The 112,865-nt window shown below is 72.3% G+C and carries 108 protein-coding genes and 1 riboswitch; of the genes, 59 read left to right on the forward strand and 49 right to left on the reverse strand.

Annotation, left to right across the window (positions count from 1 at the left end; all coding sequences use genetic code 11):
- Window positions 1-135 precede the first annotated feature (135 nt).
- Both serC and ACFY1S_RS00010 read right to left on the reverse strand, forming a co-directional pair.
- Window positions 136-1,263: a phosphoserine transaminase gene (gene serC, locus ACFY1S_RS00005; protein WP_387110907.1), complete on the reverse strand. Its 1,128-nt coding sequence runs from the start codon at window positions 1,261-1,263 to the stop codon at window positions 136-138.
- 193 nt (window positions 1,264-1,456) lie between these two features.
- Window positions 1,457-2,563, reverse strand: coding sequence for a citrate synthase 2 (locus tag ACFY1S_RS00010; protein ID WP_387114144.1), 1,107 nt, complete (start codon window positions 2,561-2,563; stop codon window positions 1,457-1,459).
- A 282-nt stretch (window positions 2,564-2,845) separates the two neighbouring features.
- Here ACFY1S_RS00010 and pdxH point away from each other — a divergent pair, with 282 nt between their 5' ends.
- From pdxH to ACFY1S_RS00045, 7 genes are all read left to right on the forward strand, one after another.
- Window positions 2,846-3,472, forward strand: a complete 627-nt coding sequence (gene pdxH, locus ACFY1S_RS00015; protein WP_387114146.1) for a pyridoxamine 5'-phosphate oxidase — start codon at window positions 2,846-2,848, stop codon at window positions 3,470-3,472.
- Window positions 3,469-4,767 (forward strand): MFS transporter, encoded by a 1,299-nt coding sequence (locus ACFY1S_RS00020; protein ID WP_387114149.1) that lies wholly within the window; start codon window positions 3,469-3,471, stop codon window positions 4,765-4,767. The genes pdxH and ACFY1S_RS00020 overlap by 4 nt, the downstream gene beginning before the upstream one ends.
- An 18-nt stretch (window positions 4,768-4,785) precedes the next feature.
- Window positions 4,786-5,715 (forward strand): aldose 1-epimerase family protein, encoded by a 930-nt coding sequence (locus tag ACFY1S_RS00025; RefSeq protein ID WP_387110910.1) that lies wholly within the window; start codon window positions 4,786-4,788, stop codon window positions 5,713-5,715.
- Complete coding sequence (locus ACFY1S_RS00030; protein ID WP_387110913.1) at window positions 5,715-6,317, forward strand: nitroreductase family protein; 603 nt, start codon at window positions 5,715-5,717, stop codon at window positions 6,315-6,317. Before ACFY1S_RS00025 ends, ACFY1S_RS00030 begins: the two co-directional genes overlap by 1 nt.
- Window positions 6,318-6,504: 187 nt before the next feature.
- A complete protein-coding gene (locus ACFY1S_RS00035) occupies window positions 6,505-6,810 on the forward strand; it encodes a type II toxin-antitoxin system VapB family antitoxin (RefSeq protein ID WP_007454850.1) in 306 nt (101 codons plus the stop codon).
- Window positions 6,811-6,854: 44 nt separating this feature from the next.
- Window positions 6,855-8,018 carry an acyl-CoA dehydrogenase family protein gene (locus ACFY1S_RS00040; RefSeq protein WP_387110916.1) on the forward strand — a complete coding sequence of 388 codons (1,164 nt, stop codon included), beginning with the start codon at window positions 6,855-6,857 and terminating at the stop codon, window positions 8,016-8,018.
- Window positions 8,019-8,117: 99 nt separating this feature from the next.
- A complete protein-coding gene (locus ACFY1S_RS00045) occupies window positions 8,118-8,888 on the forward strand; it encodes a DUF4230 domain-containing protein (protein WP_364368894.1) in 771 nt (256 codons plus the stop codon).
- 192 nt (window positions 8,889-9,080) lie between these two features.
- Here the strand turns inward: ACFY1S_RS00045 and ACFY1S_RS00050 are convergent, their stop codons facing one another.
- Entirely contained in the window at window positions 9,081-9,290 is a 210-nt protein-coding gene (locus tag ACFY1S_RS00050; RefSeq protein WP_387110918.1) for a PspC domain-containing protein, read from the reverse strand.
- 548 nt (window positions 9,291-9,838) lie between these two features.
- On the opposite strand from ACFY1S_RS00050, the gene ACFY1S_RS00055 reads away from it, so the two are divergent.
- From ACFY1S_RS00055 to ACFY1S_RS00100, 10 genes are all read left to right on the forward strand, one after another.
- Window positions 9,839-11,209 carry an L-serine ammonia-lyase gene (locus ACFY1S_RS00055; protein WP_387110921.1) on the forward strand — a complete coding sequence of 457 codons (1,371 nt, stop codon included), beginning with the start codon at window positions 9,839-9,841 and terminating at the stop codon, window positions 11,207-11,209.
- Window positions 11,210-11,281: 72 nt separating this feature from the next.
- A complete protein-coding gene (locus tag ACFY1S_RS00060) occupies window positions 11,282-12,109 on the forward strand; it encodes an ABC transporter permease (RefSeq protein WP_387110924.1) in 828 nt (275 codons plus the stop codon).
- A complete protein-coding gene (locus tag ACFY1S_RS00065) occupies window positions 12,109-12,855 on the forward strand; it encodes an ABC transporter ATP-binding protein (RefSeq protein WP_364368884.1) in 747 nt (248 codons plus the stop codon). Before ACFY1S_RS00060 ends, ACFY1S_RS00065 begins: the two co-directional genes overlap by 1 nt.
- The gene (locus ACFY1S_RS00070; protein WP_387110927.1) at window positions 12,852-14,816 is read left to right on the forward strand and encodes a DUF5941 domain-containing protein; all 1,965 of its coding nucleotides are present in this window, start codon (window positions 12,852-12,854) and stop codon (window positions 14,814-14,816) included. Before ACFY1S_RS00065 ends, ACFY1S_RS00070 begins: the two co-directional genes overlap by 4 nt.
- A gap of 15 nt (window positions 14,817-14,831) precedes the next feature.
- A complete protein-coding gene (locus ACFY1S_RS00075; protein WP_387110929.1) occupies window positions 14,832-17,042 on the forward strand; it encodes a CDP-glycerol glycerophosphotransferase family protein in 2,211 nt (736 codons plus the stop codon).
- Between the two features lie 81 nt (window positions 17,043-17,123).
- A complete protein-coding gene (locus tag ACFY1S_RS00080) occupies window positions 17,124-18,476 on the forward strand; it encodes an ABC transporter ATP-binding protein (RefSeq protein WP_377599993.1) in 1,353 nt (450 codons plus the stop codon).
- A gap of 92 nt (window positions 18,477-18,568) precedes the next feature.
- Window positions 18,569-19,573 (forward strand): hypothetical protein, encoded by a 1,005-nt coding sequence (locus ACFY1S_RS00085; RefSeq protein ID WP_387110933.1) that lies wholly within the window; start codon window positions 18,569-18,571, stop codon window positions 19,571-19,573.
- A 61-nt stretch (window positions 19,574-19,634) separates the two neighbouring features.
- Window positions 19,635-20,099 (forward strand): DUF4442 domain-containing protein, encoded by a 465-nt coding sequence (locus ACFY1S_RS00090; RefSeq protein ID WP_387110936.1) that lies wholly within the window; start codon window positions 19,635-19,637, stop codon window positions 20,097-20,099.
- Window positions 20,100-20,158: 59 nt separating this feature from the next.
- Window positions 20,159-20,971: an HAD family hydrolase gene (locus ACFY1S_RS00095; RefSeq protein ID WP_387110939.1), complete on the forward strand. Its 813-nt coding sequence runs from the start codon at window positions 20,159-20,161 to the stop codon at window positions 20,969-20,971.
- Window positions 20,968-23,340, forward strand: a complete 2,373-nt coding sequence (locus ACFY1S_RS00100) for a glycoside hydrolase family 65 protein (RefSeq protein ID WP_387110942.1) — start codon at window positions 20,968-20,970, stop codon at window positions 23,338-23,340. The genes ACFY1S_RS00095 and ACFY1S_RS00100 overlap by 4 nt, the downstream gene beginning before the upstream one ends.
- Before the next feature lie 47 nt (window positions 23,341-23,387).
- Here ACFY1S_RS00100 and ACFY1S_RS00105 read toward each other — a convergent pair whose 3' ends face one another.
- A complete protein-coding gene (locus ACFY1S_RS00105) occupies window positions 23,388-23,567 on the reverse strand; it encodes a hypothetical protein (protein WP_364368865.1) in 180 nt (59 codons plus the stop codon).
- A 160-nt stretch (window positions 23,568-23,727) separates the two neighbouring features.
- Between ACFY1S_RS00105 and ACFY1S_RS00110 the strand changes: the two genes are divergently transcribed.
- A complete protein-coding gene (locus tag ACFY1S_RS00110) occupies window positions 23,728-24,381 on the forward strand; it encodes a dienelactone hydrolase family protein (RefSeq protein WP_387110945.1) in 654 nt (217 codons plus the stop codon).
- On the opposite strand, the gene ACFY1S_RS00115 is transcribed toward ACFY1S_RS00110, so the two are convergent.
- A complete protein-coding gene (locus tag ACFY1S_RS00115; protein ID WP_364368859.1) occupies window positions 24,371-25,528 on the reverse strand; it encodes an AI-2E family transporter in 1,158 nt (385 codons plus the stop codon). The genes ACFY1S_RS00110 and ACFY1S_RS00115 overlap by 11 nt on opposite strands.
- Window positions 25,529-25,738: 210 nt before the next feature.
- Here ACFY1S_RS00115 and ACFY1S_RS00120 point away from each other — a divergent pair, with 210 nt between their 5' ends.
- Window positions 25,739-25,909 (forward strand): antitoxin, encoded by a 171-nt coding sequence (locus ACFY1S_RS00120; RefSeq protein WP_387114152.1) that lies wholly within the window; start codon window positions 25,739-25,741, stop codon window positions 25,907-25,909.
- Window positions 25,910-25,979: 70 nt separating this feature from the next.
- Here ACFY1S_RS00120 and ACFY1S_RS00125 read toward each other — a convergent pair whose 3' ends face one another.
- Window positions 25,980-26,585, reverse strand: a complete 606-nt coding sequence (locus ACFY1S_RS00125) for a hemerythrin domain-containing protein (protein WP_387110947.1) — start codon at window positions 26,583-26,585, stop codon at window positions 25,980-25,982.
- Between the two features lie 177 nt (window positions 26,586-26,762).
- Here ACFY1S_RS00125 and ACFY1S_RS00130 point away from each other — a divergent pair, with 177 nt between their 5' ends.
- Window positions 26,763-28,091: an aromatic acid exporter family protein gene (locus tag ACFY1S_RS00130; RefSeq protein WP_387110950.1), complete on the forward strand. Its 1,329-nt coding sequence runs from the start codon at window positions 26,763-26,765 to the stop codon at window positions 28,089-28,091.
- Between the two features lie 10 nt (window positions 28,092-28,101).
- Here ACFY1S_RS00130 and ACFY1S_RS00135 read toward each other — a convergent pair whose 3' ends face one another.
- From ACFY1S_RS00135 to eccB, 8 genes are all read right to left on the reverse strand, one after another.
- Entirely contained in the window at window positions 28,102-28,758 is a 657-nt protein-coding gene (locus ACFY1S_RS00135) for a C39 family peptidase (RefSeq protein ID WP_364368847.1), read from the reverse strand.
- A gap of 217 nt (window positions 28,759-28,975) precedes the next feature.
- Complete coding sequence (locus ACFY1S_RS00140) at window positions 28,976-29,383, reverse strand: pyridoxamine 5'-phosphate oxidase family protein (protein ID WP_387110954.1); 408 nt, start codon at window positions 29,381-29,383, stop codon at window positions 28,976-28,978.
- A 32-nt stretch (window positions 29,384-29,415) separates the two neighbouring features.
- A complete protein-coding gene (locus ACFY1S_RS00145; RefSeq protein ID WP_364368841.1) occupies window positions 29,416-29,757 on the reverse strand; it encodes a YkvA family protein in 342 nt (113 codons plus the stop codon).
- Between the two features lie 59 nt (window positions 29,758-29,816).
- On the reverse strand, window positions 29,817-30,611 hold the full coding sequence (locus tag ACFY1S_RS00150) for a hypothetical protein (protein ID WP_387110958.1): 795 nt from the start codon (window positions 30,609-30,611) through the stop codon (window positions 29,817-29,819).
- A 258-nt stretch (window positions 30,612-30,869) separates the two neighbouring features.
- The gene (locus tag ACFY1S_RS00155) at window positions 30,870-31,229 is read right to left on the reverse strand and encodes a hypothetical protein (protein ID WP_387110961.1); all 360 of its coding nucleotides are present in this window, start codon (window positions 31,227-31,229) and stop codon (window positions 30,870-30,872) included.
- 108 nt (window positions 31,230-31,337) lie between these two features.
- A complete protein-coding gene (locus ACFY1S_RS00160; protein WP_387110964.1) occupies window positions 31,338-32,585 on the reverse strand; it encodes a hypothetical protein in 1,248 nt (415 codons plus the stop codon).
- Window positions 32,578-32,946: a hypothetical protein gene (locus ACFY1S_RS00165; protein WP_364368830.1), complete on the reverse strand. Its 369-nt coding sequence runs from the start codon at window positions 32,944-32,946 to the stop codon at window positions 32,578-32,580. The genes ACFY1S_RS00160 and ACFY1S_RS00165 overlap by 8 nt, the downstream gene beginning before the upstream one ends.
- An 87-nt stretch (window positions 32,947-33,033) precedes the next feature.
- Window positions 33,034-34,548: a type VII secretion protein EccB gene (gene eccB / locus ACFY1S_RS00170; RefSeq protein WP_387110968.1), complete on the reverse strand. Its 1,515-nt coding sequence runs from the start codon at window positions 34,546-34,548 to the stop codon at window positions 33,034-33,036.
- Between the two features lie 161 nt (window positions 34,549-34,709).
- Here eccB and ACFY1S_RS00175 point away from each other — a divergent pair, with 161 nt between their 5' ends.
- The gene (locus ACFY1S_RS00175; protein ID WP_387110971.1) at window positions 34,710-35,897 is read left to right on the forward strand and encodes a type VII secretion protein EccE; all 1,188 of its coding nucleotides are present in this window, start codon (window positions 34,710-34,712) and stop codon (window positions 35,895-35,897) included.
- A 28-nt stretch (window positions 35,898-35,925) separates the two neighbouring features.
- Here the strand turns inward: ACFY1S_RS00175 and eccD are convergent, their stop codons facing one another.
- Window positions 35,926-37,323 (reverse strand): type VII secretion integral membrane protein EccD, encoded by a 1,398-nt coding sequence (gene eccD / locus ACFY1S_RS00180; protein WP_387110974.1) that lies wholly within the window; start codon window positions 37,321-37,323, stop codon window positions 35,926-35,928.
- 166 nt (window positions 37,324-37,489) lie between these two features.
- On the opposite strand from eccD, the gene eccCa reads away from it, so the two are divergent.
- The 3 genes from eccCa (at window position 37,490) to ACFY1S_RS00195 (ending at window position 42,282) form a co-directional block, all read left to right on the forward strand.
- On the forward strand, window positions 37,490-41,455 hold the full coding sequence (gene eccCa / locus ACFY1S_RS00185) for a type VII secretion protein EccCa (protein ID WP_387110977.1): 3,966 nt from the start codon (window positions 37,490-37,492) through the stop codon (window positions 41,453-41,455).
- 214 nt (window positions 41,456-41,669) lie between these two features.
- Window positions 41,670-41,978 carry a WXG100 family type VII secretion target gene (locus tag ACFY1S_RS00190; RefSeq protein ID WP_139583998.1) on the forward strand — a complete coding sequence of 103 codons (309 nt, stop codon included), beginning with the start codon at window positions 41,670-41,672 and terminating at the stop codon, window positions 41,976-41,978.
- Between the two features lie 25 nt (window positions 41,979-42,003).
- A complete protein-coding gene (locus ACFY1S_RS00195) occupies window positions 42,004-42,282 on the forward strand; it encodes a WXG100 family type VII secretion target (RefSeq protein ID WP_139583997.1) in 279 nt (92 codons plus the stop codon).
- An 84-nt stretch (window positions 42,283-42,366) separates the two neighbouring features.
- Here ACFY1S_RS00195 and mycP read toward each other — a convergent pair whose 3' ends face one another.
- The gene (gene mycP, locus ACFY1S_RS00200; protein WP_387110982.1) at window positions 42,367-43,608 is read right to left on the reverse strand and encodes a type VII secretion-associated serine protease mycosin; all 1,242 of its coding nucleotides are present in this window, start codon (window positions 43,606-43,608) and stop codon (window positions 42,367-42,369) included.
- A 50-nt stretch (window positions 43,609-43,658) separates the two neighbouring features.
- Entirely contained in the window at window positions 43,659-43,994 is a 336-nt protein-coding gene (locus ACFY1S_RS00205) for a helix-turn-helix transcriptional regulator (protein WP_387110986.1), read from the reverse strand.
- A gap of 236 nt (window positions 43,995-44,230) precedes the next feature.
- On the opposite strand from ACFY1S_RS00205, the gene ACFY1S_RS00210 reads away from it, so the two are divergent.
- Window positions 44,231-44,950: a carbonic anhydrase gene (locus ACFY1S_RS00210; RefSeq protein ID WP_387110989.1), complete on the forward strand. Its 720-nt coding sequence runs from the start codon at window positions 44,231-44,233 to the stop codon at window positions 44,948-44,950.
- Between the two features lie 56 nt (window positions 44,951-45,006).
- On the opposite strand, the gene ACFY1S_RS00215 is transcribed toward ACFY1S_RS00210, so the two are convergent.
- Window positions 45,007-46,026 carry a coiled-coil domain-containing protein gene (locus tag ACFY1S_RS00215; protein ID WP_387110992.1) on the reverse strand — a complete coding sequence of 340 codons (1,020 nt, stop codon included), beginning with the start codon at window positions 46,024-46,026 and terminating at the stop codon, window positions 45,007-45,009.
- 4 nt (window positions 46,027-46,030) lie between these two features.
- A riboswitch (cyclic di-AMP (ydaO/yuaA leader) is annotated at window positions 46,031-46,161 on the reverse strand.
- Window positions 46,162-46,327: 166 nt separating this feature from the next.
- Window positions 46,328-47,698, reverse strand: coding sequence for a YibE/F family protein (locus tag ACFY1S_RS00220; RefSeq protein WP_387110995.1), 1,371 nt, complete (start codon window positions 47,696-47,698; stop codon window positions 46,328-46,330).
- Window positions 47,699-48,010: 312 nt separating this feature from the next.
- On the opposite strand from ACFY1S_RS00220, the gene ACFY1S_RS00225 reads away from it, so the two are divergent.
- Window positions 48,011-50,050: a heavy metal translocating P-type ATPase gene (locus tag ACFY1S_RS00225; protein WP_387110998.1), complete on the forward strand. Its 2,040-nt coding sequence runs from the start codon at window positions 48,011-48,013 to the stop codon at window positions 50,048-50,050.
- A 6-nt stretch (window positions 50,051-50,056) separates the two neighbouring features.
- Here the strand turns inward: ACFY1S_RS00225 and ACFY1S_RS00230 are convergent, their stop codons facing one another.
- Complete coding sequence (locus ACFY1S_RS00230; protein WP_030329541.1) at window positions 50,057-50,353, reverse strand: metal-sensitive transcriptional regulator; 297 nt, start codon at window positions 50,351-50,353, stop codon at window positions 50,057-50,059.
- Window positions 50,354-50,449: 96 nt separating this feature from the next.
- Between ACFY1S_RS00230 and ACFY1S_RS00235 the strand changes: the two genes are divergently transcribed.
- From ACFY1S_RS00235 to ACFY1S_RS00265, 7 genes are all read left to right on the forward strand, one after another.
- Window positions 50,450-50,677 carry a heavy-metal-associated domain-containing protein gene (locus tag ACFY1S_RS00235; RefSeq protein ID WP_387111003.1) on the forward strand — a complete coding sequence of 76 codons (228 nt, stop codon included), beginning with the start codon at window positions 50,450-50,452 and terminating at the stop codon, window positions 50,675-50,677.
- On the forward strand, window positions 50,674-51,624 hold the full coding sequence (locus ACFY1S_RS00240) for a hypothetical protein (protein WP_387111006.1): 951 nt from the start codon (window positions 50,674-50,676) through the stop codon (window positions 51,622-51,624). Before ACFY1S_RS00235 ends, ACFY1S_RS00240 begins: the two co-directional genes overlap by 4 nt.
- A 12-nt stretch (window positions 51,625-51,636) precedes the next feature.
- On the forward strand, window positions 51,637-53,886 hold the full coding sequence (locus tag ACFY1S_RS00245) for a heavy metal translocating P-type ATPase (protein ID WP_387111009.1): 2,250 nt from the start codon (window positions 51,637-51,639) through the stop codon (window positions 53,884-53,886).
- Between the two features lie 75 nt (window positions 53,887-53,961).
- Entirely contained in the window at window positions 53,962-54,135 is a 174-nt protein-coding gene (locus ACFY1S_RS00250; RefSeq protein WP_139583988.1) for a CsbD family protein, read from the forward strand.
- Window positions 54,136-54,301: 166 nt separating this feature from the next.
- Window positions 54,302-54,649: a helix-turn-helix domain-containing protein gene (locus ACFY1S_RS00255; protein WP_364368791.1), complete on the forward strand. Its 348-nt coding sequence runs from the start codon at window positions 54,302-54,304 to the stop codon at window positions 54,647-54,649.
- Window positions 54,650-54,654: 5 nt separating this feature from the next.
- Complete coding sequence (locus ACFY1S_RS00260) at window positions 54,655-54,924, forward strand: hypothetical protein (protein ID WP_387111014.1); 270 nt, start codon at window positions 54,655-54,657, stop codon at window positions 54,922-54,924.
- A gap of 124 nt (window positions 54,925-55,048) precedes the next feature.
- Window positions 55,049-56,497 carry an alpha/beta hydrolase gene (locus tag ACFY1S_RS00265; protein WP_387111017.1) on the forward strand — a complete coding sequence of 483 codons (1,449 nt, stop codon included), beginning with the start codon at window positions 55,049-55,051 and terminating at the stop codon, window positions 56,495-56,497.
- Window positions 56,498-56,520: 23 nt separating this feature from the next.
- Here the strand turns inward: ACFY1S_RS00265 and ACFY1S_RS00270 are convergent, their stop codons facing one another.
- From ACFY1S_RS00270 to ACFY1S_RS00290, 5 genes are all read right to left on the reverse strand, one after another.
- Window positions 56,521-57,066, reverse strand: coding sequence for a class I SAM-dependent methyltransferase (locus tag ACFY1S_RS00270; RefSeq protein ID WP_387111020.1), 546 nt, complete (start codon window positions 57,064-57,066; stop codon window positions 56,521-56,523).
- Window positions 57,067-57,082: 16 nt separating this feature from the next.
- Complete coding sequence (locus tag ACFY1S_RS00275; RefSeq protein WP_387111023.1) at window positions 57,083-57,709, reverse strand: dihydrofolate reductase family protein; 627 nt, start codon at window positions 57,707-57,709, stop codon at window positions 57,083-57,085.
- A gap of 25 nt (window positions 57,710-57,734) precedes the next feature.
- Window positions 57,735-58,988, reverse strand: coding sequence for an RNA polymerase sigma factor (locus ACFY1S_RS00280; protein WP_387111026.1), 1,254 nt, complete (start codon window positions 58,986-58,988; stop codon window positions 57,735-57,737).
- Window positions 58,985-59,341 (reverse strand): YciI family protein, encoded by a 357-nt coding sequence (locus ACFY1S_RS00285; protein ID WP_387114155.1) that lies wholly within the window; start codon window positions 59,339-59,341, stop codon window positions 58,985-58,987. Before ACFY1S_RS00285 ends, ACFY1S_RS00280 begins: the two co-directional genes overlap by 4 nt.
- Before the next feature lie 146 nt (window positions 59,342-59,487).
- A complete protein-coding gene (locus ACFY1S_RS00290; protein ID WP_387111029.1) occupies window positions 59,488-60,720 on the reverse strand; it encodes a DUF2786 domain-containing protein in 1,233 nt (410 codons plus the stop codon).
- A gap of 141 nt (window positions 60,721-60,861) precedes the next feature.
- Between ACFY1S_RS00290 and ACFY1S_RS00295 the strand changes: the two genes are divergently transcribed.
- Entirely contained in the window at window positions 60,862-61,344 is a 483-nt protein-coding gene (locus tag ACFY1S_RS00295; protein WP_387111031.1) for a DUF2243 domain-containing protein, read from the forward strand.
- Entirely contained in the window at window positions 61,341-62,189 is an 849-nt protein-coding gene (locus tag ACFY1S_RS00300) for a cytochrome c oxidase assembly protein (RefSeq protein ID WP_387111034.1), read from the forward strand. Before ACFY1S_RS00295 ends, ACFY1S_RS00300 begins: the two co-directional genes overlap by 4 nt.
- Here ACFY1S_RS00300 and ACFY1S_RS00305 read toward each other — a convergent pair.
- The 6 genes from ACFY1S_RS00305 to ACFY1S_RS00330 all read right to left on the reverse strand — a co-directional run bounded on the left by ACFY1S_RS00305 (window position 62,173) and on the right by ACFY1S_RS00330 (window position 69,151).
- Entirely contained in the window at window positions 62,173-63,294 is a 1,122-nt protein-coding gene (locus tag ACFY1S_RS00305; protein ID WP_387111036.1) for a CaiB/BaiF CoA transferase family protein, read from the reverse strand. The two genes, ACFY1S_RS00300 and ACFY1S_RS00305, sit on opposite strands and share 17 nt — an antisense overlap.
- Window positions 63,291-65,444 (reverse strand): 3-hydroxyacyl-CoA dehydrogenase NAD-binding domain-containing protein, encoded by a 2,154-nt coding sequence (locus ACFY1S_RS00310; protein ID WP_387111039.1) that lies wholly within the window; start codon window positions 65,442-65,444, stop codon window positions 63,291-63,293. The genes ACFY1S_RS00305 and ACFY1S_RS00310 overlap by 4 nt, the downstream gene beginning before the upstream one ends.
- Window positions 65,445-65,458: 14 nt before the next feature.
- A complete protein-coding gene (locus ACFY1S_RS00315; RefSeq protein ID WP_387111042.1) occupies window positions 65,459-66,673 on the reverse strand; it encodes an acetyl-CoA C-acetyltransferase in 1,215 nt (404 codons plus the stop codon).
- Window positions 66,663-67,829: an acyl-CoA dehydrogenase family protein gene (locus tag ACFY1S_RS00320; RefSeq protein ID WP_387111045.1), complete on the reverse strand. Its 1,167-nt coding sequence runs from the start codon at window positions 67,827-67,829 to the stop codon at window positions 66,663-66,665. Before ACFY1S_RS00320 ends, ACFY1S_RS00315 begins: the two co-directional genes overlap by 11 nt.
- Window positions 67,830-67,855: 26 nt before the next feature.
- Window positions 67,856-68,650: an alpha/beta fold hydrolase gene (locus tag ACFY1S_RS00325; RefSeq protein ID WP_387111048.1), complete on the reverse strand. Its 795-nt coding sequence runs from the start codon at window positions 68,648-68,650 to the stop codon at window positions 67,856-67,858.
- A 309-nt stretch (window positions 68,651-68,959) separates the two neighbouring features.
- The gene (locus ACFY1S_RS00330; protein ID WP_387111051.1) at window positions 68,960-69,151 is read right to left on the reverse strand and encodes a hypothetical protein; all 192 of its coding nucleotides are present in this window, start codon (window positions 69,149-69,151) and stop codon (window positions 68,960-68,962) included.
- A 343-nt stretch (window positions 69,152-69,494) separates the two neighbouring features.
- Here ACFY1S_RS00330 and ACFY1S_RS00335 point away from each other — a divergent pair, with 343 nt between their 5' ends.
- From ACFY1S_RS00335 to ACFY1S_RS00350, 4 genes are all read left to right on the forward strand, one after another.
- Window positions 69,495-70,148: a TetR/AcrR family transcriptional regulator gene (locus tag ACFY1S_RS00335; RefSeq protein ID WP_387111054.1), complete on the forward strand. Its 654-nt coding sequence runs from the start codon at window positions 69,495-69,497 to the stop codon at window positions 70,146-70,148.
- Between the two features lie 58 nt (window positions 70,149-70,206).
- Window positions 70,207-71,703 (forward strand): flavin-containing monooxygenase, encoded by a 1,497-nt coding sequence (locus ACFY1S_RS00340; RefSeq protein WP_387111057.1) that lies wholly within the window; start codon window positions 70,207-70,209, stop codon window positions 71,701-71,703.
- A gap of 165 nt (window positions 71,704-71,868) precedes the next feature.
- Window positions 71,869-72,717 carry an MBL fold metallo-hydrolase gene (locus ACFY1S_RS00345; RefSeq protein WP_387111060.1) on the forward strand — a complete coding sequence of 283 codons (849 nt, stop codon included), beginning with the start codon at window positions 71,869-71,871 and terminating at the stop codon, window positions 72,715-72,717.
- Between the two features lie 7 nt (window positions 72,718-72,724).
- Window positions 72,725-73,366, forward strand: a complete 642-nt coding sequence (locus ACFY1S_RS00350) for a CGNR zinc finger domain-containing protein (protein WP_387111063.1) — start codon at window positions 72,725-72,727, stop codon at window positions 73,364-73,366.
- A gap of 14 nt (window positions 73,367-73,380) precedes the next feature.
- On the opposite strand, the gene ACFY1S_RS00355 is transcribed toward ACFY1S_RS00350, so the two are convergent.
- Window positions 73,381-74,256: a zf-HC2 domain-containing protein gene (locus ACFY1S_RS00355; RefSeq protein WP_387114158.1), complete on the reverse strand. Its 876-nt coding sequence runs from the start codon at window positions 74,254-74,256 to the stop codon at window positions 73,381-73,383.
- A 72-nt stretch (window positions 74,257-74,328) separates the two neighbouring features.
- On the opposite strand from ACFY1S_RS00355, the gene ACFY1S_RS00360 reads away from it, so the two are divergent.
- From ACFY1S_RS00360 to ACFY1S_RS00390, 7 genes are all read left to right on the forward strand, one after another.
- Window positions 74,329-75,369 carry a TRM11 family SAM-dependent methyltransferase gene (locus ACFY1S_RS00360; RefSeq protein ID WP_387111066.1) on the forward strand — a complete coding sequence of 347 codons (1,041 nt, stop codon included), beginning with the start codon at window positions 74,329-74,331 and terminating at the stop codon, window positions 75,367-75,369.
- Between the two features lie 507 nt (window positions 75,370-75,876).
- Window positions 75,877-75,966: a K(+)-transporting ATPase subunit F gene (kdpF, locus tag ACFY1S_RS00365; RefSeq protein ID WP_036390805.1), complete on the forward strand. Its 90-nt coding sequence runs from the start codon at window positions 75,877-75,879 to the stop codon at window positions 75,964-75,966.
- Complete coding sequence (gene kdpA / locus ACFY1S_RS00370) at window positions 75,966-77,621, forward strand: potassium-transporting ATPase subunit KdpA (protein WP_387111069.1); 1,656 nt, start codon at window positions 75,966-75,968, stop codon at window positions 77,619-77,621. Before kdpF ends, kdpA begins: the two co-directional genes overlap by 1 nt.
- Window positions 77,622-77,641: 20 nt before the next feature.
- On the forward strand, window positions 77,642-79,837 hold the full coding sequence (gene kdpB, locus ACFY1S_RS00375; RefSeq protein WP_387111072.1) for a potassium-transporting ATPase subunit KdpB: 2,196 nt from the start codon (window positions 77,642-77,644) through the stop codon (window positions 79,835-79,837).
- On the forward strand, window positions 79,837-80,718 hold the full coding sequence (locus ACFY1S_RS00380) for a potassium-transporting ATPase subunit C (RefSeq protein ID WP_387111075.1): 882 nt from the start codon (window positions 79,837-79,839) through the stop codon (window positions 80,716-80,718). Before kdpB ends, ACFY1S_RS00380 begins: the two co-directional genes overlap by 1 nt.
- A 74-nt stretch (window positions 80,719-80,792) precedes the next feature.
- On the forward strand, window positions 80,793-83,345 hold the full coding sequence (locus ACFY1S_RS00385) for a DUF4118 domain-containing protein (RefSeq protein ID WP_387111078.1): 2,553 nt from the start codon (window positions 80,793-80,795) through the stop codon (window positions 83,343-83,345).
- Window positions 83,342-84,022: a response regulator gene (locus ACFY1S_RS00390; RefSeq protein WP_354816600.1), complete on the forward strand. Its 681-nt coding sequence runs from the start codon at window positions 83,342-83,344 to the stop codon at window positions 84,020-84,022. Before ACFY1S_RS00385 ends, ACFY1S_RS00390 begins: the two co-directional genes overlap by 4 nt.
- Before the next feature lie 28 nt (window positions 84,023-84,050).
- On the opposite strand, the gene ACFY1S_RS00395 is transcribed toward ACFY1S_RS00390, so the two are convergent.
- Entirely contained in the window at window positions 84,051-84,494 is a 444-nt protein-coding gene (locus tag ACFY1S_RS00395) for an SAV_915 family protein (protein ID WP_387111082.1), read from the reverse strand.
- Complete coding sequence (locus ACFY1S_RS00400; protein ID WP_387111085.1) at window positions 84,491-84,886, reverse strand: hypothetical protein; 396 nt, start codon at window positions 84,884-84,886, stop codon at window positions 84,491-84,493. The genes ACFY1S_RS00395 and ACFY1S_RS00400 overlap by 4 nt, the downstream gene beginning before the upstream one ends.
- A gap of 163 nt (window positions 84,887-85,049) precedes the next feature.
- On the opposite strand from ACFY1S_RS00400, the gene ACFY1S_RS00405 reads away from it, so the two are divergent.
- On the forward strand, window positions 85,050-85,805 hold the full coding sequence (locus ACFY1S_RS00405) for a dienelactone hydrolase family protein (RefSeq protein ID WP_387111088.1): 756 nt from the start codon (window positions 85,050-85,052) through the stop codon (window positions 85,803-85,805).
- 19 nt (window positions 85,806-85,824) lie between these two features.
- On the opposite strand, the gene ACFY1S_RS00410 is transcribed toward ACFY1S_RS00405, so the two are convergent.
- The 9 genes from ACFY1S_RS00410 to ACFY1S_RS00450 form a co-directional block, all read right to left on the reverse strand.
- On the reverse strand, window positions 85,825-86,364 hold the full coding sequence (locus ACFY1S_RS00410; protein ID WP_387111091.1) for a DUF421 domain-containing protein: 540 nt from the start codon (window positions 86,362-86,364) through the stop codon (window positions 85,825-85,827).
- 2 nt (window positions 86,365-86,366) lie between these two features.
- The gene (locus ACFY1S_RS00415; RefSeq protein ID WP_387111094.1) at window positions 86,367-87,473 is read right to left on the reverse strand and encodes an L-dopachrome tautomerase-related protein; all 1,107 of its coding nucleotides are present in this window, start codon (window positions 87,471-87,473) and stop codon (window positions 86,367-86,369) included.
- Window positions 87,474-87,569: 96 nt separating this feature from the next.
- The gene (locus ACFY1S_RS00420) at window positions 87,570-88,454 is read right to left on the reverse strand and encodes an SMP-30/gluconolactonase/LRE family protein (RefSeq protein WP_387111096.1); all 885 of its coding nucleotides are present in this window, start codon (window positions 88,452-88,454) and stop codon (window positions 87,570-87,572) included.
- 22 nt (window positions 88,455-88,476) lie between these two features.
- Entirely contained in the window at window positions 88,477-89,418 is a 942-nt protein-coding gene (locus ACFY1S_RS00425) for a sugar kinase (protein ID WP_387111098.1), read from the reverse strand.
- A complete protein-coding gene (locus tag ACFY1S_RS00430) occupies window positions 89,415-90,035 on the reverse strand; it encodes a bifunctional 4-hydroxy-2-oxoglutarate aldolase/2-dehydro-3-deoxy-phosphogluconate aldolase (RefSeq protein WP_387111101.1) in 621 nt (206 codons plus the stop codon). Before ACFY1S_RS00430 ends, ACFY1S_RS00425 begins: the two co-directional genes overlap by 4 nt.
- A 10-nt stretch (window positions 90,036-90,045) precedes the next feature.
- Complete coding sequence (locus ACFY1S_RS00435; protein WP_387111104.1) at window positions 90,046-90,885, reverse strand: hypothetical protein; 840 nt, start codon at window positions 90,883-90,885, stop codon at window positions 90,046-90,048.
- Window positions 90,879-92,024, reverse strand: a complete 1,146-nt coding sequence (gene dgoD / locus ACFY1S_RS00440) for a galactonate dehydratase (protein WP_387111107.1) — start codon at window positions 92,022-92,024, stop codon at window positions 90,879-90,881. The genes ACFY1S_RS00435 and dgoD overlap by 7 nt, the downstream gene beginning before the upstream one ends.
- Window positions 92,021-92,731, reverse strand: coding sequence for an FCD domain-containing protein (locus ACFY1S_RS00445; RefSeq protein ID WP_364368696.1), 711 nt, complete (start codon window positions 92,729-92,731; stop codon window positions 92,021-92,023). Before ACFY1S_RS00445 ends, dgoD begins: the two co-directional genes overlap by 4 nt.
- Before the next feature lie 37 nt (window positions 92,732-92,768).
- Window positions 92,769-93,515 carry an SDR family NAD(P)-dependent oxidoreductase gene (locus tag ACFY1S_RS00450; protein WP_387111111.1) on the reverse strand — a complete coding sequence of 249 codons (747 nt, stop codon included), beginning with the start codon at window positions 93,513-93,515 and terminating at the stop codon, window positions 92,769-92,771.
- 159 nt (window positions 93,516-93,674) lie between these two features.
- Here ACFY1S_RS00450 and ACFY1S_RS00455 point away from each other — a divergent pair, with 159 nt between their 5' ends.
- From ACFY1S_RS00455 to ACFY1S_RS00475, 5 genes are read left to right on the forward strand one after another with little or no spacing between them, the layout of a single operon-like run.
- The gene (locus ACFY1S_RS00455; RefSeq protein ID WP_387111114.1) at window positions 93,675-94,970 is read left to right on the forward strand and encodes an ABC transporter substrate-binding protein; all 1,296 of its coding nucleotides are present in this window, start codon (window positions 93,675-93,677) and stop codon (window positions 94,968-94,970) included.
- 1 nt (window position 94,971) lies between these two features.
- Window positions 94,972-95,889, forward strand: a complete 918-nt coding sequence (locus tag ACFY1S_RS00460) for a carbohydrate ABC transporter permease (RefSeq protein ID WP_387111117.1) — start codon at window positions 94,972-94,974, stop codon at window positions 95,887-95,889.
- Complete coding sequence (locus ACFY1S_RS00465; RefSeq protein ID WP_387111120.1) at window positions 95,889-96,710, forward strand: carbohydrate ABC transporter permease; 822 nt, start codon at window positions 95,889-95,891, stop codon at window positions 96,708-96,710. The genes ACFY1S_RS00460 and ACFY1S_RS00465 overlap by 1 nt, the downstream gene beginning before the upstream one ends.
- Window positions 96,707-98,785: an alpha-galactosidase gene (locus tag ACFY1S_RS00470; protein WP_387111123.1), complete on the forward strand. Its 2,079-nt coding sequence runs from the start codon at window positions 96,707-96,709 to the stop codon at window positions 98,783-98,785. The genes ACFY1S_RS00465 and ACFY1S_RS00470 overlap by 4 nt, the downstream gene beginning before the upstream one ends.
- A 46-nt stretch (window positions 98,786-98,831) precedes the next feature.
- On the forward strand, window positions 98,832-101,075 hold the full coding sequence (locus tag ACFY1S_RS00475; protein ID WP_387111126.1) for a glycoside hydrolase family 27 protein: 2,244 nt from the start codon (window positions 98,832-98,834) through the stop codon (window positions 101,073-101,075).
- A gap of 165 nt (window positions 101,076-101,240) precedes the next feature.
- Here the strand turns inward: ACFY1S_RS00475 and ACFY1S_RS00480 are convergent, their stop codons facing one another.
- The gene (locus ACFY1S_RS00480) at window positions 101,241-101,720 is read right to left on the reverse strand and encodes a winged helix-turn-helix transcriptional regulator (RefSeq protein WP_387111129.1); all 480 of its coding nucleotides are present in this window, start codon (window positions 101,718-101,720) and stop codon (window positions 101,241-101,243) included.
- A 98-nt stretch (window positions 101,721-101,818) separates the two neighbouring features.
- On the opposite strand from ACFY1S_RS00480, the gene ACFY1S_RS00485 reads away from it, so the two are divergent.
- A complete protein-coding gene (locus ACFY1S_RS00485) occupies window positions 101,819-102,475 on the forward strand; it encodes an MFS transporter (protein ID WP_387111132.1) in 657 nt (218 codons plus the stop codon).
- Here the strand turns inward: ACFY1S_RS00485 and ACFY1S_RS00490 are convergent.
- Window positions 102,472-103,344 carry an oxidoreductase gene (locus ACFY1S_RS00490; protein ID WP_387111135.1) on the reverse strand — a complete coding sequence of 291 codons (873 nt, stop codon included), beginning with the start codon at window positions 103,342-103,344 and terminating at the stop codon, window positions 102,472-102,474. The genes ACFY1S_RS00485 and ACFY1S_RS00490 overlap by 4 nt on opposite strands.
- Window positions 103,345-103,483: 139 nt before the next feature.
- Between ACFY1S_RS00490 and ACFY1S_RS00495 the strand changes: the two genes are divergently transcribed.
- The 4 genes from ACFY1S_RS00495 (at window position 103,484) to ACFY1S_RS00510 (ending at window position 107,334) form a co-directional block, all read left to right on the forward strand.
- The gene (locus ACFY1S_RS00495; RefSeq protein WP_387111138.1) at window positions 103,484-104,365 is read left to right on the forward strand and encodes a helix-turn-helix domain-containing protein; all 882 of its coding nucleotides are present in this window, start codon (window positions 103,484-103,486) and stop codon (window positions 104,363-104,365) included.
- 306 nt (window positions 104,366-104,671) lie between these two features.
- Window positions 104,672-104,845 carry a hypothetical protein gene (locus tag ACFY1S_RS00500; protein ID WP_364368663.1) on the forward strand — a complete coding sequence of 58 codons (174 nt, stop codon included), beginning with the start codon at window positions 104,672-104,674 and terminating at the stop codon, window positions 104,843-104,845.
- Between the two features lie 80 nt (window positions 104,846-104,925).
- Window positions 104,926-106,203, forward strand: coding sequence for a PP2C family protein-serine/threonine phosphatase (locus ACFY1S_RS00505; protein ID WP_387111142.1), 1,278 nt, complete (start codon window positions 104,926-104,928; stop codon window positions 106,201-106,203).
- Between the two features lie 63 nt (window positions 106,204-106,266).
- A complete protein-coding gene (locus ACFY1S_RS00510) occupies window positions 106,267-107,334 on the forward strand; it encodes a DUF2855 family protein (RefSeq protein ID WP_387111145.1) in 1,068 nt (355 codons plus the stop codon).
- Window positions 107,335-107,344: 10 nt separating this feature from the next.
- On the opposite strand, the gene ACFY1S_RS00515 is transcribed toward ACFY1S_RS00510, so the two are convergent.
- The 3 genes from ACFY1S_RS00515 to ACFY1S_RS00525 form a co-directional block, all read right to left on the reverse strand.
- Complete coding sequence (locus ACFY1S_RS00515) at window positions 107,345-108,145, reverse strand: SDR family NAD(P)-dependent oxidoreductase (RefSeq protein WP_387111148.1); 801 nt, start codon at window positions 108,143-108,145, stop codon at window positions 107,345-107,347.
- 14 nt (window positions 108,146-108,159) lie between these two features.
- Entirely contained in the window at window positions 108,160-108,966 is an 807-nt protein-coding gene (locus ACFY1S_RS00520) for an RNA polymerase sigma factor SigF (protein WP_387111151.1), read from the reverse strand.
- A 242-nt stretch (window positions 108,967-109,208) separates the two neighbouring features.
- Window positions 109,209-109,394 (reverse strand): hypothetical protein, encoded by a 186-nt coding sequence (locus tag ACFY1S_RS00525; RefSeq protein WP_387111154.1) that lies wholly within the window; start codon window positions 109,392-109,394, stop codon window positions 109,209-109,211.
- Window positions 109,395-109,720: 326 nt separating this feature from the next.
- Here ACFY1S_RS00525 and ACFY1S_RS00530 point away from each other — a divergent pair, with 326 nt between their 5' ends.
- Together ACFY1S_RS00530 and ACFY1S_RS00535 are read left to right on the forward strand one after the other, a co-directional pair.
- Window positions 109,721-111,604, forward strand: a complete 1,884-nt coding sequence (locus tag ACFY1S_RS00530; RefSeq protein WP_387111157.1) for a sigma-70 family RNA polymerase sigma factor — start codon at window positions 109,721-109,723, stop codon at window positions 111,602-111,604.
- Between the two features lie 38 nt (window positions 111,605-111,642).
- Window positions 111,643-111,870, forward strand: a complete 228-nt coding sequence (locus ACFY1S_RS00535) for a hypothetical protein (protein WP_387111164.1) — start codon at window positions 111,643-111,645, stop codon at window positions 111,868-111,870.
- 143 nt (window positions 111,871-112,013) lie between these two features.
- Here ACFY1S_RS00535 and ACFY1S_RS00540 read toward each other — a convergent pair whose 3' ends face one another.
- A complete protein-coding gene (locus ACFY1S_RS00540; RefSeq protein WP_387111167.1) occupies window positions 112,014-112,757 on the reverse strand; it encodes a GAF and ANTAR domain-containing protein in 744 nt (247 codons plus the stop codon).
- Window positions 112,758-112,865 lie beyond the last annotated feature (108 nt).

The following is a 112,865-nucleotide window of genomic DNA, read 5'->3' on the forward strand; positions in this document are numbered from 1 at the left end:
AGGGCGTGCGCCCCACCCTCGCCTGCGTTGTGGGGGGGGGGGGGCCCCCCCCCCCCCCCTTGGCGTTTTTTTAAAAAAAAGATAAGGGGGGGGGGGGGGGGGGCCCCCCCCCCCCCCCCCCGACCGTGACGAAGCTCAGAGGCGCTCGACCACGTAGTCGATGGACGCGGTCAACGCCTCGACGTCGGCCGGCTCGACGGCCGGGAAGAGCGCCACCCGCAGCTGGTTGCGGCCCAGCTTGCGGTACGGCTCGGTGTCCACGATGCCGTTGGCGCGCAGCGCCTTCGCGATCGCGGTGGCGTCCACCCCGTCGGCGAAGTCGATGGTCGCGACCACGTTGGACCGCAGCGCCGGGTCGGTGACGAACGGGGTGGCCACCCTGGACCGCTCCGCCCAGCCGTACACCGTCGCGGCGCTCTCCGCGGTGCGCTTGGCCGCCCAGGCCAGGCCGCCCTGCGCGTTCATCCAGTCGGTCTGCTCGGCGGCCAGGAAGATGGTCGCCAGCGCCGGGGTGTTGTACGTCTGCTCCAACCGCGAGTTGTCGATCGCGGTGACCAGGTCGAGGAACGCCGGAATGTACCGCCCGGACGCCTTGATCTCGGCGGCCCGGTCCAGTGCGGCAGGCGACATCAGGGCCAGCCAGAGACCGCCGTCGGAACCGAAGCACTTCTGCGGCGCGAAGTAGTAGACGTCGGTCTCGCCGACATTCACCTCCAGGCCGCCGGCGCCCGAGGTGGCGTCGACGAGCAGCAGCGCGCCCTCGTCCGCGCCGGCCACCCGGCTGATCGGCACCGCGACACCTGTCGAGGTCTCGTTCTGCGGCGTCGCGTACGCGTCGACACCGGCCTCGGCGACCAGGGCCGGGGCGCTGCCCGCGTCCGCCTTGCGGACGGTCGGCTGACCCAGGAACGGCGCGTCGGAGACCGACTTGGCGAACTTGGCGCCGAACTCGCCGAAGCTGGCGAACTGCGCCCGGTCGCGGATCAGGCCGAAGGTGGCGACCTCCCAGAATGCGGTGGTGCCGCCGTTGCCGATCACGACCTCGTAACCCTCGGGCAGCGAGAAGAACTCGGCGATGCCGGAGCGCAGCCGCGCCACCTGGTCGCGGACCGTCTTCTGCCGGTGTGAGGTGCCGAGGTAGCTCGTGGCGACCTCGGCGAGTGCGGACACGGCCGCCGGACGGACCTTGGACGGGCCGCAGCCGAAACGGCCGTCGGCGGGCTTGATCTCATCGGGAATCCGGATGGTCGGTGCGTCAGCCACGGTCTTGAAGATCCTTCCGCAAGGGCGAGGGCGGGCCCGGCGACACTGCCGGCCCTCATCCTCGCACCCGGACCCATCGCTTCAAGCCGGGCCCCCGAGGGCGGGCGTGAGTCGTTCGCCACATCCGGCGCTGGACGCGACCGGGGCCCCTCCCACACGCCAGGCGTGCCGGAAGGGGCCCCGGTCGGACGGATCAGACGCCGTGCGGAATGGCGGCCCAGCCCTCGACGTCGGACGGCTTGCGGGTTTCCGGACCGACGTACCTGGCGGACGGGCGGACCAGCCGCTGAAGGCGCTTCTGCTCCAGGATGTGCGCGCTCCAGCCGCCCATCCGGGCGCAGGTGAACATCGAGGTGAACATGTGCGCCGGTACCTCGGCGAAGTCGAGCACGACCGCCGACCAGAACTCGACGTTGGTGGCCAGCACCCGGTCCGGGCGGCGGGCCTGCAACTCGGCCAGAGCCGCCTTCTCCAGCGCCTCGGCGATCTCGAAGCGCGGCGCGCCCAGCTCCTTGGCGGTGCGCCGCAGCACGCGGGCGCGCGGGTCCTCGGCGCGGTAGACCCGGTGGCCGAAGCCCATCAGGCGCTCGCCGCGGTCCAGGACGCCCTTGACGTAGCCCTCGGCGTCGCCGCTGCGCTCCACCGCCTCCAGCATGCTGAGCACCCGCGACGGGGCGCCGCCGTGCAGCGGGCCGGAGAGGGCGCCGATGCCCGACGAGATGCAGGCCGCCGCGTCCGCCCCGGTGGAGGCGACGATGCGGGCGGTGAAGGTGGAGGCGTTCAGGCCGTGCTCGGCGGCCGAGATGAAGTACGCGTCGACGGCCTTGACGTGCCGCGGGTCCGGCTCGCCGCGCCAGCGCTTCATGAACCGCTCGACGACGGTCTGCGCCTTGTCGATCTCCTTCTGTGGCACCGCCGGCAGCCCGAGGCCCCGGGCGGACTGCGCGACGAAGGAGAGCGCGGTCACCGAGACGCGGGCGAGGTCCTCGCGGGCCTGCTCGTCGGAGATGTCGAGCAGTTGGCGGAGCCCCCAGTACGGCGCCAGCATCGCAACCGCCGACTGCACGTCGACCCGGATGTCGCCGGAGTGCACGGGCACCGGGAACGGCTCCGCGGGCGGCAGGCCCGGCCCGAACCGGCCGTCGACCAGCAGCGCCCACACGTTCCCGAACGAGACCTGGCCGATCAGATCCTCGATGTCGACCCCGCGATAGCGCAGCGCGCCACCCTCGCGGTCGGGTTCGGCGATCTCGGTCTCGAAGGCGACGACGCCCTCCAGTCCGGGTTTGAAGTCGGCCATGTCGCTCTCCTGGATCTGGTCGGTGCGCCCGGTTCGGCTCATCCGGCCCGATCGGCCGAGCGCCTCAGGCGACCCTCAGGGATGTGTTCGGAACATCTTGCCCGCTCCGTAACCGGAAACGCGACCCACAGTCGATGTGCTGCACACGACATCTCAGGACGCGCATTCTCCGCGCGGCTCGGTGAGACTGGGGCGGTGCGGGCTGGTCAGCGCGGGAGGGCGTCGGCGAGGCCGTCGAGAAGGAGTGGGGACGTGACGGGCGAGACACCCGCCCCGGCCGCCATGCGTAACGAGTACGCGGCGGACCTGGGCCTGACCGAAGCTGACCTGGCCGCCGACTGGCACACGCAGTTCGGCAGCTGGTTCGCCGACGCGGTGGCCTTCGGGCTGCCCGAGCCCAACGCGATGGTGGTGGGCACCGCCGACGCGGACGGCCGGCCGAGTGGACGGACGGTGCTGCTCAAGGGGTACGACCCGAGCGGTTTCGTCTTCTTCACCAACCACCTCTCCCGCAAGGGTGTCGAGGCGAGCGCCAACCCGTACGCCAGCCTGGTCTTCCCCTGGTTCGCGATGCAGCGGCAGGTGGTCGTCACCGGACGGATCGCCCCGGTCGACCGGGCCGAGACCGAGGCGTACTTCGCGAGCCGTCCGCGCGGCTCACAACTGGGCGCCTGGGCCAGCCCCCAGTCGCAGGTGGTGCCGGACCGGGCGGCACTGGAGGAGCGCTACCGGGAGTTCGCCGAGCGGTACGCCGACGACGACATTCCGACCCCTCCGCACTGGGGTGGGCTGCGGGTCCGCCCCGACTCGGTGGAGTTCTGGCAGGGCCGGGCAGGTCGGCTGCACGACCGGCTGCGCTTCCGCCACCTCGACGAGGGTGCGTGGACCGTCGAGCGGCTGGCCCCGTGACAGGTGTGCGGGAGGCCCGGCCGCGCGGAGCGCGCCGCTGGGCGATCGACGTCCGTCCGCTGCGCGTCCCGGCGTACCGGCGGTTGTGGCTCGGCAACACCGTGGCGATGTTCGGCTTCCAGTTCACCGCAGTCGCGGTCCCGGTGGAGATGTACGCCCTGACCCGGGACTCGTTCTGGGTGGGTCTGCTGGGCGTGGCGGCGTTCGTACCCCTGCTGATCTTCGGGTTGTGGGGCGGCGCGGTCGCCGACGCCCGCGACCGCCGTGCGGTGCTGCTCGGTGGCTCATTGTTGCTCTGGGCATCCACTCTCGGGCTGCTGCTCCAGGCGGTGTTGGACGTGGGCAGTCCGGTGCTGCTGCTGGCGCTCATGGCGTTGCAGTCGGTGGCGTTCGCGATCACCTCGCCGGCGCGCAGCGCCATGCTGCCCCGGCTGGTCCCGGAGGACCTGGTGGCGTCGGCAACCACCCTGAACTACACGACCTTCACCGCGGCCTCGGTCGCCGGCCCGCTGGCCGCCGGCTTGATCCTCTCGGCCTCGCCGGACACCTCTGTGGTGCTGCCGATCGCGTACGGGGTGGACGCCGTGCTGTTCACCGCGATGCTCTGGGCCGCGCTGCGCCTGCCCGCGCTGCCGCCCGAGCCGACCGACGACGGCCAGGCCCGCCGCGCCGGCCTGGCCAGCGTGATCGACGGATTCCGGTACCTGGCGACCACCCCGGTGCTGCTGCTCTCCTTCGCGGTGGACCTCATCGCGATGATCCTGGCCATGCCGAGGGCGCTCTTTCCGGAGATCGCCAACGAGCGGTTCGGCGGTGGCGGCTCGGTGGGCCTGCTCTACAGCGCCATCGCGATCGGCTCGATGCTCGGCGGGTTGACCTCCGGCTGGATCGGGCGGCTACGCCGCCAGGGGCTCGGCCTGGTACTCGCAGTGGTCGGTTGGGGTCTGGCCGTCGCCGCGGCCGGGCTGGCCCACCAGCTCTGGCTGATGGTCGCCCTGCTCGCCGTGGCCGGCGCCGCCGACCTGATCAGCGCGGTGCTTCGGCAGTCCATGCTGCTGGTGTACGCGCCGGACCGGATGCGCGGTCGACTCCAGGGCGTCAACACGGTGGTGGTGGCGGGTGGCCCGCGCCTGGGTGACCTGCGGGCCGGCACCATGGCCGCCGGTTTCGGTGGCGGCGTCGCCTGGGTCGCCGGCGGTCTCGCCTCGGCGGTCCTCGTGGTGGTGCTGGCTGTCGCGTTCCCGGCGCTGCTGCGGTACCGGGCCGCTACCGCGTCGAGCGGTGACCGCACCTGACCGGTTAGGGTCGCCGGCATGGAAAGCCCCGACCAGCGCCCGTTCTCCGGCGCACAGTGGACCATCTCCGCCGCCGGCCACGAGGCCGTCATCGTGGAGGTGGGCGGCGGGCTGCGGACGTACCGGCACGACGGCGTCGACCTGGTCGACGGGTACCGCACCGACGAGGTCTGCCCCGGCTGTGCCGGGCAGGTGCTGGCACCGTGGCCGAACCGGATCCGCGACGGCCGCTACGAGTTCGGTGGACAGACGCACCAGCTGGCGTTGACCGAGCCGGAACGGCACGTCGCCATCCACGGCCTGGTCAACTGGGTGCCGTGGCAGCTGCTGGAGCAGTCGGAGGACGCCGTAACCATCGGCTACGACCTTCCGCCGCAGCCCGGCTACGAGTGGCCGCTGCGGCTGCGCAGCCGGTGGAGCGTCGATGCGGACGGGCTGCGCGCCGAGCACGAGGTGACGAACACAGGTGCCGAGTTGGCGCCGTTCGGGTTCTCCGTGCACCCGTACCTGCAACTGCCCGGCGTCGCCGTGGACGACCTGGTCATGCGCCTGCCCGCCCGTACCCGGGTGCTGGTGGACGGTCGGCTGCTGCCGGTGGGGGCGAGCCCGGTGGCCGGCACCCAGTACGACTGGACGAGCCCGCGCCGGATCGGCGGCGCGGAGCTGGACCTCTGCTTCGGCGGGGTGATCCGCGACGCGGACGGCGGCTCCTCGGTGAGCCTCGCCGCTCCGGACGGCTCAGCGGGCGTGCGCATCTGGGCGGACGCCGAGTTCGGCTGGTGGCAGGTGTTCACCGGGGACGCCCTCACCGGTGAGCGGCACCGCCGCTCGGTGGCGGTCGAGCCGATGACCTGCCCGCCGGACGCGTTCCGCTCGGGCAAGGACGTGCTCACGCTCAAGCCGGGCAGGACCTGGCGGGGTGCCTGGGGCATCCGCCCGGGAGCCTGATGGAGTTCGCCGAGGTCGTCCGCCGACGGCGGATGGTGCGTAACTACGACCCGGACCGCCAGGTCCCGCCCGACGTGGTCGACCGGCTGCTCGACCACGCGACCCGCGCCCCGTCGGCCGGGTTCGCGCAGGGCTGGGGTTTCCTCGTGCTGGAGGAGGCCGCCGACCGGGACCGGTTCTGGGCCGCGACCACGCCGGACGGCGGTGGCCGGGAGCGGTGGCTGGCCGGGATGCGCCGGGCGCCACTGATCGTGGTGCCGCACGCCAACGCGTCGGCCTACCTGCGGCGGTACGCCGAGCCGGACAAGGGCTGGACGGACCTGTCGACCGACCGATGGCCGGTGCCGTACTGGCATGTCGACACCGGCTTCGCCGCGCTGCTGATGTTGCTCACGGCGGTGGACGAGGGGTTGGGGGCGTGCTTCTTCGGCATCCCGCCGCAACGGCTGGCCGCCTACCGGGACGCGTTCGGCGTGCCGGAGGAGTACCAACCCGTCGGTGCCATCACAATCGGTTACCGCGCCCCTGACCATCGGTCACCGTCGTTGCGTCGTGGGCGTCGCGGAGTGGACGAGGTGGTGCGGCGGGGCCGGTGGAGCTGAACCATATGTCCCGTTAGTCCGGTTGAGGATCGGACGACCGATAGCGAAACTGACATCAGGGAGCAGAACGCAACGTGCACCGGGCGGCTAGGCTGGCACGGTCATCGGTGCCGCGCCGCGCGGTGCCCGCCGCGGCCCGGCTCGGCGCCGTCGGTCGGCCCGGCCACGGGGAGGGGAGCGTGCCGTCGTGATCTTCAGAGCGGTCCGGGACGGGCGTCCCTATCCGGAGCACAATCTGACGCTCAAGCAGTGGGCGGAGATTCCGCCGCGTCCGCTGCGCCTGGACCAGTTGATCACCACCAAGCGCGAGTTGGCGCTCGACAAGCTCCTCGCCGAGGATTCCACCTTCTACGGCGACCTCTTCCCGCACGTGGTGCAGTGGAACGGCGGCCTCTACCTGGAGGACGGGCTGCACCGGGCCCTGCGCGCCGCCCTCCAGCAGCGCAACCAGATCCACGCCCGGGTGCTTGTGCTCTCCGAGCCGATCGAGTGACGAGCCCTTCTTTCCCGCGCTGAGCCTTCGTTAAGGTGGCGTCCATGACCGCTGCGCTGGACCTGCTCGACCTGGACCCGTCGCTCACCGACGAGGAGCGGCAGATCCGCGACGTCGTCCGCCACCTCGTCGACGACCTGGTCCGCCCGCACGTCGCCGACTGGTACGAGGAAGGCCGCGTGCCGGCCCGGGAGCTGGCCCGCGAATTCGGCAAACTCGGGCTGCTCGGCATGCACCTCACCGGCTACGGCTGCGCCGGCGCGTCCGCCGTCGCGTACGGACTGGCCTGCCAGGAGCTGGAGGCCGGCGACTCCGGCCTCCGCTCGCTGGTCTCCGTGCAGGGCTCACTCGCCATGTACGCCATCTGGCGCTACGGCAGTGAGGAGCAGAAGCAACGCTGGCTGCCGTCGATGGCGACAGGTGAGGCGATCGGCTGCTTCGGCCTGACCGAGCCGGACCACGGCTCCGACCCCGCCTCCATGGCCACCCGCGCCCGCCGCGACGGCGACGACTGGCTGCTCAACGGCGGCAAGATGTGGATCACCAACGCGCCGATCGCCGACGTCGCGGTGATCTGGGCGCGTACCGACTCCGGCGTGCGGGGATTCGCCGTACCCATGGACACGCCCGGCGTCACGGCCCGCGAGATCCACCGCAAGATGTCGCTGCGCGCGTCGGTGACCGGCGAGATCGTGCTCGACGACGTCCGGCTCCCGGCCGACGCCCAACTCCCCGAGGCCGCCGGGCTCAAGGCCCCGCTGAGCTGCCTCACCGAAGCCCGGTACGGCATCGTCTGGGGCTCCCTCGGCGCCGCCCGGGACTGCCTGGAGACCACCCTGGCGTACGCCACCACCCGCACCCAGTTCGGTCGCCCGATCGCCGGGTTCCAGCTCACCCAGGCCAAGCTCGCCGACATGGCAGTCGAACTGGTCAAGGGACAACTGCTCGCGCTGCACCTGGGCCGCCTCGCCGACGCCGGCCGGCTCCGCCCCGACCAGGTAAGCGTGGGCAAACTGAACAACGTACGCGAGGCCCTGGCCGTCGCCCGGCAGTGCCGGACCATCCTCGGCGCCAACGGCGTCTCCGGGGAGTACCCGGTGATGCGCCACGCCAACAACCTGGAGAGCGTGCTGACCTACGAGGGCACCTCGGAGATCCACCAGCTCGTCGTGGGGCAGCGACTCACCGGGCTCTCCGCCTTCGCCTGACCTGCCCGTTTGTGCTTTCCGGCCGCTCGCCGCGCGGCTGTCGTACGGGGGCCGTACCGTCATTGACAGACGACGTGTCTGACGAGGACGGTGAGCGTGATGGCCCGCGACGGTGGCATCAACGAGCCTACGAAGGAGTTCCCCGGTTACCCGACCGCGGACGATCTCAAGGAGCGGTCGAGCGCGACACCCGAACCAACCACCGACACACCTGGCGGCTCCGGGGGCGGTGGGGCGGCCCGGGGCCTGCTGCTTCTGCTCGGCGCCGCCGCGCTTGCCGTGGTCGTGCTGCTCGGCGTCCAGGTGACCGGCTTCCTGCCCGACTTCCGTAACCCGTTCGCCAAGGAGCAGACCGACCGCAGTCAACCCCCGCTGCTGAAGTCGATCCAGGACCTCAGCCGCTACGTGGCCGCCGAGGGCAACTTCCAGGTCGTGGTCGACACGCAGAACGACCGCCGCAACGTTCCGGACTTCCTGCTCAACGAGCGCACCCTGTTCGTCGGAGCCGGCAGCGTCGAGGCGTACGTGGACTTCACCAAGATCGGTGAGGGTGCTGTCGTCCAGTCCGCGGACGGCAAGTCGGTCGAGATCAAGCTGCCCGCGCCGCAGCTCGGCGAGACCAACCTCGACCTGGAGAAGAGCTACGTCTTCGCCGAGCAGCGCGGTCTGCTCAACCGGCTCGGCGACCTGGTCGGCAACGACCCCAACCGGCAGCAGCAGGTCTACCAGCTCGCCGAGGAACGGATCACCGCCGCCGCCCGGGACAGCGGGCTCTCCGCCCGCGCCGAGGAGAACACCCGCAAGATGCTGGAGGGGCTGCTGCGCTCCCTCGGCTACCAGCAGATCACGGTCACCTACACGGCCCCCTGATCCACAGCCGTACGCCGAAGCGCCCGCCCCGACCGACGGTCGGAGCGGGCGCTTCCGCATGTACCCACCGCCGCGCCCTGCGCCCCAGTGCAAGATCCGCGCAACCTCAGGGATGTTGGTGTCTCAGGCGGCCGGTAGGCAGCAACATCCCTGAAGTTGCTGCCTGCCCGGGCGCCGGGAGGGGGTGGGCGGTCAGTGTCCGGTGGAGGCGAGGTAGCGGTCCTCGTTCGGCATGAGGAACCAGAGGATCAGGTAGACGATCACCTGGGTGCCGGGCAGCAGCAGCGACAGCAGGAACAGCAGCCGGACCATCCCGGCGGACATGCCGAACCGCTGACCGAGGCCGGCGCAGACACCGGCGAGCATGCGCCCCTGGCGGGGCCGGACCAGTTTGCGACTCATCGTCGTACTCCCACTCTGCGGCTGTGTGCCGCGTCTGCAATCCACGGTAGAAAGGGGTGGCCACCTCGACCTCGGTCCCGAGGAGGATCAGCAACCAGTGGACCCGTAGGTACTTACCCGTGCGGCCCGGCTCCGACGCCTCGCGCCCCGCGCCTCGCGCCTCGCGCCCCACGCCCCAGGCCCCAGGCCCCACGGCGAAGATCGTGCTCGATCCTGGATGTAGTGGCCTCCGGGCGTGACGACGCCACTACATCCGGGATTCAGCGTGATCTTGAGCGGGCAGCCGCGCAGCCCCGGCAGCCGGGAAATCGGGCAGCCGCGCAGCCCGGGCAGGTGGCGGTGTCGCGGCGGGTGGGCGGCGGTCAGGTGGCCGCCTCGCGGTGGCCGGTTGGGCGGCCGGCTCGGCGGGTAGGCTCGCTGGCTGGGCACCCGTCACCCCGGGTGGCCGGGCGGCCGCCCGACCGGGCGGCCCATGAGCGGGGCCGCCTGACCGGTGGCCACGAACCGGGCCGGACCCGTACCACGGGCGACGGCGAGGAAGCGCAGCCATGATCAGTGTTTTCGACCTCTTCAGCGTCGGCATCGGGCCGTCCAGCTCGCACACGGTGGGGCCGATGCGGGCCGCCCGTACGTTCGTGGCGGGGCTCAAGGCCGACGGGCTGCTCAGCGGCACCGCGCGGGTACAGGCTGAGCTGTTCGGTTCGTTGGGCGCCACCGGGCACGGGCACGGCAGCGGGCCGGCGGTGCTGCTGGGGTTGTCCGGGGAGTCGCCGGAGACGGTAGACACCGACACGGTGGGCTCCCGGGTCGAGCGGATTCGCGCGGAGCAGCGGATCAGCCTGCTGGACGCGCACGAGATCGACTTCGACCCGGACCGGGATCTGACGCTGCACCGCCGCCGGTCTCTGCCGTACCACCCGAACGGGATGACCTTCGCGGCGTACGACGTCGAGGGCGCCGAGCTGCGGAGTCGCACCTACTACTCCGTGGGCGGCGGTTTCGTGGTGGACGAGGAGGCGGCGGGCGCGGACCGGATCAAGCCGGACAGCACCCGGGTGCGGTACCCCTTCCTGACCGGTGCACAGCTCCTCGACGTCACCACCACCACCGGGCTGTCGATCAGCGAGGTGATGCTTGCCAACGAGCGGTCCTGGCGCAGCGAGGCGGAGATCCGGGCGGGACTGCTGGAGATCTGGCGGGTGATGCGGGAGTGCGTACAGCGCGGCTGCGAGCGGGACGGCGTACTCCCTGGGGGGTTGAAGGTCCGGCGGCGCGCGGCGGAGCTGCGGCGCGGCCTGGAGGCGGACGCCGGGACCAGCGACCCGCTGCACGCCATGGACTGGGTGACGCTGTTCGCCCTCGCGGTGAACGAGGAGAACGCGGCGGGCGGCCGGGTGGTGACCGCGCCGACGAACGGCGCGGCGGGGATCATTCCGGCGGTGCTGCACTACTACAGCCGCTTCATCGAAGATGCCGATGACGACGGCGTGGTGCGGTTCCTGCTTGCCGCCGGCGCGATCGGCGTGCTGTTCAAGGAGAACGCGTCGATCTCCGGCGCGGAGGTCGGCTGCCAGGGTGAGGTCGGCTCGGCGTGTTCGATGGCGGCGGCGGGGCTGGCCGAGGCGCTCGGTGGCACTCCGGAGCAGGTGGAGAACGCGGCCGAGATCGGGATGGAGCACAACCTCGGGTTGACGTGTGACCCGGTGGGTGGCCTGGTGCAGATCCCCTGCATCGAGCGGAACGCCGTGGCTAGCATCAAGGCGATCACGGCCGCCCGGCTTGCGCTGCGCGGCGACGGTGTGCACGCGGTGTCACTGGACAAGGTCATCAAGACCATGCGGGAGACGGGCGCCGACATGAAGGTCAAGTACAAGGAGACGGCGCGCGGCGGTCTGGCCGTCAACGTGATCGAGTGCTGAGTACGGCCGATTCGGGGCATTCGTTCACCGACTGCTAACCTGTCGTCCGTTTCGCAAGGCGGGAGGCTCGCGGTGACCTCTGGCGTCGCGGCGTTGTGGTCGCACCGCAACTCGCTGCGCATCCTGGTCAGGCGCGACCTGGCGGTCAAGTACCAGCAGTCGGTGCTGGGGTACTTCTGGTCGCTGATCGAGCCGCTCGGCATGGGCGCCATCTACTGGTTCGTGTTCGGGGTGCTCTACTCCCGGGACACCGGCCGGCACCTCGGTGAGGCTGCCGGGTCGTATCCGCTGTTCCTGATCACCGGGATCTTCGCCTGGATGTGGACCAGTTCGGCGCTGAGTGAGGCCACAAACGCGCTGACCGGCCAGTCTCGGCTGATCACCACGATGAACGTGCCGCGTCAGGTCTTCCCGATCGGCCGGGTCACCGGCCGGTTCGCCGAGTACGCGGCCGGCCTGCCGATCCTGGTCGCCATCGCGGTGATCTACGCGGTGCACGGCCGGATCCGCCCCGGCTGGTCGTTGCTGGCGCTGCCGTTGGCGGTGGCCGTGCAGGGTGTGCTGCTGGTCGGGCTGGCTCTGCTGCTGTCCGCGTGGAACGTGCTGATGCGCGACGTGGAGCGGTTCATGCGGCTGATCATCCGGGTGCTCTTCTACGCCACGCCGATCATCTATCCGCTCAGCCTGGTCCGCGAGTCCGGTCTGCCGGGTTGGCTGAAGGTCGTGTACGAGCTGAACCCGCTGGTCGGGATCTTCCAACTGCACCACGCGATCTGGTATCCGGACGAGTTCCCGGACGCCCGGCTGCTCACCACCACTGTCGTCGGCAGCCTGCTGGTGCTGGCCGCCGGCTGGTGGTCGTTCCGCCGGTTGGAGCCAGCCGTGCTCAAGGAACTCTGATGGCCGCGCCGATCATCGAGGCCGACGGGCTGGGCATCCGGTTCGTCCGCAACCGTCGCCGGCAGCTGCGGCTGCGGGAGTTGTTCATCCACCGCGGTGGGCGCGGCGCCCTGCCGGGCCAGTTCTGGCCGCTGCGCGACGTGTCGTTCACCGTCGAGCCGGGCGAGACCGTCGGTGTGATCGGCCGCAACGGGACCGGCAAGAGCACCCTGCTGCGGCTGATCGCCGGGGTGCTCATCCCGGACGAGGGCAGCATCCGGGTGCACGGCGCGGTGGCGCCGCTGCTGGAGCTGTCCGCCGGCTTCTCCAACGACCTGACCGGCCGGGAGAACCTGCACCTGGTCGGTGGGCTGCACGGCCTGTCGGCGGGCTATCTGAAGCGGCACTTCGACGAGATCGTCGAGTTCGCCGGTGAGCAGGTGGAACGGGCCATCGACACGTCGGTGCGGCACTACTCGTCGGGGATGAAGGTACGGCTCGGCTTCGCGATCATCTCGCACCTGCCGCACCCGATCCTGCTCATGGACGAGGTGACGGCGGTAGGGGACGCGGAGTTCCGCAAGAAGTGTTACGCGACGATTGATCGTCTGCTCGGGGAGGGGCGCACGCTCGTGCTGGTGTCACACAACGAAAAGGACCTGACCCGGTTCTGCCGTCGGGGTTTGTACCTCGACGCGGGCCGGTTGACGCTCGACGGCACCATCGCCGAGGCGCTCGACGCGTACCACGCCGCGGTTCCGCGGTGACGCTCGCGATAGTGCTCGCCGCCGGGACGCCCGCGGCGGGCCTGACCACCGCGACAGGTGAGCCGCTCGCCGACCGGCTCGCCGACCAGTTGCGCCGGGCCGGCGCGGACGAGGTGCGCTTGGCGGCGACCCTCGACGAGGTGGCGGCGCTCGCCGACACCGCCGGCGGTCCGCTGCTGGTCACCGGCACCGACCTGGTGGCGCACACAGCAGTCCTGCGGCACCTCGCCACCAGCCCGGTGGGGCCGACAGTGGCGTTGGTGCTCACCGACCCGCCGGTGCCCGGACGGACCGCCGTGCGCGAGGAGCGCGGCCAGGTCGTCGACGCCGGCCCGCTGGACGCCCTCGACGGCGACGCCACAGGTGTGTTCGGCGGCGCGCTGCGGGTCGGTGTCGACGACCTGCCGACCCTCGCCGCCGCCGCCCGGGCCGCCGCCGTGGGCGGCCCCGGGTCCGCCGTGGACCGGCTCGTCGCGGGGCTCGCGGCGCTCGGCACCCTGATCTTCGCCCAGCGGGTACGTCTGCTCGTCGCGCACCGGGTCGACGACGAGGCCGGTCTGGTCGCCGCCGAGGCCGCGGTGACAGCTGTCGACGAGGACCGGGCCGAGTTGCGGCTGTCGGTGAAGGAGAAGGACGACTTCTTCTCCACGTACTTCGTCAGCACCTGGTCGCCGTACGTGGTGCGGGTGGCGGCCCGGCTGCGGCTCACCCCGACCGGCGTGACGGTGATCTCGGTGCTGTTCGCGCTGGCCGCCGCCGTGCTGTTCGGTGTCGGCGGGCGGCTGGCGCTGGTGAGCGGTGCGGTGCTGCTCTACCTCGGCTTCGTGCTGGACTGCGTGGACGGCCAGTTGGCCCGCTACACCCGGAACTTCAGCGCCTGGGGCGGCTGGCTGGACACCATGGCCGACCGGGCGAAGGAGTACCTGGTCTACGCCGGGCTCGGCTTCGGGGTGAGCCACGCCGGGCTGGCCAACGGTTGGGCCCTCGCCATCGCCGCGATGACGTTGCAGACCGTCAGGCACATGACCGACACCTGGTACGGGGCGCTGCACGACGAGGCCGCGCGCCGGCCCCGGGCGACGGCGGGTGCCAGCGGCGGGATCGGTGACCGGTTGAACGCCGCGTCGACCCGGGTGCAGGCCGACACCGGCTCGCTGTCGTACTGGCTGAAGCGGACGGTGGTCTTCCCGATCGGTGAGCGGTGGGCGTTGATCGCGCTGACCGTGGCGCTGTTCAACCCGCTGGTCAGCCTCATCGCGGTGCTGGTCTGGGGGGTGTTGGCGTTCGCGTACACGGGTGCGCTGCGTACGCTGCGGGCCCGCTGGATGCGGGTGCCGGTGCTGGACACGGTCGACGCCACGCTGCACCGCGACGACGGTCCGCTGGTTCGCCGGCTACCTGTGGTCCGCCCGATGGGGCCGCTCACCCTGGCGGTGATCGCCGCGCTCGGCCCGGCGGCGCTGCTTGTCGCGGCGCTGTGGAGCGACACACCCGACGGGCTGCGCTGGGCGGTGCCGGTGGCGTTGCTGGTGCTCCTGGCCGGTGGCCTCGGTGCCGGGGCCGCGCACAACGGTCCGCTGGACTGGCTGGTGCCGGCGGCGCTGCGGGCCGCCGAGTACCTGTTCGCGATCGCGGTCGGGGTGGTCGGCGACGCGCCGGGTTGGCTGATCTTCGGGTACGTCTTCGTGCTCACCGTCCACCACTACGACCTGACCGCCCGGCTGGAGAAGCGGCAGGCGGCACCACCGCTGCACGCGGCCACCCTGGGCTGGGACGGTCGTTCGGTGCTGCTGACCCTCGCGGCGATTGCCGGCATCGTGAGTATCGGCATGGCTACACTCGGTGCGTACCTTCTCGTGGTTTTCGTGGCGAGTGTCGTCCTGGCCTGGTTCGTCCGGCCGGCCCGTGGCGCGCGGGCGTCGGCGGCGCCGGTGGGCGCGGGAGGTGCCGTGCCGCGCTGACGGAGGGACGGCCGGATGACCCTGATCAGTTTCGTCGTACCGGCCTTCCGGGTGCAGGGATACCTGCGTGAGTGCCTCGACTCGATCCTCGACCAGCCGGAGACGGACGTCGAGGTGATCGCCGTCGACGACTGCTCGCCGGACGCCAGCGGCGAGATCATCGACGAGTACGCGGCCCGTGACCAGCGGGTCCGCTCGGTCCGGCTGCCGGAGAACATCGGTCTCGGTCCGGCCCGCAACGTCGGGCTGGACCGGGCCGTCGGCGAGTACGTGTGGTTCCTCGACGGCGACGACTGGCTGGCGCCGGAGTGCCTGCCGGCGGTCGCCGAGCGGCTGCGCGCCACCAGCCCGGACGTGCTGTTGGTCGACCACGTGCGCGCCCACTGGAACGACACGGTCACCCGCAGCGCGATGGCCGAGGTGTTCCCGGAGTCGCCAGGCCCCGACACCTTCCGGCTGCGGGACCGGCCGGAGGCGATGCGCCTGCTGCACACCGCGTGGAACCGGCTGGTCCGTCGGCAGTTCCTTGTCGATCTGGGTCTGCGCTTCGCGCCGGGCTGGTACGAGGACGTGTCCTTCAGCTATCCGGTGCTGATGGCGGCACGGCGGATCGGCGTACTCGACCAGGTGTGTGTCAACTACCGGCAGCGCCGCGCCGGCGCGATCACCAGGACCCGTGGCGACCGGCACTTCGAGGTGTTTCCGCAGTGGCACCGGGTGTTCCACCTGATGGATGGGTGGGGGTCGGCGACGGACGCCCTGCGGCCGGCGGTCTTCGAGCGGATGATCTGGCACTACCTGACGGTGCTCGGCAACGGCCAGCGCATCGCGCCGGAGCTGCGGCCGGCGTTCTTCGCGCAGATCACCGCCGACTACGCGCGCTGGCTGCCGGACGGCGGCTACCCGGTTCCGGACGGGGTGGAGGGGATCAAGCACCGGCTTGTCGCCGCCGGCCGGTGGCGGACGTTCAGCGCGCTGCGCGCCGCCAGCCGGGCCCGGGACACCGCCCGCAAGCGGACCCGTACGGTGCGGCGGCGGGTCGGCCCGGCGGCCCGGCGCGGCGCCCGACTGACCCGCGACGGCCTGCTGCGCGAGTACTACCGGGCGGAGCTGCGCCGGCCGGTCGACCCGACGCTCGCGGTGTATGCCGCCTACTGGTTCCGGGGGTACGCGTGCAACCCGGCGGCGATCTACGAGGTGGCCCGGCGGCTGGCCCCCGAGGTGCGGGGTGTGTGGATCGTGCGCCGCGACCGGGTGGACGCCGTCCCGCCGGGGGTGGAGTACGTGGTCGCGGGCACCCCGGCCTACTACCGGGTGCTGGCCCGGGCCCGGTGGCTGATCAACAACGTGAACTACCCGGACTTCGTCCGTAAGCGGCCGGAGCAGGTGCACGTGCAGACCCACCACGGCACGCCCGTGAAGGTGATGGGGCTCGACCAGCAGCGCTACCCGATCGGCGCGGGCCGGATGGACTTCGCCGGACTGCTGCGCCGGGTGGACAGGTGGGACTACAGCGTCAGCTCGAACAGCTTCTCCACGCAGATGTGGGACCGGGCGTACCCGGCCACCTACACGACACTCGAGGTGGGCTACCCGCGCAACGACCGGCTGGTCACCGCCGACCCGGACGAGGTGCGCCGGCTGCGCGACGAGTTCGGTCTCGCCCCCGACGAGCAGGTGGTGCTGTACGCCCCGACGCACCGCGAGCACCTGCCCGGCTACCGGCCGCCGTTCGACCCGGACCGGTTCGTCGACGCGCTGGATGGGTCGGGCCGGCTGCTGATGCGCAGCCACTACTTTCACGACCGGGACCGCCGTCCCGCCCGGTCGGTGGATCGCGACCGGGTCCGCGACGTCAGCGGTCACCAGCGGGTGGAGGATCTCTACCTGGTGGCCGACGTGCTGGTCACCGACTACTCCTCGGCGATGTTCGACTATGCGGTGCTGGATCGGCCGATCGTGCTGTACACACCGGACTGGGAGGCGTACCGGCTGGCCCGGGGCGTCTACTTCGACGTGACGGCGGAACCTCCGGGCGCGGTGGCCACCACGTTCACCGCCCTGCTGGACCTGTTCCGTACCGACGCGGTGCGCTCGGACGCGGCGACAAAGGCCCGAGCGCAGTTCCGGGGCCGATTCTGCGCGCTGGACGACGGGCACGCGGCGGAGCGGGTGGTGCGCCGCGTGTTCCTGGGCGAGCCGGCCGGTCTTTCGTCGCCCTGCTGATCATGCGGTAGCGGTACGTACTGTCGTGTAATGGCAGCGTCATAGGTCGAACATGAGACGTTTACCCGATGTGCTGATCGAATGATCCTGGTCACAGTCTTGTGGGGTTCGGCCGACGAGCTGGGGGAGGAGACGGTGAGCACCGTCGCGCTCAAGGATGTCACCAAGATCTTCAAGGACGGCACGGTGGCCGTCGACAGCATCAACCTGGACGTCAACGACGGCGAGTTCATGGTGCTGCTCGGCCCGTCGGGATGTGGGAAGTCCACGGTGCTGCGGATGATCGCCGGCCTGGAGGATCCGACTCAGGGCGCCGTCCTGCTCGACGGGGAACTCGCCAACGACCTGCCACCACGGGATCGGAAGATCGCCATGGTCTTCCAGGACTTCGCGCTCTACCCGCACATGACAGTCGGCGACAACATCGCGTTCCCGCTGCGGCTGTCCGGCGTCGAGCCGGAGCCCCGTGGGGAGCGGGTCAGCGACGTGGCCAGCGCGCTCGGCATCGGCGACGTGCTGGCCCGCAAGCCTGGTCAGCTCTCCGGCGGGCAGCGGCAGCGGGTCGCCATGGGTCGGGCGATCGTCCGCCGGCCCGGGCTGTTCCTGATGGACGAGCCCCTGTCCAACCTGGACAGCGGCCTGCGCGCCGAGTTGCGCGCCGAGATCTCCGGCCTCACCCGGGAGCTGGGCGTCACCACCGTCTACGTCACCCACGACCAGGCCGAGGCGCTCACCATGGCCGACCGGGTGGCCATCATGCGCCGCGGCGTGCTCCAGGACGTGGGCACACCGACCCAGGTGTACGGGCGCCCCGCGACGCTCTACGTGGCCGCGTTCCTGGGCAGCCCACGGATGAACCTGCTGGAGGCGTCGGTCTACGTCCACCTCGACAGGTACGTCACGCTCAACCTCGGCGAACAGTCGCTCTACCTGCCCTGGAACGACATCCGCAGCCGGGCGGTGGCGCACTACCACGGCGAGCGGATCGTCGTCGGCATGCGGGCCGAGGCGCTCACCCCGGTCAGCCCGGACAGCCCCGGTGACGTGCTGCACGGCCGCATCCGCTACCTGGAGCACCACGGCCACGAGTCGCTCGCGTTCCTCGACATTGGCGCGACCGCGATCATGGTCGACGAGATGGGCGCGCCACTGGACCCGCCACCCGTGGGCCAGCGGGGCCTGCGCCGGTTCGGCTCGGTGATGCAGCGGCTCACCGGGAAGCCTGTGGAACCGGTCGAGGCGCCGACGGGTGGCAACCGGACGAGCGTCCTGCCCGACCCCGGCCGCCACCACAGGCGTCCGGCGGAGCTGGCGGTGCGGTTGGCGCCGTACCCGGCGGTCACCGCCGGTCACCAGCTCGCCGTCTCGGTCCGGATGGACGCGCTGCACTTCTTCGACGAGCGCGGAGCACGGATCGACGTCGGTTGGCGCTGACGACCCGCCGTGTCGGGGTGGCGGCGGCACCCGGCGGTGTCCTACCGTCTGCGAACCCAGTCCACAGTGAGACCACCGAGAGGGGTGCACCCGTGTCGGGTGACCGTCCCAGTCCGCTCGTCATCGAGCGCATCCTGCGCGACCGTCAGGGCATCTGGCAGCAGATCGTCGCCGAGGGCGACCTGAACGCGTTGACCGGCCGAATGCTTGCCAGCTCCGCCATCGCGCTCGCCTGTTACGGGGCGGTGCTCGGCGCGTTCCACAGTCCGCTCATGGCGCTTACCTCCGCCCTCAAGCTGCCCCTGCTGTTCCTGGTCACGCTGGCCATCTGCCTGCCCACGCTCTACCTGTTCAACCTGGTCTTCGGCGCTCGACTCTCGGTCCGCCAGTCACTGGCCCTGGTGATGGTGGCCATCACGGTGACCTCGATGCTCGCGGTGGCGTTCGCGCCGATCAGTCTCTTCTTCCTGATCACCGCGCCTGACTACGGGTTCTTCAAGCTGCTCAACGTGGCGATCCTGACCCTGTCGGCGCTGGTCGGGCTGCGCTTCCTCACCGGTGGGATGCAGGTGCTCAACGACCACGGCCTGCTCGCGCCGGAGCCCGCCACCGCGACGGCGCCGGCGCCGGCTGCGACGCAGGCACCGGCCCAGGTCGCGCCGGCCGCGGCCCCGGTGCCGGCCGACGCGCCGGCCGCCAGGCAGGGTGCCGAGCCGGTCGCCGAACCCGTCGCCGTGCCGGCCGGCGCGGCGGTGGCCGCCGCGAACGGCACCACCACCGTCGCACCGGCGCCGGTTCCGGCGCAGTGGATCGGGCAGCCGGCGACCGCGGCGTCCCCGCCCGGCATGATGCCGCCCGGCTACGGGCTCGCCCAGCGTCCGTGGGTCAGCCCGCAGGTGCGGCGCGCCGAGCCGACGCAGCGGCCGGCAAGCATGACGCTGCTCTACATCTGGATCCTGCTCTTCGGCTTCGTCGGCACCCAGCTGGCGTGGACGCTGCGCCCGTTCTTCGGCGACCCGGGTCAGGATTTCGCATTCTTCCGCAGCATCGACGGCAACTTCTACGCCGAGATCCTGCGGACGATCGCGAACCTCTGAGTTGGGCGGGAGCGGAAAAGTGCTGGTTGCCGGCTTGGTTACTGGCGAGTAACGTCGGGTCATGACCATCGACTCCCGCCAGGTGGCGGCCGGCATGCTCGAGGCGGTGCCCTTCGCCCGGACCCTCGGCGTCGAATTCGTCGAGGTGGCGCCGGACGCGGGAGGCGGGGTGCGGGCGGTCGTCCGCCTCCCCGACTCGCCGGCCACCCACAACCACATCGGCGGCCCGCACGCCGGTGCCATGTTCACCCTCGGTGAGACGGCCTCCGGCACGGTCGTGCTGGCCGCCTTCGGGCACCTGCTCGACCGTGTCGTTCCGCTCGCCGTCCACGCCGACATCGACTACCGCAAACTCGCCATGGGTCCGGTGCTGGCCACCGCGCGCCTCGCCCGCCCGGCGCTCGAGGTGATCGACGAACTGGAGGCCGGTCGCCGCCCCGAGTTCGGTGTCGAGGTGGAGATCGCCACCGAGGACGGCCGGACCACGGCGACGATGACCGTGATCTGGACACTGCGGCCCAACTGAGCCGCGACGGGGCAGCGGAAACGGGTTTGCGGGCCGGCCCGGCTGGTTAGATTCGTACCGTGCTGGGCCTACCTGCTCATGTGACCGCCTGTCTCTTCGATCTGGACGGTGTGCTGACGCAGACCGCCCTGGTGCACAACGCCGCCTGGACGCAGACGTTCGACGAGTTCCTCAGGCAGCGTGCCACCGCGACCGGCGAACCCTTCCAACCGTTCGACCCCGGCCCGGACTACAACCGTTACGTCGACGGCCGGCCGCGCGCGGACGGCGTGCGGGCGTTCCTCGCCTCCCGCGGGATCGTGCTGCCCGAGGGCAGCCCCGACGACCCGCCGAGCGCCGACACGGTCAACGGCGTGGGCAACCGCAAGAACGTCCTGCTGCTGGAACGACTGCGCAGCTCCGGAGTCGAGGTGTACCCGGGTTCGGTGCGCTACCTGGAGGCGGCGGCCGACGCCGGCCTGCGGCGAGCAGTGGTGACCGCCAGCGCCAACGGGCGGGAGGTGGTCGCCGCCGCCGGGCTGGAGCCACTGCTGGAGGCGCGGGTCGACGGGCTGGTGGCCCGGGCCCAGGGGCTGCGCGGCAAACCGCAGCCGGACAGCTTCCTCGCCGGTGCACGACTGCTCGGCGTCGACCCGACGCGGGCCGCCGTCTTCGAGGACGCGCTGTCCGGGGTCGCGGCCGGTCGGGCCGGAGGCTTCGGCTACGTGGTGGGTGTCGACCGGGTCGGCCAGGCCGACGAACTGCTCGCCCACGGCGCCGACATCGTGGTCAAGGACCTCGCCGACCTGCTCGACGCGGCCGACCCGACGGCGCCGCGGCGGGTCACCGACGCGGCAGCTCAACACGTGACCGGAGAGCGGGGCAGCGCGTGATCCGGGAACGGGCCTATCCCGTCGAACCGTGGCACGTCCGGGAGACCCGACTCGACATGGACGTGCTCGCCCAGTCCGAGTCGGTCTTCGCGCTCTCCAACGGCCACGTGGGACTGCGCGGCAACCTCGACGAGGGCGAGCCGCACGGCCTGCCCGGCACGTACCTGAACTCGTTCTACGAGCTTCGCCCCCTGCCGTACGCGGAGGCCGGCTACGGCTTCCCCGAGTCCGGTCAGACAATCGTCAACGTCACGAACGGCAAGCTGATCCGGCTGCTCGTCGACGACGAACCACTCGACGTGCGCTACGGCGAGCTGATCTCCCACGAACGGGTCCTGGACATGCGGGCCGGCACCCTGCACCGGGAGCTGCACTGGCGTTCGCCCGCCGGCCGGGAGGTAAAGGTCCGCAGCACCCGACTGGTGTCGTTCACCCAACGGTCGGTCGCCGCCATCAACTACGAGGTGGAGGCCGTCGACGGCCCGCTGCGGCTCATCGTGCAGTCCGAGCTGGTCGCCAACGAGTCGCTGCCGGCGCAGAGCAAGGACCCCCGGGTCGCGGCGGTCCTGGAGTCGCCGTTGCAGGCCGAGGAGGAGCTGACCACCCCCGACGGAGGACAGCTGATCCACCGCACCAAGGTCTCCGGGCTGCGGGTCGCCGCCGCGATGGAACACGAGGTGCACGGCCCCGAGCACACAAGCATCGAATCCGAGGGGTACGAGGACTGGGTCCGTACCACTGTCGGCTGCGTGCTCAAGCCCGGTGAGAAGCTGCGGGTGGTCAAGTACCTGACGTACGGCTGGTCGAGTCGACGGTCGCTCCCCGCGCTGCGCGACCAGGTCGGCGCGGCGCTGGCCGCGGCCAAGCTGGACGGCTGGGAGGGGCTCTGCCGGGAGCAGCGCGGCTACCTCGACGACTTCTGGGACGCGGCTGACGTGCGGGTCGACGGGGATCCGGAGGTGCAGCAGGCCGTCCGGTTCGGCCTCTTCCACGTCCTTCAGGCCGGCGCCCGGGCCGAACGGCGGCCCATCTCGGCGAAGGGGCTGACCGGCCCCGGGTACGACGGGCACGCCTTCTGGGACACCGAGATGTTCGTCCTGCCGGTGCTCACGTACACCCAGCCGAGCGCGGTCCGTAACGCCCTGCACTGGCGGCACAGCACGCTCGAGAGCGCGCGGGAACGGGCCGCGACACTCAACCTCAAGGGCGCCGCGTTCCCGTGGCGGACCATCGGGGGCCCGGAGTCCTCCGGGTACTGGCCGGCGGGAACGGCCGCCTTCCACATCGCCGCCGACATCGCCGACGCGTTGCGCCGCTACGTGCTTGTCACCGGGGACACCGCGTTGGAGCGGGAGATCGGCCTGGAGCTGCTGGTGGAGACCGCCCGGTTGTGGCGTTCGCTCGGCCACCACGACCGGCACGGGCAGTTCCACATCGACGGGGTGACCGGCCCGGACGAGTACACCGCCGTCAAGAACGACAACGTCTACACCAACCTGATGGCGCAGCGGAACCTGCTCGCCGCCGCCGATGCGGTGATGCGCTACCGCGACGACGCCGACCACCTCGGGGTCACCGACGAGGAGGCGGCGAGCTGGCGGGACGCCGCCTCCGCCATGCACGTCCCGTACGACGACGAGATCGGCGTCCACCAGCAGGTCGAGGGGTTCACCAGGCTGGAGGAGTGGGACTTCGCGCACACGCCCGCGGAGAAGTACCCGCTGCTGCTGCACTACCCGTACTTCGACCTGTACCGCAAGCAGGTGGTCAAGCAGGCAGACCTGGTGCTGGCCATGCACTGGCGGGGGGACGCGTTCACCTCCGAGGAGAAGGTGCGCAACTTCCTCTACTACGAGCGGCGGACCGTGCGGGACTCGTCGCTGTCGGCCTGCACCCAGGCGGTGCTCGCCGCCGAGGTCGGTCATCCCGAGCTGGCGCACATCTACCTGCGCGAGGCCGCGCTGATGGACCTGCACGACCTCAACGAGAACACCCGCGACGGCGTACACATGGCCTCGTTGGCGGGCGCGTGGCTCGCCCTGGTCGGCGGTCTCGGCGGTCTGCGGGACCACGACGGTCAGCTGTCGTTCGCGCCCCGGCTCTCCAGCCGCCTGAGCCGGCTGGAGTTCTCCCTCCAGTGGCGTGGACTGGCGCTGCGGGTGGACGTCCGGCCGCACCAGACGACGTACTCGCTGCGTCACGGCGGTCCGGACGACGTGGTCGAGCTGCGGCACCACGACCAGATGCTGCGGGTGACCTGCGACGAGCCGGTGACAGTCCCGGTGCCGCCTGCCGAACCGTCCGGGCCGCCACCGGAGCACCCGCCGGGCCGGTCGCCGCTGCTCCGGCTGCCCGAGCACAAGGACTGAACGGCCGGGACGGGACCAGGTCCCGCCCCGGCCGTCATGCGCCTGGGTCAGATGGGCTCGCCCGTGGACGGGCGCCCGATCGCGTCCCGGGGCGCCATCGCCTTGGGGTCGTCGGGAAGGCGGGCCGAAGCGGCCTGGTCCCCGAAGTCCTGGTTGCGTTCGGCGTCCTGTTCCCGACGCTTCCGCTCGTCCATCTGCTGCTGTCGGGCCGGCTGCTGCTGGGCCATGGCGATCCTCGCGATCCGTCGGGGCGCGGTTGCGCCGACACGGTCTGCGGTCGCTCGTCGCGTACCCGACGCCCCACCCGGCAAACGCGGCCACCGCCGACGTGCGTGCGCCGCGCCGGGCGGGGTACCCGGGCCGCAGGCGAGCACGCGGAGGTGGGGTATGGACGAGCGGCGCAGCACGGTGATGGTTCCGGTGGGGGACGCCGCGCTCCCCGCCGACCTGACGGTGCCCGCGCGGCCGGTCGGCGTGGTGCTGTTCGCCCACGGCAGCGGCAGTTCCCGGCACAGCCCGCGCAACGTGGCGGTGGCCCGGACGCTCAACGACAGTGGGCTCGGCACCGTGCTGGCGGACCTGCTCACCCCGACCGAGGACGAGGTGGACGCGCGCACGGCCGAACTGCGGTTCGACATCGGGTTGTTGGCGGGCCGCCTCGCCGGGATCGTCGACTGGTTGGCGGTGGAGCGACCCGCCGGTGACGTACCGATCGGCCTCTTCGGCGCCAGCACGGGCGCCGCCGCCGCCCTGGTCGCGGCGTCGACGCGCGCCGACCGGGTGGGCGCCGTCGTGAGCCGCGGTGGCCGGCCCGACCTGGCCGGCGCCGCGCTGCCCCAGGTGCGTACGCCCACGCTGCTGCTGGTCGGCGGCCTGGACGAGGAGGTGATCGCGCTCAACGAGCAGGCGTTGGCCGAGCTGGGGAATGTCGGCGAGCTGCGGGTGGTCCCGGGCGCCACCCACCTCTTCGAGGAACCCGGGACCCTCGACCAGGTCGCCGATCAGGCAGGCGCCTGGTTCACCACCCACCTCAGCCGGTGAGCAGACCGTTCGCGGCGGACCTGCGCCGTTGGACGGTGTCGATGACGCGCCAGAGCACCGCGGTGATCGGGACGCTCACAAAGGCACCGGCGATACCCGCGATCAACGTGCCGGCGGTCACCGCCACCAGGATCACCGCCGGATGCAGCCGGACCTGCCGCTTCATCACCAGCGGCTCCAACAGGTTGCCCTCGATCTGCTGCACGGCGATCACGGCGGCGAGGGTGAGCAGCGCGGTGGTCGGCCCGTTCGCCGCCAACGCCACAAGCACCGCCACCGCACCCGCGACTGTCGCGCCGATGATGGGTACGAAACCGCCGAGGAAGGTGATCAACGCCAGTGGCAGGGCGAGCGGCACCCGCAGCAGCACCAGGGCCAAGCCGATGCCTATCGCGTCGATGGCGGCGATCAGCATCGTTCCCCTGCTGTACGCGCCGAGCGTCTGCCAGCCCGCCCGACCGGCCTCGGCAGCCACCGACCGGTTCGGACCGGACACCCGGGACAGCACCCAGTGCCACATCGACCGGCCGTCCTTGAGCAGGAAGAAGAGCAGCACCAGGGCGAGCAGCGCGGAACCCAACACCTCGGTGGCGGTCCGGGCCCCCGACACCGGGTCCGGGGAGCTGCCGCTCAGACCCTCCCGAGCCTGGTCGATCAGGCGGTCCAGTTGGGCGTCGCTGACCGGCAGGGTGGACGTGACGAAGTCCCGGCTGCGGTCGACGCCCTGGGTCAGCTCCTGGCTGAGCTGGTCGAACTGGCTGGCGGTGAGGTTCCACACGAGCGCACCGACGCCCACCAGGATGCCGAGGAGCAGCAGGACGGTGAGCAGCGCGGCGAGCGCCGCCGGCAGCCGCAGCCGGCGCAGGAGGAGCAGCACCGGGTCGAGCAGCGCGGTGAGGAAGACGGTGGCCGCCAACGCGATGGCCAGCGGCGCCAGCAGTACGGCGATCCGCCCCACCAGGTAGAGCCCGGCGACGACCACCACGAGGCAGGCGCTCCACAGCACCGCGGTCCGGACCAGCCACGGCAGCGCCGTCCACGCCTGGCGCGGTCCCGTGTCGCCGTTCGTGGGCGTCGCGCCGGTGCCCGTCCTCGGCGCGGTGCCCTGTGCCGGCGCGGTGTCCGCCCCCGCCTCGTCTGCCGCCATGTCGGCCCTCCTCGATCTCGCGAGGTCGGTACCCGCCCGGCCGTGCGCCGACACCCGAATCGTCCCGACGCTGGGCTGGCCGCCCGCGCGGATCGTACGCCGGCCTCGGCGATCCGGGGGGTGTTCGCAGGTCCCGGCGTTTGCGCTCCCCGGCTCGGGGAACGCCAACAGGGAGCGACCGACCGGAGGAGGAACAGCGTGGGCGACTTCATGGACAAGGCCAAGGACTTCGCGGACAAGCACGACAAGCAGGTCGACCAGGGTATGGAGAAGGCCGGCGACATGGCCGACAAGCGCACCGGCGGCAAGTACGACGACCAGATCGACAAGGGCGTGGACCAGGCGCAGGCGCGTACCGGCGAGGGCGATCAGGCCCGTTGACGTGCCGGACGTCTCCCGGGCCGCCGATTGTTCGGCGGCCCGGGAGACTCCTGTCCGGACCGTACGTCGGTCAGCCCTGCTGGTTCTCGCGTAGCTCGCTCATCGAGGTGGGCCGGCCGCTCAGCGCGTCACGCATCCGGTCGATCATGCCCGTGCCGGGGGCGAGCAGCTTGTTCGCCGGCGGGTGGTCGGGCGCGCCCGGGTGTGGTCGGGTCGGCGCGACCTTCTTGAACGCCGTCACCTTCGCCGCCAGTTCGACAAGCTCCTCGCGGGCCGCCGCAGCGCGGAGCCGGGGAAAGAGGTCGTTCTCCTCGTCCCGCACGTGGTGCCTGATGGTGCCTGTCAAATGGGCCAGCAACTCGTCGAAGCGGCTGTCGGACGGGTCGACCGACTCCAGGTCCTTCATGGTCCGTTCCGCGTCGGAGTGCTCGACGATCTCGTGATCGGCGATCTGGTCCCCGTCGGGCAGCACCTTGCGGGCCGTCGGGTAGACGTACGCCTCCTCGGCCACGGCGTGGCGGACGAGTTCGGCGATCACCACGTCGGCGATCTGGCGGCGGTACTCGGGGGTGCCCTGCCGTGACTCCAGCTCGACGAAGAGGCTCTCGACCTCACGATGATCGGCGACGAGGATGTCGACGACATCCTGGTCATCGGTGCTCTGTGGGTTGCTCATTTCGTGTCCCCTTACCGGTTGCGGATCGGTGGGTGTGAGGCCCCTGGTACCCCGCACCGGCTGGGCAAACCTACGATCACCGATGGATCGGCCGTTACGCTTGATGGTGGTGTCGCCGGAGGTGCCGGCGGGGCGTACGGGCACGATTGCGCGGCCGACGCCCGGGTAACCGCCGCCATGACCGACGACCGTCAGCCAGCCGACCGCGATCGGTCGCGGCTCGACGCGGCCGCCGAGCGGAGCGGCCGGGCGGTCGAACGGGTACGCCACAGCGGCGGGCGGGCCGGACGGATCAGAGCCCGGCAGTGGGAGATCATCCTGGTCATCTCGGTCCAGGCCGGCTTGGCCGCCACGATCGCGGGCCTCATCGCCCAGAACCTGCTCGGCCCCGGAGCGCACGTCTTCGCGCCCGCCGCGGCCGTCGGCACGATCGCCACAGCCATCGGCCAGCGGGCCCGACGCACCTTCGAGCTGCTGTTCGGTGTGGGCCTGGGTATCACCATCGGCGACACGCTGCGCTTCCTGATCGGCTCCGGGCCGTGGCAGACCGGCGTGGTGGTCGCCCTCGCCATCGCCAGCGCGTTGCTGGTGGCCGGAAGGGGCGGCGCGCTCGTCGGTCAGGCAGGTGGTACGGCGGTGCTGATCGCCACGCTGGCTCCGATGGAGCGAGGGCTGGAGCTGCCCAGGATCTTCGACGCGCTCGTCGGCGGCGCGGTCGGTCTGCTGGTGGTCGCGCTGCTCCTGCCGGTGAACCCGATGAGGGTGCTGGACCGCGCCGCCGAACCGATCTTCACGGTCCTCTGTGAACAGCTCGCAGAGTTGGCCGAGGCGCTGCGCCAGCGCGACCGCGACCGGACGCGGCGGGTCCTGGACCGGCTCCGCGGCACCGAGGACGACGTGGGACGGCTCAACGATTCGCTGAGCGGGGCCGAGGAGGTGGTGACCATCGCTCCTGCCCGCTGGCACCGCCGCCGGCAGTTCCATCAGTACGCCCGCAGCGTCTCGCTTCTGGAGCGGCTCCTGCTGGACAGCCGCGTCCTGTCCCGCTGGGCGACGACAGCCCTCGAGTACGACGAGCCGATCCCGCCGGAGCTTCCGGACGCGATGGCCCGGCTGGGTCGGGCGGTGGCGGAGATGCGCAACGAATACCGGGTGGGCGACAACCCGCAGTGCACCCGCCGGTTGGTCGAAGAATGCGCCGAGCTGGCCGGGCGTGCCGCCGCCACCGGGGTGAGGTCCTTCGGCGACGCGCTCGTCACCGGGCTGCGCACCGCGTCCAGTGACCTGCTGCGGGCCGCCGGCTCCGAACCGGACGAGGCCAACCGGATCGTCCGCAGGGCGGCCGGGGTGGGTGAGGCAGCGATCCGTCCGCCGGTCCGGCGGCACCTGCACCGGCCTCGACCCACCCGTGCCACCCGCGCGCGACGGCGGGCGAACCTCAGTGCCCGCCGGTACGGCGACGACGAGCGGGCCGGCCTTCCCGCAGTGGGGAGACCGGCCCGGTGAACCGTCAGGCTCAGGAGGAGTAGCCGCGCTCGGCGATCCAGTTGGCGACCTTCGGCAGCGTCATCCAGTACTCGCCCAGCGCCGGGTCGGCCGGGTCGGCGACCCGGATGGTGTCCCCGCCGTCGCGGTAGCCGACGAGGGTCAGGTAGTGACCCCCCTCGTACGAGTGCGGGTTGCCGTCGGTGTCCACTGTCGTGCCCTTGATGTTTGCCACCACCGGTCGACCGGCGTCCACCGCGGCCAGCACGTCCCGGCGCAGCTGCTCGACCTGGTCGGGGCGGGCCACCGCGTCACGGATCTCGGTGGTCCGGTATCCGCCGCCGGTCAGCTCGTTGAGGACCCGGGTGGTGTCCAGCGCCGAGGCGGTACCCGCCTCCGTGGTACCCAGCAGCCTGGCCACGTCGTCCTGGGAGACCGCCTTGCCCTGGGCGGACAACGCGATCCGGGTCGCCGCCGGACCGCAGTAGTAGAAGTTCGGCTGGGCCTGGTAGTCGATGCCGAGGATCCGCTCGGCGGACCTGTCGTGCTGGCCGCCCCGCTCGACCGTCGAGGTCGGGTTGACCTGCACCGGTGCGGCCTGTGCGGCCATCGCGGGACCGAGCGCGCATCCGCCGGCGACCAGCAGGCCGGCAACTGACACACCGCTCTTCTGGAGGATCGGGTTCATCGTCGAGTCTCCGTTCGGGGGTTGGTGCCTCCGTCGGCGGAGGCAGCAGCACCGGGAATGGCGCTCGGCTCACCATGTGGCGATCGCCCGCGGCGGTTTCCGGCCGTGGGCGTACCGGATGCAACGGCTGCTCGGTGGCAGGGATTCCTTGCTCGGGGTGCGCCCGGTCACGGCCGGCCGGCGGAACCGGTCAGACGGTCGGAGACCGTACGGACGGTCAGAGACTGCCCAGCAGCCCCGTCACAGTGATCTCGAGGACCACCCGCTCCGGGTTGGGACGAGGCGTCCGGTACCGCTCGGCGTAGCGGCGCTCCGCCTCCGCCACGGCGGCCCGGTCCGAGCGGAGCACCGCCCGACCCTCGATGGTCAGCCAGCGGCGCCCGTCGACGTGGCAGACGGCCACCGGGGTGCCGGCCGTGCCGGCGGCGGCCACCTGTCGGGCCTTGCGGGAGGTGCCGGAGGTGATCACCCGGGCCAGTCCGGCCTCCGGGTCGAGGGTGACGCCGACAGGCACCACGTGCGGAGTGCCGTCGGCGCGCAGGGTGGTAAGCGTCGCGAGGTGCCGTTCGGCGCAGAAGGCTGTGACACGAGGATCGTGTACGTCCAGCCGATGATCGCCCGCCATGCCCGTCCCCCCGTCCACCGAACCGACACCGATCATGGCACGCGCCGGCGCGCGCGGTCCGGGTCCGACGGAGAGTCCGGCTGCCCCGGCAGCTGGCGGCCCGCCGCACGACGCTGGTGCACGAGGCGGGTCAGATAGATCAGCGCACCGGCCAGGACACCCATGTCGTCCAGGTAGATCGGGTCGGGGAGAAGGTCGATCGGGAAGATCGTGTAGATCAGGGCCCCGTAGAAGGCGACCTTGCCGCCCGCGCCGAGCCCGGCCAGCAGACGCCTGGTCCGTACCACCCGTACCGCCAGCAGCACCGCGCCGACAAGTGTGGCGATCGCCAGGAGACCGGCGATCACCACGAGGACCCACGCCTCACGGGACATGCCGTCACGCTAACCCACAAGCGGGCCACGGCGTCGGAGCCGCCCACCGGCGGCGTCGATCAGTACGCCGGCACCGCCGCGCGACCCCTGGCGGCCACCTGGTTCTCGCGGGTCTGCTCGACCGGCCGGCCGACCTCGCTCAGCGGCAGCACCGAGGCGGACTCCTCGACCCGTCGACCGCTCGCCGCGTGGGCCTCCTCGCGCAGGCTGCGGGCCGCCGCGACCGCGAGTTCCGCCGCCCGCCAGGCGGCCTGTTCCCGCTCGCGGGCGGCGGCGTGCCGGGCCGCCAGGTTGTCCCGGATCGCCCGCTGCAACACCAGTTCCTGCTCGACCGGGTGCCGCCGCGGATCCCATCCGGCACGGTGCGCGAACACGTCACTGAGCTGCTCCACCGACAACTCCCGCCGCCAGTACGCGTCCAGCGCCGCCCGGTGCAGGTAGCGCTCGCGGTCCGCGTACTCGGCCGGGGTGCGGGCCGTGTGGGGCAGCGGCATGGCCGCCGCCGCGTCGAGGCGCCTGACAGCCGCCTCGGCCGACTCGTACGCCTCCCAGGCGGCCTCGACCTCGTCCTGCGCGGCCACCCACTCGGTCCGACGGCGCTGGGCGGTGGTGGTGGCCCGTTCGGCGGCGACCGCGACCTCCTGCGCGTAGCGGCTCTGCTCGCGTTCCTGGTGAGCCTGTTCGAGGTGGCTGGGCATGGCCGCGCGGCGGATCCGGGCCGCGGCGTCGAGGTGGAGACGGCCGGGCCGCAGCAGCAGGGTGGCGACGGTGACCGCGACGACCCCGAGCAGGCTCAGCCAGATGGCGGCGGCCCGGGGTACGTCGGGCAGGACGGCGGAGAGGACGGTCTGCATGATCAGCACCTCGCGGTCGAATGGCGGATAGCGGCGGGGCGGTGGACGGGATCTCCACGGCCGTGGCCGGATCGAGCCGGACGGTCGGGCGGATGGCCGGACGGACCGGGGCCGCGCGTCGGGCTGGGTCACCGCTGTCGGGTGCCCGGCGGGTCGGTCACCGATCGGTGCCGTCCGGCGGGTGCGGGGGCTGTCAGGCCCCGACGGGTGACCCGGGCCGGGCCGCAGGAGCGGCCGCGGGCCGATGGTCGGCCGAGATCAGCGGGTCGGCGGACCGCGTCGGGAGGGGACGCCACGGCCAGGATCGACGGCCGGCCCGTGCTCGGGGCGCACGGTGACCGGAGCCACCGCCGGCGTCGGGTTGTCGACCGCGCCCGACGGCGGGGAGGCGACCGGTCGGCTCGCCTGCTCGGCGGTGCCGGCTGCCGTTCGGAGGGTGTCCACCCGGCTGCTCACGGCGCTGGGCCGGAGCTGCGTCGGGGCAGGGGGTGACGTGGCGGCGAGGGCGCCGCCGAGGCCGACCGCGAGCACCAACGCGGTGACCGCCAGCCGGGTCAGCTCGCGCAGAGACCGCAGCACTGCCCACCGGGCGGGGCGGTCGGAGGCTGCGGAGGACACCCCATCAACCTATCGTCCGCCCCGGCCCGGCGCAGCTCGACCAGGACGCTTTCCGCAGTGACAGCCACCACCTGGGCATTGTGGACGCGGGGCGGGGACGCCCCGAGGTCAGTCGTTGGTGCCGAGCACCGGGGGCGCGGCGGCCCCACCCTCCCGCCACACCATCTCGTCCTCGGTGAGCCAGGTGAGCCGCTCGTCTGACTCGTCCTCGCCGGGGCGCCCGCGCCCGCCGAGCAGCCCGGGACGGTTCGCCCCGCCCGCCGTGCGGCCGGTGCCGTCCGCGCGCCGGCCGTCGATGCTGCGCCCGATCCCACTGGCGGCGCGGTTGTCGGTCGGGGCCGGCGTCGAGGCCGGTCGGGCCGACGGGGTGGGCGTGCCGCCCGAGCTGGCCAGTGCGGAGGTGCGGAGCACCCCACCGGCCGGGGCGCCACCCTGGGAGCCGAAGAGCAGACCCGCGCCGGTGGTGGCGGCGGGCACTGCGGCGGGACCGGACAGGCCGGCCAGACCGGCGGCGCCGCCGGCCAGCAGAGCGCCGCCGACCAGCGGGTCCGCGCCGGCGAGAACGGTGCCGCCGCCTGCGGTGTCGTCCGCGACGGTGACCACCCCCGGCGTGTCGCCGGTGCCCCCCTCGACGGGCGGGGTGCCGCCGCCGACGATCCCCGGCGGATCGGCCCGGCCGGGCGTCGCGATTGTCGCGTCGCCGGTGCGGGCGGTGTGGCCGCTGATGGTGGGCGCGACGGTGGCCGGTGCCGTGTGCGGTCCGCTGCGCGGCGTCGTCCTGCCGTCGTCGGCGGTCTTCGGGGTGCCCGGCGGAGGCGGCTCCGGCTCGACCACCCGGTCGTACACGGAGATGTCGTAGCCGGCCGCCAGTTCGGCCACCACTGTCACCATCCGCTGGTGGGCCTTCTCCTGCTCCTGCTTGTCCTGCTGGTGGCCGAGCATGCCGCCGATCACGGCACCGGGTAGGCCGAAGGCGCTGCCACGCAGGGCGCCGTTGACCAACTGGTCGTTGTCGTCGGTCTCCTCCGGGCTCTCGGCCTGCTTGTGCGCGGTGCGCAACTGCCCGGCCATCATCGTGAGCGCCTGCGTGACGCCTGCCATGCCCTCGCCGAGCGCGTCGGAGTGCACGGTGACCAGACCGACCCGGCGCTGGAACTCCTGACCCGCCGCGCCCGTCCAGGTGTTGCCGAGCTTCTCCAGGTCGCCGCTCAACTCCCGGCCGAGGCCGTCGAGGATGCTCTTGAGCGAGGCCCACTGGGCGGCCACGCCCTCGATCTGCTCCGGGTCGCCCGCCATCACGGCGTCGTACAGCTCCTGGTGGCTGCGACCCTCGTAGCGCTGGGTGTACTCAGACACGCCCGTCCCCCTTCGGCTCCAACGCCTGCTGGACACCCGTCAACGCGGCGGTGATGTCCGTGGCGTTCGCCGCGTTGCGCGCCTCGGCGGTGCGGTAGTTGGCCAGGATCGTGGCGGTGGCCTGCTGCGTCGCCAGCACCGCCTGCCGGAGGCGCTCGGCCTGCTCGACGTAGGACTGGTGGACCGCGCTGTAGCGGCGCGCCTGGTCGGTGGCGTCGGTGAACGAGCCCAACGCCGGCGGCCTGCACTGCATCTCGGTGTTGAGCTTGCGCAGCACCGACTCGGCCTGGCCCAGCCGGGCCGCCAGGTTCTTGTGGAAGTCCTCAAGGGACAGCAGGTCGACTTCCGTGCGCCCGGTCATGGCAACATCCCCGTCGTTCTGGTTGACAACCGTCAGCGATCCCAGGTTAGTCCACCGCCGCGATCCCGGGCGACCCGTGCGAGCGGCTCAACCGTCAGCGTCGGTCGATGCGGCCGGTAGGCCCCCGCCGGCTCCACCGTTCGAGGACGTGCCGCTGGCGGCCGGGCTCGGGGCGGCAGAGGTGGCTGCCTCACCCTCCGGGGCGAAGAAGACAGCCGCGTCCTCCGGGTCCAGGGTGGGCCCGGTGGGGATCAGGGCGAGCAGCGCGCCGGGCACGGCGAGCGGGGTGACCCCGGCGTAGCCGAGCACGGCGAGCGTCTCGGTCGACGCGAGCGGGTACCTGACGCCCTGCGGACTGATCAGGTAGATCGTCGACCCGGCCGCCCCGGAACCGCTGGTCCCGGCGCCGGGGGCGGCCTGCGCGAGGACGCCCTTACCGCCGGGCAGCAGCACCGCCTCGGCGGTGCGCACCGCGTCCCGGCGGGTCTGGCGCACCGGCACCGGACCGGGATCGGTAGCCGTCAGCTCCCCAGGCGCCCGGTCGAAGACCTCCAGGGTGGTGACCGGCGGGCCGCCGCCGGTGCCCGCCCGGTACGTCGCGCACAGCGTGGTCTGCCCGGCGCGGGCCGGGTACAGGGTCGGCAGCGTCTCCGGCAGGCCGTCCTCCTCCACCCGCTGCTCGGTGAGCAGTCGGCCGGCCTGGTCCGGTGTGATGTCGGTGATCTGACCGCCACCACTGATCATCAACAGGGCGGTGATCTCGGTGATCGAGACGAGCCCCTCGCGGGTCAGTACGTAGTAGCGGCCGGCGGCTTGGAAGACCTGGCCGATGGTGGACGGCCGGTCACCGACGCTCAGCCCGCTCCGGTCGCCCTCGCCGGGCAGCGTCGGCTTGCGCAGCGGGGGCCCGGCCGGTACGGCGTTGAGCAGCTGTTGCCCGACCCGTAGCTGCGTGGCGTTCGGCATCCGCAGTGCCGCGATCGTCTGGTCGCCGCCGAGCACCTGGAGTCGGGCGTCACCGGTCAGCAGGTACCGCTGGCCGTCCACAGTGACCAGGACGGCCCGGTCGCCGAGCGGCGCGCCACCGGGCAGCGCCCGGTCGATGACGACCCGGGTGGTGGACCGCTGCGGGTCGGTCGGATCAGGTACGTCGCAGACCGACCAGGGCAACCCGGTCAGCGACTTGCGGTCCGGCAGGGCGTCCGGGGCGCCGACGATGCCGAGCGTACGACCACGCGGGCGGTCCCGCAGCGACGCCTGGGACATCGTCCGCACCGTCGGGTCCGCCACGTTCAGGATCAGCCGCGCGGAGGCGTAGTTGAGGGCCGGGTACAGCTGCCCGCCCACGAACACGTATGTCGCGCCGGTCTCCCGTTCGATGACGAGCGTCTTGTCCTCAAGAGGCGCGGTGTTGCCGGTCAACTGGCCGTACGCGCCCACACCGCCGAGCACCACCGCGGCGGCGATCACGCTGCCGAAGACCGCCATGCCGAGCCGTCGCATCGGCAGGTTGGTGGTCTCCGGATCGCCCGACAGCAGTGCGGAGACGATCCGGCGGGTGACGAAGCGGTACGCCTGCACCTGATCGCGGCGGGTCCGCATGACTTACCTCCGGCGGGGTGGATCCGCGACGATGTCCTCGGGGTGCCGTCGCGGGCTTCCCTACGATAAGGGGCCGACGGCTGGTCTTCGGGGCCACCGCCCGCGGCCGGCACCGGACCGACCCGGCGCAGAGCCGTACCGTGCAGGAGGGACAGTCAGCGATGACGCAGGTTCAGGCGCGACCCGTCCGAGCGGCCACGAGCCCGTCCGACGTCCCGCCACGGGCGACGCCGTCGGCCGCCCGGCCCGGTCGGGGCCGGGTCGGCCCGGTGCTCGTCGGGCAGCTCGTCCTGCTGGAGTTGTGCGCCATCGCCGTCTGGGCCTCGACGGCCGGGCCGGTCTGGCTGCTCGCGGCGGTGGGCACCGTGGCGGCGCTCGTGGTCCTTGCCGTCTTCGCCCGTCGTGGCGGGCGCTGGTGGTTCGAGGACCTGCTGCTGCGTCGGCGACTGCGGCGACGCCGCGATCGGGCCGCGGCGGCGCTGAAGACCGGCTCCGCGGTCGATCCACGGCTGGCCGCGCTGGCCCCCGAGCTGAGCGTCATCGAGTTGACCGATCGGGGCACCCGCCTCGGCATCGGGCAGGACGACCACGGCTGGTTCGCGGCGATCGCGCTGCAGTCGGGCAGCGGCGGGGCGGTCGGTTCGGTCGACGCGTCCACCGTGGACCGCGCGTTGCGGGTGCTCGGGGACGTCGCCGCGCCGGTGTCCCGTACCCAGGTCGTCGCCCACACCCTGGTCTGGTACCCGGCGCCCGGCGCGCCTCCGGCGGCGCACCGGACCGTCTGGGTGGCGCTGCGGCTCACCGTGCGCGACGCCCGGGTGGAGGCGGTGAGCCGGGGTGGCGGGCTGCCCGGTGTGCACCGGACGTTGGCCGCCGGGATCGGCCGGCTCGGCAAGGCGCTGACCGCGGCCGGGCTGTCCCACCGTCCGCTGGGCCGCGACGAGCTGCGCTCGGCGGTGGTCTCGGCCGCCGGGCTTGACCTCGTGCCGGAGCCACCGACGGAGACCTGGCAGGGGCTGCGCGGGGGCGGCTGGACACACCGCTGCATGGCACTGCGGGGCAGGCCGGACGCACCGCTCGGCCCGCTGGTGGACGCGATCACCGCGACCTCGGCGCCGTCGCACACGGTGGCGGTGTCGGTGTCGGCGGACGGCCGGGTAGCGGCACCCCTGCTGCGGGTCGCCGCCATGGACAACCACGTGGAGGCGCTGGTCAGGGCGGTGCGGGAGGTGACCGACCGCGCCGGAGCGTCGGCCCGACCGGTGGACGGCCAGCACGGCCCGGGCGTCTACGCCAGCGCTCCGGTCGGGTGGATGCTCGGCGCGTCCCCCCGACCGGAGCCGCGCTGACCGTCCCGGCGTCGCGCGGTCGGCCGCGTCAGGGCCGCAGGTTGACGATCCAGCCGTACAGCCCGCAGACCCAGACGGCGAGCGGCACCAGCGAGATGATCAGCAGGATCTCGACGATGTCGAGCAGCCGGCCCCAGACCGGTGAGATGCGCTTGCCGGCGACGCTCAGCCCGTAGACGAGGCTGATCACGGCGGCCAGCAGCAGCCCACCGAGGACCAGGCCGAGGCGGACCGGCAGGGACCCGTCGGCGAAGGTGGCAGCCGCGGCCAGACCCAGCCCCGCCGTGCCGGCGAGCAGCACCGGGACGCGCTGCGCCCGGCCCAGCAGCGGCCGGGCCCGCAGCAGCGAGAGGAGCCCCAGCACCAGGCAGAGCAGCACCGCCGGGAGCCGCCCGTCCAGGGCGAGCACCAGTTCCGCGCCGAGGACCAGCAACGAGACGGTCCACAGCAGACCGGTCAGGAACTCGTCGGCGCGTTCGCTCTGCTGGAGCACCTGCCGGCCGTCGACCGACTCGCTGTCGGTCTTCAGGTCCTCCGGGCCGGTCGGGATCGACGGCACCGGCAGCCGGGCCAGCCGGTACGCCGCCATCGGCAGCGCCGGCACCACACCGAACGCGACGGCCGCCACCACCGCCGCCGCGGCCGGCGCGTCGATGCCGAAGGCCAGGCAGAGCAGGGCGCCCACGCCTGTCGCCGCACCCACACCGATCGAGGCGAAGAAGAGCGGGTACCTGTCACCCACCGCCAGCACGGCCACCGCCCCGGCGACCACCGCGGCGGTGGCCGCGAGCAGGACGTGCGGGCTCGCCAGGTCGGTCAACGGCCGGTCACCGGCGAGCAGCAGCAGGCCGCCGGTGCCGGCGTGCACCAGGCCCACCATGGCCAGCACCGCGCCCGTCCGGCTGTCACCTGCGGCCCGGGACAGCACCGCCGCGCCGACCAGCAGCGCCACCGCCACCAGGAGGGCGGCCACCGCGCCGGGCAGGTGCGGTGGGCCGGCGAAGAGCGCCGCCAGCGCGCCGGCACCCAGGGCCGCCGTCGAGAACAGCACCGCGAAGCTCCGGCTCGCGCCCGCCTGCCAGGCGCCGGGTCGCTGGTTGGTGGCCGTGGCCACCGCGTCCACCACGTCGTCGAAGACGATCTCCGGGGCCGCGGCCGAGCGGGGATTGAAGTAGAGGACCTCGCCGTCGCGGACGCCGAGCTGCACCGCCGTACGGCCACCGTCCAGCGGTGCACCGCCCAACCTGGACAGTGCCCAGCCGCCGTGCCGCACTCCCTCGTCGGCGAGATCCTCGCCGGCGTACCGCAGCAGGGTGGGCAGCAGGTCGGCAAGCGGAACGTCCGACGGCAGAGCCAGATCCATCCGGGTACGGGGAGCCACGATGGTGATCCGGCTCAGACCACCGGTCGCCGTCTTCGTCGCCACAGTGGCCTCCAGGTGTCCGTCTACGATCAGCGGGCCGCGGTGCCGCGGTGCGGGTCCACCGCGCCCACGGGAGATTACCTACGATGGCGTGCACGTACGATGCCCACCCGCAGACTCCGGTCCGCGACGGCGCGTCGTCGATGCCGCTTCTGGGGAGGAGACAGCCGTGAGCACGGTGGTGTTCCGCCGGCTCCCGCGTCAGCCGGGACCGGCCTTGCCGCGTGGTGAGGTGCTGCTGGAGTCCCCTCCCGAGCTGCCGGAGCCGACACCGCGCGGGATGGGGCAGCTGCTCATGATCCTGCCGATGTTCTGCGGGGTCGGCGCGATGGCGTTCCTGTACGCCGGCAAGGGCGGCGGCATGATGACGTACGTCGCCGGTGGGCTGTTCGGTGTCTCCATGCTCGGCATGGCGATCGGTTCGCTCGCCAACAGCGGCGGCAAGGACAAGGCCGAGCTGAACGCCGACCGCCGGGACTACATGCGCTACCTGGCGCAGATGCGCAAGCGCACCCGCCGCGCGGCGGAGCAGCAGCGGGCGGCGATGGCGTGGCGGCACCCGGAGCCGGACGCGCTCTGGTCGATCGCCGCCTCCCGCCGGCTGTGGGAGCGGCGGATCACCGAGGACGACTTCGGCGAGACCCGTATCGCGCTCGGCCCGCAGCGGCTGGCCGTGGAGATCGTTCCGCCGGAGACCAAGCCGGTGGAGGACCTGGAGCCGATGAGCGCCATCGCGCTGCGTCGGTTCGTCCGCGCCCATTCGACGGTGCCCGACCTGCCGACCGCGCTGTCGGTGCGCGCGTTCAGCAGGGTCGTGCTGCGCGGCGACCGGGAGCCGGTGCTCGACCTGGCCCGGGCGGCGCTGGGTCAGCTGGCCACCTTCCACGCCCCTGACGACCTGGTGATCGCGGTGGTCGCCGCACCGGACCGGCAGTCGGTGTGGGACTGGGTGAAGTGGCTGCCGCACGCACACCACGGTGGACGTACGGACGCGGCGGGCGCGCGCCGGCTGGTGTTCGCCAGCCTCGCCGAGGCGGAGGAGTCCCTCGCCTCCGAGCTGGCCGGCCGGCCCCGTTTCGCACCGGAGGCCAAGCCGCTGACCACCGCGCCGCACGTGGTCGTGGTGATCGACGGCGGCGAGGTCTCGCCGACCGGCCAACTGCTGGGCCCGGGTCTGCTGGGCGCCACCATGATCGACCTGTCCGGGACGGTGCCGCGCGACGCCGGTCGCTGGCTGCTCTGCCTCGACGTCGGCGACGGCAGCACGCTTGAGCTGGTCCGGGGCACCACCTCCTCACCGCTGGGCCGACCGGACCGGCTCACCGCCGAGGCGGCCGAGGGGCTGGCCCGGCAGATCGCCCCCTACCGGCTCTCGCAGCAGCAGACCAGCAACGAGGAACCGCTGGCCCGCAGCATGGAGCTTCCGGACCTGCTCGGCGTGGGTGACGCCGCGACTGTCGACGTCCGTCAGACGTGGCGGCCACGCGGCCACCGGGACCGGCTGCGCATTCCGCTCGGCGTCGGCCCGGACGGCAACGTGGTCGAGTTGGACTTCAAGGAGTCCGCGCACGAGGGCATGGGCCCGCACGGCCTGGTGATCGGCGCCACCGGCTCCGGAAAGAGCGAGCTGCTGCGTACGGTGGTGGCCGCGCTGGCGGTCACCCACTCGTCGGAGGAACTGAACTTCGTCCTGGTGGACTTCAAGGGCGGTGCGACGTTCGCCTCGTTGGAGGCGCTGCCGCACACCAGCGCGGTGATCACCAACCTGGCCGACGAGCTGCCGCTCGTCGACCGCATGCGCGACGCGCTCGCGGGCGAGATGGTGCGTCGACAGGAGCTGCTGCGGGCGGCCGGCAACTACGTCTCCCGGTTCGAGTACGAGAAGGCGCGCTCGGCCGGCGAGCCGCTGGCGCCGATGCCCAGCCTCCTGATCATCTGCGACGAGTTCAGCGAACTGCTCGCCGCGAAGCCCGACTTCATCGACCTGTTCGTCATGATCGGCCGGCTGGGCCGCTCGCTGGGCGTGCACCTGCTGCTGGCGAGCCAGCGCCTCGAAGAGGGCAAGCTGCGCGGCCTGGACACCCACCTGTCGTACCGGATCGGTCTGCGGACCTTCTCGGCCGTGGAGAGTCGGATCGTCCTCGGTGTGCCGGACGCGTACGAGCTGCCGAACGCGCCGGGGCACGGCTACCTGAAGACGGACACCAGCACGATGCTGCGGTTCCGGGCCGCGTACGTGTCGGGGGCGTACCGGGCGCCGGGGCAGCAGGCGTCCGCGTCGCAGGCGCTTGTGCAGCGCCGGATCGTGCCGTACGGGCTCGACTTCATTCCGGCGCAGGTCCCGCAAGTGCCCGTGGACACCACGCCGGAGCCGGAGCAGCCGGCCGACGGCAAGGCCGTGGCGATGCTCGACGTGCTCATCGACCAGCTCAAGGGCCGTGGCCGTCCGGCGCACCAGGTGTGGCTGCCTCCGCTGGCCGACCCGCCGGGCCTTGGTGAGCTGCTCGGTCAGCTGGCCGTGGACCCGACGTACGGGCTGTGCACCGCGTCCTGGCCGGGTCGGGGCCGGCTCACCGTGCCGGTCGGCGTGGTCGACCGCCCGTACGAGCAGCGCCGCGACCCGATGATGGTCGAGCTGGCCGGCGCGGGCGGCAACGTGGTCATCGTGGGCCGCTCGATGAGCGGCAAGAGCACGATGCTGCGTACGCTGCTGGCCTCGTTGGCGCTCACCCACACGCCGCGTGAGGTGCAGTTCTTCTGCCTCGACTTCGGCGGCGGCGCGTTGCGCAGCATGGAGCGGCTGCCGCACATGGCGGGGGTGGCCGGCCGGCGGGACGTGGAGGCGGTACGCCGTACGGTGGCCGAGGTGGTCGCCGTGCTGGACGACCGGGAGGCGCGCTTCGCCCAGCACGGCATCGACTCGGTGGCGAGCTACCGCCGTCGCCGGGCTGCCGGCGAGTTCGCCGACGACCCGTTCGGTGACGTGTTCCTGGTGGTGGATGGCTGGAACACGCTGCGCCAGGAGTACGAGGAGCTGGAGCAGACCATCACCACGCTCGCCAACCGGGGTCTCGGTTTCGGCGTGCACGTGGTGCTCACGGCGGTGCGGTGGGCGGAGATCCGGATCAACATGCGGGATCTGCTCGGCACCAAGCTGGAGTTGCGCCTGGGTGACGCCTCCGAGTCGGAGATCGACCGCCGTTCGGCGACGAACGTGCCGGAGAAGGCGCCCGGGCGTGGCCTGACCCGGGACAAGCTGCACTTCCTCACGGCCATTTCGCGGATCGACGGCCGCCGGGACATCGACGACCTGACCGAGGCGTCGATCGCCCTGGCCGGGCACGTGGCGGCGAACTGGCCGGGCCGTCCCGCGCCGAAGGTGCGGCTGCTGCCGCGCAAGCTGCCGGTGGGCGAGCTGGCCCGGATCATCGACCGGTCGGTGCCGGGCCTGCCGATCGGCGTCAACGAGTCGGCGCTGGCACCGGTCTACCTGGATCTGGCGAACGAGCCGCACCTGACGGTCTTCGGCGACGCGGAGTGCGGCAAGACCAACCTGCTGCGGTTGATCGCCCGGGGCATCACCGAGCGGTACACGCCGGCGCAGGCCCGGCTGGTGATCGCCGACTACCGGCGCGGTCTGCTGGGCGCGGTGGAGGGTGACCACCTGCTCGACTACGCGCCGTCCAACCAGGCGTTCGCCCAGGGGCTCGGCTCGATCCGCAGCGCGTTGTCGAACCGGCTGCCCGGCCCGGACGTGACCACCGCCCAGCTGCGGGACCGCAGCTGGTGGAAGGGTCCGGACCTGTACATCCTGGTGGACGACTACGACCTGGTCGCCTCCGGTGGCAGCAATCCGCTCAGTGCCCTGCTGGAGTTGTTGCCGCAGGCTCGGGACATCGGCCTGCACCTGGTGGTGACGCGGCGGGTCGGCGGTGTGTCCCGGGCGCTCTACGAGCCGGTGCTGCAACGGCTCCGGGAGTTGGACTCGCCGGGCCTGCTGATGTCCGGAAACCGGGAGGAGGGGGCGGTCTTCGGCGCGTTGCGGCCGAGTCCGCAGCCGCCGGGTCGGGGCACTCTCGTACGCCGGCGCGACGGTCAGCAGTTGATCCAGACCGCCTGGTCCGAGCCGTCCTGATCGGGCGGTGGCGAGCGGGGTCGCCCGGAGCGTGGGCGTTCGGTCGCATTCCCGATTCACCACTATCCATCGAACGCCCAGGATCAGGGCTGCGAGGGCTGGACCGGTTCGGCTACGGTCTTCACTGGAGTGTCCGTCGGTGGGGTGATGCTGCCTTGCCGCGGGGGAGGGGTGCGGCGAAGCCGCCACCACAACAGACGGAAGGGTGTGAAGCATGGCGTTCGAGGTCGAAGCTGCGACTCTGCATACCGCCGCGAGTGACGTGCGGTCCACGCGCAGCGAGGTCGACGGCGAGCTCAAGAAGCTGTGGAACGTGGTCGACGACCTGGCCATGGCGTGGAAGGGTCAGGCGTCCACGGGCTTCCAGTCGCTGATGACGCGTTGGAACGAGGACACCGTCAAGCTGCTGACGGCGATGGACAGCATCGCCGACCTGCTCGACAAGTCGGGTACGACGCACCAGGTCAACGACGAAGAGCAGCAGCAGATGCTGGACAAGTTCCACTCTGCTCTCAACCCGTGATCCGTAGCCAGCAGAGGAGGAAATCGTGACGATCAAGGTTGACTACGCGGTCCTCGAGAGCAGCAACCAGCAGATGCAGGCGATCTCGAAGACCATCGACGAGAAGCTCGACACGCTGCGGTCGATGCTGTCCAAGCTGCACTGGGACGGCGAGGACCGGGTGGCCTACGAGCAGCACCAGGCCAAGTGGGACACGGCGGTCCGGGACATCAACCGGATCCTCAACGAGATCGGTGGCGCGGTGGGCATCGCCCGCGAGAACTACGTCTCCACCGAGATGAGCAACTCCAAGGTGTGGAGCTGACGCAGTCTCCGCCGCGGCTCCGGTCCGGGTTCGACCCGGGTCGGAGCCGCAGTGCGTTGGGCGGCCCCGCACACCAGGGGCGACTCAGCCGGTGACTGGCGAATCCGTCCGCCGGCCGGGCCGCCAGCCGCGGCGACGGCCCCGGGCCAGCACCGGTCGGGCGATCAACAGCAGCACGACGAGCAGGGCGCCGATGGCGGCGGCCCACAGTGCGGCGGTGCGCTGCCCGCTCAGCGGGTCGTCCTCCGGGGTGGGCGCCGGCAGCGCCCCGGCGGGCGGGTCGGTGCGGGTGCCGAGCACGCTCGACACCGCGCGGTACGGGCTGACCACTCCGTAGCCGACGTCGGCGTTGTGCCCGTCCGGCGGGTTGTCGGCCGTCCGCTCCAGCCGGTCGGCGACCTCCTGCGGGGTGAGGTCCGGGTACGCGGCCCGGACCAGCGCCGCCGTCCCCGAGACGTACGCGGCGGCGTAGCTGGTGCCGCCGTTGGGCTCGGCGCGGTAGCCGGACCCGCCGGGCGCCGGGCCGACGATGTTCAGCCCGGGCGCGGCGATGTCCACGTAGGAGCCGCTTACCGACGTGCCCACGTGCCCGCCCTGCTCGTCCACACCGCCGACGGCGATGACGCCGGAGTACGCGGCCGGGTAGCCGGGCCGGTCCTGCTGGTTCTCCTGCCGGTTGCCGGCGGCGGCGACGAGCACCACCCGCTTGGCCAGTGCCCGCTCGACGGCCCGTTCCAACTCGGGGCGCGGCAGTGTCGTCAGGGACATGTTTATGACGTCCGCGCCCTGGTCGACGGCCCAGTCGATGGCGGCGGCGACCTGACCGGGCAGCGCCTCGTCGTTGGTGCCCTTGAGGTCCGGAAGCACCCGGACGGGCAGGATGCGGGCGGCGGGGGCGATGCCGCTGAACGGTACGCCGGAGCCCTCCCGGCCGGCGATGATGCCGGCGATCATCGTGCCGTGGCCGACCAGGTCGCACTGCCCCTTGTTGGAGGGGAGGTCGTTGAAGTCGCGGCCTTCGAGCACCTGGCCCTTGAGCACCGGGTGGATGGCGGAGACGCCTGAGTCGATGACGGCCACTGTCACTCCGTCGCCCCGGGACAGCGGCCACGCCGAGGACGGCTCCAGCCGGCGCAGCCCCCACGGCATCTCGGTCAGGCCCGGTTCGCCGGCCGGGCCGCACGTGGGCGGCGCCGCGGCTGCCGGGGTGGGCACCACCACTGTGGCGCCGAGCAGGGCCGCCAGCGCTCCACTGAGGACGCCGCGGACGGCACGCCCCGGACGGTGGGGCGGCTCGGTCGCGCTCATCGGCAGGCTTTCGCGCACCCGCAGAGATTACCGCTGTGGTACGCCGGGCAGCGGCCCGGCGGCGGCGGTCAGGACGGGCCTGGGGCGTCGGTGGGAGGCGCCTCGGCGAAGAGCGCGAGCAGATCGCCGACCTCCCGGTACGCCTCGGAGGGGTGCCGGAACCGGCCGGACGGGTTGAGGGTGTACTCGTTGCGCCGGCCGACCCGGGTGCGGTGCAGGTAGCCGCCCGCCTCCAGGTCGGCGACGATCGCCTGGGCGGCCCGTTCGGTCACGCCGACCTCCGCGGCGACGTCGCGCAGCCGGGCCGTGGGGTCCCGGGCGATGGCCAGCAGAACGTGCCCGTGGTTGGTGAGGAACGTCCAGTTCCGCCCGCCGCCGGTCGCACCCGTTGCCGTGCCCGTCATCGTGGGACCGCCTCTCCGGTTGTCCGTCCCACTCGTCACCCTGCCATCGAGGCTCGCCGGCCCTGCCTCCGGGGCGGCGTCGCGGGAGCGACTCTGGCCGTCAACGTATGAAATCTATATCACGCATACCTTGACGCATCTTGTGGTGCGTGTGACCGTGGAGCGGGCCAGCGCCCGCCACCGGCGGTCGAACGGCCGGCTGACCAGGTCAGATGCGTGGAAAACGAGGTGCGGGAATGAGCCTTCCCGGAGCACCCGGCGGGCAGCCGGGTCCGCAGCGGAGCGCCGACCAGTCGTCGACGATCACCGAACCGGCGCTGGCGTACGCGGAGCTGGCCGCCGGCAACCGGCGCTTCGTCAGCGGCTCCCCGCGCCACCCCAACCAGGACGCCGGGCACCGGGCCGCGGTGGCCGACGGGCAGCACCCGTTCGCGGTGATCGTCGGCTGCTCCGACTCCCGACTCGCCGCCGAGATCATCTTCGACCGGGGGCTGGGTGACCTGTTCGTGGTCCGCACGGCCGGGCACACGACCGGCCCGGAGGTGCTGGGCAGCGTGGAGTACGCGGTGACGGTGCTCGGCACCCCGCTCGTGGTGGTGCTGGGCCACGACTCGTGCGGCGCGGTCCAGGCGGCCCGTGAGGTCGCCGCCACCGGCGTGGCGCCCGAAGGGCACCTGGGCGCAGTCGTGGACGCCGTGCTGCCCAGCCTCCGTCGCGCCGCCGCCGACGGTGTCGACGACATCGACGGCATCGTCGACATCCACATCGCACAGACCGTCGAGGCGTTGCTGGAACAGTCGTCCGTGCTGGCCGAGGCGGTGACGCGGGGGCGGTGCGCGGTGGTGGGCGTGTCGTACCGGCTCGCCGCCGGTGTGGTGCGCCCGGTCGCGGCCGTTCCGGCGGGCGTCGCCTCGCTCGACGTACCCGACGGGCCGTCGACGCCGGCCGCCGCCTGACGCGACGAGGGCCGCCCCGCGGTGCGGGACGGCCCTCGATCAGCTGAGCGGGTGGGTCAGAGCATCGACATGTGGACGTGGTCGGTGTGGTTCGACGGTCCGCTGTACGACTTCCAGCCGGTCGCCGGGAACCAGATCTGCCGGTTCCAGATCACGTAGTAGATGCCGAGGCGGTCGGCGTTGCGGATGAGGAACGCGGCGACGTTGTTGCCGTACGTGCGGGTGTCCTCGTTGTGCCACGGGCTGAAGCCGCTCTTCTGCAACGACCAGTCGCAGGCGCGGCCCTTCGGGTGCTCGTACGGTCCACCGTTGCGGTGGCAGCCCACGAACCGGGTGTACCCTGCCCGCCTGACCTCCTTGTACGCGTGCAGCGTGCGCGGCGTGACGCAGCCGGAGGTGGTCGGGTCGTCCTCGCTGCACGACTGCGCCTTCCAGTCGCCGTCGTCGGTGCGCCCCGGGCCGATCCGGGCGACCGGCGACGTGGCGTCCACCAGGCCGCCGGTGAAGCCCTTCCCGCCGACGAGGGCGAGCGCCTTGTCCGCGTCGCGCTTCTCCTTCGCCATCAGGGCTGTCTGCTTCTGCTGCTCCCGTACCTCCACGTCCAGGGCCACCTTCGCCTGTTCGGCGCGGGCCTTCACCGCGTTGACCTCGGAGAGCTTCTTCTCGTTGACCATGTTCATCTCGTCGAGCGCGGCGGCCCTCCGGACGAACGAGTCGGGCGCGTCGCTCTCCAGCAGCATCGCGATCGCGCCGATCCGGCCGGTCCGGTACGACTGGGCGGCGATCTGACCGACCTGCGGAGCCAGGGCGTCCAGCTCGGCCTTGGCGCGCTCCACCTCCGCCGCCAGCTCCGCCTGCCGCCTCTTGGACTTGTCCAGTTGGGACTTGGCCGCCAGGTAGTCCCGGTTGGTCTTCTCGATGACGTCGTTGAGCAGCTTCGGCTCGCCGTCCTCCTCGTGCCCGGACGGCGTTGGCGTCGTCGGGGCGGCGTACGCCGGGAGGGGTCCGGCGAGCACGGTCAGTGCGGCGAGCACGGCCACCACGGGCGTCAACCAGCGGCGTAGGGGTGCCGTCACGATGTTCCCTTCCGTCGACCGCCGACCGGGTTAGCTGACGGGTTCGGGGCGGAAGTGGCCCCTACCGCTGACGCGGATTCACCCCACGTACCTGGGTTCCCGGCTCGCCGGTTGGCGATTGGGCGGTGGCACCGCAGGCGCCGATTCGCGCCTTCGGCGGTGACCGGCAGCGAGGTTACCCGAGAGTCGACCCCCTGAGCTACGTCCCGATGCCGACTAAAAGCGTCATTTCGCCATGGCGTTGAGTGACCAGTGATGCGGTTCTCAGGCCGGATGCCCGATCTGGTCACGCTGAGGAGTGTCACCATGCCGTATCCGTGCTCCTGTTCGGCTCTGGCCACCGGGTGGTGGCGGTGGGCGGGGGTGTCGTCCGCGTCCGGTCCGGCCCGTCCACCGGGACCGTTCGCGGGGAGCTCAGTGCGGCCAGGGCCTCCGCCCGGTCCGGCTGGGGCCGGGGGACGGGGACGTCGTCGGCCGGCTCGGCGCTCGACCGTCCGGCGGCGGTCACCACCGCGGCCAGCCCGGTGGTCAGCGGCACGGCGGCGATGAGGCCGAGGGTGGCCACTGCGCTGCGGACGATCTCCTGCGCCAGGAACTCGCTGGTGAGGATCTGTCCGAGGGGGCGCGTGTCGGCGGTGAGCAGGAGCAGCAGGGGCAACGAGGCGCCCGCGTACGCCAGCACGATCGTGTTGACCGTGGAGGCGATGTGCGCCCGGCCGACCCGGGTGGCAGCCCGGTAGAGCTGCAACCGGGTCAGCCCCGGGTTGGCGTTCGCCAGTTCGGTGACGGTGGCCGCCTGGGTGACCGTCACGTCGTCGAGCACCCCGAGCGAGCCGATGATGATCCCGGCGAGCAGCAGGCCGTGCAGGTCCACGTCGGCCTGGAACATCGACAGCGTGGTGGCGTCCTCGCTGCCGAAACCGGTGAGGTGGGTGGCGGCGGTGGCGATGGTGGCGAGCACGCCGGTGAGGACCAGGCTGCCCAGGGTGCCGAGGACAGCTACCGAGGTCTGCGCGGTCACCCCGTGCGTCAGGTAGAGCACCACGAACATGATCAGGGCGGCACCGACCACCGCGACGACAAGCGGTGACCGGCCGGCGGCGATGCCCGGCAGCACGAAGGTGAGCAGGATGGCGAAGCTGGCGGCCAGCCCGGCGAGCGCGGCCAGGCCACGCCACCTGCCGAACGCGACGATCGCGGCGGCGAAGACCACCGCCAGCCACACCAGCGGTGTGCCGCGCTGGTGTTCGGCGATGTTCCAGTTGCTGGCGCCGGGGTCGGCGGGGTCGGTCAGCTCGACCAGGATCACCTCGTCGCCGACGTCGACCCGAGGTGCTCCGGGGCCGTCCGGTACCGGTGTCTGGACCTGCTGCTCGGCGCTCGGCCCGTCCTGCACCCGGACGTCCACCGTGCCGCACCGCCCGTCGCCGGCGTTCGGTGTGCCCTCCGGGGTCTGCGGCGTGGGCGGGCACGGTTCGGTAACCACGCGGGTCACTGTGCCGTGGTAGCGCGGGACGTCCGCGCCGCCGCCGGTCTGCGGGGAGTCGCCCCGGGGCCAGAGCACCACAGCCGCGAGCACCGTGGCGACGAACAGGGGTACCACGGTCGCGACGAGGATCCGCCGTACCCGGGGAGGGGCGGACGGAACGGAACGGCTGTGGTCGGAACCCAATGCGAGACTCCCAACGAATCCGGTGCGGGGTACGTGCCGGCGGGCCGGTCGGTTCACCGTCGCCGCGGAAATGCGGTGACGGGCGCGGCGGATCGCGGGATGCCGATCGCTTGATCACGTACGGTGAACGACCGGCCGGACCGGCGGGGAGCGCCGCCGTGTCGCGGCGGCAGCGGTGCCGGACTGCGCAGCGTGATCCGGAGGGCCATCGTCGGAATGCTAACCACACAGGCTGTGGGGCGCAGGTCGTGGCGGAGTGTCGGGGTCCCGGAACCGCCCGCGTGGCGGAGTACGGCCCGGGATCGTGGAGTCATGCACGCTGAGTCACCACATGGTCCGTACGGTAAGCATCACGGTGGGCACGACAAGCACGCCGGTCACGACCCGGCGATGTTCCGCCGCCGGTTCTGGGTCTGCCTGGTGCTCACCGTGCCGGTGGTGCTGACCAGTCACCTCGTGGCGGACCGGCTCGGTCCGCGCTGGGACGTGCCGGGGAGTTCCTGGGTGGGGCCGGCGCTCGGCTCGGTGGTGTTCTGGTGGGGCGGCTGGCCGTTCCTGGTCGGCGCGGTCCGGGAGGTGCGGGACCGGGCACCGGGGATGATGCTGCTTGTCGCGATGGCGATCACCGTCGCCTACACCGCGTCGCTGGCCACCAGCGTCGGCGCGTTCGACCTGGACTTCTGGTGGGAGTTGGCGGCGCTGGTCACCATCATGCTGCTCGGGCACTGGCAGGAGATGAAGGCCATCGGGCAGGCCCGGGGAGCCCTCGCGGCGCTTGCCGCGCTGCTGCCCGACGAGGCCGAGCGGGTGGCCGCCGACGGCCGGGTCGAACCGGTGCCGGTGGGCGCGCTGCGGGTCGGCGACGTGCTGCTGGTCCGCCCGGGTGGCCGGGTGCCGGCCGACGGGGTCATCGTGGAGGGCGGCGCCGAGCTGGACGAGTCGATGATCACCGGCGAGTCGCGGCCGGTCGCCCGCGCGGCCGGCGGCCGGGTGGTGGCGGGCACTGTCGCCACCGACTCGGCGATCCGGGTCCGGGTCGAGGCGCTTGGTGAGCAGACCGCCCTCGCCGGCATCCAGCGCATGGTCGCCGAGGCGCAGCGCTCGGGCGGTCGGGCCCAGCTGCTGGCCGACCGGTTCGCCGCCGCGTTGTTCTACCTGGCCACCGGGACCGCCGTGCTGACCGTGCTGGTCTGGACGGCGCTGGGCCGGACCGACGAGGCGGTGGTCCGCGCGGTAACCGTCCTGGTGATCGCCTGCCCGCATGCGCTCGGCCTGGCCATTCCGCTTGTCGTCGCGCTCTCCACGGCGGTGGCCGCGCGATCCGGGATCCTGGTGAAGGACCGGTTGGCGTTGGAGCGGATGAGGACCGTCGGCGCGGTGCTCTTCGACAAGACCGGCACGCTGACCCGGGGCGAGCACACCGTCTCCGACGTGACCGTGACGCTGGGCATGGAGCGGGACGAGGCGCTGCGCATCGCCGCCGGCGTCGAATCGGACAGCGAGCATCCGCTCGCACGGGCGATCGTCGCGGCGGCCGGGTCCGCAGGTCCAGCCCCGGCCCACGGGTTCCGGTCGCTGCCGGGCCGCGGTGTGCAGGCGACAGTCGACGGTACGGAGTATGCGGTGGGTGGGCCGGCGCTGCTTCGCGAGTTGGGGGTGTCGCTCCCGGCCGACCTGGAGATGGCGACCGGGCGCTGGTCGGCGCGGGGTGCGGCGGTGCTGCATCTGGTGCGGCTGCCGGACCGCGTGCTCGGCGCGTTCGCGGTGACCGACGAGGTGCGTCCGGAGGCCCGACGGGCAGTCGACGAGCTGCGTGCCGAAGGCGTTCCGACCATCGCCATGATCACCGGGGACGCGCGGCCGGTGGCCGAGGCGGTCGCCGCCGAACTCGGGTTCCGCCCCGGTGTCGACGAGGTCTTCGCCGAGGTGCTGCCGGTGGACAAGGACGGCCGGGTGGCCGACCTCCAGCGGCGGGGGCTGACCGTGGCGATGGTCGGTGACGGGGTGAACGACGCGCCCGCGTTGGCCCGCGCCGACGTGGGCATCGCGATCGGTGCGGGCACCGACGTGGCGATCGAGTCGGCAGGGGTGGTGCTCGCCTCGTCCGACCCGCGTGGGGTGGCCGCCGTGGTGCGGCTGTCCCGGGCGTCGTACCGCAAGATGCGGCAGAACCTGGCCTGGGCGGCGGGCTACAACGTGGTGGCGCTGCCCCTGGCGGCCGGGGTGCTGGCCTGGGCCGGGGTGGCGTTGAGCCCGGCGCTGGCCGCCGTGCTGATGTCGGCGTCCACGGTCGTGGTGGCGCTCAACGCCCAGTTGCTGCGCCGGGTCCGGCTCGATCCGGAGTCGGACTGAGGGGCGTCAGCCGCGCTTCATCAGCCGGCCGACAGCCGCCATCATCTCGGTGGCCATCTCGTCGGCCCGCCCCTCGGCGGCGCCCTCGTGCATGCAGTGCCGCGCGTGGCCGTCGAGCAGACCCAGCGCCACCTTGTCGAGGGCGGCCTGGATCGCGGAGATCTGGGTGAGCACGTCGATGCAGTAGCGGTCGTCGTCGACCATCTTCTCGATGCCCCGGACCTGGCCCTCGACGCGGCGGAGCCGCGCGAGCAGCTGGTCCTTGCTGGCGGTGTACCCGCGGATCGGGGTGGGTGCGGTCATGCCGACCAGGATAGCCTACCCCTGGGGGGTATGGTAGGGTCCAACCTGACGGATACCCCCACCGGGTACCGGTAGCGAGGCAGAGGAGACGGTCTGATGGTCAACACCACGTACCAGGTGCAGGGCATGACCTGTGGGCACTGTGTCAGCGCGGTCAGCGCCGAGGTCAGCGCCCTCGATGGTGTACGCGACGTCCAGGTCGACCTCGCCAGCGGCCAGGTCACCGTGAGCAGCGAGCAGCCGCTTGACGTGGCGTCCGTCCGGGCCGCCGTCGACGAGGCCGGCTACGAGCTCGTGGACGGCTCATCCGGAGGCCCGGCGTGAACACGGTGACCCGACTGGGCGGGTTCGCCCTCGGTCTCGTGGCGGTCTTCGGCGCGGCGTACGGGGTCGGCCGCGTGGTCGACCCCGGCGCCCCCGCCGCGGAGATCCGGCACGACGGCGACGCCGCCCACTCGGACGGGGAGCACGACGAACCGGTCGAACGGCTCCCCGGCGGCCTGCTCGTCTCCGACCGTGGGTACACCCTCGCCCCGGTCGCCGCCCCGGCCGGCGAGTTCGCCTTCACGATCGACGGCCCGGACGGCCGACCGGTGACCAGCTACGACGTCGCACACGACAAGCGGATGCACCTGATCGTGGCCCGCCGGGACCTCTCCGGCTTCCGGCACGTCCACCCCGACCTGACTTCGGACGGCACCTGGCGGGTCGCCACCCCACTGGCCGGTCCCGGGCAGTGGCGGGCCTTCGCCGACTTCACGCCGACCGGTGGCGAGCCGCTGACCCTGGGGGTGGACGTGACAGTCCCCGGCGAGTTGACCGAGCGGCCCCCGCCCGCCCCGGCGACAAGCACAAGCGTCGACGGCTACACGGTCACCCTGGCCGGCGAGCCGCAGCCCGGCCGCACCTCGCCGCTCACCCTGACGGTCAGCCGGGACGGGCAGCCGGTCACCGACCTGGAGCCCTACCTGGGCGCGTACGGGCACCTGGTGGCGCTGCGCCGGGGCGATCTCGCGTACCTGCACGTGCACCCGGACGGGACGCCCGGCGACGGCCGTACCCGCCCCGGCCCGGGCGTCACCTTCCTCGCCGAGGTGCCGTCGGCCGGCACCTACCGGCTCTACCTCGACTTCCGGCACGGCGGGGCGGTGCACACCGCCGAGTTCACGGTCGTCGCCGGCGCCGTCACGGCCGGGGGCGATCCCCGCCCGAGCGGAACCGCGCCGACCGGGGAGGCCGAGCACGGCACCCCCGGGCACGGGCACAACTGACGGGACCAGACGATGACCACCACCAGCAGACCGCTGCCCGAGGCGCCGAACCGGATCGAATTGGCGATCGGGGGGATGACCTGCGCCGCCTGCGCCGCCCGGATCGAGAAGAAGCTGAACCGGATGGACGGGGTGAGCGCCACGGTCAACTACGCCACCGAGAAGGCCACCGTCCGCTACGTCGACGGCGTCACACCTGACGACCTCATCGACACCGTGCAGAAGACCGGTTACACGGCGGCGCTGCCGGCGCCGCCGGCCAGCACCGAGGAGCCGGTGGACCCGCTGAAGGGGCCGCGTACCCGGCTCTGGGTGTCGGCGGCGCTCAGCGTGCCCGTGGTCCTGCTGGCCATGGTTCCCGCCTGGCAGTTCGACTACTGGCAGTGGCTGTCGCTGACCCTGGCCGCCCCGGTGGTGGTCTGGGGTGGCCTGCCGTTCCACCGCGCGGCCTGGACCAACCTGCGGCACGGCGCGGCGACGATGGACACGCTTGTCTCGCTCGGCACCCTGGCGGCGTTCGGGTGGTCGCTCTGGGCGCTCTTCCTCGGCGACGCCGGGATGCCGGGCATGACGCACCCGTTCCGTTTCGACATCACCCGCACCGACGGCGCGGGCAACATCTACCTGGAGGCGGCCGCCGGGGTGACTGTGTTCATCCTGGCCGGCCGCTACTTCGAGGCGCGTTCCAAGCGGACCGCCGGCGCCGCCCTGCGCGCCCTTCTCGAACTCGGCGCCAAGGACGTGGCGGTGCTGCGCGACGGCGTGGAGACCCGGGTGCCTGTCGACCAGCTCGTCGTGAGCGACAGGTTCGTGGTCCGGCCCGGGGAGAAGATCGCCACCGACGGGGTGGTCGACGAGGGCACCTCGGCCGTCGACGCCAGCATGGTGACAGGGGAGTCGGTGCCGGTCGAGGTCGGCCCGGGAGACGGCGTGGTCGGCGCCACGATCAACGCGGGCGGACGGCTGGTGGTCACCGCCACCCGGGTCGGCGGGGACACCCAGCTCGCCCGGATGGCAGACCTGGTGGAGCAGGCCCAGAGCGGCAAGGCGGCCGTGCAGCGGCTGGCCGACCGGATCTCCGGTGTGTTCGTGCCGATCGTCATCACCCTGGCCGTGGGCACCCTCGGCTGGTGGCTCGGGACGGGTGCCGGCCCGACGGCCGCCTTCACCGCCGCAGTGGCCGTGCTGATCATCGCCTGCCCGTGCGCGCTGGGTCTGGCCACGCCCACCGCGCTGCTCGTCGGCACCGGTCGGGGCGCCCAGCTCGGTGTCCTGATCAGAGGGCCCGAGGTGCTGGAGTCCACCCGGCGGGTGGACACGGTCGTGCTGGACAAGACCGGCACCGTGACCACCGGCCGGATGACCCTGGTGGACGTGGTGCCGGCCAGCGGCGAGGACCGCGCCGAGCTGCTCCGGCTCGTCGGGGCGGTAGAGGCCGCCTCCGAGCACCCGATCGCCCGCGCGGTGGCGGCTGGCGCCGGCGAGGCGGGCGCGCTGCCCCCGGTCGTCGACTTCGCCAACCTCGAAGGGCTGGGTGTGACAGGTACGGTCGACGGTCGGGCGGTGTTTGTCGGTCGACCCCGGCTGCTGCGCGAGCGTGGCGTCGACGTACCGCCGGAGGTCGAATGGGCCGTCAGCGACGCCGAGGCCGCCGGCCGGACGGCGATCCTCGCCGCCTGGGACGGCCGCGCCCGGGGCGTCCTCGCGGTCGCCGACGTGGTCCGGCCGACCAGCCGAGCGGCAGTGGCCCGGCTGCGCGCGTTGGGGCTCACTCCGATCCTGCTGACCGGGGACAACGCCACAGTGGCCCGCGCGGCCGCCGCCGAGGTGGGCATCGACGAGGTGATCGCCGAGGTGCTGCCGGCCGGCAAGGTCGACGTGGTCAAGCGGCTCCAGGCCGAGGGCCGGTCGGTGGCGATGGTCGGTGACGGGGTGAACGACGCTCCGGCGTTGGCCCAGGCCGACCTCGGCCTGGCCATGGGCACCGGCACCGACGTGGCGATCGAGGCGTCCGACCTCACCCTGGTTCGGGGCGACCTGGACGCGGCGGTGGACGCCATCCGGCTGTCCCGGCGCACGCTCGGCATCATCCGGGGCAACCTGTTCTGGGCGTTCGGCTACAACGTGGCGGCGCTGCCGTTGGCCGCCGCCGGGCTGCTCAACCCCATGATCGCCGGCGCGACGATGGCGCTGTCCTCGGTCTTCGTGGTGGCGAACAGCCTGCGCCTGCGCCGGTTCCGTTCCGCCGCCGGTGATCTGTGACGGCGGTGATGGTTGGGCCGGCGGCGGCGGGGGTACTGCTGAGGGCGTAGCGACGCTCGCAATGGAGGTTGGCACATGGGTATCGACGACAAGATCAACAATGCCAGCGAGGACGCGGCCGGCAAGCTGAAGGAAGGCGCCGGTCGCGCCACCGACAACGAGCAGCTCGAGGCCGAGGGTCGTGCTGACCAGTCGACGGCCAAGCTCAAGCAGGCCGGCGAGAAGATCAAGGACGCCTTCAAGAGCTGACGTACGACAAGTAGTCCGCACGCCGGGCCGGTGATCATTCACCGGCCCGGCGTTCTGTGTGCCCAGGTCCTCTCGGTGACCCTGAAGTTCCCCTGATTCCGCAAGCGGTCCCCACCGCCGCGCGCCGATACCTGCTAACTTCTGTTGGCATGTGCAAGGGCTGGTTATGAGCAGCGCTCCGCCGCCGACCGGTGACGACCTGATCCGGGTGCTGGCCACCCTGGCCAACCCGCACCGGATGCGGGTCGTCGCCGCGCTGGCCCGCGAGCGTGCCTACGTCAGCGGGCTGGCCCGGCAACTGGGCATCAGCCGCGCGCTGTTGCAGGTCCACCTACGGAAGCTGGCGGCGGCCGGGCTGGTCACCGCCCGCCTGGAGTTGTCGGAGGACGGGAAGGCCATGAACTACTACGAGGTGCAGCCGTTCGTGCTCACACTCACCCCCGAGGTCATCGCGGCGGCGGTGCAGACGCTCACCGTGCCCGACTCGGCCGACCAGCCGGGAGCGGCGCGATGACAGGCATGAGTGAGCACGACTGGACCGAGGTGGTCGGCGCGATAGGCATCTTCGCCCTGCTGATCACCGTGTTCGCGGTGAGCGTCGTCCAGATCGCCAAGACCCGACGGGCCCGTCTCGAGGCGTCCCGCTCGGACGAGTACCGCCGGATCGCCGAGACCGCCGCCCAGGCCCAGGCCGAGAACGCCCGCCTGCTCGCGGCGCTGGACGGCCGGCTGGGCGGGATGGAGACCCGGATGACCAACCTCGAACGCGTCCTGCGCGAGGTCGACTGACCCCGCCGGACGAAGGCCCCGGGCCGTCGAGCTGCCACTCGACGACCCGGGTGGAAGAAGGCATCACCTCGCCCCACGGGCGAATTCCACTGGTAACGCTCCTTCGAGGAGAGGACAGCACCTCATGCTGCGCGTACGCAAATCCGCGGTGGGCTGGGCGGTCGCCCTGGCACTCACGGCCGCCGGCCTGACCCCGGCGAGCCCTGCCACCGCCCGACAGGCCATCGACTGGCGGCCCTGCCCCGAGGACGCCACCGCCGAGTGCGGCACCCTGTCGCTTCCGGTGGACTGGGACCGCCCCCGGGGTGAGCGCTTCGACCTGGCGTTGGCCCGCCGGGTCGCCGATCCGGCCCTTCGGCAGGGTTCGCTGGTGTTCGGCCCCGGCGGGCCGGGCGACAGCGGGGTGGAACGGGTGGTGGACGGCAGTTCCCGGTTCAGCGCCGACCTGCGCCGCCGGTTCGACATCGTCAGCTTCGACCCGCGCGGCACTGGCGCCAGCCACCCGGTGGTCTGCTCGCGGGACCTGCTCGCCCGGCAGCCGCAACTCCTCACCGACCAGGCCCAGTTCGACGCCACGCTGGCCGGGAACGCGCTGCTGCGCGCCGACTGCCGGGCCCGAACCGGCCCGCTGTACGACCATGTGGACACCACAAGCGCCGCCCGTGACCTCGACGCGGTCCGCGCCGCGCTCGGCGAGCGGCGGTTGACCTTCCACGGCAGCTCGTACGGCACCCTGCTCGGCGAGCGGTACGCGGAGTTGTTCCCCGACCGGGTCCGGGCGGTGGTGCTGGAGGCCGCGATGGACCACAGCCTCGGCACCCGCGCCTTCCTCGACACCCAGGCCGTCACCTCGCAGAACGCGTTCGACGAGTTCGTCACCTGGTGCGACAGGTCCACCTCCTGCGTCCTGCACGGGCGGGACGTCCGGGCGACCTGGGCCGGGCTGCGCGCCCGGGCCGAGCGCGGCGACCTGACCGACCCGAAACGGCCCGGAGTCGTGCTGACCCCGTTCGAGCTGACCCGGCTCACCCACAAGGAGTTCTACGACACGTGGCGGTGGCCAGGGTTGGCCGACTGGCTGAACAGGATGGAGGCCTCCACCGCCGTGCGGGGCGTCGTCCCGTCGGCGGGCGACGCCGTGGCGCCGTACCCCTTCGCGGTGTTCTGTCAGGACTGGAGCCTGCCCGTCCGCGACTACCGGGAGTACGCCGGGCACCTGCGCCGGATGGCCCGGCTCGCACCCGACCTGCGCTACCCGACGGCGGTGTTCGCAGTGGTGACGTGCCTGGGCGCGCCGACGCCCGTCGCCAACCCGCAGCACCGCCTGCGGGTCCGCAGCGATGTGCCGCTGCTGATCGCCGCCACGGTGCACGACCCGGCGAGCGGGTACGACTGGGCCACGAACGTGGCACGGCAGTTGGGCCGGCACGGCGTGCTGCTCACGTACCGCGGGTGGGGGCACGGCAGTTACTCAACCAGCCCGTGCGTGGCGCAGGCTGTCGACGCCTACCTGATCGACCAGGTGGTGCCCGCCCGGGGCTCCGACTGCCCGGCCGTCGACCCGGACGTGTGACAGCCCCGCCGGCCGTCGGGTGGTCAGCTCCGCCCGACGGCCGGCGGCGGTGCGCTCACCGGCGTCGCGTGGCGCGGACGACGACGTCGTGAAGCGTCTTCCCGTGACCGGCCGGTCCGGTGATCGTGCGCTCGTGCTCCCGGGCGGGTGGTGATCTCCCAGGTGTCGCCGCCCAGACCGGCGGTGATGTCAGCGACTGTGACCGATGCCTCGGCGGGCGGGTGGTGCCCGTGCCCGGTGACCCCCGCGGCGTGCAGGCGACCGACGATCAGCAGGGTCCCGCCGGGCGCCACCCACCCCGAGATGCGGTCGTAGAAGGCCAGGTGCGACATGGCCGGGTGCGCGTAGTGCGTGGTCACCAGACCGAACCGGGCCTCCGGCTCCCAGGTCGTCAGGTCGGCCTCCGCCCACCGCACCCGCTCGGCCAACCCGCCGGCGGCCGCGCGTTCGGCGGCGACGGCCAGGGCTGCGGACGCGATGTCGACAGCGGTGACCCGCCATCCGTGCCCGGCGAGCCAGACGGCCTCCGCGCCGGTGCCGCACCCGGCGTCCAGGGCGAACGCGCACACGTGCGCGCGGCGCCGATCAGCGCAGGATCCGGTACGTCAGGTGCGTGACGGTCGGCCCGGCGATCACCGACACCTGCTCCAGGTGCGGCGCGACGCCGTCGAAGAGTCGCTCGCCGCCACCGAGGACGATCGGCACGAGGTGCAGTTGCAGGGTGTCGACCAGCCCGGCGGCCAGGTACTGCCGTACCGTGCTCGCCCCTCCGGCGATCGACACCCGCCGGTCTGCGGCAGCCTCCCGCGCCTGCCGCAACGCCGACCCGATGCCGTCGGTGACGAACCGGAACTCCGTGCCACCCCGCATGACAAGCGGCGCCCGGGGGTGGTGGCTGAGCACGAACACCGGGGTACGGAACGGCGGGTCATCGCCCCACCAGCCCTGCCACGTCTCGTCCCACGGGCCGTCGCCGCCGCCGAACATGCGCCGCCCCATGACGTACGCGCCGATGTCGCGGGTCATCTCCTCGACGACGTCCGCGTCGACACCCCGGTCGCCGCCGCTGAGTCCGTGCTGGGCCCGCCAGGTGTCCAGGCCGAACACCCACTCGTGCAGCCGCAGACCTCCCCGGCCCAGCGGATCCTGCCGACTCTGCTCCGGCCCCGCCACGTACCCGTCCAGCGAGATCGACAGCTGACTGCTCACCATGCCCATGTCCCTCGACTCCTCTTCCTCATCGTCGGTCCGCCAGTCGGGCGGCTCGGCGTTCCAGGTAGCGCTGCTCGGGGCGGCTCGTGGTCCCTCGTGCCGCCGCCAGGTACGCCGTCCGCGCCGCGTCGGGCTCACATGCCAGCTCCAGCAGGTGCGCCCGTACGGCGGCGAGCCGGTGGTGCCCCGCCGTGCGCTCGTCCGCGTCCAGTGGTGCGAGCAGGGCGAGCCCGGCCCCTGGCCCGTCCACCATGGCGACCGCCACCGCCTGGTTGAGGGTGACCATCGGGTTCGGGGCGATCCGGGCCAACAGCCGGTAGAGCGCGACGATCTGCCGCCAGTCCGTCTGCGCCGCCGTCGCCGCCTCGGCGTGCACTGCCGCGATGGCCGCCTGGAGCTGGTACGGGCCGGGCGGCGACCAGGTCAACGCCTCGGTGACGAGCGCGACGCCCTCGGCGATGGCTGTGGTGTCCCACCGGGTGCGGTCCTGCTCGGCGAGCGGCACCAGCTCTCCGTCCGCGCCCACCCGGGCCGCCCGGTGCGCGTCGGTGAGCAGCATCAACGCCAGCAACCCGGCGACCTCACCGTCGTCGGGCAGCAGCCCGTGCAGGACGCGGGCCAGCCGGATCGCCTCGCGGGTCAGATCGGCCCGGTGCAGATCCGGCCCGCTGGACGCCGTGTACCCCTCGTTGAAGATCAGATAGATGACGCGCAGCACCGTCCGCAGCCGCTCCTCCCGTTCACCGGGCCCCGGCATGTCGAAGCGGGCGCCGGCCGCCTCGATCCGCTGCTTGGCCCGGCGGATGCGCTGGCTCATCGTCGCCTCGGGCACGAGGTGTGCGCGGGCGATCTGGGCGGTGCTGAGCCCGCCGACCGCCCGCAGCGTGAGCGCCACCTGAGCGGATCCGGCAAGCGCCGGGTGACAGCAGAGGAACAGCAGGGTCAGCGTGTCGTCGGCGTCCGCCACCGCCGGCTCCGCGTCGGCCGGCGGCGCCACCTGGGCGTACGCCGGCTCGCGCAGCGCCACGGCGACCTCGCGGTCCCGGCGGGCGCTCTCGCTGCGCCACTCGTCGGTCAGCCGGCGGGTGGCCACGGTGAGCAGCCACGCGCGGGGACTGTCCGGTACGCCCTGCTCGGGCCACTGCGTCGCGGCGGCCAGCAACGCCTCCTGGACCGCGTCCTCACACCTGTCGAACTGGCCGTGCCTGCGGACCAGCAGGCCGAGGACCTGTGGCGCGAACGTGCGCAGCAGGTCCTCGACCGTCCGGTCGTCTGTCACATCTCCGCTCCGGACTCGTCCATGATCGGCCGGACCTCCATGGCGCCGCCGAACCGCACGTCCGGCCAGCGGGCGGCGATCTCGGCGGCCCGCTCGGGGCTGTCGCAGTCGACGGCCAGGTAGCCGGCGAACTGCTCCTTGCTCTCCATGAAGGGCCCGTCGATGACCTCCGGGTGGCCACCGGCGAGCCGGACCGTACGGGTCTGCGACGGGTTGGCGAGCGCCTGGCCGCCGATCAGTTCGCCGGTCTCGGTCAGCTCCTTCATGATCTCGTCGACCTCGCCGAACAGGGCGGTGCGGTCCTGCTCGGAAAGCTCCTCGGTGAAGCCGGGCCGGTTCCAGATCAGCAGCATGTACTTCACGGCGATGCTCCTCGCGTCCTGGTCGCACCCCGGTCGGGGCGCGGCTCACCGGAGGGTCGGAGCCGTCACCCCGTTCCCTACCGCGTACCGAAGAAAATCGCAGAAAACCTTCCGGGTGGCGGTCCCACGCCGCACGGTCAGCGCCGGCCCGGCACCTGTCGGGGCTTGCGCCCGTCGCCGACGTCGAGCGACGCCCGGTCTGCGGCTGATGTGCCGGACGACCAGCCCTCGGCGTCGCGGACGCTGAGCCGGTGCCTCGTGACGCCGGGAAAGAGCGTCTCCAGCCGTTCCTGGACCGCCTCGCCGCGCTTGGCGAGCACCGGCAACAGTCGCTCGGCGCCTGCCGTCTCGGCCGCCGCCGCGTCGGTTGCCGCGCGCAGCCGCTCGCCGATGCGCAGCGCGAACGCGTTGAGGAACGACTCGTCCCACACCTTCGTCCGCCGCCCCGACCCCGGCTTACGCTCGGCCCGCCCGCGCAGCATCGCGGCGGTGGCCTGGACCAGCAGAGACGTGTAGAGCAACTCCACCGCCACGAGATCGGCGGGCCAGCCCAGCACTGTGGTGAACCCCAGGTCGTCGGACCAGACCGCCTCGCACCGGTTCGCCGCCGCCACCTCCTGCACGAGCAGCGCCTTCGCGCCCGCGTACGGGGGGTCGGTGCTCAGGCGTACGCCACCCGGCTGGTCCCCGGTGGCCGCCCCGGCGGCCAGCAGCGCCTCGTCGATGCTGTGCCTGGCGATCAGTTCCTGTGCCTTGCCGGTCAGCGCCTCCGCCTCGGCCGGGAACGTGGTCGACTCGGCCTTGGCGAGCAGCGCCCGCACCCGGTCCAACATCGGTGACCCGCTGCGGGCCGTACCTACCGCGCGGGTGGTCGCCGCGCCAGTCGAGCCGGGCGGCGGGCGCAGCACCGCGATCGGCGGCAGGCTCTCCACGAGCGCGAGGACGTCGACAGCGGTGCGCAGCGCGTCCACCCGGTCCAAGCCTTCGCGGGCTGCCCAGCCGGCCAGCACACCCCGGTCGTCGCCCCGGACCTCGGCGCTCAGCTCGCCCAACTGGTCGTCCCACCAGGCGGGGACCGGCTCGGCCTGCTCGCGCCGCTGAGCGGCCATCGCGTCGCGGAGCAACCCGGCCGCGCGGGCGTCGAGCCGGCGGGTGGTGATCCGATCCAGGTCCACCGGCTGCCAGCCGCGCGGCCACAGGCGTCCCAGACCACGGACCAGACGCCGCAGCAGCGCTGCGTCCACCGCCGCGGCGGCATCCGTCGCGCCGGTGCCGACCATCAGCCGGTCCAGCTGTCGTTCGGCCTGCCGTACGTCGGTGCCGCGCACCGCCGTCAGCGCGTCGGCGACGAGTTCGTCGGCGTCCGGCACGTGCACCTCCCTCTCGGCTCCCCTTCAGGCTCCATGATCATGCCGCCAGCCGTGGGGGAGTCGCGAAACGGGACCGGCAAGGCATGGTCGACGCGGTTCGGGGTAGTGCGGGCCTGACGCGGCATGGATGCGAGGTGTGTGGTGACCGGTACGAGTCTGCCCCGGGCAGGGACTCTCGACGGTCGCTCCTCCATGCTCGCCGGCGTCCTGATCGGTGTGGCGATCATGGCGGCGGTGGACGAGATCGTCTTTCACCAGCTGTTGGCCTGGCACCACTTCTACGACAGGTCCACCCCGTCGATCGCCCTGCTGTCGGATGGCCTGCTGCACGCCGCCGAGCTGATCATCCTGGTCGGTGGGTTCTTCTGGTTCGCCGACCTGCGCCGGCGACGTGCCCTGTCGGCCCGGCTGGCCTGGGGTGGCTTCCTGCTCGGCGCCGGCGGTTTCCAGGTCTTCGACGGCGTGGTCGACCACAAGGTGCTCCGGGTGCACCAGATCCGCTACGGCGTCCACCTGCTGCCGTACGACGTGGTGTGGATCGCGGGCGGCGCGGTGCTGCTGCTGGCGGGCGCCGCGGTGGTCTGGTGGACGCGGTCCCGCCGGCCCGGTGACGGCCCCCGGTGACGACGGTCCTCTCCGGTCTGCCGGCCTGGGCCGGACAGCCGGTGTTGGCGCACGGCGGGCACGCGGCGGACGGGCGGAGCTGGCTGCCGCTGCTCCCGGTCGTGCTGCTGGCCGTCGGCTACCTGCTGGCCGCCGTTCGCGACCCGCGCGGCTGGGATCACAGGCGCACCGCCGCCTGGTTGGCCGGCTGCGCCCTGCTGGCGGTCGCCGTCGGACCGCTGGCCCGACTCCCCGACGACCCGCGCGGGCACATGGCGCAGCACCTGCTGCTCGGCATGGTCGCCCCGCTCGGGCTGGCCCTCGGTGCCCCGGTGACCCTGCTGCTGCACGTCGCGCCCCCGCCGACGCGGCGGATGGTGGGCCGCCTGCTGCGCGTCCGCCCGCTGCACCTGGTCGCCCACCCGGTCACCGCCGCGCTGCTCACCACGGGTGGGCTGGCCCTGGTGCTGCTCACCCCGCTGTACGCGGCGGCCGAGCGGCAACCGACCCTGCACCACGCCCTGCACCTGCACTACGTGGCCGCCGGGTACCTGTTCGCCTGGTCGCTGGCCGGGCCGGACCCGGCACCCCGCCGCCCCGGAATGGCCGTCCGCGTCGGGGCGCTGCTCGGCGCGTCGGCAGGGCACGCGGTACTGGCCAAGTACCTCTACGCGCAAGCCGGAACGCTCCCGCCCGGGCTCACCGACCGTGACCCGGAAGCGTTCCGCGCGGCCGCCCAACTCATGTACTACGGCGGCGACCTGGCAGAGCTGCTGCTGGCCGTAGCCCTCTTCGCCACCTGGTACCACCGCCCCCACCGGGCGCGGCACCCCCGGGTAGTGGGCTTCGTTACTGCCAGGTGGTGAGGATCGTGTCCACAGGTACGGCGTCGCGCTCCGGGTCCGGTGCTGGGGTTGGCTGGGCGGTGGGCGTGCGGTCGAAGCGGGGTGCGGGGGCGGGCTGGATCTCACCGCCCACCTCGACGAAGGTGCCCCGGGCCGCGTTGTGCGGATGCTGGTGCGCCTCACCGGGGGCGAGCACCGGGGCGACGCAGGCGTCCAGGTCGGCGAAGATCGCCGTCCACTCGTCCCGGGTCCGCTCGGCGAACCGCTCGGTGAACCGCCTCCGCAGCTCGTCCCAGCCGCTCGGGTCGTACTGGGCGGGCAGGTCCGGATCATCGGCGAGGCCGAGGCCCGTCAGGAGTACGGCGTAGAAGGCCGGTTCCATCGCGCCGACCGCCATGAATCCATCGTCGGAGGTGCGGTACGTGTCGTAGAAAGGTGCCCCGCCGTCGAACATGTTGCGCCCACGCGGTGCCGCCCACAGGCCGGTGCCGAGCAGCCCGTGCAGGAACGACGTGAGCAGCGCCGACCCGTCCACCATTGCCGCGTCGACCACCTGCCCGACGCCTGAGCGATCCCGTTCCAGCAGCGCGGCGAGCACTCCCACGGCGAGCAGCATGCCGCCTCCGCCGAAGTCGCCGAGCAGGTTCATCGGCGCGTACGGGCGCTCACCGGCCCGGCCCAGCGGCTCCAACGCCCCGGCGACCGCTATGTAGTCGATGTCGTGCCCGGCCCGGGCCGCCAGCGGGCCGTCCTGACCCCAGCCGGTCATCCGCGCGTACACCAGCCGGGGGTTGCGCTCCTGGCACACCTGCGGGCCGAAGCCGAGCCGTTCGGCCACCCCCGGCCGGTACGCCTCGACCAGCACGTCGGCCCGCTCGACGAGGCTCAGCAGGCCGGCCACCCCGTCGGGGGACTTCAGGTCGAGGGTGGTGACCCGCCGGCCGCGCTGCAACGGCCCGCCGGTCGGCGCGGCCAGCCGGCCCGCTCCCGGTGCGCCGGGCCGGTCCACCCGCACCACGTCCGCGCCGAGGTCGGCGAGGACCATGCAGCCGAACGGCGCCGGGGCGAGACTTGCCAACTCGACAACCCGCACCCCGGCCAACGGCCCGCCGTGCGCCGCCGTCACGCGACGCCGGCCGGTTCGGTGGTACGCGCGGCGAGCCGCTCGACCAGGTCGACGGGGGGCGTGAACCGGTCGCCGTACCGGTCGGCCAGCTCGGCCGCGCGCGCCGCGAAGCCGGCCGGGCCGCCCGCGTACTGCCGGACGTAACGGATCACCCCACCGGTCCACGCCGGGAAGCCGATGCCGAAGATCGAGCCGATGTTGGCGTCGGTCTCGGTCCGCAGTACGCCCTCGTCGAGGCAGCGCAGCGCGTCAAGCGCCTCGGCGAAGAGCATCCGCTCCTGAAGGTCCGTGAACGGCACCGCCCGGCCGGCGTCGGTGACCAGGTCGGCGAGACCCGGCCACAGCCGTCCCCGGGTGCCGTCGTCGTACGCGTAGAAGCCGCGACCCGCCGCGCGTCCCGGCCTGTCGTACGCGTCGACAAGTTCGTCGACGAGCCGGTGCGCGGGCAGGGGCAGGAACTCCTCGCTTGCGGCTTCGAACTGGCGGCGGATCCGCTGGATCAGGGTGAGGCTCACCTCGTCGGCCAGCGCCAACGGCCCGGTCGGGTAGCCGGCCTGCAACGCGGCCTGCTCCACCGACGCGGCAGGTACGCCGTCGGCGACCATGCCCACCGCCTCGTCGATGAACCGGCCGATGACCCGGCTGGTGAAGAAGCCCCGGCCGTCGTTGACCACGATCGGGGTCTTGCCGATCCGCCTGCCCAGGTCGAACGCGCGGGCCAGCGCGTGGTCGCCGGTCCGTTCGCCGACCACGATCTCCAGCAGCGGCATCCGGTCGACAGGGGAGAAGAAGTGCATGCCGATGAAGTCGGCCGGCCGGTCCACGCCCTCGGCCAGCTGAGTGATCGGCAGGGTGGAGGTGTTGGAGGCGATCAGCGCGTCAGGTGCCAGCACCGGTAGCACCTCGGCGAACACGGCCTTCTTCAACGCCGGGTCCTCGAAGACCGCCTCGATGACCGCGTCGCACCCGGCGAGGGCGTCCACCCGGTCGGTGGTGGTGATCCGGTCCAGCACCGCGCGGGCGTCGGCCTCCGTGGCGCGGCCCTTGCGCACCTTGCGGGCCAGCAGCCGTTCGGCGTGCTCCCGGGCCCGTCCGGCGGCCTCCTCCGTGACGTCCCTGACCACCACGTCGATGCCGGCGCCGGCGCAGGCGTACGCGATGCCGGCGCCCATCATGCCCGCGCCGAGCACCGCCACCTTCCGCACCGGCGGCACATCGACGGACGGTCGGGCGGCACCGCCGTTCACGGCCTTCAGGTCGAAGAAGAACGCCCCGATCATGTTCTTGGCGACCTGCCCGGTGAGCAGGCCGATCAGGTGCCGGGTCTCCACTGTGAACGCGGTGTCCACGTCGACCTGCGCGCCCTCGACGGCGGTGGCCAGGATCGCCTCGGGCGCGGGCAGCCGGGCGCCCTTGAGCTGCTTGCGCAGGGTGGCCGGGAAGGCGGGCAACTGCGCGGCGAGTGACCGGCTGGCCGGGGTGCCGCCCGGCATCCGGTAGTCCGGTCGGTCCCACGGCTGCTTCGGCTGCGGGTTGGCCGCGATCCAGGCGCGGGCCCGGTCCAGCAGCTCCGCCTCGGTGGCCACCACCTCGTCGACCAGACCGGCGGCCAGGGCGTCGGTCGGACGCATCCGCCGGCCGGTGAGCAGCACAGTCGTCAGCGCGCCGGCCAGGCCGAGCATCCGTACGGTCCGGGTGACACCACCGGCCCCGGGTAGCAGGCCCAGCGTCACCTCGGGCAGCCCGAGCCGGCTGCCCGGCGCGTCGAGCGCGATCCGGTGGTGGCAGGCGAGCGCGATCTCCAGGCCGCCGCCGAGCGCGGAGCCGTTGACCGCCGCGACCACCGGCCGGCCCAGTGTCTCCAGGCGGCGCAGGTCCCGTTTGATGGTGCCGAGCAGCTCGGCGAGCGCGGGAGCGTCCTCGCGGGTGGCCCTGATCATCTCCGGCAGGTCGCCGCCGGCGAAGAACGTCGACTTCGCGCTCGTCACGATGACCCCGGCGAGGTCGGGTTCGGCCTCCAGCCGGTCGAGCACCGCGCTCATCGACGCGGCGTACGCCCGGTTCATGGTGTTCGCGGACTGGGTCGGGTCGTCAAGGGTGAGCGTGACGATGCCGTCGGCGCCGCGGTCGTACCGGATGGTGTCGGTCATTGTCGTCCTCCGGGTCAGCAGCGCTCGAGAACGGTGGCGACGCCCATGCCGCCGCCGATGCACAGGGTCACGACGGCGCGGCGCAGGTCGCGGCGCTCCAACTCGTCCAACGCCGTACCGAGCAGCATCGCTCCGGTCGCGCCGAGTGGGTGGCCCAGGGCGATCGCGCCGCCGTTGACGTTCACCAGGTCCGGGTCGAGGCCCAGGTCGCGGACGTACTTGAGCACCACCGCCGCGAACGCCTCGTTGATCTCGAACAGGTCGATGTCGTCGAGCGTCAACCCGGCGGCGGCGAGCGCCTTGTGGGTGGCCGGGATCGGGCCGGTCAGCATCAGCGTCGGGTCGGCGCCGGTGACCGCCGCGCCGACGATCCGGGCGCGCGGGGTGAGACCGAGGTCCCGGCCGACCTGCTCCGAGCCGACCAGCACCAGCGCCGCGCCGTCCACGATGCCCGACGAGTTGCCCGCGTGGTGGACGTGCTCGATCGCCTCCAGCCAGTGGAACTTCTGCAACGCCACCGCGTCGAAGCCGGCCGCCTCGCCCATCGTCGCGAAGGACGGGGTGAGCTTCGCCAACGCCTCCCTGGTGGTCTCCGGGCGCAGATGCTCGTCCACGGTGAGGATGTCCAGCCCGTTGCCGTCCCGGACCGGCACCACCGAGCGCGCGAAGTGCCCGCCGGCCCATGCCTTGGCGGCCCGTTCCTGCGACCGCACCGCATAGCCGTCCACGTCGTCGCGGGTGAAGCCCTCCAGGGTGGCGATCAGGTCGGCGCTCACGCCCTGCGGCACGAACGACGTGGCAAGCGCGGTCTGCGGGTCGGTGGCCCAGGCCGCGCCGTCGGTGCCCATCGGCACCCGGGACATCGACTCCACCCCGCCGGCCAGCAGCAGGTGTTCCCAGCCGGAACGGATCCGCGCGGCGGCGGAGTTGACCGCCTCCAGCCCGGAGGCGCAGAACCTGTTGAGCTGCACCCCGCCCACCTCGTCCGGCAGCCCGGCCAGCAGCGCCGCCGCCCGTGCCAGGTCGCCGCCCTGTTCGCCGACCGGGGTGACGATGCCGAGAAGCAGATCCTCCAACCGGCCGACGTCCAGGCCGGGGTTGCGCTCGCGCAGCGCGTCGATCAGGCCGACGACAAGGGAGATCGGCTTGACCCCGTGCAGCGCGCCGGTGTCCCGGCCGCGTCCGCGCGGGGTGCGCACCGCGTCATAGACGTACGCCTCAGAGGGCACGGGCGATCAGCTCCTTCATGATCTCGTTGGTGCCGCCGTAGATCTTCTGGACGCGGGCGTCGGCGTACATGCGGGCGATCGGGTACTCCGTCGTGTAGCCGTAGCCGCCGAAGATCTGCAGGCAGCGGTCGACGACCTCGCACTGGCCTTCGGTGAGCCACGACTTCGCCATCGCGGCGGTCGCCACGTCCAGGTCACCTCGGCTGTGCCGGACGATGCAGTCGTCCAGGAAGACCCGGCTTACCCGGGCGCGGGTGGCGCACTCGGCGAGCACCATCCTGGTGTTCTGGTGCCCCATCAGCGTCTTGCCGAAGGCGCTGCGCTCCTTGGCGTACGCGACGGTCAGCTCGACCGCGCGTTCCATGGCGGCGACCGCGCCCACGCCGATCACCAGTCGCTCCTGCGGCAGCTGCTGCATCATCTGGATGAAGCCCAGCCCCTCGGCGCCGCCGAGCAGGTTGGCCGCCGGCACCCGGAACTCGTCGAAGAACAGCTCGGCGGTGTCGTTGCCGTGCAGCCCGATCTTGGACAGCAGCCGACCCCTGCGGAAACCCTCCGGATCGTCGCCCACCTCGCAGACCAGCAGGGAGATGCCTGCCGCCCGCTGCTCGGGGTCGGTCTTCACCGCCATGATGATCACATCGGCCACGCCGCCGTTGGTGATGAACGTCTTCGCGCCGCTGACCAGGTAGTCGTCGCCGTCGCGGACGGCCCGCGTCCGCATCGCCTGGAGGTCCGAGCCGCCGTCCGGCTCGGTCATCGCTATCGCGCCGACCAGCTCGCCGCTGCACAGGCCGGGCAGCCACCGTCGCTTCTGCTCCTCGCTGCCGTACGCCACGAGGTAGCCGGTGACGATGCCACTGTGGACGGCCAGGCCGAGGCTGCTCTCCCCGGTGTACGCCTGCTCGTGCAGCAACACGGCCTCGTGGGTGAAGCCGCCGCCCCCGCCGCCGTACTCCTCGGGGACGGACAGGCCGAGCAACCCCAGCTCACCGGCGCGCCGGTAGTGCTCGCGGTCCGGGTGGCCCTGCGCCAGCAGGCGGTCGGTGTGCGGCAGCACCTCCTTGGTGAAGAAGGTGCGGGCCAACTCGGCCAGGTCGTCGTGCTCCGGCTCACGCCAGGGCGAGGGGGAGCCATCGGTCGTCGGCATGTGCATCACCCTCGCGCGCTGTTGGCGGCATGTCAATAAGTCTCGATCAGCAGCCGGGCACAGGCTTTCGGGTCGTCCGCGAAGGGCAGATGTCCGCAGCCCGGCAGCGGCACGTGCCGGGCCGCCGGCAGCGCTGCGCGGGCCCGCCGGGCCTGAGTGGGGTACGGCAACACGAGATCGCGCGTACCCCAGGCGACGGTCACGGGAATGTCGTCGAGCGTGCCCGCTGTCTCTCGACGCAGCTGCCATCCGGCGAACGCGGCGCGCACCATTGCGAAGCCTGGCGCGTCGGCAAGCGCGGTCGCCGAGTCGACGCACTCGTCGGGGTCGAGGTGACCGGGGTGGCCGTAGAAGAGGCCGCAGAACGCCACCCGCCCGGCCCTGCTCGCCAGCAGGCGGGGCAGTGCCGGCCGCAGCCCGCCGACCGCCGACCGGGCCCCGCCGACAGCCAGTTGGCACCAGCGTCGCCCGACCGGCCCCCAGAACCCGACGGGCGAGAACGCGGTCACCGAGTGGGCAGGCCCGCGTCGCCCCAACTCCAACGCGATGCCGCCGCCGAGCGAGTTGCCGGCAACTGCGGGCCGTCGCACGCCCAGCGCGTCCAGGAACGCCACGACCCGATCCGCCAGGTGCTCCACCGAACCGGGGGTCGCCCGCGCCAACGGCTCCGGTGGTTGTGGCGGGCCTGGTGGCTTCGGTGGCTCGGGCCACGGCGGGGAGGCGCCGAAGCCGGGCAGGTCCAGCGCGATGACGTCGCGGTGCCGGGCCACCTCGTCGAGCACCGGCTCCCAGACCTGCCACCGACTACCGATGCCGTGAATGAGCACCAGCGGCGGTCCATCACCGCGCCGCGAGTGAGCGAGCCAGTCCGGGTCTCCAGGGTGCATCCACCCACCCTCACACGCCAGGGCCCACCTCAACTCCTGCCGATGGGCGAGGATCGTGCCATGGCGCCACACCGGCGCCAGCGCGGATCCTTGTGAGAGTGGCGGGATCGTGCACTTGCAGCCCTCGCGGCGGAGTACGACCGCAGGTTGGCCAGGATCACCCCCCAGGACCGCACCGAGCTGCAGCGCATCCTTCAGGAGATGCTCTCGCCCTCATGAGTCCTAGGTCAGGAGCGCCCGGTCAGAGCACTAGCTGCGGGCCGCATCATGTCGTGCCGAGGCCGCGAGCCGCTCGGCGAGTGCGACGACGGGGTCGCGGAGCTCGTCCGGGCGTTCGATGACGAACGTCAGGTCGAGCGCGGCGAGCACGCCGGGCATCCAGTCGAGACTCTCTGCTTGTATTCGCAGCGACACCGCATGCTGGTACGGCGCTCGTGCCATCGACCTGAGAAGGTGCCCGGCCGGATCGTTTCCGGCGGGCGGCTCGAACGAGCCCGGCAGAGGTCTCGCGTGCGTGGACGAGGTGGCCGCGCTCTACGAGAGGCTGAAGGCGTGGTGGAGGACTTCGTGAACGAGCCCACGACCATGCCCTGGGGTAACCGGCACTGCTCTTCCGCGACCCGGACGGCAACCTGGTCAACTTCTTCACTCCGGTGACCCCCGACGCGATCGAGAGGTTCCGCCGTTGATCGGTCGGCGCGGCCTCGAGGCGGGCGGCTCCGACAGGGCACGGGGGACGTCGATGCCGAAGCCGGCGGCGTGAGCTGCCGATAGGGTCGGGCAGATGAGTGTCGAGACGGCTCCGCGCCGCCGCAGGTTGGAGCCGGACGCCCGGCGCGGGCAGATCCTGGCCTGCGCTGTCCGGCTGTTCGGCGAGCGCCCGTACGCGGACGTGTCGACTACCGACGTCGCCCGGGAGGCGGGCGTCGCCCGGGGCTTGGTCAACCACTACTTCGGCACCAAGAAGGACCTCTACCTGGAGGTCGTGCGGGTCATGGTGACCATCCCGGAGGTAGCGGTGGAGCGGCTACCCAAGGGCGATCTGCGTACCCGGGTCGATGCCAGTGTCTCCTGGTTCCTCGACGTGGTGTCGCGGCACAGCACCTCCTGGCTGGCCGCCGTCACGGCGCGGGGGATGGGCGGCGACGCCGACGTGGAACGGGTGCTCGCCGAGGCCGAGGAGGTCGCCGCCGACCGGATGCTCGTCGCCGTCGGGCTGGCCGAGGAGGCAGAGGACCACGAGGAGTTGCGGGGGATGGTCCGGGCGTACTGCGGGCTGGCGACGTCCACCGCCCGGGAGTGGCTCCAGCGCGGCGCGCTGACCCGTGCCCAGGTGCACCTGCTGCTTACCACCACCCTGCTGACCATCGTGGAACAGGTCGTCCCGCAGGTCATCGCCGGCGACAGTGCGGTACGCCCGGGCGGCCCTCCCGCGTAGTCGTTGGCGCGCTGTCAACAAGCTGTTACGGTCGGCCGCACCGCCGAGGGAGCCCGCCATGACCGACAGCGCAGCGACCGCCCAATCTCCCGGTCGGGTGCGGGTGGCGATCATCGGCTCCGGGTTCGGCGGGGTGGCGGTGGCCGCCGCGCTGCGCCGCGCCGGCGACGCGGATGTGGTGCTGCTGGAGCGGGCCGACCGGATCGGCGGCGTCTGGCGCGACAACACCTACCCGGGCTGCGCCTGTGACATCCCGGCGCCGCTCTACTCCTACTCCTTCGCGCTGAACCCGGACTGGTCGCGGCGCTTTCCGCCGCACTCGGAGATCTTGGATTACCTGCACCGCTGCGTGGCCGAGCTGGGGCTGGCCGACAGCGTGCGGTTGCGTACCGAGGTCACCGACGCGTCGTGGGACGAGGCCGGCGCGTGCTGGCGGCTGCGTACCGCCGATGGCGCGGAACTGACGGCGGACGTCCTGGTCCCGGCGGTCGGGCAGCTTTCGCGGCCGGTGGTGCCGGCGCTGCCGGGCACGCAGCGGTTCGCCGGGCCGGCGATGCACACGGCACGGTGGGACCCGGCGGTACGGCTGGACGGCGCCCGGGTGGCGGTGATCGGCACCGGCGCCAGCGCGGTGCAGCTGGTGCCGGCCATCGCGGACCGGGCGGCCCGGGTCACCGTCTTCCAGCGCACTCCGCCCTGGACGCTACCCAAGCCGGACCGCCGGCACGGGCGGCTGGGCCGGGCCCTCTACCAGCGGGTGCCGGCGCTGATGCGGGTGCCCCGGGCCGCGTTCTGGTCGGCCACCGTGGTCACCGGGCTGGCGGTGACAGGCAACCGCGCCGCCGCGGCGGTGCTGCGAGGCCTCTCGCGGGCGCAGCGGTGGTGGCAGGTACGCGACCCGGAACTGCGCGCCAGGATCACTCCGGTGGAGCCGATGGGCTGCAAACGGGTCCTGTTCACCAACGACTGGCTGCCCGCCCTGGGCCGGGAAGATGTCGAGCTGGTCACCGAGGCGATCGTCGAGGTGACCGAGGACGGCGTCCGCACCGCCGACGGCCGGGACCATCCCTGCGACGTGCTGGTCTATGGCACCGGCTTCGCGGCCACCGACTTTCTGGTGCCGATCCGTGTCACCGGCCGTGCCGGCCGTCAGCTCAGCGAGGAGTGGCGCGACGGCGCATACGCGTATCTGGGGATGGCCGTGCCCGGCTTTCCCAACCTCTTCCTCACGTACGGCCCGAACACCAACACCGGCAACACATCGGTCATCTACTTCCACGAGGCGCAGGCCCGGCACATCGCGCAGGCGGTCAGCCTGCTCGCCGCCGGTGGCGAACCTCTGGAGGTACGCCCCGAGGTGGCCGCCGACTACGACGCGGAGCTGCAGCGCCGCCTCGCCGCAAGCGTGTGGACCGCCTGTCGGAGCTGGTACCGCACGGCCACCGGCCGGATCGTCACCAACTGGCCGGGGATGGCCGCCGAGTACCGCCGCCGTACCGCCCGGCTGGATCCGGCCGACTATGGCCGCAGCGGCTGGTCACGTCCTGGACGCTGAACCTCACCGGCCCCCCCGGCGGTGGCCTGCGAGTCGGCGTGGTCGTGACAGAGACCACCCGCGAACGCAGCTGCTGAAATAGCCGTAAGGCTTATGCTTATTTCAGTGTTCGAGGGGTCGGCGACCCACCCGGCCGGCGGCTGAACGCGTCATCGAGGAGGAGACATGACCACAACTGCCCTGTCGTACGAGGTCTTGGTCTTGGACGGCCCGGTCCGAGCCGGAGAGCAGCGCATGCCGGACGGTTCGCCTATCCACTTCAATCCGACAGCCACCACCCTGATCTCGGGAGCCGAGGAGGCGCTGCTGGTGGACCCGCCGTTCACTCACGAGCAGATCGCGACGGCGGGAGACTGGATCGAGCGGTCGGGCAAGCGGCTGACGGCCATCTACGCCACCCACGGGCACGGCGACCACTGGTTCGGTGCCCCCGAACTGGTCAAGCGCTTCCCCGACGCCGTCACCTACGCGACGCCCGGGACCATCGAGGTCATGCACCAGCAGGCCACCGTCGGGCGCCAAGAGGTGTTCGACAAGGTCTTCCCCGGGCTGATCCCGGAGTCGCCCGTCGATGCCATTCCGGTGCCGCCCGGCGGAATCCTGCTCGAAGGCAACGTCGCCCAGCCGGTCGAGACCGGGCACACCGACGGCGACCAGACCACCGTTCTGCACGTGCCGTCGATCGGTCTCGTGGTGGCCGGCGACGTCGTCTACAACGGGGTCCACCAGTACCTGCTGGAGACCCTCAACGGTGGCCTGAGGGAGTGGCTCAAGGCCCTCGACCGCGTCGAGGCCCTCGCGCCCCGGGCGGTCGTCGCCAGCCACAAGAACCGCAACCGCCCGGACGACCCGTCGAGCATCGACGAGACCCGGAGGTACCTGCTTAACGTAGAACGGCTGTTGGCGGAGAAGTCGACGGCCCTTGAGTTCTTCGACGCGATGATGGAGCTCTATCCGGACTGGGTGAACCCGGGACCGCTGTGGTACGGGGCGCTCGGCCTGATCGGAAAGTGACGTGACAATGCCGTCGGTGTCCACTCCGCCGTGGCCCGCGACCGCGAGGTACGGCCTCGAGCCCGCACCAGGCGGCCTCGGGCTCGTCCAGGACCTGCTCAACACGATCTCGGCCGGTGCGCCGCGCCAACCGGATCTCCTGGACGAGCCCAGCAGCGCCACCGGGTGGGCACGCGATGCCGCCGCCCGCTGGTCGACGGCCACCGGGCGGCCGGCGCCCGACGTCACGCTCGACCCGGCGGGCCTGCGGACGCTGCGGATCCTTCGCGACGACCTGCAAAATGGCATCGACGCCAGACTGCGTGGCACACCGGAGTCCGGGCAGCCCACCACCGGTACGTCGGACGACCGGACGCCGACCGGCTCTCGTCCCGCGGGTGCCACCCTCCGGCTCGACCGGGAGGGGTCGGTTCACCTCGAACCCGCCGGATCCGGAGCCGACCTGCTGGTCTCCCTCGTCCTGGCGGCGCTGTTCGAGGCGCAACTAACCGACGTCGGCCGCCGGATCAAGACCTGCCGCAACCCTCGTTGCCAGGTCGCGTTCTATGACCGCTCACGCAACAACAGCGGGGTCTGGCACTCCGTACGCGTCTGCGGGCTCCCGACCAACCTGCGTGCCCACCGGGCCCGCCGGCGGCAGGCGGACTGAACGGTCGTACCCCCTCAGGCCGCCCGGCGGTCGCCGGCCTGACCGGCACGCGTGGCGTGACCGGCCCGCGCGGCGTGACCGGCCCGCGCGGCCGGGGCGGCGTGACGGTCGGCCGCCTGCGCCGGGTACGCCCCGGAGTGCACCACCCGCAGTGGCCGTTCGGACTCGTCCGCGCCGAACCGCCAGCGCGACGGCGTCGGCTGCCGCTGCGGCGCGGGCCCTCCGGGACGCAGACCGGGCCGGGACAGCAGCACGGTGATCAGGTAGCCGAACACCAGGAACCCGTGGCTGACCAGGCGCTCGCCACTCACCGAGCCGGTGGCGAGGTCGTTGACCGAGAGCAGCAGGAGCGTGCCGACGAACGCGCTGAGCATCGGCAGGAGACCCGCCGGAGGGCTGCGGCGTACCGCCACGAAGAGGAAGCCGGCGCCGACCGCCACGTTCCAGGCGGCCGACTCGTGCCACAGGTGCTGGCCGGACGCGTGCAGATGGTCGCCTGTCGCTCCCCGGCCCACCTGGGCCAGGCCGAGCACCAGCTGGACCGCCCCGAGCAGGCCGAGCGCCGCGCGCAGCCCGACGACAAGCCCGGCGCGGCCGGGCAGGCGGGGCCGCCAGCGCGACCCGCGGGCCGGCGGCGTGTCACAGGCGTCGGCGACCGCGTCGCCGCCAGCGGCGCTGCCACCGACGGCGGCCAGGATCGCGTCGGTCCGGTCTGGGACGTCGGTGACCACCCGGGTACGAACACGGCGGGTCACCGAGGCCGCCGCGCTGAACCAGGCCCGACACTCGGCGCACCCGTCGAGGTGCCCCTGCGCCGCCGTTCGCTCGGCGGCGGTCTCCTCCCCGTCCAACTGCGCGGACAGGACCTCCCGCCACTGCTCACACCCCATGTACCGGTAGTCGCTCCGGATGCCGCTCCGGTTCCCGGCCACCGGGACGCATTGTGGAATACTCGCCGGACCATGACGCGCTACGGCCTGCTGATCCTGCCCGCCACCAACCGGGTGTACGCCCGCTCCGCCATCGACCTGACCCGGGCCGAGTTGGAGATCTTCGGCGGCTCGGCGCTCGACGGCCGGCTCGGAGAGCTGGACACCGAGGTGGTCGGTGGGGCCTCCTACGTCACCTTCACCGGTGACGGGTTGACCGAGCATGACCTCGCCGTCCTGGGCAATCTCTCCGCCGGGTACGCGCTGTTCGAGATCGTCGGCGAGCTGCTGCGCCCGGTCGAGTGGAGCCGGCTGGACCGGTACGACGACGACCTGCTCACCATCCAGAAGTACCCGGGCAAGACCAATGAGCAGTTCACCAAGCTGCTGCTCAACGTCACGCTGCTCGCCTCGGACTGGGCCGGCGAGCTGACCAGCCGGCGGTTCCGGGTGCTCGACCCGCTGTGCGGTCGCGGCACCACCCTCAACCAGGCGCTGATGTACGGCTTCGACGCGGCCGGGATCGAGCGCGACCAGAAGGACGTCGAGGCGTACCGCGCGTTCGTCACGACCTGGCTGAAGCAGAAGCGGATCAAGCACCGGGTGCTGGAGTCGGGGCCGGTGCGCCGGGAGCGCAAGGTGGTCGGCCGCCGGGTGCGCATCGAGCTGGCGCCGACCCGCGAGGAGCACAAGGCGGGCCGTACGCAGTTGCTCGACGTCGTCAACGCCGACACCACCCGCTCGGCGGAGTTCTTCCGCCCCGAGACCGTCGACCTGGTGGTCGCCGACGCGCCGTACGGCGTACAGCACGGCAGCCGTACCGCTGACCAGGGTCTGACGCGTGACCCGCTGGCGCTGCTCGCGGACGCCGCGCCGGTCTGGGCCCGGTTGTTGCGCCCGGGCGGGGCGCTGGGCATCTCGTGGAACACCCACGTCGCCAGCCGCGACGACGCGGCGGCAGCACTTGCCGACGCCGGCCTGACAGTGGTGGACGACGAGCCCTACCGCGCGCTGCGGCACCGGGTCGACCAGTCGATCATGCGAGACGTGCTGGTGGCCCGCCGCCCGGCCTGACCCGGCCCGCACCTCCCGCACCGAGCCGCCGCCAGCACCTCCCGCCGCCAGCACCTCCCACCGCCAGCACCTCCCACCGCCAGCACCTCCCGCCGCCCGCGCCGAGCCGCCGCCCGCGCCGGGTCACGCACGGTCTCTCCGCGTCCTTTGCTCTGCTTCAACCAGCGCAACGGTTAGGACGCCCATTTGTTGCGTCTGTTGAAGCAGAGCAAAGGACGCACAACTGACCCTGCAGCCCTGGTCAACCGTGCGGTCTGTGCCGCATTTCACCTGATCAGGCGCGCGTGTGAAAACCGCATCAAGAAATGGTTCGGCGCCGTCACGGTCGCGTTATGACCCGTGCCATCCGGCGTGTACTCGGGCTTTGCTTGCCCGGCGCGCGACCGGAAGGCGGTCGCGACGAACCTTTCCGGTAAGAGGAGTCAGCGTGTCTGACGTGGTGTTCGTGGTCCTCACGGTGGCGCTGTTCGCAGTGCTCGCCCTGGTGGTCCGGGCGGTGGAGAAGCTGTGAACGCGGTAAACGCCGTCGGTCTGGTGCTCGCGATCGTCCTGGGCGCGTTCCTGGTGTTCGCCCTGTTGTTCCCGGAGCGCTTCTGATGACCATGACAACAGCGGGCGTCATCTTCGTGCTGACGCTGGTGGCGGCCCTGGTCGCTGTCTACAAGCCGTTCGGCGACTACATGTTCCGGGCGGTCACCGGAACCAGGCAGTCGCGGGGCGAGCGGGTGATCTTCCGCCTGGTCGGGGTCAACCCGGCCGCCGAGCAGACCTGGGGCGTGTACGCCCGCAGCGTGCTGGCGTTCTCCGCGGTCTCGATCCTGTTCCTGTACCTGTTCCAGCGGGTGCAGAACCACCTGTGGTTGTCGCTGGGGTTCGACCCGGTGGTGCCGCACGGGGCGTGGAACACGGCAGTGTCGTTCGTGACGAACACGAACTGGCAGTCGTACTCGGGTGAGTCGACCATGGGTCACCTGGTGCAGATGGCCGGCCTGGCCGTGCAGAACTTCGTCTCGGCGGCGGTCGGCATCGCGGTGGCTGTCGCGCTGGTGCGCGGCTTCGCCCGCAGCCGCACCGGCCAGCTCGGCAACTTCTGGGTCGACCTGACCCGGATCACGTTGCGGATCCTGCTGCCGATCGCGGTGCTCGGCGCCATCGCGCTGATGATCGGCGGGGTGGTGCAGAACCTCTCCGCCGGCACCGACGTGAGCACGCTGACCGGCGGCACCCAGACCATCACCGGTGGTCCGGTCGCCAGCCAGGAAGTGATCAAGGAGCTCGGCACCAACGGGGGCGGCTTCTACAACGTCAACAGCGCGCACCCGTTCGAGAACCCCACAGCCTGGACGAACTGGCTGCAGATCTTCTTGATCTTCCTGATTCCGTTCAGCCTGCCCCGGGTCTTCGGCCGGATGGTCGGGCAGAACCGGCAGGGCTACGCCATCGCCGCCGTGATGGGCATCCTCGCGTTCCTCAGCGTCGCCATCACCAACGTCTTCGAGCTGGCCGGCCACGGCACGGTGCCGCAGGCGGTCGGTGCGGCGATGGAGGGCAAGGAGGTGCGGTTCGACGTGTCGAACTCGGCCACCTTCGCCGCCGCCACCACGCTCACCTCGACAGGTGCGGTGAACTCGTTCCACGACTCGTTCACCTCGCTCGGCGGCATGATGACCATGGTCAACATGATGCTCGGCGAGGTCGCGCCCGGCGGCACCGGTTCCGGGCTGTACGGCCTGCTCATCCTCGCGGTGATCACGGTCTTCGTGGCCGGGCTGATGGTGGGCCGCACCCCGGAGTACCTGGGCAAGAAGATCGGGTCGCGCGAGATCAAGTTCGCCTCGCTCTACTTCCTCATCACGCCGATCCTGGTGCTCGTCGGTACGGCGGCGGCGTTCGCCACCGGCAACAACTCGACAGCGCTCAACGTCGGCCCGCACGGCCTCTCCGAGGTGCTCTATGCGTTCACCTCGGCCAGCAACAACAACGGCTCCGCGTTCGGCGGCATCACCGTCAACACCACCTGGTGGGACACCGCGCTGGGGTTGTGCATGCTGCTGGGCCGGTTCCTGCCGCTCATCTTCGTGCTCGCGTTGGCCGGCTCGCTGGCCCGCCAGGCACCCACCCCCGCGTCCGAGGGCACCCTGCCGACCCACCGACCGCTGTTCATCGGCATGGTCGTCGGCGTCACGGTGGTCCTCGTCGCGCTGACCTTCCTGCCCGCGCTCGCGCTCGGCCCGCTGGCAGAGGGGCTCTGACCACCATGAGGAACGAGGACATGTCCGTCACGTCCGCCCCGACAGAGCAACTCCCCGGCACGCCCGCCACCCAGGGCAACCGGGTCGGCGGGGGCCTGCTCGACCCCCAGCAGCTCATCCGGTCCCTGCCGGACGCGCTGCGCAAACTCAACCCGACCACGCTGTGGCGCAACCCGGTGATGCTGATCGTGGAGGTCGGCGCTGCCTTCACCACGGTCCTGGCGGTGACCGACCCGTCGGTGTTCGCCTGGGCGATCACCGTCTGGCTCTGGCTCACAGTGCTCTTCGCCAACCTGGCCGAGGCGGTCGCCGAGGGCCGGGGCAAGGCCCAGGCCGCCGCGCTGCGGCAGGCCAAGCAGGACACCATCGCCACCCGGCTGATCGACTGGAAGCCGGGCGCCCGCGCGAACACCTACCGAGACGAGGCGGTGCCCGCGCCGCAACTGCGCCAGGGCGACATCGTGCTCGTCGAGGCAGGCGGCATCATCCCGGGCGACGGCGACATCGTCGAGGGCATCGCCAGTGTCGACGAGTCGGCGATCACCGGCGAGTCGGCCCCGGTCATCAGGGAGTCCGGCGGTGACCGCAGCGCGGTCACCGGTGGCACCAGGGTGCTCTCCGACCGGATCATCGTGAAGATCACCCAGAAGCCGGGGGAGAGCTTCATCGACCGGATGATCGCCCTGGTCGAGGGCGCCAACCGGCAGAAGACACCTAACGAGATCGCGCTGAACATCCTGCTCGCCGCACTCACGATCATCTTCCTGCTGGCTGTGGTCACCCTTCAGCCGCTGGCGATCTTCTCCAAGGCGTACCAGGCGGCCGCGCCGGACAGCGGGGCGATCACCGGTTCCGGTGTCACAGGTGTCGTGCTGGTCTCGCTGCTGGTCTGCCTCATCCCCACCACCATCGGCGCGTTGCTTTCGGCAATCGGCATCGCCGGCATGGACCGCCTGGTCCAGCGCAACGTCCTGGCCATGAGCGGCCGGGCCGTCGAAGCGGCCGGCGACGTCAACACCCTGCTGCTGGACAAGACCGGCACCATCACGCTGGGAAACCGGCAGGCCGCCGAGTTCGTACCGGTCGAGGGGGTCGACGCCGCGACGGTGGCCGACGCCGCGCAGCTGTCCAGCCTGGCCGACGAGACCCCGGAGGGGCGTTCGGTGGTGGTGCTGGCGAAGAACGAGTTCGGGCTGCGCGAACGCGAACCCGGGGTGATGCCGCACGCCACCTTCGTGCCGTTCACCGCGCAGACCCGGATGAGCGGCGTCGACCTGACCCCGGACGCCAGCGTGGACGGCGGCGCGGTGGGCACGGCCCGCCGGGTCCGCAAGGGCGCCGCCGCCGCGGTGATGAAGTGGGTACGGGAGAACGGCGGCCACCCCACCGAGCAGGTCGGCGAGATCGTGGACGCGATAAGCGGCACCGGCGGCACCCCGCTCGTCGTCGCCGAGCACGTCGACGGTGAGCCAGCCCGAGCGTTGGGCGTCATCCACCTCAAGGACGTCGTCAAGTCCGGCATGCGGGAGCGGTTCGACGAGATGCGCCGGATGGGCATCCGCACCGTGATGATCACCGGCGACAACCCGCGTACCGCGAATGCCATCGCCGACGAGGCCGGCGTGGACGACTTCCTGGCCGAGGCGACGCCTGAGGACAAGCTCGCGCTGATCAAGCGGGAGCAGGAGGGCGGCCGGCTGGTCGCGATGACAGGTGACGGCACGAACGACGCGCCGGCGCTCGCCCAGGCCGACGTCGGGGTGGCGATGAACACCGGCACGTCGGCCGCCAAGGAGGCCGGCAACATGGTCGACCTCGACTCCGACCCGACCAAGCTGATCGAGATCGTGGAGATCGGCAAGCAGTTGCTGATCACCCGCGGTGCCCTGACCACGTTCAGCATCTCCAACGACATCGCGAAGTACTTCGCGATCATCCCGGCCATGTTCGCCGGCCTCTACCCGAGCCTGGACGCGCTGAACATCATGCGGCTGGCCAGCCCGGAGTCGGCGATCCTGTCCGCCGTCATCTTCAACGCCCTGGTGATCATCGCGCTGATCCCGCTCGCCCTGCGCGGCGTGCGGTACCGGCCGGCCGCCGCGTCGAAGCTGCTCAGCCGCAACCTGCTGGTGTACGGACTGGGCGGCATCATCGTGCCGTTCATCGGGATCAAGCTCATCGACCTGCTCATCCAGTTCATCCCGGGGATTTCGTGATGCGCCTACCCACCTGGATCGCCCAACACCTCGCCGCACTGCGCGCCGTGCTCGTCTTCACGGTGCTGCTCGGCCTGGTCTACCCGCTGGCCCTGGTAGCGGTCGGTCAGCTGCCCGGCCTCAACCACAAGGCCGACGGCTCGCTTGTCACCTCGGGCGGTACGACTGTCGGCAGCACCCTGATCGGCCAGTCCTTCACCGACGCGGACGGCAACCCGATCCCGCGCTACTTCCAGTCCCGTCCGTGGGCGGCCGGCGACGGCTACGATCCGACGTCCACCTCGGCCAGCAACCTGGGCCCGGAGAGCGTCGTCGACACCATCGCCACCGACCCGGAGGAGTCCAGCGAGAGCCTGCTCACCCAGGTGTGCGCCCGTAGCAGGGAGGCCGGCGAACTCAACGGCGTCGACGGCAGCCGCCCGTACTGCACCGACGACGGCGTGGGCGCCGTGCTCGCCGTGTTCCGCACCGGCGGTCTGACCGGCCCGGTCACCCGGGTGGTAAGCGTCAACCAGACCGCCCCGGCCACCCCGTTCGTCGCGTCGTACCAAGGGGTGCCGGTGGAGCTGGCCCAGCCGGGCGAGGACTACGTGGCGGCCGGCGGGGTGGTCACCCCGATCCGGGGCGACGCGCCGGCCGACCCGGCGGTACCCGCCGACGCGGTCACGGCCAGCGGCAGCGGCCTCGACCCGCAGATCAGCCTGGCGTACGCCGAGTTGCAGGTGAACCGGGTCGCGCGCGAGCGTGGCGCGGACCCGGCAGCGGTCCGCAAGCTCGTCGAGGAGCACACCGGCGGACGGGCACTTGGCTTCATGGGTGAGCCCGGCGTCAACGTGCTGGAACTCAACCTCGCACTCGACAAGCAGTTCGCGGCGCGCTGAGCATCATCGCGGGAGCGGGGCCGTGCCGACCGGCACGGCCCCGCCCGCCGATCTGACCAGGGAGGATGGAACCCGTGCCACGCGGCGAACTGCGCATCTATCTCGGGGCGGCCCCCGGTGTCGGCAAGACGTACGCCATGTTGGAGGAGGCCCAGCGGCGGGCTGCGCGCGGCACCGACGTGGTGATCGGTTTCGTGGAGACCCACGGCCGTCAGCAGACCGCCGCGATGCTCGGCGACCTGGAGGAGGTGCCCCGTCGGGCGATGACCTACCGCGGCGCCGAGTTCACCGAGATGGACCTGGACGCGGTGCTGGCCCGCCGGCCGGAGGTCGCCGTGGTCGACGAGTTGGCGCACACGAACGTGCCCGGTTCCCGGCACGACAAGCGCTGGCAGGACGTCCAGGAGCTGCTCGACGCGGGGATCGACGTCCTGTCCACGGTCAACGTGCAGCATCTGGAGTCGGTGAACGACGTCGTCGCGCAGATCACCGGGACGACCCAGCGGGAGACCGTGCCGGACGAGATCGTCCGCGCCGCCGAGCAGGTGGAACTCGTCGACATGACCCCGGAGGCGCTGCGCCGCCGGATGGCACACGGCAACATCTACCGCCCCGACAAGATCGACGCCGCGCTCGGCAACTACTTCCGGGTCGGCAACCTCACCGCCCTGCGTGAACTGGCGCTGCTCTGGCTGGCCGACAAGGTCGACGAGCAGCTCGACAGATACCGCAGCCAGCAGGGCATCGCCGCCACCTGGGAGGCCCGGGAACGCGTCGTCGTGGCCCTGACCGGTGGGCCGGAGGGCGAGACGCTGATCAGGCGGGCGGCCCGGGTCGCGGCCCGCAGCAAGGGCGCCGACCTGCTCGCCGTGCACGTGGCCCGCAGCGACGGCCTGGCCGGCGTCGACCCGGCCCAACTCGCCCGCCAGCGGGTGCTCGTGGAGAGCCTGGGTGGCACGTACCACCAGGTGCTCGGCACCGACGTGCCGGCGGCGCTGCTGGACTTCGCCCAGGGCGTGAACGCCACCCAGCTGGTGCTCGGCGCCAGCCGGCGGGGCCGCCTCGCGCAGATCTTCGCCAGGGGAGTCGGGGTGACCACCACCGCGCTGTCCGGCTCGATCGACGTGCACCTGGTCACCCACAAACAGGCCGGCAAGGGCCGCCGGGCGGCGGCCGTACCGGCCGCGCTGTCCCGACGTCGGCGGCTGCTCGGCTTCGGCCTCGCGGTGCTGGGCATGCCGCTGCTCACACTGCTGCTCAGGACCCTGCCTGACCTGACGCTCACCAACGACATCCTGCTGTTCCTCGCCGGAGTCGTCGGGGTCGCGCTTGTCGGCGGGGTGTGGCCGGCCCTGGTCGCCGCGCTCGGCGGAAGCCTGCTGCTCAACTGGTTCTTCACCCCGCCGTACCGGACGCTCACCATCGCCGAGGCCGACAACCTGCTCGCGCTTGCCGTCTTCGTCGGCGTGGCCCTCGCGGTGAGCTGGATCGTCGACGTGGCCGCCCGACGTACCCGGGAGGCAGCGCGGGCCGCCGCCGACGCGCAGACCCTCGCCGCCGTCGCCGGTGGCGTCCTGCGCGGCGAACGTCCGCTACCGGCCCTGCTGGACCAGCTCCGGGAGACGTTCGGGCTGCGCGCGGTGAGTGTGCTGGAGCTGGCCGAGGAGGCCGGGGGTCGCCCGGAGCGGGCACGCGAGGAGCACGCCTGGTGCGTCGTGGCAAGCGTCGGCGACCAGCCGGCCTGCACACCCGACGGCGGTGAGACGGCGGTACCCGTCGACGACCGGATCACAGTCGTGCTCAGCGGTCGACGGCTGGAGGCCGCCGACCGGCGGATCGTCGAGGCGTTCGCCGCTCAGGCCGCAGTCGCGCTGCGCCAGGAACGCCTCGCCGAGGAGGCCGCCACCGCCCGGCCCCTCGCGGCGGCGGACCGGATGCGCACCGCGCTGCTCGCCGCGGTCAGCCACGACCTGCGTACGCCACTGGCGTCGGCGAAGGCGGCGGTGACCAGCCTGCGCAGTCACGACATCGAGTTCGACGAGTCCGACCGCGAGGAGTTGCTGGAGACCGCCGAGGAGTCGCTGGACCGGCTCGCCCGGCTGGTCGGCAACCTGCTCGACATGAGCCGGCTCCAGGCGGGCGTCCTGGGCATCTCGGCGACGGCCATCGGCCTGGAGGACGCCGTACCCCTGGCGCTTGACGAACTTGGCCCGGCGGCCGCGACCGTCGCCACCGACATCCCGGCCGACCTGCCGGCCGCCACCGCCGATCCGGGCCTGCTGGAACGGGTGCTCGTCAACATCGTGGCAAACGCGCTGCGCTACAGCCCGCCCGACCAGCCACCGACGATCACCGCAAGCGCCCACGCCGGCCAGGTGGAGCTGCGCGTCATCGACCGGGGGCCGGGCATTCCGGAGGAGCAGTGGGAGCACGTCTTCCTGCCGTTCCAACGCCTCGGCGACCGGGACAACCAGACAGGTGTCGGTCTCGGGCTCGCCCTGTCCCGAGGGCTGGCCGAGGCGATGGGTGGCAGCATCACCCCGGAGACCACGCCCGGCGGTGGGCTCACCATGGTGCTGCGGCTGCCCGCTGCCGCGCAGACCAGCTCGGAGGGGCCGCAGGAATGACGCGCATCCTGGTCGTCGACGACGAACCGCAGATCCTGCGCGCCCTGCGGATCAACCTGCGTGCCCGCCGGTACGACGTGGAGGTCGCGGCGACAGGTGCCGCCGCGTTGAAGGCCGCCGCGAGCCACCCACCGGACCTGGTGGTGCTGGACCTCGGTCTGCCCGACATCGACGGGGTGGAGGTGATCCGGGGCCTGCGCGGCTGGACGACCGTGCCGATCATCGTGCTGTCCGGCCGGGCCGGCAGCGAGGACAAGGTGGCCGCGCTCGACGCCGGTGCGGACGACTACGTCACGAAGCCGTTCGGGGTGGAGGAACTGCTGGCCCGCATCCGCGCCGTCACCCGGCGGCTCGGCGCGCCAAGCGAGGCCGTGCCCGCACTGCGGATCGGCCGGCACACAGTCGACCTGGCCGACCACCGGGTGCTGCGCGACGACGGCGCCGAGGTCAAGCTGACCCCCACCCAGTGGAGTGTGCTGGAGAAACTGCTGCGGCACCCCGGCAAGCTGGTCAGCCAGCGCCAGCTCCTGCAGGACGTGTGGGGGCCGGAGTACCAGAACGAGACCAACTACCTGCGGCAGTACCTGGCGCAACTGCGGCGAAAGCTGGAGGACGACCCGGCCCGCCCCCGGCACCTCATCACCGAGCCGGGAATGGGCTACCGCTACCGCCCCTGAGCCCGTCAGTCCGGGGGCCCCTGGGCACCTACCCGTTCACTGCGGGGGCCGACGGGAGCGTGCTGATCCGTACCGGGGACGCCGGCGGCCACGTGATCGTCGACGCGGCGCGCGTCGTCCGCGCCTGAGCGACGCGGAGCGCCGGGTCGAGCGGCGGTGCCACCAGCAGCGGGTCGACCTGGATCACGTCGATGCCGAGGGGGCGGAGCATGCCGCGTAACGCGGACTCGCACAGCTCCTCCCACCGCTGGTCCGCGCCCATCGCGGCGACCAGCAGGTCCGCTCGGGTGAAGGCGATGCCCACCCGCTGGCCCTGCGGCGAACGGCCGGTCCGCAGCGTCCGCACCAGCCGTCCCGGGATGTCGCGCACCGGAACGGCGTAGATGATCGGGGCCTCGCCCACCGTCGGGTCGGTCCTCTCCGCTCGTGCCGCCCGTGCGGCGGTCATCGGCTGGCGGGTCGTGCGGCTCATGCGGCGGGCTCCGCCCACGCCCGGGTGCCGGTGCGTGCCGTGTCCAGATCGAATGCGCGGAGGATGTGGTTCGCCACCACCACCTCCACGCCGGCGCGACGGCGCAGATCCGCCACCGCGCGGTGCAGCACGGTGATGCTGTCGGCGGAGAGTCGCACCACGGCGTCGACGTCGGCGGCGATCCACCACGCGGCGACGGCGCACGGCTCGTGCCGCAGGTACTCCACCAGGTGGCTGCCCGGCGCGGACGGGCCGAGCCGGACGCTGACCAGCGCCTCGTGCCGCCGTTCCGGCCCGGCCGGGCCGGTGACGGGCTCGTCCCGGCCGCCGTCCGGTTCGTCGCCGGTCGGAAGGTTCCCGCGTTCCCAGCGCGTCATCCGCCAAGGACTCATGGACCCATCGTCGCCAGCGGGCGGCGGCGCTGCGCCTGTCGATACGCCGTTTCGACGGGCCACTGCGAATTCTTGACGCCCCGTTCACACTGCTGCCGACCGGGCACACGGGCACGGCGGGTAACGTGCCAGACGGACCAAGATCGGCGTACGAGGAGGCTCGGTGCAGACGACGACTGTGGACATCCCGACCAGCGACGGAGCGGCGGACGCGTGCCTCACCCGGCCCGACGGCGACGGCCCGTTCCCGGCGGTGCTGCTGTTCATGGACGCCTTCGGGCCCCGACCCCGCCTCGTGGAGATGGCCGAGCGGATCGCCGCCCAGGGCTACCTGGTGCTGACGCCCCACCTGTTCTACCGGGCCGGCCGGGCACCCCTGTTCGACCTGTCCCGCCTCGGTGACGCCGACCAGCGCGGCGCGATCTTCCAGAAGATCATGCCTCTGGTCGGCGCGTTGACCCCCGAGGTGATCAGCCGGGACACCGCCGCGTTCCTGGACTTCCTGGCCGCCCGCGACGACGTCCGGCCGGGCCCGGTCGCGATCACGGGCTACTGCATGGGTGGCACGAACGGGCTGCGGGCCATCGAGGCGCACCCGGACCGCATCGCCGCGGTGGCGAGCTTCCACGGCGGCCGGATCGTCACCGACGCGCCGGACAGCCCGCACCTGGGCGTCGGCTCGATCACCGGCGAGCTGTACTTCGGCCACGCCGACGCCGACCAGTCGATGACGCCCGAGCAGATCGCCACGCTGGAGAAGGCGCTCGACGCCGCGGGTGTGCGCTACCGCTCCGAGGTGTACGCGGGCGCCCACCACGGCTACACCATGTCCGACACCCCGGCCTACGACGAGCAGGCCACCGAGCGTCACTGGGTGGCGCTGTTCGACCTGCTGGGCCGCGCCCTGCCGGTCGACTGACACCGACCCAGGCCGCCCGTCAGCCGAGGTGGCCGGGGTCGTCCAGGTCGTCCCGAGGGCGGCCGGGCGTACGGGTGGTGACGCTGAAGGCGCCGTCGGACTCCATCCGCACCTCGCGGACCCCCGCGAGGTCGGCGATGCCCTGCTTGCGGAGCAGGGTGTGCAGTTCCTCGTTCGTGATCAGCTCCCGGCGCATGTTGCGGCGCAGGATCTGCCCGTCCCGCACCAGCACCAGCGACCCGGGCCGGATCAGTCGGGCCGCGGCCTGCCAGCGGTAGGCGATCGCGTTGAGCAGGTACGACCAACCGACGATCACCCCGACCAGCAGCACGCCGTCGGTGATCGAGTTGTAGCCGCCGGACATGCCGTTCTGGGCGGCGTCCGCGAGCAGCACGATGACCAGCAGGTCGGTGACGCCTGTGGTGCCGCTCTCCCGCTTGAGGATGACCCGCAGCAGCGTGAAGAGCGCCAGGTACATGACGCTGCCCCGGACCACGATCTCCAGCAGCGGCGTGTCCGGGACGAACAGGGCTGTCCAGTCGGCCGCCCGACCGGCCATGCCTACCGGTCCCGCAGCAGCACCGGTCCGGCGTCGATGCGGGTGCGGAACAGCGCGTACGGGCGGCGCCGCAGGTCCTGGCCCCGCTGGTACTGCGCCTGCCGGTGCAGCTGGTTGGCGGTGACGTAGAGGTACCCGTCGGTCGCCACCGACATGGTGTCCGGCCAGAGCAGTCGCGGGTCGTGCACCAGGGTCTCGTACCCGCCGTCCGGCAGTCGCCGCAGCACCGCGTTGTGCTCGTACGAGGTGAGGTAGAGCCGCCCCGCGTCGTCGCTCTCCAACCCGTCCGAGGCGGTGCCCTTGTCGCCCTCGTCGACCACCGTCGCGGCGACCGCCTCCTGGGTGGCCGCCGGGTCGGCCAGCGCCTCGGCGGAGACGCTGTACCAGTGCCGGGACGCCAGCGGGCAGTAGTACAGCCGGCTGCCGTCGGCCGAGATGGCGATGCCGTCGGAGCCCATGGAGACCGGCTTCGGTGGCCCGTCCGCGGGGCGTTCGAGGAACGGGCGGCTCTCGACCACCGGGCGGAACGTCGTCAGCGGCTCCGCCTTGGTCGACGGGTGGTCGTGCAGCCGCCGCCAGGAGGCCCCGCTGGCCAGGTCCACCACGATGATCCCGTTCGGTCCGGCGTTCGCCGAGTCGGTGATGTACGCGACCCCCGACTCGCCGCGCCGCAGGTCGAAGCGGACGTCGTTGAGGTACGTGGTCGGCAGCGCCACGTCCGGCGGGAAGGTGATCACCTGGGCGACCGTGTCGGTGTCCAGGTCGACCCGGACCAGCTTCGGGCCGCCCGGCTTCGTCGGCTGGAACATCGGGCTGCCGGTGTCCAGCACCCAGAGCCGGTCCGCCGGGTCGACCACGATGCTCTGCACCGACACGAACGCGCCCGCGTCGTCGTCACCCGACGGGTCGTTCCACGCCTGGTCGGGGAAGGGCACCTCCCGGCCGTCGCGCAGCTCGACGACAGTGGCCGGCACCTCGTCGCCCCACTTGGGGAAGTTGACGAAGATCCGACCGGAGTGCGAGACGCTCACCCCGGTCGGCATCGGGCCGGTGAATGTGTGCACCAGCTCCAGCTCGCCTACCGGCTCGTCGCCTACCGGCCCGTTCATGACGCCCGTCCCACGGTGCTCATCGTCCCGCCCCCTGCCGGTCGGCTGCCGTCCCTGGGCGGACTATTCCCGCCCCGACGTCCGATATGCCTCCGGTCAGCTCGCGTCGGGTGCGGTGGCGTACGCGGCGGGCAGGCCGGGGACCTCGACGTCCACGGCGAGCAGCGCGCCGTCCGCCTCGCCCGGGGCGTCCAGGCCCACTCGGGCGGTGCCGATGAAGAGTCGGCGCAGGTCGGGGCCGCCGAGGCAGATGCCGGCCGGCTGGGTGGCAGGTAGCCGGATCTCCCGGTCGAGGGTGCCGTCGGGCCGGTAGCGGCGTACCGCCGAGCCACCCCACAGCGCGACCCACAGGTGACCCGCCGCGTCGACAGTCATTCCGTCGGGGCCGCCGTCGCCCGGGGAGAGCCGCACGAACGGTTCCCGCCCGTGCAGTGTGCCGGTGGCGGGGTCGACGGTGAACCTGTCGATCTCGCCGCGTGGTGTGTCGGCCAGGTACATGGTGGTGCCGGGGGCGTCGAACGCCGGCCCGTTCGGGATGGTCAGCCCGGTCACCGCGGGCACCGGCTCGGCGCCCGGGGTCAACCGGTACAGCGTGCCTCCGCCGGGCACCGCGGCGTACGTCATGCTGCCGGCCCAGAAGTGGCCGTGCCTGTCGGCGACCGCGTCGTTCATCCGGGTCGGCTCGGGCGCGTCACCGACGAGGTCGGCGACCGGTCGGGGGTCGCCGGCGGCGGGCAGCACCGTGACGCCGGTCCCGGCGGCGGCCAGCCATTCGCCCGGGCGGTCGGCCACCGGGGCGACGGCGCCGAGCGGGACGTCGAGGCGGCGCAGCTCGCGCAGTGTGCCGGGGGCGTCGCCGCCGGTCTCCAGCAGGCGCCCGGCGAGCAGGTCGACCAGGACCAGCCTGTCGTCGACCCAGCGCAGCCCTTCGCCCAGCTCAAGCCTGTCGGTGCTCCAGACGGTCGGCTCGGTCAGCTCCATGGTGCTCCTTAAAAGGGGATCGTCAGCGGACCGTACCGCCGGGGCCGTGGTCGAGCAGCCCCAGTTCCGCACGGTCGGGCAGGCCCTCCCAGTCGCCCCTCGTGGCGACCGCGAACGCGCCTGTGGTGACCGCGCGGTCCAGTCGTGCCGGGCCGTCGAGGCCGTCCAACCAGCCGGAGAGCAGGCCGGCCACGAACGCGTCACCGGCGCCGACGGTATCCACCACGGGCACCGTCCGGGCCGGCCGGTGCACCGCGCCGGTCCCGCTGTGGCTGGTCGCCCCGTCGGCGCCGTGCTTCACGACGACCTCGCGGACGCCTGCCGAGAGCAGCGCCGCCACCGGGTCGGCGGCGTCGGTGAGCACGGCGAGTTCGTCGTCGGAGGCGACGACCAGGTCGATCGAGGGCAGCAGCGGTCGTAGCGCGGCGGCGGCCTCGGTGACCGACCAGAGCCGACTGCGGTGGTTGACGTCCAGACAGACGGTGCCGCCGGCCGCCCGGGCACGCCGCACGGCCTGCGCCACCGCCGCGTACGGCTCGGCGCCAAGCGCGCAGGTGATGCCCGTGACGTGCAGCAGCCGGGGTGGCGCGTCGAGCGCGTCGAAGGCGTGGGTGACGTCGGATGGGCGCAGCCGGGAGCCTGCGGAGCCGGCGCGGTGGTAGGTGACCCGGTTGATGTCGGCGACCCGGGCCTCGAAGAGGATCAGCCCCGTGGGCGCGGCCGGGTCGACCCGGGCCCAGGTCAGGTCGACGCCCTCGGCGCGCAGCGTACGACGGACCAGCTCGCCGGGCTCGTCCGCGCCTGTCACTCCGACCCAGGCCGCCCGGTGGCCGAGCCGGGCCAGGCCGATGGCCACAGTCGACTCGGACCCGGCGACGGAGATCCCGGCGGTGCCGCCCAGCCGCAGCGGCCCGGTGGTGCGGAAGGCAGCCATCGTCTCGCCGAGGGTGAGCAGGTCGGTCACTGCCGTACCGCCGCGCGGAAGGCCGCGGCGCGCTCGCGCAGCGCCGCCTGGTCGCCGCCGCGGACGGCGTCGCCGAGCAGCGGGGAACCGACGCCCACCGCCACCGCCCCCCGATCCAGGTAGCGCCGCGCGCCGTCCGCGTCGACCCCGCCGACCGGCACGAAGGCGGTGCCGGGGAACGGGTCGCGCAGCGCGCCGAGGTAGCCGGGGCCGCCGAGGGAGGCCGGGAAGAGCTTGACGGCGGCGGCCCCACCGCTTGTCGCCTGCACCACCTCGGTGGGGGTGAGCGCGCCGGCGAGCACCGGCAGCCCGAGACGGCCGCCCTCGGCGAGGCTCGGCGCGAGCGCCGGGGTGACCAGGAATCCGGCGCCCGCGTCGGCCGCCGCCCGCGCGTCCTCGGCGCTGAGCACGGTGCCGGCGCCCAGGGCGTAGTCGGCTCCGAGGGCCGCCCGGGCGCGCCGGATGACGCCGAGCGCGTCGGCGCTGGTCAGGGAGACCTCGACAAGGGCCACGCCGCTCTCGGCGAGGGCGAGCACGGCGGTCAGGGCGGCGGCCGGGTCGGGGCCGCGCACGATGGCAAGCAGTCGATGGGTACGCAGCTCGTCGAGCAGGTTCATCCGGGTGTCCTCAGTGGAAGCGGTGGGCGGAGATGACGAGTCGCCAGGCGACCTCACCGGTGGGCGGGACGACCGCCGCGTCGGCGGGGCCGGCGTCGGCCAGGTCGAAGGTGGCGCCGAGCATCGGCTCGATCCCGAGGCTGCGGTACGGGGCGTCGGCCGGCCAGCCGCCCAGGTTGCGCCAGAGGGCGGTGCTGCGGGGCTGACCGTCGCACTCCAGCTCCAGGGTCAGCCGGTCGGCCTCGTCGACCACCTGGACGCGGGGGCAGTCGAGCAGCACCGCGCCGACCGCCGTGCCGTCGTCCGCGCCGAGGGTGTCCAGGGTCAGGCCGGCCGGGGACGGCCACGGCCCGGTGAGCCACGGGGCGCCGGCCGGCCAGGTGCCCGGTGGCAGCAGCGCGGCGGCCTCCGGGTGCAGCCGGGTCGGCGTGCCGGTGGGCGCGACGAGGCGAGCCGCGGGGGAGAGGCCGAACAGGGCGTGCGCGGCCCACACGAACCGGTACCCCGGGTCTGCGGACAGCCGGTAGTCGGCGACCACCACGCCGTCGGAGTCGCTGATCCGGCGGGTCAGGACGAACGTCGGCCGCTTGACGACGACGGTGCCGGGGCCGGTGCTGCGCCAGGGGCGCGACCACACCTCGCCGTGGTCGGGGAGGCCACGGACGGTGGGCAGGCACTCCTCCAGGCCGCCGGCGTCGACGAACGTGTCGTCGGGGCGTACCTCGTTGCGGCCGGGATGCGGGCCGCGCCAGAGCCACTGGCGGTCGCCACCGCGCAGGCTCGTCCACCGGCCGCCGTGCGCGGCGTCGTACGCCACGCGCAGCGGCACCGCCTCCGCACCGGTCACCATTCGGCGAACGACCCGTCGGCGTGCTGCCACACCGGGTTGCGCCAGGCGTGCGGGGTCTGCGCGGCCTCGCGGACCGCCGCCTCGTCCACGGTGATGCCCAGCCCGGGCCTGTCGAAGCGGACGATGTGCCCGTCGACGAACCGGAACGGCTCCCGGTCGACGAGGTAGTCCAGCAACTCGGAACCCACGTTGTAGTGGATGCCGATGCTCTGCTCCTGGATCAGGAAGTTCGGCGTCGCGAAGGCCACCTGGAGGCTGGCCGCCAGGGAGATCGGGCCGAGCGGGCAGTGCGGGGCGAGCAGCGCGCCGTACGTCTCGGCAAGCGCGGCGATCCGGCGGACCTCGGAGATCCCACCGGCGTGGGACAGGTCCGGCTGGACGACGGCGACCCCCGCCTGCAAAGGGGCGAGGAACTCGGAGCGGCCGTAGAGGCGTTCGCCGGTGGCCACCGGGATCGGCGTGCTGGCGACGATGTCGTGCAGGTGGTGGGCCTGGTCGGGCAGGACCGGCTCCTCCACGAAGAACGGGCGCAGCGGTGCCAGCTCGGGCAGGATCCGGCGTACGGCGGCCAGCCCGGCACGGCCGTGGAAGTCCAGCGCGATGTCCCGGTCGGGGCCGAGGACCTCCCGGGCGGCGGCGACCCGGCCGACGACCGCGTCGACCTCGGCGGAGGTGGGGATGGGCGAGAGCCGCCCGCAGGCGTTCATCTTGACGCCGGTGAGACCGGCGGCGACCTGCGCGGCGGCGGCGTCGGCCACCTCGTCGGGCTCGTCCCCGCCGATCCACGAGTAGATCCGCACCCTGTCGCGTACCGGCCCACCGAGCAGGGCGTGCACCGGCGCGCCGTACGCCTGTCCGGCGATGTCCCAGAGTGCCTGGTCGAGGCCGGCGACGGCGCTGGAGAGGATCGGACCGCCACGGTAGAAGCCACCCTTGGTGAGCACCTGCCAGTGCTGCTCGATGCGCAGCGGGTCCGCACCGATCAGGTATTCGGAGAGCACCTCGACGGCGCTGCGCACCACCTCGGCGCGCCCCTCCACCACCGGTTCACCCCACCCGACGAGTCCGTCGTCGGTCTCCACGCGGCAGAACAACCACCGTGGCGCGACGAGGAAGGTCTCGATCCTCGTGATCTTCACTGACTGCCCCTTCGTCCCCGTGCCTTCTCGACGTCGCGGACGGCCTTGTCCAGCAACTCGCGCATCGCGGTCTCGGCCGCCGACTCGTCCCGCTCGCGCAGCGCGTCGACCACCGCGCGGTGACTCGGCACCGGGTCGTCGTGCGCGGCGCCGCCGTGCACCAGCCGGTCCCGTTCGGCGAGCCCGGTCTCCATCACCACCTCCATCCGCTCCAGCAACTCGTTGTGCGTGGCGGCGAGCAGCGCACGGTGGAAGGCGAGGTCGGCGGCGACGGCGGCGGCCGGGTCGCCGTCGGCCTCGGCCATCTCGGCGAGCGCCCGGTCGAGCGCGGCCACGTCGTCGTCGGTGGCGCGGCTGGCGGCCAGCCGGGCCGCGGCGGGTTCGATGATGGCGCGTACCTCGTGCAGTTGGTCGAGCAGGCGCTGGTCGGCGCCCTCGGCGAACTGCCAGCGGATCACGTCGCCGTCGAGCAGGTTCCAGTCGGCGCGGGGGCGGACGAAGGTGCCGCGTTTCTGCCGCGCGTCGACGATGCCCTTGGCCGAGAGGACCTTCAGCGCCTCGCGGAGCGCCGTCAGGCTGACGTCGAACTCCTCCTGCAACGCGACGATGTTCAGTGTCGCGCCGGCGGGGATCTCACCGGTGAGGATGCGACGGGCGATCGCTTCGACTGTCTGCCCGTGGACGCCGCGGCGTGCGTACTGTGCCAATGCTCTCCTGGCCTTCTCGCTGGTCGGTATCGATCTCTCAGGCCGAGGCTTTCACCGCGGTCCATCCACCGTCCACCACGAGGCTCGCGCCGGTGACGTAGGAGGCGTCCGGGGACGCGAGGAAGGCGACGGTGGCGGCCACCTCGTCGGGCGTGCCGAAGCGCTTCGCCACCGTCTCGGCGACACTGCGCCCGCGGTCCTTTTCGGACACGTCGGCCCAGGCGGCGGTGAGGATCGGGCCGGGCAGCACGGTGTTGACCCGCACCTGCGGGCCGTACTCGACGGCGAGCTGACGGCCGAGCGCGACCAGGCCGCCCTTGGCCGCGGCGTACGCCGGTCGGCCGGGCAACCCGACGAGTGCGTGCACCGAGGAGATCAGCACCACCGCGCCCGCGCGCTCGCGCAGGTCGTCGAGGCAGGCGCGGACGCCGAGGAAGGTGCCGGTGAGGCTGACACCGAGCTGGTGGTCCCAGGACCGCCTGGTGGTCTCGTGGGCCGGAGCGACCTGCACGGCGTACGCGGTGCTGACGAGGATGTCGACAGGGCCGAGGCTCGCCCGTACGGCGGTGACGGCGGCGGTCCAGTCGGCCTCGTCGCTGACATCGCCCATTACGGACAGTGCTCGGTCGCCGCGTGCGGTCAGTTCCTCGGCCAGCGGGGCCGGGTCGGTCACGTCCAGTAGTGCGACGGCGGCGCCCTCGGCGGCGAGTCGCCGGGCGATGGCCGCGCCGATCCCGCCCATCGCACCGGTGACCAGCGCGTTCTTGCCCTCAAGTCGGCGCATAGGCTGATCCACGTGACCCTCGCCTTGATCTCGTCTAATCATTAATTACGAAGATATCTTGACAGCCGGCGGCGGCCGATGCAACCTTCTCGTCACAGCATTCACATGGACGACACATCGCGCGGTGACGCTGCGTGTCGTAAAGGAAGGGATACCTCCGTGAGCGACTTCGACCCCGGTCGCCGGCGATTCCTTGGCCACCTCGGGCTCGCCGGCCTGGGCGCGCTCGGCGCCAGCTCGTTCCTCAGCGCGTGCGCCAGCTCCGCCAGCGGGCCGACGACGGGCAACGGCTCGGGCGCCGTCACCATCCAGTCGAACCTCTCCTCGCCGCAGGCCAAGGCGGCGATGGAGAAGCTGATCGCGAACTTCAACGCGCAGGGCAAGGGCACGGCGAGCCTCAACACGATCGCCTCGGAGACCTTCCGCACCCAGCTGCCGACGTACCTCACCTCGGCCAACCCGCCGGACCTCTACACCTGGTACGCGGGCTCGGTCGCCAACGACTACGCCGGCAAGAACCTGCTGCTGGACGTCTCCGAGGTCTGGAAGTCGATGGGCGACTACCCCCAGTCGCTGCGCACCCTGTCCACCGACGGCAGCGGCAAGCAGGTCTTCGTGCCGATGAACAACTACTGGTGGGGCTTCTTCTACCGCAAGTCCAACTTCGCCAAGTGGGGCGTGCAGGAGCCGAAGACCTGGACCGACTTCCTGGCGGTGTGCGAGACGCTGAAGAGCAAGGGCGTCCCGCCGATCGGCATCGGCCTCGGCGACACCCCGTGGGTGGCGTCGGCCTGGTTCGACTACCTCAACATCCGGATCAACGGCGCGCCGTTCCACCGCGAGCTGCTCGCCGGCAAGCAGCGCTTCGACGATCCGAAGATCAAGGCGGTCTTCACCCGCTGGCGCGAGGCCCTGCCCTACTTCGACCCGAAGGGCAAGGCGTACCCGTTCCAGGAGGCGACCACAGCCCTGCTGGCGGGCAAGACCGGCATGTTCCTGATCGGCACGTTCTTCGCCGACGCCGCCCCGAAGGACGCCCTCGGTGACCTGGACTTCTTCAGGTTCCCGATCATCGACCCGGCGGTGCCGCTGGCCGAGGAGGCGCCCACCGACGGCTTCTTCGCCAGTGCGAAGACCGCCAACCCGACAGGTACGAAGGCGCTGCTCACCTACCTGGCCGGCGTCGAGGCCCAGGAGGCGTACGTGAAGGCCAGCTCCGGCATCGTGCTGCCGGCCAACCCGAAGGCCAAGGCGTCCGACTCGCCGCTGGTGGCCAAGGGCAAGGCGATGCTCGACGAGGCCAAGGAGCTGACCCAGTTCTTCAACCGCGACTCCAGCGATGCGCTCCAGCCGACCGCGGACACCGCGCTCACCAAGTTCCTCGACAAGCCGGACCAGATCGACGCGATCCTGCGGGAGTGGCAGGCCGGCGCCGAGAAGGTCTTCAAGGGCTGACGTGACAGCAACGATCTCCACGACTTCGGTCACCCCCACCCGGCGGCGGCGACGGTCGGCCCGACTGTCGCCGCTGCTTGTGGCGTTCGTCCTGGTGCCGTTCGCGGTCGAGAGCATCTGGGTGTTCTGGCCGGCGCTCCAGGGTTTCTGGTTCTCCCTCACCCGCTGGGACGGCATGTCGTCGCCGGCCTTCGTCGGTGCTGACAACTACGTCGAGCTGGCCGGTGACGCCACCTTCCGGGGCGCGCTGGTCAACACGGTGATCTGGCTCGTGCTCTTCGGTGGCCTCTCCGTGCTGGGCGGCTTCGGCATGGCGCTGGTCCTGCAGAAGGAGCGACGCGCTGTCGGCTTCTACCGCGCCGCCCTGTTCACCCCCGTGGTGTTCTCGCTCGTGGTGACCGCGCTGGTCTGGCGGGTCTTCTACCAGCCCGACGGCATCGCCGACACGCTGCTGCGGGCCGTCGGCCTGGAGCAGCTGATCCGGCCGTGGCTCGCCGATCCGCAGACAGCCCTGTACGCGGTGATCCTGCCGGCCCTGTGGCGGCAGATCGGCTACGTGATGGTGCTGTTCCTGGCCGGGTTGAAGGCGATCGACCCCGCGCTGCACGAGGCGGCGCGGATGGACGGCGCCAACTCCTGGCAGCGGCTGCGGCACGTCACCATTCCCCAGCTCAGGGGGGTCAACGCGGTGGTCCTGTCGGTCATCGTGATCGACTCGCTGCGCTCGTTCGACATCGTCTGGTCGCTGACCAAGGGCGGCCCGTACCACTCGTCGGAGCTGCTGAGCACCTACATGTACTCGACAGCGTTCCAGAGCCTGCGGCTGGGCTACGCCTCCGCCATCGCCGTCGTGATCTTCGTGCTCGCGCTTGCCGTCATCCTCGGCTACCTGGTCCGCGCGTTCCGGGAGGAGGCGTGATGAACAAGCTCCGTACCGGGGCCTTCCACACCTGCATGATCCTGCTCTCGCTACTCTGGCTCGGGCCGGTGATCTGGGTCGTGCTGATGTCCACCAGGTCGTTCGACGACATCGCCGCGCACGGCGTGGGCAGCCTGCCCCGCTCGTTCACGCTCGACACCTACCGGCAGGCGTGGACCGACGGCGGTGAGCTGCGCGCGCTGATCAACAGCATGCTCGTCACAGTTCCGTCGGTGCTGTTGAGCCTGGGGCTTGCCGCGATGGCCGCGTTCGCGCTGAGTCGCTTCCGGATCCCCGGTCGGCGGACCATCCTGCTGCTGATGCTCGCCGGCAACCTGCTGCCACCGCAGATCCTGCTGATCCCGGTGGCCAAGTTCAGCGAGCTGACCGGCCTGTACGACACGCTCTGGGCGCTGATCGCGGTGCAGGTCGGCTTCGGGCTCGGCTTCTACACATTCGTCCTGCACGGCTTCATGCGGGACCTGCCGGGCGAGATCCAGGAGGCGGCCACCATCGACGGGGCCGGCACGGCGCAGATCTTCACCCGGGTGATGCTGCCGCTGACCCGTCCCGCGCTTGCCGCTCTCGGCGCGCTGTCCTTCACCTGGATCTTCAACGACCTGCTCTGGGCGATCACCGTGCTGCGTACCGACGACCACATGCCTGTCACCCCGGCGCTGCTCGGCCTCCAGGGCCAGTTCGTGTCGTCGTGGAACGTCATCGCCGCCGGCACGGTCATCGCGGCAGTCCCCACCGTCGCGGTGTTCCTGCGCTTCCAGCGGCACTTCGTCTCCGGCCTGGCGCTCGGAGCGGTCAAGTGACCGGGCGGCGGTGGACGCTGCGCGGCGCGCACACGGAGTACACGGTGACCGTGCCGGCGCACGGCCGCTGGCTGGAACTCGTCGCGTGGGGACCGCACGGCGTCTCCGACGGGCCGTCGCCTGTCGCCTACGACGGCCCGGTCCCGTTCCTGACCCCCGGCGACGCGGCCCCCGTCGAGTACGCCACCGACGCGGACCGCCCGTTCACGGGCGCGGACCTGGTGGTGGAGACCGCGAACGGGCAGCGCCGGGTGGGCTTCACCCACACCGGCGTACGTGCCGACGCCGACGGGCGGGAGCTGGCCGTCGACTTCGCCGACCCGGTCACCGGTCTGCGGGCCACGGTGCACTACCGGGTGCCCGCCGGCACGGACGTGGTGCAGCGCTGGGTCGAGCTGACAAACGACGGCACCGGCCCGCTACGGGTGGTCCGCGCTGGTTCGGCTGGTTTCTGCGTACCGACGCCGCACGGCGCGCTGCTCAGCCACCAGTGGGGGCAGTGGGCGCAGGAGTTCCAGCTCTCCCACATCGAGCTGGGCCACGGCACGTTCACCATCGGCAGCTCCCAGGGCGTACCCGGGCATCTGCACGTGCCCTGGCTGGCCGTGCGGGACGCCGCCGACCCGGCCGGCGCGGCCTGGGGGATGGCCCTGGCCTGGACCGGCTCGTGGGAGATCAGCGCCGAGCGGGACACCGGCGGCCTGACCCGGGTGCGGGCCGGCCGCCACCTGGTCGACGGCCCGCTGGAGCTGGCCGCCGGCGACCGCCTCACACTGCCGGTGGTCACCGGCGCGTACAGCCCGGACGGCCTGCACGGGCTGGCCCGGGTCTGGCACACCCATCAGCGGCTGCTCGCCGGGGACCGGCTCACCCCGCGCCCGGTGCTCTACAACTCCTGGGAGGCGACCTACTTCGCAGTCGAGGCGCAGAGCCAGTTGGCGCTGGCCCGGGTCGCCGCCGAGCTGGGCGTGGAGACGTTCGTGGTGGACGACGGCTGGTTCGTCGGCCGCGGCGACGACACCGCCGGGCTGGGCGACTGGACGCCCGACCCGGCGAAGTTCCCCGCCGGCTTCGACGCGTTCATCGCCGACGTCCGCGCGCTCGGGCTGAACTTCGGGCTCTGGGTCGAGCCGGAGTGCGTCAACCCGACGTCGGCCCTCTACGCCGAGCACCCGGACTGGGTCTACTCCGTCGACGGCCGGCCACTCACCCAGGTTCGCAACCAGTACCTGCTCGATCTGGGCCGGCCCGAGGTGGCGGAGTTCGTGCACTCGACAGTGGACGGCCTGCTGCACCGGTACGACATCGACTACCTGAAGTGGGACTTCAACCGGCCGCGTACCGAGCCGGGACGTCCGGGCGGCGTCGGCCCGCTCGACCTGGACGGCGCGCACGTGGCCAACCTGCACCGAATCTACGAGCGGCTGCGCCACGACCACCCGGGTGTGCTCGTCGAGGCGTGTGCCGGTGGTGGCGCGCGGACCGACCTGGCCATGGCCGCCCGCGCCGACGTCTTCTGGCCCAGCGACAACACCGGCCCCCTGGACCGACTGGCCATCCAGTACGGCTTCCTGCACGCCAACGCCCCGCACCTGCTCAGCTCCTGGGTCACCGACTCGCCAGGCCTGTTCGATCCCCGCCCGCGGACGCTCGCGTTCCGGTTCGTCCTCGCGATGGCCGGCGTGCTCGGCATCGGCGCGGACATCCGCGCGTGGAGCCCCGCCGAGCGGGCCGAGGCGGCCGGCTGGATCGCCCGCTACAAGGAGATCCGGGACGTCGTCACGACAGGTGAGGTGCACCTGATCGGCGGCCCCGACCAGGCGCGCTGCGCGGTGCAGTACACCTCGCCCGACGAGCGTCGGGTGGTCGTCCTGGCCTGGCACACCGGTCGGCTCGACGGCGCCGGCCTGCTCCCGTCCCGGCCGGTGCGGCTGCCGCTGCGCGGGCTCGACCCGACCGCCCGCTACCGCGACGGCGAGCGGCACTACTCCGGCAGCCACCTCGCCGCCGTCGGCCTGCCCGTGCAGTGGAGCCCGACCCACGACGCCGACCTCATCGTGCTGCACCGCGACTGAGGCCGGAGCACCACCGCCCCCACCCCCGAGGGACAGGAGTACCTCCATGCGCCTGAACCGACAGCTGACCGCCACCCTGGCCGTTCTCGGCCTGGGCCTGGTCAGCCCCATGCCGGCCGTGGCCGGCCCACCTCATGCCGGTCCGCCGCAGACAGGCCCGGCACACGCCGCCCCACCGCCCGCCGGCCACGGGCCCGGCCGCCCCGGTCACGCCCCGGCGGCCGGCGGCGCGGAGGACCAGGGCGCGCCCGCCTACTTCGACAGTGGGCTCGCCCCGACGCCCTACCAGGGCTGGAACACGTACTTCGGCCTCGGTGGCGATCCCACCGAGGCCGAAGTACGGTCGGTAACCGACTTCATGGTCCACAGTGGCCTCCGGGACGCCGGCTACACCTACGTCTGGATCGACGGCAACTGGGCCGCGCCCACCCCGCGCAACGAGGCCGGCAACCTCGTCGCCGATCCGGCCCGCTTTCCCGGCGGGATGGCCGCGCTTGCCGCGTACATCCACAGCAGGGGCATGAAGGCAGGTATCTACACCGACGCCGGGCCGTACCTGCCGGGGCAGTGCGGCCTCGGCAGCAACGGCCACTACGCCGCAGACGTCGCCCAGTTCGCCGGCTGGGGCTTCGACGCCCTCAAGGCCGACTGGCTCTGTGGACGGGCCGCCGGCCTGGACCCGGAGGCCACCTTCCGGGAGTTGGCCGAGGCGGTACGCCTGTCACCTCGACCGATGCTGCTGAACATCTGCAACCCGGTCAGCTCCGACTGGGGTGGCGGCCCGTACACCCCGGAGCAGCTCTCCACCTGGAGCTACACGTACGCGCCGACCGTCGCCGACTCCTGGCGGACGTACACCGACGTGGGTCTGACCGACCCGACGCCGCAGTGGGCGTACCAGTGGGTGCTGCGCAACATGGACGTCAACGCGTACCACCCGGCGGCCACCGGGCCGGGGCACTACAACGACCCGGACTACCTGCTGCCGATGCGTCCGCTGCCCGACGGCGGGTACGAGCTGAGCCTTGACGAGTCGAGGATGCAGCTCGGCATGTGGGCCATCATGGCCGCGCCGCTGGTGATCGGCTCCGACCCGCGTGGCCTGCCGACCGAGATGATCTCGGCGCTGACCAACCCGGAGATCATCGCGGTCGACCAGGACCCGCTGGTCCGCCAGGGCGTCAAGGTCGCCGACACCGGCACCGACGCGCAGGTCTGGAGCAAGGTGCTCACCGGCTCCGGCAAACGGGCCGTCGCGCTGCTCAACAGGCACGACACCGCCCAGCAGATCACCGTCACCTTCGCCGACGTCGCGCTCGGCGGCCCGGTCCGGGTCCGTGACCTGTGGGCCCGGGCCGACGTGGACGCCCAGCCCGGCACCGCCGGAGTCCAGCCGTTCACCGGCTCGTACACAGTCGAGGTCCCGGCGCACGGGGTTGCCATGCTCGCCCTGACCGGCACCGACCAGGTCGCCGGGGCGAACCTCGGCGGCACCGCGAGCGCCAGCCCGGCGCTGGTCCGGGTGGACGACACGCACGCCACCGCCTTCGTCCGCGACGCGCAGGGCGCGCTGGCGGTCAATACCCGCACGGGTACGACGTGGGGCACCGGCTGGACCTCGCTCGGCGGCCCGGTCGGCGGCCGCATCCTCGGTCAGCCGGCGGCGTACGGCTCGGCGGACGGGCGGATCGACGTCTTCGTCCGGGGCACCGACAACGCGGCCTGGCAGCGCAGCTTCGTCGCTGGGAAGTGGGGACCGTGGCGCAGCCTCGGCGGCACGCTCACCGACGCGCCAACTGTTGCCTGGACGAGCCCGACACAGTGGACGCTCGTCGCCCGTGGCGCGGACGGCAAGCTCTGGTCGCGTACGCCCACCGGCGGCTGGACCGGCGTCGGCGCGCCCGACGACCGGCCGTTCTACGGTCGGCCGAGCGCTGTCGTCGACGACGCCGGCGTGCTGCACGTGGCCGTCCGCAGCCGTACCGACGAGGTGTGGTGGCGCAGCCGGACCGGCACCACCTGGTCGGCCTGGACCAACCTGGGCGGCACCACTAGTGGCAGCCCGACCCTGCTCGCCACGTCCGGCCGGGTCTACCTGTTCGCGTTGGCAGCCGACAACCGGCTGTGGCAGCGCAACCTGACCGACGGCGCGTGGGGCGGCTGGTTCCGGCGCGGTGAGTTCGCCACCGACGCGTTCCGGGGCGCGCCCGGTGCCGCCGCCGGCGCCAATGGCAGCGCGTGGCTGGCGGTACGCGGCGTGGACGACCGGGTGCACCAGATCGTCCTCTGACCCGACAGGTGGCGGGCCGTCGACCGGCGGCCCGCCACCGCACCATCCCGGCCCGCCGGCGCGCACCGGCCAAGATCCGCGCACCTTCTGGGATGTTGCTGTCTCGCGTCGTCGGGAGCCGGCATGTTCCCGGAAGGTGCGCCATCGCGGGCCCGGCGCGTGGCGTCAGGCGCGGCGGATCAGGCCCGGGCCGGCGGTGATGTCGATGTCGCCGCTCTCGACGTCGTGTCCGGCCTCGCAGCGGAGCACCGCCCGGACCGGCTCACCGCAGTCGTGGTGACGCGCGATGATGGCGGGGCCGGCGTCGTCGGCGCTCCAGGTGTCGCCCCAGTTGCGCAGCGCGGTGATGACGGGCAGCAGTTCGCGGCCCTTGCGGGTGAGTTGGTACTCGTGCCGGGTGCGCTGGCCCGGCTCCCGGTACGGGATCCGTTCGAGCAGGCCGGCGGCGACCATCTCCTTGAGCCGGGCCGCCATGGCGGGCTCGCCGATGCCGACCCTGCGGACGAAGTCGTCGAAGCGGCGCGTGCCGAGCAGCGCGTCTCGCATGATCAGGATCGTCGACCGGCTGCCCACGACGTCCATCGCCCGTGCCACCGAGCAGTTCGTCATCGACCAGGATTCGCGGTCTTCGCGGAGGTCCTCCATGCCGTCAAGCGTACCTGGCTTGCGTTGGAGCTAGCCAGGTGATTCACTGGGCGGCTGCTGGCTTGCTCTAGCAAAAGTCAGCGGACCTCCTACCAGGCGTGGCGATCCTGCTCGTCCTCTTCCACGAACGTGCCCAGGCGCTCAGCCCGCTGGACACCGGCTGGCGGATGCTCGTGCTCTTCGGCACGTACGCGCTCGTGGCGTTCGCCGCCGGGCGGACGATCCGCCGTACCGGATTCAAGGCGCCTCTCACCCTCGGCCTGGTCCTCGGCGCGGTGGCCAGCTTCGGGCTGGCGGCCCAGGGGCCGACCACGACGTTCGCGCACCGGTGGGCGCTGTTCGTGCTGTTCGGTGCCGCCTGCGCCCTGGTGGTGGCCCCGGCCACGGCGGCGGCGATGGCAAGCGTCGCGCCCGCCCAGGCCGGCATGGCCTCCGGCGCGGTCAATGCGGCCCGCCAGGTGGGCTCCGTGCTCGGCTCGTCCCTGCTGGGCACCCTGCTCACCACCACGATGCTTGCCGACCTGCCCGACCGCCTAGCCGCACACCAGGTCGGCGAACCGACAGGTACCGCCGTGCGGACGGCGGTGGCCGCCGGCGCGACAGGCAACCAGCCGCTGCCCGATCCGGTCCGGTCGGCGATCGCCGAGGCCATGACCTCAGGGGTTCAGGCAGGTCTGCGGGTCAACGGCATCGTCTTCCTGGTCACCGCCGTCCTCGCGCTCGCGCTCATCCGCAACCGGCCGCACCAGCCCTAGGCTGGCCCGCCGATGGCGTTCAACTCCTGGATCACGTCGGCCGGAAGCTGCAGGTCGGCCGCGGCCATGTTGTCCCGCAGATGCGCCACGCTCGACGTGCCGGGGATCAGCACTGTGGTGGGGGAGCGCTGGAGCAGCCAGGCGAGGGCGACCTGCTGCGGCGAGGCGTCGAGCCGTGCGGCGACGTCGTTGAGCGTGTCGGACTGCAACGGCGTGAACCCGCCGAGCGGGAAGAACGCCGCGAACGCGATGTTCTCCGCGGCGCACCTGTCGACCAGGGCGTCGTCCTTGCGGTTGGCCAGGTTGTAGAGGTTCTGCACGGTGACCACGGGCGCGATGGCCTGTGCCTCGGTGAGCTGCTCGGGCGTGACGTTGCTGAGCCCGAGGTGCCGGATCAGCCCCTCCTTTCGCAGTTCGGCGAGGGCGCCGAACTGCTCGGAAAGGGGATCGTCGCCGGTGCCCTCCGCCACACCGATCCGCAGGTTGACCACGTCGAGGACGTCCAGGCCGAGGTGCTTGAGGTTGTCCCGGACCTGGGCCTTCAGTTCGTCCGGCTCCAGCGCCGGGATCCAGGACGCGTCGGCGCCGCGTCGCGCGCCGACCTTGGTGACGAGGTGCAGATCCTCGGGGTACGGGTGCAGGGCCTCGCGGATCAGCTCGTTGACCACCACCGGCCCGTAGAAGTCGCTGGTGTCGATGTGCCGGATGCCCCTGTCGACCGCCTCGCGCAGCACGGCGATGGCGCCGTCGCGGTCGAGGGGCGGGCCGAAGACGCCCGGGCCGGCCAACTGCATCGCCCCGTAGCCCATCCGGCTCAGGGTGAGGCCGTCGGCGGGGGTCACGGCGCCGCCGGGCAGGTTCTCGCTCATGTCGTCCTCTATCCGAATTCGGAGTTGGTATGCGTCTCCGAACGACTGTGCGCGGTGCCCGGCCGGCGCGGCAGGGCGAGCTGTTCCTGGTAGTGACACGACCAGTCACCGGCTGGCGAAGCGGCATACCGTCGTGGGCATGGACGCGACGAACCCGCTCGGCGACTTCCTGCGTGCCCGCCGGGAGCAGACCAGGCCCGAGGACGTCGGGCTCGGCCCCGGTGTGGGCCTGCGCCGGGTGCCCGGTCTGCGGCGCGAGGAGGTGGCGATGCTGGCCGGTATCAGCGCCGACTACTACCTCCGGTTGGAGCAGGGCCGCGAGCGGCACCCGTCGGTGCAGGTCCTCGATGCCCTCGCCGGGGTGCTGGGACTGGACCCGGAGGCGACCGCGTACATGATCGGGCTGAGCCGTGCGCGGTCGCGGCGGGCGGCCCGACCGGCCGCCGACCGGGTGCCGGCCAGCATCCTGCACCTGATGCGGCAGCTCGACATGCCGGCCTTCGTGCAGAACCGCTACCTCGACATCCTGGCTTCGAACCCGATGGCGAGGGCACTGTCTCCGAATCTCGCACCGGGGTCCAACCGACTCCGCGCGGTGTTCCTGGACCCGGCTGAGCGGGAGCTGTTCCGCGACTGGCGGCAGGCGATGCAGAAGGTGGTGGGGCAGATGCGCGCCGACTCGGGCGGGGCTGCCGACGACCCACGGTTGACGGCGCTGGTGGGGGAGCTGTCACTCAAGAGCGATTGCTTCCGCCAGCTGTGGGCGCGGCACGAGGTGCGTCGGCGGGAGGGCGTGATCAGCCGGCTGCGCCATCCCGAGGTGGGTGACCTCGACCTGTACTGCGACAAGCTCGCTGTCGCCGGTGCCGACGGGCAGCTCCTGGTGATCTACCATGCCGAGCCCGGTACGGAGTCGGCGCGTTCGCTGGCCCTGCTCGGCTCGATCGCCGCGAGCACGCGGGACGATGTCCCGGACAGCGTCCGGCCCGCTGATCCGGCCCGTCTCTATCCGTCGGAGTGAGCAGTGCGGATGCGCTCGTAGCGTCTGCGCATTGTCTCGCTGGCGGCCGGACCGGCGGCGACGACGAAGTCGCTGTCGTCGAGCGGCGCACAGCCGGGCGGGCAAGGTCGTGCTGGAGCCCTGACCTCGGCCGGGTCGAGGGCGCTGGCGCGACGACCCACCACGAGGGCGTACGGTGGGCATGTCGCCCGGGGCTGCCGACGCCGTCGCCACCAGCCCGTCCGGGGCGTTGCCGATCGTCGTGTTGATCTCTCCACGTCGCCGTTCATCGCGTACGACCGCACGCCCAACCAGGGGAGCACCCACGTGACAATCGCCAGGCACAGGATCGTCAGCGCACTTCGCGACCGCGGCCAGCAGGCCAGGGCCGACTGGGTCGAGCGGGAGTTGCCGGAGCGGGTCGACCCGGCCAAGCACTCCGGTCTGCTCGCCACCCTGCACCTCGACCCGGCTGACCTCGCCGACGCGCCGTCCGCGTGAGGGTGGCGCTGCCCGGCCCGCCGATCGGGTGAGCACGCCGCGCCGGCCCGCTGTGGCGGGGGTGCCGTCATGCTCCTACGGTGGTGAGGCCCGGTCTGCTCGTCTCCGTCGCCGGAGGAAGCGGGAGGTGGAGTGTGGTTGACGCCGGCAACGCGGTGCGATCGTTGCAGCTCAACGCACCCCAGGGCGGGCCGGACGACCTGCCTTCGTTGATCACCGGTGCCGCGTCGGCGATCAACGCCACCGAGATCGTGGTCTATCTGGCCGACTACACGCAGTCCCTGCTCGTGCCGCTGCTCGGCGCGGGCCTCGCCCGGGACGAACAGCCGATCGAGACGACGCTCGCCGGCCGGGCGTTCACCACCCTCGACATCCAGCGTGCCCCGGACGGTCCCGACCGGATCTGGGTGCCGCTGCTGCTCGGCTGTGAACGGATGGGCGTGCTCGAGGTCGTCACGCCGGCCGCCGCCGACCCCGCCACGGAGGGACCGGCCTGGGAGGTGGCGGTCACGGTCGCCCAACTCCTGGTGAACCGCCGGCTCTACGGCGACGTCGTCGAACGGATGCGCCGTCGGCTGCCGATGCAGGTCGCCGCCGAGATCGTGTGGGGGCTGCTGCCGCCGCTGACCTTCGCCACCGACGACATGGTGGTCACCGCCATCCTGGAGCCCTGTTACGACGTCGGTGGGGACATCTTCGACTACGCGTTGAACGGTGACGTGCTCAGCGTCGGGCTCTTCGACACGTGTGGGCACGGCATCAAGGCGAGCACGCTGGCCTCGCTTGTGGTCAGCGCGTACCGCAACGCCCGCCGGTGCGGTCTCGACCTCGTCGACACCGCCATCAGCATCGACAGGTGGGTGCGGTCGGAGCATCCGAACCTCTTCGCGACGGGGCTGCTCGCCGAGTTGGACCGGACCACCGGACGACTACGGATGATCAACGCTGGTCATCCCGGGGCGATGCTGCTGCGCGACGGCAAGGCCATCCGGGAGCTGCCGGGGCCGACCGCGCTGCCGCTCGGCCTGGGTCACCTGTCGGGCCGACGCCCCCGGGTGCACGTGGAGGACCTGCACCCCGGCGACCGGATCCTCGCGTACACCGACGGCATCACCGATGCGCGGAGCGCCGAGGGCGAGCAGTTCGGGCTGGACCGGCTCGTCGACTTCGTCAACCGCGCGCTGAACGACGGTCTGCCCAGCCCGGAGACGATGCGCCGGCTGGTGCGTGCCGTCGTCGCGTACCAGAAGGACGAACTGGACGACGACGCCACTGCGGTGTTCCTGGAATGGCGGCCCCCACACACCCCGCTGGCCCACCTGCGGGATCTCAGCGCGCTGGCCACCGGGTCACCGTAACTAGTGGGATTTTGCACTCCCAGTGCACTTGTCTGCGTACCCGGAGCTGTCTAGCGTCAGGCCATGGCTCCCTCCTGGACGTTCGCCGTGGCCCGCGCGGACCTCAGTCGATGCACGCTCGCCGATGGCGCGACCGCCGACCCGTCCGAGGGGGAGGTGCTCCTGCGGGTCGACCGCGTCGGCCTCACCGCCAACAACGTCACCTACGCGGTGCTCGGCGACGCGATGCGCTACTGGGAGTTCTTCCCGCCAGGCCCACGCGGACTCACGCAGCAGTGGGGGCTTCCCCCGCTCTGGGGCTTCGCCGAGGTGGTCGCGTCGACAGTCGCGGGCGTGGAGGTGGGCCAGCGGGTGTACGGATACCTGCCGCCCGCCGGCCACCTGCTGGTGCGGCCGGACCGGGTGGACGCGTCCGGATTCCGCGACGCGAGCCCGCACCGGGCCGACCTGCCCTCGCCGTACAACGCGTACCGCTCGACTGGCGGCGACCCGGCGTACCGGCCGGACCAGGAGGACCTGCTGATCCTGTTCCGACCGCTGTTCTTCACCTCGTTCATGCTTGCCGACCAGGTCGTCGACAACGGCTTCTACGGCGCGGAGTCGTTGCTGCTGTCGTCGGCGTCGAGCAAGACCGCGTACGCCGCCGCCTCCGAACTGCACGGCCGTGGCCCGCGCCTGGTCGGGCTCACCTCACCCGGCAACCTCGCGTTCACCAGGTCGCTCGGCTGCTACGACCAGGTCGTCGCGTACGACGACATCGGCACGCTCGACACCGTCCCGAGCGTCTACCTCGACCTGTCCGGAGCGCCGTCGACCCGCGCCGCCCTGCGTCAGCACCTCGGCGACCACCTGATCCGGGACATCGCCGTCGGCCTCACCAACCAGACGCCGAACGCCGAGGCCGCCGAGGAGGTGTTCTTCGCGCCCGTCCAGATGCGCAAACGCAGTAAGGACTGGGGGCGCGACGGTCTCGACCAGCGGTTCACCGAGGCGTGGCGGAGGTTCACCGCGGTGGTGGACGGGTGGCTCGACGTCCAGGTCGGCACCGGGCCACAGGCCCTACGGGAGGCGTGGCTCGACGTCCTCGCCGGCCGTACGCCGCCACGGGTGGGTCACGTCGTGCAGTTCTGACGACCAGCCGTCACGGGACGATCGCGTCGACGTACCCGCCGTCGACACGGACGGCGGCACCGGTCGTGGCGGAGGCAAGCGGCGAGGCCAAATACGTGACCATGTTGGCGATCTCCTCAGGCTCGATCAGCCGCTGGAGCAGCGACTGCGGCCGGTGCAGCCGCATGAACTCCCGCTGCGCCTCCTCCCACGGGAGGCTGTCGCCCACGAGTTCGGCGACGAAGTCCTCGACGCCGCCGGTGTGGGTCGGCCCGGCGAGCACCGAGTTGACTGTCACGCCGGTGCCGGCGGCGGCCTTCGCGAAGCCACGGGAGACGCCGAGCAGGGCCGTCTTCGAGACGCCGTAATGGATCATCTCGGTCGGGGTGACGACCGCCGAGTCACTGCCGATGAACTGCACCCGCCCCCAGCCGCGTTCCATCATGGCGGGCAGGTACGCGCGGGTCAGCCGGACGCCGGCCAGCACGTTCACCTCGAAGTAGCGACGCCACTCCTCGTCGGAGATCTCCAGCGCGGGGGTGGGCCCGAAGATGCCGAGATTGTTGACCAGGATGTCGACGGTGGGCAGCAGGTCGAGGGTCCGCGCCGCCCCCTCGTCGGTGGAGACGTCCGCGTCCACCTCGACCACGTCCGCGCCGGTGACCTCCCCGCGCAACGCGTCCGCCGCGCGTGCGACGCTGGCGGCGGTACGACCGTTGACCGCCACCCGCGCGCCGGCGCGGGCGAGGCCGGCGGCGATGGCCGCCCCGATCCCCTGGGTCGACCCGGTGACCAGGGCGGTCCTGCCGGAGAGGTCGAGGTGCAGGGTCATTCGTCGTCCTGTTCCTAGGAGGCGCTGTCGTCCGAGAGGTGGCGTCGCAGGGTCGCCAACGATCGGGTGATCAGCCGGGAGACGTGCATCTGCGAGACGCCGATCTTATCGGCGATCTGGGACTGGGTCAGGTTGCCGTGGAAGCGCAGGCTGAGGATCTCCTGTTCGCGCTCCGGCAGCGTGGCGAGGGCGGGACCGAGGGCCACGCGGATGTCGACGAGGTCGAACTCGTGGTCGTCGCCGCCGAGGGTGTCGCCGAGTTCCCTGCTGCCGTCGTCGCTCATCGGCGTGGACAGCGACGTGGCCCGGTAGGCGCGCGCGCCCTCCAACCCTTCCAGGACGGTCTCCTCGGACACGTCGAGGTAAGACGCGATGTCCGCCACCGTGGGCTGGCGGCCGAGGGTGTGGGTGAGGGTGCTGTTCGCCGCGCTTATCGAGATGCGCAGCTCCTGGAGGCGGCGGGGCACCCGCACGGCCCAGGTGCGGTCCCGGAAGTAGCGCTTGATCTCGCCGATGATGGTGGGGATGGCGTACCCGCTGAAGTCGACGCCCCGGCTGGGGTCGAAGTTGTCCACAGCCTTGATGAGGCCGACCGCGGCGGTCTGGATCAGGTCGTCGTCGGGTGCGCCGCGGCCGGCGTAGCGGCGTGCCAGGTGCCGGGCGAGCGGCAGCCACGCCTCGATGGTGCGGTCCCGCAGGGCCGGTCGGCGTGGATCGTCGGTCGGGGTGACAGCCAGTATGGCCAGGAGGTCCTCCGGGCTCTGGCTGGTGCTTCGCTGGCCGACGCGTGTGCTGGTCGCCGATTCGATCGTGGTGGACATGGGTGGTCCCTCCCGCGCTTGCCCGTCGATCGGGTCGACCGGAAGATCTCCGAACCGGCTGCCGCCGGGGCGCACGTGCGGGCGAAGTGCGCTGTCGTCAGGCCACGAGCACGGGCCTCACGACCGCGTCATGTCGTTCACTTGATGAACGGGACACTACCCGAAAGACTGACCTACGGCCAACCGAAAGTATGATGTCGCGCTGGTGGGATGGTCCGCTGTCATGGCGCGGGTGCGTCGGGTCAGGTTTGGTGATCCGGGTCGTCCCCGGTGGTGCTGGCCGGCGGGGCCGGCGTCACCGCGAACGGATGGCGGAGTCGTCGCATGGCCTCCTCGCTGCCGTCGACTGTCACCGCCGACCCCTCGGTCCCGTCGCCGTTCGACGTGGCGAGAAACAACGCGGACCGATCGTGGTCATTCGAAGTCATGCAGGAGTCCTGTCTTCCGCGAAGGGAGTGTGTTCCCGGGTCTCGGCAACTCGCCGCACGACCTGGTGACGAATCGGTGTGCACACCGGCGCCCGATCAGGGTGTCTCGTTCACGGGCGAGCGCCCGGCGACACCGACACACCGCACCCTACCCGGCGTCGGCAACCATCATGCGTCGCCGGAGGAACCCGACGACGCCCCGGGTCGCATCCGTCCCACTGTCGACCCGGAGAATTTCGTAATCCGGCAGTCCCTCGAGCGTCTCCGATAGGGGCGGTCACGCACCACGCCCACCCCCGACGATGAGCGCAGAAGGAGTGAGACCTATGTCGTCAGCCGGTCGGGGACTTCCCGACGTCGGGTCGGTCGCCGCCGCCCGCCAGGGCGACAAGCGCGCTCTCGACGACGTCGTAGCGACCTCGCTCCCGCTGGTCTACAACATCGTCGGGCGTGCGCTGCGCGGCCACGCCGACGTCGACGACGTGGTCCAGGAGACGTTGGTACGGGTCATCAGGCACCTGCCCGGGCTCAACGACCCGGCCGCGTTCCGGTCCTGGCTGGTGGCGATCACCATCCGCCAGGTGCGCGACTGGGAGCAGCGCAGACGTGTCGCGCTCAGTCGCGACGCCGGGCTGGACGCGATCCACAACGTGCCCGACCCGGGCTCCGACTTCGCGGCGACGACGATCCTCCGGTTGGGTCTCACCCACCAGCGGCGTGAGGTCGCCGAGGCGACCCGCTGGCTCGACCCGGACGATCAGGAGCTGCTCTCGCTCTGGTGGCTGGAGGAGACAGGCGAGCTCGACCGGACCGAGGTCGCCGACGCGCTCGGGCTCTCCCCGGGACACGTCGCGGTGCGTGTGCACCGGATGAAGGACCAGATCCAGACGGCCCGCGCCGTGGTCCGTGCGTTACGGGCGCGCCCGGGCTGCCCGGACCTGCGTACCGTGACCGACGAGTGGGACGGTGTCCCCAATCCACTGTGGCGCAAACGGCTGGCCCGGCACGTGCGGGACTGCGCGGTCTGCGCACGGCTGGGCACGAGCCTCCTGCCGATCGACCGGCTGCTCGCCGGCCTGCCGATGCTGCCGCTGCCGGCCGGCCTGGGCGCGCACCTGCCGGGTACCGCCCCGGTCGCCTCGCCGGTCGCCGCGTACCAGTCCCCGGACCCGGCGACCGGGGGTGCCGCCGGAACGACCCCGGCCGGTGGGGTGCCCACCGACGGCGACGGCGGGAACGCGCTTGTCAACCTCGCGCTGAACCGGCCCCGGGGCCTGCTCCCGGCGCTCGCCGTCGGGGCCGCCGCCGTCGTCCTGGCCATCACCACGCTCGTGGTGGTCCGGCCGGACGACCCGCAGACACCCTCGTGGGCCGCCCCGCCGTCGGCGGCACCCGCCGCCGTCGCCACTCCGGGCGTCACGCCCACGCCGGGCGTGCGGCCGTCGTCACGGGCCCCTGTCGCGCCCGCGCTCAGCTCGGCGCGCAAGGGCGTCGGGGTGTGGGCCTTCGACGGGGTCAGCCGGGCGCTGGCCGGTTCGAGGGCCGACTGGTACTACACCTGGGGCACCGAACACCAGGGCATCACCACCCCGCCGGGGGTGACCTTCGTGCCGATGATCCGGGGCGCGGAGAACGTCACCGCGCCCGAGTTGGCCCGGGCCCGAGCGGCCGGGCCGTACCTGCTCACGTTCAACGAGCCGGACCTGCCCGACCAGTCCAACCTGACAGTTGAGCAGGCGCTGGACCTGTGGCCACGGCTGATGGCCACGGGCAGCAGGCTGGGCAGCCCGGCCGTGGCCTGGGGCGGTGACGATCCGCAGGGCTGGCTTGGTCGTTTCATGTCCGGCGCGCAGGCCCGTGGGCACCGGGTCGACTTCGTCACCCTGCACTGGTTCGGCGCCGACTTCACCACCAGCACCGCCGTCGACCAGCTCCGGAGGTATCTCCAGAACGTGTACCAGCGGTACCGCAAGCCGATCTGGCTCACCGAGTTCGCGCTTATCCGCTTCGGTGGTGGCGGCCAGCAGTTCCCCAGCCAGGAGCAGCAGGCCGCCTTCCTCACGGCGGCCACCACCATGTTGGGTCAACTCCCGTACGTGCAGCGTTACGCCTGGTTCGGTCTGCCCGCCACCGACAAGGACCGGTCCGGGCTGTTCCGCAGTGGCGCCGACGTGACAGTGGTCGGGCGTGCCTTCCAGGCGGCACGGTGACAGTCCCCTAACGGGTCGCCGGCGCCGTCGCGGCTCTGGTGGCGACGGCGCTGGCCGTCGGCCTCACCCAGGGTCGGAACGACGCCGGCCGGCTGGCCGGCGAGGATCGGGTCCGGGCCGGTGTCGGCCACCAGCGCAGCGGTGCCGTCGACCGTTCCCACGCCGACCACGCCCGTGTCGCTGACCGGCACAGCAGGCGCGAGCCGCCGAGCTGGGCGCTCTTCAGCTCTTTCGTGGGCCCCGCAAACGCCCGACCGTCGACGTGACCGCCAGTCGCTGACGTGGCCGGTCAGAGCACGAGCCCCCGCTGGTCCGGACCGGTGATCCCGACGAGGTGGCAGCCGCCTGGCGGCCGGGGTGCTGCCGTCCTGAGCACCGTCGGCTGTGCCCGGACCACGCCATCCTCCGCTCAGCGTGCTTCCAGGTCGCCGGTCTCGGTCAGGTTGCGGGCCACCTCGGCCAACTTGACGTTGGTGTTCTGGCTGACCCGCGCCAGCAGGGCGAAAGCCTGCTCCTCGGTGAGGTGGTGCCGCTCCATCAGAATGCCCTTGGCCTGCCCGATCCGGTCGCGTAGCAGCACTGCCCGGGAGAGCTGCGCCATCGTCTGCGCGTCGGCCATCGCCACCGCCGCGTGGGCGGCGAACAGCAGCCCTATCTGCTCGGACTCGTCTCCGAAAGCGTCCGGGTCGGCGGAGTAGAGGTTCAACGCCCCTAGGTTGCCGCGGTCGACGTAGAGCTGGAACGACAGCATGCTGCGCACTCCGAGGTTGGCGATCCGGTGGGTGAACGCCGGCCATCGGGTCTCGTCGGGCAGATTCCGCAGCCACACCGTCTCCTCGTTGTAGAGACTGGTCAGGCAGGGGCCCTCGCCCGTGTCGTACTGCACCTGATCCACCTGACGGACCAACTCCGCCGTGGCCGCCGTCGTGTGGACCCGCTGCTTCGACTCGACCTCGGAGATCCCAGCCTGCCAGGCGCCCGGCACGGTGGCCACCGCGGCGAGGACGACGGCGTCCAGGGTGCCCTGCAGGCTGGATTCTCCCTGCAGGCTCCGCGCCAGTTCGCCGAGCCGAACGGCGACGCCGTCCAACGCGGTACCGGTGCTCGGTGGTCCTGACGGAAGCCGCTCTCGTCTGCTGCTGTCGTCCGCCACCGCTCCTCCTCGGTGCAGGCATCCGCCACTGCACGGTTGCTCCTTCATCCCATACCCGTGGGGTCGCTGGGGCAATCGCCCGCGGCTCCCACCCGGTGGGCGGTCGGG

The organism is Micromonospora sp. NPDC000663 (assembly GCF_042898105.1).
Lineage (GTDB): Bacteria > Actinomycetota > Actinomycetes > Mycobacteriales > Micromonosporaceae > Micromonospora.

Bases quoted from the DNA above. Each gene is read 5' to 3' on its own strand.
- ACFY1S_RS00265 (WP_387111017.1), top strand. From the start codon at position 55,049: ATGCTGCGCGTACGCAAATCCGCGGTGGGCTGGGCGGTCGCCCTGGCA.
- ACFY1S_RS00045 (WP_364368894.1), top strand. From the start codon at position 8,118: ATGGCCCGCGACGGTGGCATCAACGAGCCTACGAAGGAGTTCCCCGGT.
- kdpB (WP_387111072.1), top strand. From the start codon at position 77,642: ATGTCCGTCACGTCCGCCCCGACAGAGCAACTCCCCGGCACGCCCGCC.
- ACFY1S_RS00525 (WP_387111154.1), bottom strand. From the start codon at position 109,394: ATGACTTCGAATGACCACGATCGGTCCGCGTTGTTTCTCGCCACGTCG.
- ACFY1S_RS00255 (WP_364368791.1), top strand. From the start codon at position 54,302: ATGAGCAGCGCTCCGCCGCCGACCGGTGACGACCTGATCCGGGTGCTG.
- ACFY1S_RS00410 (WP_387111091.1), bottom strand. From the start codon at position 86,364: ATGGCCGGTCGGGCGGCCGACTGGACAGCCCTGTTCGTCCCGGACACG.
- ACFY1S_RS00055 (WP_387110921.1), top strand. From the start codon at position 9,839: ATGATCAGTGTTTTCGACCTCTTCAGCGTCGGCATCGGGCCGTCCAGC.
- ACFY1S_RS00275 (WP_387111023.1), bottom strand. From the start codon at position 57,709: ATGGTGAGCAGTCAGCTGTCGATCTCGCTGGACGGGTACGTGGCGGGG.
- ACFY1S_RS00190 (WP_139583998.1), top strand. From the start codon at position 41,670: ATGGCGTTCGAGGTCGAAGCTGCGACTCTGCATACCGCCGCGAGTGAC.
- ACFY1S_RS00125 (WP_387110947.1), bottom strand. From the start codon at position 26,585: ATGAGCAACCCACAGAGCACCGATGACCAGGATGTCGTCGACATCCTC.
- ACFY1S_RS00230 (WP_030329541.1), bottom strand. From the start codon at position 50,353: ATGACCGCACCCACCCCGATCCGCGGGTACACCGCCAGCAAGGACCAG.
- ACFY1S_RS00495 (WP_387111138.1), top strand. From the start codon at position 103,484: ATGGACGCGACGAACCCGCTCGGCGACTTCCTGCGTGCCCGCCGGGAG.
- ACFY1S_RS00050 (WP_387110918.1), bottom strand. From the start codon at position 9,290: ATGAGTCGCAAACTGGTCCGGCCCCGCCAGGGGCGCATGCTCGCCGGT.
- ACFY1S_RS00235 (WP_387111003.1), top strand. From the start codon at position 50,450: ATGGTCAACACCACGTACCAGGTGCAGGGCATGACCTGTGGGCACTGT.
- ACFY1S_RS00145 (WP_364368841.1), bottom strand. From the start codon at position 29,757: ATGTCCCGTGAGGCGTGGGTCCTCGTGGTGATCGCCGGTCTCCTGGCG.
- ACFY1S_RS00080 (WP_377599993.1), top strand. From the start codon at position 17,124: ATGATCCTGGTCACAGTCTTGTGGGGTTCGGCCGACGAGCTGGGGGAG.
- ACFY1S_RS00165 (WP_364368830.1), bottom strand. From the start codon at position 32,946: ATGACCGGGCGCACGGAAGTCGACCTGCTGTCCCTTGAGGACTTCCAC.
- ACFY1S_RS00515 (WP_387111148.1), bottom strand. From the start codon at position 108,145: ATGACCCTGCACCTCGACCTCTCCGGCAGGACCGCCCTGGTCACCGGG.
- ACFY1S_RS00130 (WP_387110950.1), top strand. From the start codon at position 26,763: ATGACCGACGACCGTCAGCCAGCCGACCGCGATCGGTCGCGGCTCGAC.
- ACFY1S_RS00115 (WP_364368859.1), bottom strand. From the start codon at position 25,528: ATGGCGGCAGACGAGGCGGGGGCGGACACCGCGCCGGCACAGGGCACC.
- ACFY1S_RS00150 (WP_387110958.1), bottom strand. From the start codon at position 30,611: ATGCAGACCGTCCTCTCCGCCGTCCTGCCCGACGTACCCCGGGCCGCC.
- ACFY1S_RS00260 (WP_387111014.1), top strand. From the start codon at position 54,655: ATGAGTGAGCACGACTGGACCGAGGTGGTCGGCGCGATAGGCATCTTC.
- ACFY1S_RS00400 (WP_387111085.1), bottom strand. From the start codon at position 84,886: ATGAGTCCTTGGCGGATGACGCGCTGGGAACGCGGGAACCTTCCGACC.
- ACFY1S_RS00040 (WP_387110916.1), top strand. From the start codon at position 6,855: ATGACCGCTGCGCTGGACCTGCTCGACCTGGACCCGTCGCTCACCGAC.
- ACFY1S_RS00360 (WP_387111066.1), top strand. From the start codon at position 74,329: ATGACGCGCTACGGCCTGCTGATCCTGCCCGCCACCAACCGGGTGTAC.
- ACFY1S_RS00140 (WP_387110954.1), bottom strand. From the start codon at position 29,383: ATGGCGGGCGATCATCGGCTGGACGTACACGATCCTCGTGTCACAGCC.
- ACFY1S_RS00345 (WP_387111060.1), top strand. From the start codon at position 71,869: ATGACCACAACTGCCCTGTCGTACGAGGTCTTGGTCTTGGACGGCCCG.
- ACFY1S_RS00415 (WP_387111094.1), bottom strand. From the start codon at position 87,473: ATGAACGGGCCGGTAGGCGACGAGCCGGTAGGCGAGCTGGAGCTGGTG.
- ACFY1S_RS00350 (WP_387111063.1), top strand. From the start codon at position 72,725: ATGCCGTCGGTGTCCACTCCGCCGTGGCCCGCGACCGCGAGGTACGGC.
- ACFY1S_RS00330 (WP_387111051.1), bottom strand. From the start codon at position 69,151: ATGGCACGAGCGCCGTACCAGCATGCGGTGTCGCTGCGAATACAAGCA.
- ACFY1S_RS00210 (WP_387110989.1), top strand. From the start codon at position 44,231: ATGAGCCTTCCCGGAGCACCCGGCGGGCAGCCGGGTCCGCAGCGGAGC.
- ACFY1S_RS00435 (WP_387111104.1), bottom strand. From the start codon at position 90,885: ATGGTGACCGGTGCGGAGGCGGTGCCGCTGCGCGTGGCGTACGACGCC.
- ACFY1S_RS00075 (WP_387110929.1), top strand. From the start codon at position 14,832: ATGACCCTGATCAGTTTCGTCGTACCGGCCTTCCGGGTGCAGGGATAC.
- ACFY1S_RS00510 (WP_387111145.1), top strand. From the start codon at position 106,267: ATGGCTCCCTCCTGGACGTTCGCCGTGGCCCGCGCGGACCTCAGTCGA.
- ACFY1S_RS00135 (WP_364368847.1), bottom strand. From the start codon at position 28,758: ATGAACCCGATCCTCCAGAAGAGCGGTGTGTCAGTTGCCGGCCTGCTG.
- ACFY1S_RS00225 (WP_387110998.1), top strand. From the start codon at position 48,011: ATGCACGCTGAGTCACCACATGGTCCGTACGGTAAGCATCACGGTGGG.
- ACFY1S_RS00310 (WP_387111039.1), bottom strand. From the start codon at position 65,444: ATGACCGACACCATCCGGTACGACCGCGGCGCCGACGGCATCGTCACG.
- ACFY1S_RS00520 (WP_387111151.1), bottom strand. From the start codon at position 108,966: ATGTCCACCACGATCGAATCGGCGACCAGCACACGCGTCGGCCAGCGA.
- ACFY1S_RS00390 (WP_354816600.1), top strand. From the start codon at position 83,342: ATGACGCGCATCCTGGTCGTCGACGACGAACCGCAGATCCTGCGCGCC.
- ACFY1S_RS00530 (WP_387111157.1), top strand. From the start codon at position 109,721: ATGTCGTCAGCCGGTCGGGGACTTCCCGACGTCGGGTCGGTCGCCGCC.
- ACFY1S_RS00475 (WP_387111126.1), top strand. From the start codon at position 98,832: ATGCGCCTGAACCGACAGCTGACCGCCACCCTGGCCGTTCTCGGCCTG.
- ACFY1S_RS00320 (WP_387111045.1), bottom strand. From the start codon at position 67,829: ATGCACATGCCGACGACCGATGGCTCCCCCTCGCCCTGGCGTGAGCCG.
- ACFY1S_RS00245 (WP_387111009.1), top strand. From the start codon at position 51,637: ATGACCACCACCAGCAGACCGCTGCCCGAGGCGCCGAACCGGATCGAA.
- ACFY1S_RS00335 (WP_387111054.1), top strand. From the start codon at position 69,495: ATGAGTGTCGAGACGGCTCCGCGCCGCCGCAGGTTGGAGCCGGACGCC.
- ACFY1S_RS00420 (WP_387111096.1), bottom strand. From the start codon at position 88,454: ATGGAGCTGACCGAGCCGACCGTCTGGAGCACCGACAGGCTTGAGCTG.
- ACFY1S_RS00110 (WP_387110945.1), top strand. From the start codon at position 23,728: ATGGACGAGCGGCGCAGCACGGTGATGGTTCCGGTGGGGGACGCCGCG.
- eccB (WP_387110968.1), bottom strand. From the start codon at position 34,548: ATGCGGACCCGCCGCGATCAGGTGCAGGCGTACCGCTTCGTCACCCGC.
- ACFY1S_RS00205 (WP_387110986.1), bottom strand. From the start codon at position 43,994: ATGACGGGCACGGCAACGGGTGCGACCGGCGGCGGGCGGAACTGGACG.
- ACFY1S_RS00105 (WP_364368865.1), bottom strand. From the start codon at position 23,567: ATGGCCCAGCAGCAGCCGGCCCGACAGCAGCAGATGGACGAGCGGAAG.
- ACFY1S_RS00490 (WP_387111135.1), bottom strand. From the start codon at position 103,344: ATGAGCGAGAACCTGCCCGGCGGCGCCGTGACCCCCGCCGACGGCCTC.
- ACFY1S_RS00340 (WP_387111057.1), top strand. From the start codon at position 70,207: ATGACCGACAGCGCAGCGACCGCCCAATCTCCCGGTCGGGTGCGGGTG.
- ACFY1S_RS00355 (WP_387114158.1), bottom strand. From the start codon at position 74,256: ATGGGGTGTGAGCAGTGGCGGGAGGTCCTGTCCGCGCAGTTGGACGGG.
- ACFY1S_RS00025 (WP_387110910.1), top strand. From the start codon at position 4,786: ATGGAAAGCCCCGACCAGCGCCCGTTCTCCGGCGCACAGTGGACCATC.
- ACFY1S_RS00175 (WP_387110971.1), top strand. From the start codon at position 34,710: ATGACGCAGGTTCAGGCGCGACCCGTCCGAGCGGCCACGAGCCCGTCC.
- ACFY1S_RS00480 (WP_387111129.1), bottom strand. From the start codon at position 101,720: ATGGAGGACCTCCGCGAAGACCGCGAATCCTGGTCGATGACGAACTGC.
- kdpA (WP_387111069.1), top strand. From the start codon at position 75,966: ATGACCATGACAACAGCGGGCGTCATCTTCGTGCTGACGCTGGTGGCG.
- ACFY1S_RS00120 (WP_387114152.1), top strand. From the start codon at position 25,739: ATGGACAAGGCCAAGGACTTCGCGGACAAGCACGACAAGCAGGTCGAC.
- ACFY1S_RS00010 (WP_387114144.1), bottom strand. From the start codon at position 2,563: ATGGCCGACTTCAAACCCGGACTGGAGGGCGTCGTCGCCTTCGAGACC.
- ACFY1S_RS00285 (WP_387114155.1), bottom strand. From the start codon at position 59,341: ATGCTGCTGATCTGGAACCGGCCCGGCTTCACCGAGGAGCTTTCCGAG.
- pdxH (WP_387114146.1), top strand. From the start codon at position 2,846: ATGCGTAACGAGTACGCGGCGGACCTGGGCCTGACCGAAGCTGACCTG.
- ACFY1S_RS00465 (WP_387111120.1), top strand. From the start codon at position 95,889: ATGAACAAGCTCCGTACCGGGGCCTTCCACACCTGCATGATCCTGCTC.
- ACFY1S_RS00395 (WP_387111082.1), bottom strand. From the start codon at position 84,494: ATGAGCCGCACGACCCGCCAGCCGATGACCGCCGCACGGGCGGCACGA.
- ACFY1S_RS00250 (WP_139583988.1), top strand. From the start codon at position 53,962: ATGGGTATCGACGACAAGATCAACAATGCCAGCGAGGACGCGGCCGGC.
- ACFY1S_RS00090 (WP_387110936.1), top strand. From the start codon at position 19,635: ATGACCATCGACTCCCGCCAGGTGGCGGCCGGCATGCTCGAGGCGGTG.
- ACFY1S_RS00430 (WP_387111101.1), bottom strand. From the start codon at position 90,035: ATGAACCTGCTCGACGAGCTGCGTACCCATCGACTGCTTGCCATCGTG.
- ACFY1S_RS00030 (WP_387110913.1), top strand. From the start codon at position 5,715: ATGGAGTTCGCCGAGGTCGTCCGCCGACGGCGGATGGTGCGTAACTAC.
- ACFY1S_RS00450 (WP_387111111.1), bottom strand. From the start codon at position 93,515: ATGCGCCGACTTGAGGGCAAGAACGCGCTGGTCACCGGTGCGATGGGC.
- ACFY1S_RS00380 (WP_387111075.1), top strand. From the start codon at position 79,837: ATGCGCCTACCCACCTGGATCGCCCAACACCTCGCCGCACTGCGCGCC.
- ACFY1S_RS00065 (WP_364368884.1), top strand. From the start codon at position 12,109: ATGGCCGCGCCGATCATCGAGGCCGACGGGCTGGGCATCCGGTTCGTC.